We start from the raw sequence: 110,886 nt of genomic DNA on the forward strand, positions 1-110,886 counted from the left end.
CCATCCGCGAAGGCGGCCGCACCGTCGGCGCCGGCGTCGTGTCGAAGATCATCGAGTAACATCTGATCCGCCCTGACTGACAGGGGGCGTGCGGGTCACTGCACGCCCCCTTGCTATTTCGGAGCCGGACATGAAGCGTATTTTTCAGTATTTCGAAGCACGGATTGATGCCTATCCGGCATCTCCGCCAGGCCAGCCGCCCGCGCGGTTCTGGCCCTTTTTGTGGCATTATGCGCGCCCCGTTGCGCCGTGGCTTGTCGCGATGTCAGTCGTCTCAGCCGTTTTTGCCGCCGTTGAAATCATCCTGCTCGGCTATCTTGGCACGCTGGTAAACCGCATGTCGGAATTGGGGCCGGAGCGGTTTCTGGGGGAAGAGGCCGCGCGTCTTGGTGGTATGGGCGTGCTGCTCTTGATCGTGCTGCCCTTGCTCAGCGTCACCGGCGCGCTCATCATGTATCAGTCGCTCATGGGAAATTTCCCGCAGCGCATTCGCTGGCAGGGGCATCGCTGGCTCTTGGGTCAGTCGATGGGCTATTTTCAGGAGGAGTTTGCCGGTCGTATCGCCACGCGGCTTATGCAGACGTCGCTTGCTGTGCGCGAAACCGTCATGAAGCTGATGGACGTAGCGGTCTATATCCTTGCCTATTTCATCGGCACGCTGGTTCTTGCGGGGACGCAGGATATCCGCCTCGCCGCGCCCTTTGCGATTTGGGCGATCGCCTATGGCAGCCTGCTTGGTGTGATTGTGCCACGTTTGGGACGCGTGGCGCAAGAGCAGGCGCACGCGCGCGCGGACATGACGGGGCGTATCGTTGACAGCTATACCAATATCGCCACGGTCAAGCTCTTTAGCCATGCCGCCCGTGAAGAGGCCTATGCCCGCGCCGGTTTGGATGGGTTCTTGCAGACCGTGTATCGGCAAATGCGGTTGGTGGCGGTGCAGGATATGTCGGTCAACCTGCTGAATGCCTTGCTGACCGGGGCGGTCACGGGGCTTGGTCTGTGGCTTTGGGTGCAGGGACGGATCGATCTGGGGGCGCTTGCGGTTGCCATCCCGCTCGCTCTGCGGCTTGGGAATATGTCGCACTGGATCATGTGGGAATTTGCTGCCCTGTTCGAGAATGTTGGCACCGCGCGCGACGGATTGGCGACGCTCGCAATGCCGCGCACGGTTCAGGATAGCCCGACTGCAACGCCGTTGGTGGTGGACAAGGGGGCGGTGCGGTTTGAGGCGGTGCGCTTTGTCTACGACCGAAGCGGCACGCGCAAGGCCCCGGTGATCGACGGTCTCGACCTCACGCTCGCACCGGGGGAAAAGGTGGGGCTGGTTGGGCGGTCGGGCGCGGGCAAATCAACCCTCATCAACCTCTTGCTACGATTCCATGACCTGAGCGGTGGACGCATTCTGATCGACGGGCAGGATGTTTCGGAGGTCGGCCAAGACAGCCTGCGCGCCGCGATTGGCGTGGTGACACAGGACACGGCACTTCTGCACCGCTCGGTGCGCGAGAATATCGCCTATGGCCGTCCCGATGCGACCGAGGTGGAAATCCGCGCCGCGACCGATCTGGCCGAAGCGACAGAGTTCATTGCCGGGCTGGAGGATGCGCGCGGGCGCCGGGGCCTTGACGCCCATGTGGGCGAGCGCGGCGTCAAGCTCTCGGGAGGCCAGCGTCAAAGGATTGCCATTGCACGCGCGGCGCTCAAGGATGCGCCGCTTCTGGTGCTTGATGAGGCGACATCGGCGCTCGATTCCGAAGTGGAAGCGGCAATCCAGACACAGCTTTACCGACTTATGCAGGGCAAGACCGTGATTGCGATTGCACATCGCCTCTCGACCATCGCGGCGATGGATCGGCTGATCGTCATGGATGAAGGTCGGATTGTCGAAGAGGGCTCACATGCGGAGCTGCTGGCGCAAGGCGGGCTCTATGCGCGTCTTTGGGCCCGGCAATCGGGTGGATTCCTGATGGATTGATCGCAGAGGAGGTGCGGTGGGTCATTCTGTCGCGCCTTTTCCAGCTAGTGGAATGCGTTTTTCAGATGCAGCGGCAAGAGCCCGGCGCGCGCTCGGCCTACGAATTCTCGATAAAAATCAAGCACAGCTGAGCTTGCTGCATGTGCAAAGGGTGCGCGGCATACCGTTGTATTCCGTTAAGCTGTTGAAATCTTGACTTTATTTCAATCCCTGTCAGGCTGAAAGGTAAGCGGCGCGTGGCCTTATCGCTGCGTTGCCAAGACCGGTACGCGGGAGGGCACGGCATGGGCGGGATACTCAAGGGAATGCGCGTGGTCGAAGGATCGGCCTTTGTCGCGGTGCCGCTGGCGGGGATGACGCTGGCACAGATGGGGGCTGAAGTGATCCGTTTTGACCGCATCGGAGGCGGGCTGGATGCGGGCCGTTGGCCTCTGGCCCCCTCGGGTCAGAGCCTTTTTTGGGCGGGGCTGAACAAGGGCAAAAAATCCATCGCTGTAGACATGAGTCGTCCCGAGGGGCAGGATCTGGTGACGCGGATCATCACCGCTCCGGGCGAGGATGCCGGACTATTTCTTACAAACCTGCGGGTGCGCGGCTGGATGGATCATGAGACCCTCAGCCAGCATCGCGCCGATCTGGTAATGGTCACCCTGATGGGGGATCGGCATGGGCGCCCGGCGGTGGATTACACGGTCAATCCGTCACTGGGCATTCCCGAGATGACTGGCCCGGTGGGCTGGCCCGAACCCGTGGCGCATGCGCTGCCTGCGTGGGACATTGCGGCGGGGCATCTCGTGGTGTCCTCCCTCTTGGCGGCAGAGCGCGAGCGTCTGCGCCGAGGCAGGGGGCAGGAGGTCGAACTTTCGCTCAAGGATGTGGCAGCGGCCACCATCGGTCATCTTGGCCTGATTGGTGATGCCGCCCTGAATGACAAGGAACGCGGCAAGTCGGGCAATGCGCTCTACGGGGCCTATGGGCAGGATTTCCTCTGCGCCTGCGGGCGGCGGGTCATGGTGATCGGCCTCACGCATCGGCAATGGCGCGGGTTGATCAAGGCCACAGGCACCGAGGCGGCGATGGCGGCACTGGCCGCACGCAGTGGGCGCGATCTCAATGACGAGGGCAATCGCTGGCACCTGCGGCGCGAGATCACGGCAATCCTGCGGCCATGGTTTGCGACCCGGGCGTTGAGCAGCTTCGCCGAGGCGTTCGATGCGGCGGGACTCACGTGGTCCGTTTTCCGCACCGTCCGCGAGGCCCTGGCCGAAGACCCGGATCTGAGTGAGGACAATCCTATGTTCAAGCTCTTGATGCAACCGGGCTTAGGTCGGTTTCCGGTGCCGGGGCACCCGGCCACTTTCTCGGCCCATGAGCGGGCAGACCCGCGACCTGCGCCGCAGCTTGGCGCGCATACCGAAGAGGTTTTGGGAAATGTGGCCGGACTGAGCGACACCGAGATTGCCCAGCTTTTCGATAGCGGCGTCGTCCAAAGCCCCCGCTACGGGGCGCGTCCGGCGGCGTGAACAGGAAATTATGGATTTCCCGACGAAATCCGCCTGAGGGCGCTTGATTCCCGGTCGAAGCTGGCGTAATCCGGCGCTCGGCCTTAGGGGTATAGCTCAGCTGGTAGAGCGACGGTCTCCAAAACCGTAGGTCGCGGGTTCGAACCCTGCTGCCCCTGCCATTCCTTCCTGTCATCTTAGAACGATTTCCCTGTCCTGAATGACATTCGGGCGCGTCAAAAGCGCTGAAAATCGGTCTCAAATGCGGTTTAATTTAGACATGCCGTCTTTTCGCCGTCGGTTTGCCATGTTTTCGCCGCAATTGTGCCCCACCAAGACCACTAATCGGTTTCGACGTCCGGGGGGACTGAGACCGATCCGCGTGGGGGCGTGGGAGAAACAGGGGAATAGCTGCCATGGAAACGCATTTGCCGCGGGTTCCGATCCAAAAGACGTATTTTTCGCATCACAATCCAGAGCTTCCAGGGCGTTCGCCGGTTGATGCTGTCTCGACTGAGCAGGCGGTGGAAAATGCGATGTCCACAATCCGCGAGATTCTGACCGAGGAGCGGCGCAAGACGCGCCGCCACGTGTTGCCGGACCTCGCGCCGCACGTGCCGGTGGAACATCTCCAGCCGGTCCTCGCGCAAGCACCGAAACGGCGCGGAAATCTGCTGGCACGCCTCAAGAAGTTTCGCCCGCACGCGCTACGCTTGAAGCCGCGCCATGCCGGATGGCTGGCCGCGTTCGCCTTGGTTCTATGGCAGCCGATGCCGGTGTTGATTGCCATGTTCATCGGGTTCTGGATTGTCTTTCTGGGCTACGCCCTCTTTGGGCCGGAACGGATGACACATCTGCGGACCCGTGTGACGCGCCGGATTGCGCGTCTGCTGGAACAGCGCCGCGCGTTGCCTGAACTGCGACTGCGCCGCGAGCCAGAGCCTGATGTCTTTGCTGATCGTCCCGATCCCTTCGAGCGGATCGCGCCCAAGGCGCGCTGAGAATACGGGGCAGGGGGCAGTTGCCTTCTGCCCTTGAATTCGCGGGCCAGCCCGCGTATGTCGCGCTGAGCATCAAATTCAGAGAAGACAGCGCAGATGGCACGCACGAACCCCGTTCAATTCATTCAGCAGGTCCGCTCGGAAGTGGCCAAGGTCGTTTGGCCGACCCGTCGTGAGGTGATGCTGACAACGGTCATGGTCTTTATAATGGCCACGATCACCGCGATCTTCTTTGCTCTGGTTGACTTGGGCATTCGCAGCGGGCTGCAAGGGGTGCTGAGCCTGTTCGGCTAAGGCGGCGAAAATCGTGTTCAGGCTCTTGAATTCGCAGGCAATCAGGGGTAGTGGACCCCACACTCTGAAACATGGCGCGCGGCGATTCGTGTTGCGCGCCGATTTTTGTTTTAGATGTCGAAGGCCCAAGGGTCTGAAAGAATACGGAAATCCGATCTTGGTATCGGTAAGAACAAAGGCATAGGGCGACGATGGCAAAGCGGTGGTACTCGGTCAGTGTTCTCTCGAATTTCGAGAAGAAAATTGCCGAGCAAATCAGACAGTCCGTCACCGAGAACGGCCTTGAAGACGAAATCGACGAGGTTCTGGTTCCCACTGAAGAGGTGATCGAGATTCGTCGTGGCAAGAAAGTGACTGCCGAGCGCCGTTTCATGCCCGGCTACGTGCTGGTGCATATGGAAATGTCGGATCGGGGCTATCACTTGATTAGCTCGATCAATCGCGTAACCGGTTTTCTGGGGCCGCAGGGGCGCCCGATGCCGATGCGGGATGCAGAGGTCAATGCGATTCTGAACCGTGTTCAGGAGGGTGAAGAAAGCCCACGCACCCTGATTCACTTCGAGATCGGTGAGAGGGTCAAGGTCAACGACGGCCCGTTCGAAGATTTCGACGGCATGGTCGAGGAAGTGGACGAAGACAACCAGCGCCTCAAGGTGTCGGTGTCGATCTTTGGCCGGGAAACGCCGGTCGAACTTGAATTCACTCAGGTCACAAAGCAGATGTGATCGGGGTTGTCCGGTGTCGCCTAGAGGCGTCCCGGGCCAGAGCCGTGGGAGGCAAGGTGGCCGCGGCCACCGAACCGCACCACACAACACGAGAGCCAGAGGGGCGCGCCCCGATGGTGTTGGACCAAAAGGAGAGGCCATATGGCCAAGAAACTTATCGGGACGCTCAAGCTTCAGGTGAAAGCCGGGCAAGCCAACCCAAGCCCGCCCGTCGGCCCTGCACTGGGTCAGCGCGGCATCAACATCATGGAATTCTGCAAGGCATTCAATGCCAAGACCGCAGATCTCGAGCCGGGTGCGCCGTGCCCGACCGTGATTTCCTATTATCAGGACAAATCGTTCGAGCTGGCGATCAAGACGCCGCCGGCGTCTTACTTCCTGAAAAAGGCCGCCAAGCTGCAATCCGGCTCCAAGACCCCCGGTCGTGCCTCTGCCGGCACTGTCAGCATCGCGCAAGTGCGCGAGATTGCCGAAGCCAAGATGAAGGATCTCAACGCCAATTCCGTCGAAGCGGCCATGCAGATCATTCTTGGCAGCGCGCGCTCTATGGGCATTGAGGTGAAGTAAGATGGCAAAGCTTGGAAAACGGACCCGCGCCCTGCGCGAAGCCTTTGACGGCAAGGACAACATGAGCGTCGAGGACGCAATTGCCCTGATCAAGGGTAATGCGACCGCTAAATTCGACGAAACCGTCGAGATCTCGATGAACCTTGGTGTTGACCCCCGCCATGCGGACCAGATGGTGCGCGGCGTTGTCGGCCTGCCCAATGGCACCGGCAAGACCGTGCGTGTTGCCGTGTTCGCCCGCGGAGCCAAGGCCGATGAAGCCCAGGCCGCCGGTGCCGATATCGTCGGTGCCGAGGATCTCATGGAAACCATCCAAGGTGGCAAGATCGAGTTTGATCGCTGCATCGCCACGCCCGACATGATGCCGATCGTGGGTCGTCTGGGCAAGGTTCTGGGCCCGCGCAACCTGATGCCGAACCCCAAGATCGGGACGGTGACGATGGATGTGGCCCAAGCGGTCAAGGATGCCAAGGGCGGTCAAGTGCAGTTCAAGGCCGAAAAGGCCGGTGTGGTGCATGCCGGAATCGGCAAGGCATCGTTCGACGCGACCAAGCTGGCCGAGAATGTGCGCGCCTTTGTGTCTGCCGTGCAGCGTGCCAAGCCGACCGGCGCAAAGGGCACCTATGTCAAGAAAATCTCGCTTTCGTCCACCATGGGCGCAGGCGTGACAGTCGACGTCAACAGCGCCGTTGTCGAATAAGAATTTGCCCCCGGATCGATGGTCCGGGGGCAAACGGCAGGATCGCTTGCGGTCCTGTCCTGTCCGAGACGGAGGGTTCAGGCGATCGTTTGAATAAATCCTTCCTGAGATGGGGAACGAGATAAGATTTCCAGCCGGGACTTGCGTCCTCGGGTGATCTTGGCCTCGGGACCCGTGTTTTGGACCCGAACGCCGACCCTTCGGGAGCGGCAAAAACTGAGCCGGGGGGAGACCCCCAAATTTGGAGTGAAACTGTGGATAGAGCCCAGAAAGAGAAAGTGGTCGAGGAACTCGGCCAGATCTTTGAAAGCTCTGGCGTTGTAGTGGTCGCCCACTACGCGGGTCTTACAGTTGCCGAAATGCAGGATCTGCGTGCCCGCGCCCGTGCGGCAGAGGCATCAGTTCGTGTAGCCAAGAACAAGCTCGCCAAGATCGCCCTTGAGGGCAAGCCGTGCGCAAGCATTGCAAGCTATCTCACGGGCATGACCGTGCTCACCTTCTCCGAGGACCCCGTGGCAGCCGCCAAGGTGTGCGAGGACTTTGCCAAGGCGAACAAAAAGTTCGAGATCCTTGGCGGGGCCATGGGTGGCACGGCTCTGAACCGGGCCGGCGTCGAAGCCGTGTCGAAAATGCCCTCGCGTGAAGAGCTTATTGCTTCGATCGTGGGCTGCATCGGCGCACCTGCTTCGAACATTGCCGGTGCGATTGGCGCGCCTGCTTCCAATATCGCGGGCATCCTTTCGACGATCATCGAAAAGGCCGAGGCTGCGTAAGGCAAACTGTAATCACTGCGTAGGGGTTTACTTCCCGACGTTGGAACACATCTAGAGAACGGAAAGAGTCAAAAAATGGCTGATCTGAAGAAACTGGCAGAAGAGATCGTTGGTCTGACGCTTCTCGAAGCACAAGAACTGAAAACCATCCTCAAGGACGAGTATGGCATTGAGCCCGCAGCCGGTGGCGCTGTTATGATGGCAGGCCCGGCAGGCGATGCTGGCGGATCGGATGCTGAAGAGCAGACCGAATTCGACGTCATCCTGAAGTCGGCAGGCGCGTCCAAGATCAACGTGATCAAGGAAGTGCGTGCGATCACCGGTCTGGGCCTCAAAGAAGCCAAGGATCTGGTTGACGCTGGCGGCAAAGCTGTCAAAGAGCAGGTCTCGAAAGAAGAGGCCGACGACATCAAAGCCAAGCTGGAAGCAGCTGGCGCAGAAGTCGAAATCAAGTAATCCGTGCCGGGGCAACCCGGGTAGGATATTGCGGCTGGATCCGGGCTTTCCCGGTTCCGGCCAAACCTGTCTCAGAGAGGCCCTGCACTAACCGGGGTTTTTCTAAGGCGAGGTTTACACGATCGGGAGGTCATCATTGGGACGATGACCATGAATGGATCAAACCCAGCCGTCTCGGATGGACGCGGTGCTGAGCCCCAACAGCGCGCGCGACCGGTGAGAAATGAAAGGTGACATCGACCATGGCTCAAAGCTTCCTTGGCCAGAAACGCTTGCGCAGATATTACGGCAAAATCCGCGAAGTGCTGGAGATGCCGAATCTGATCGAGGTTCAGAAATCCTCGTATGACCTGTTCCTGAAATCCGGCGACCAGCCTCAGCCGCAGGACGGCGAAGGCATCAAGGGCGTCTTCCAGTCGGTTTTCCCGATCAAGGATTTCAACGAGACCAGCGTGCTGGAATTCGTCAGCTACGAGCTGGAAAAGCCCAAGTATGACGTCGATGAGTGCATGCAGCGCGATATGACCTATGCGGCCCCGCTCAAGGTCAAGCTGCGTTTGATCGTGTTCGATATCGACGAGGATACCGGCGCCAAATCGGTCAAGGATATCAAGGAGCAGGATGTGTTCATGGGCGATATGCCCCTGATGACGCCCAATGGCACCTTTGTCGTCAATGGCACCGAGCGCGTGATCGTGTCCCAGATGCACCGCAGCCCCGGCGTGTTCTTTGATCATGACAAGGGCAAGACCCATTCGTCGGGTAAGCTGCTGTTTACCTGCCGGATCATCCCCTATCGCGGGTCGTGGCTCGATTTCGAATTCGACGCCAAGGACATCGTCTTTGCCCGGATCGACCGTCGCCGCAAATTGCCGGTGACGACGCTGCTTTATTCGCTCGGTCTCGATCAAGAAGGCATCATGAATGCCTATTACGACACCGTAGATTACAAGCTGAAAAAGAAAAAGGGCTGGGTCACCAAGTTCTTCCCAGAGCGTGTCCGCGGCACCCGCCCCACCTATGATCTGGTCGACGCCAACACCGGCGAAGTGATTTTTGAAGCGAGCAAGAAGATCACACCGCGCGCGGTCAAGCAGCTGATCGACGAGGGGAATGTAACCGAGCTCTTGGTTCCCTTCGAGCATATCGTCGGCAAATTCGTGGCACGCGATATCATCGACGAGGAAACTGGCGCGATCTATGTCGAGGCGGGCGATGAGCTGACGCTGGAGTACGGCAAGGATGGCGAAGTCTCCGGGGGTACGCTTCAAGATCTGCTTGATGCCGGGATCACCGATATTCCGGTTCTCGACATCGACGGCATCAACGTAGGCGCCTATATCCGCAACACCATGGCGGCGGACAAGAACATGAACCGCGAGAGCGCGCTCATGGACATCTACCGCGTCATGCGCCCCGGCGAGCCGCCCACCGAAGAGGCCTCGGCGGCGCTGTTTGATACGCTGTTCTTTGATGCCGAACGCTATGACTTGTCGGCCGTTGGCCGGGTCAAGATGAACATGCGACTGAATCTCGATAAGCCGGATACTCAGCGCACGTTGGATCGCGACGATATCGTCGCCTGCGTCAAGGCGCTGGTGGAATTGCGGGACGGCAAGGGCGACATCGACGATATCGACCACCTCGGCAACCGCCGGGTGCGTTCTGTCGGTGAGTTGATGGAGAACCAGTATCGCGTTGGCCTGCTGCGGATGGAGCGTGCGATCAAGGAGCGGATGTCGTCGGTCGAGATCGACACGGTGATGCCGCAGGACCTGATCAACGCCAAGCCGGCGGCGGCGGCGGTGCGTGAATTCTTCGGCTCTTCGCAGCTGTCGCAGTTCATGGACCAGACCAACCCGCTGTCGGAAGTCACCCACAAGCGCCGTCTTTCCGCGCTCGGGCCGGGTGGTCTGACACGCGAACGCGCGGGCTTTGAGGTGCGCGACGTGCACCCGACCCACTATGGCCGGATGTGCCCGATCGAGACGCCAGAAGGTCCGAACATCGGTCTGATCAACAGCCTCGCGACCTTTGCGCGGGTCAACAAATACGGCTTTATCGAAACGCCTTATCGCAAGGTGATCAACGGCCAGGTGACGGACGAAGTGCAATACATGTCCGCCACGGAAGAGATGCGTCACACCGTGGCGCAGGCCAACGCCAATCTCGACGAGGGGGGACGGTTCGTCAACGATCTGGTCTCGACCCGTCAGTCGGGCGAATACATGCTCGCCCCTCGCGAGAGCGTGGACCTGATCGACGTGAGCCCCAAGCAGCTGGTGTCGGTCGCGGCTTCGCTCATTCCCTTCCTTGAGAATGACGACGCCAACCGCGCGCTGATGGGCTCGAACATGCAACGTCAGGCTGTGCCGACGCTGCGCGCCGAGGCGCCGCTGGTCGGCACAGGGATCGAGGGCGTCGTTGCCCGCGATTCCGGTGCTGCCATCATGGCGAAACGCGCCGGTGTGATCGACCAGGTCGATGCACAGCGGATCGTGATCCGCGCCACGGCCGATTTGGAAATCGGTGATCCGGGCGTGGATATCTACCGCATGCGCAAGTTCCAGCGCTCGAACCAGAACAGCTGCATCAACCAGCAGCCGCTGGTCAAGGTGGGCGATACCGTTCAAAAGGGTGAGGTCATCGCCGATGGTCCTTGCACCGATATGGGCGAATTGGCGCTTGGCAAGAACGTGATCACGGCCTTCATGCCGTGGAACGGCTATAACTACGAAGACTCGATCCTGATCTCCGAGCGGATCGTGCGCGATGACGTCTTTACCTCGATCCATATCGAGGAATTCGAGGTTGCCGCCCGCGATACCAAACTGGGACCGGAAGAGATCACGCGCGACATCCCGAACGTCGGCGAGGAAGCCCTGCGTAACCTCGACGAAGCGGGCATCGTCTATATCGGCGCCGATGTGGAGCCGGGCGATATCCTCGTGGGCAAGATCACCCCCAAGGGCGAGAGCCCGATGACGCCAGAGGAAAAACTCCTCCGCGCCATCTTTGGTGAAAAGGCCAGCGACGTGCGCGATACCTCCTTGCGCGTCAAGCCGGGTGATTACGGCACCGTCGTCGAGGTGCGGGTGTTCAACCGCCACGGTGTGGAAAAGGACGAACGCGCGCTCCAAATCGAGCGCGAAGAGGTCGAGCGTCTGGCGCGCGACCGCGATGACGAGTTGGCGATCCTGGATCGCAACATCTACGCTCGTCTGCGCACGCTCATCCTCGGCAAGGTTGCCGTCAAGGGCCCCAAGGGCGTCAAGGCCAATTCGGACATCACCGAAGAGTTGCTCTCGACCCTGACCAAAGGCCAGTGGTGGCAACTTGCCCTCAAGGACGAGGCCGATGCCAAAATCGTCGAGGCGCTGCATGATCAGTACGAGGCGCAAAAGCGCACGCTGGATGCACGGTTCGAGGACAAGGTTGAGAAGGTCCGCCGGGGCGATGATCTGCCGCCGGGTGTGATGAAGATGGTCAAGGTGTTCATCGCGGTGAAGCGCAAGCTGCAGCCGGGTGACAAGATGGCCGGTCGTCACGGCAACAAGGGTGTGGTGTCCAAGGTGATCCCGATCGAGGATATGCCGTTCCTTGCGGATGGCACCCCGGTCGATATCTGTCTCAATCCGCTCGGCGTGCCGAGCCGGATGAACGTTGGGCAGATTCTGGAGACCCACATGGGATGGGCCGCGCGGTCGCTCGGTCTCAAGATCGACGAAGCGTTGCAGGACTACCGCCGTTCTGGCGATCTGACCCCTGTGCGCGAGGCGATGCGCATTGCCTATGGCGATGACGTCTATGCCGAAGGCATCGAAGGCATGGATGAGACCGCTCTGGTCGAGTCCGCCGGCACCGTCACGCGCGGTGTGCCGATTGCCACCCCGGTCTTTGACGGGGCGAAAGAGGCGGATGTCAACGACGCGCTGCGGCGTGCCGGGTTCGACACGAGCGGTCAGTCGGTGCTGTTTGACGGGCGCACGGGCGAGCAGTTTTCGCGCCCTGTGACCGTGGGCATCAAGTATCTGCTCAAGCTGCATCACCTTGTCGATGACAAGATCCACGCACGCTCGACCGGACCTTACAGCCTTGTCACGCAGCAGCCTCTGGGTGGTAAGGCCCAGTTCGGCGGCCAGCGGTTCGGGGAAATGGAGGTCTGGGCACTCGAAGCCTATGGTGCCGCCTACACCCTGCAAGAGATGCTGACGGTCAAGTCGGACGACGTGGCTGGCCGGACCAAGGTCTATGAGAGCATCGTCAAGGGCGAGGACAATTTCGAGGCCGGTATCCCGGAATCGTTCAACGTTCTTGTCAAAGAGGTCCGGGGCCTTGGCCTCAACATGGAACTCCTGGATGCGGAGGAAGACGAGTAAGCGCGCGCCGGACCCTTTGAAAGGGTCCGGTCCGTTTTCTTTTCAAGAAAACGGCGTTGCAACTCTTTCCACTGCCAGCCTCTAAGGATTTTAAGATGAACCAGGAACTGACAAACAACCCGTTCAACCCTGTGGCACCGGCCAAGGTGTTCGACGAAATCAAGGTCAGCCTTGCCAGCCCGGAGCGTATCCTCAGCTGGTCTTACGGCGAGATCAAGAAGCCCGAGACCATCAACTATCGCACGTTCAAGCCTGAGCGTGACGGTCTCTTCTGCGCGCGTATCTTTGGCCCGATCAAGGATTACGAATGCCTCTGCGGCAAATACAAGCGCATGAAATATCGCGGCGTTGTCTGCGAGAAATGCGGCGTTGAAGTCACGCTGCAAAAAGTCCGTCGCGAGCGTATGGGCCATATCGAGCTGGCCGCACCCTGCGCCCATATCTGGTTCCTGAAATCGCTACCGTCGCGCATCGGTCTTATGCTGGACATGACGCTGCGTGATCTGGAGCGGGTGCTCTATTTCGAAAACTATGTGGTGATCGAGCCCGGTCTGACCGATCTGACCTATGGTCAGATGCTGACCGAAGAAGAGTTCATGGATGCGCAGGATGCCTATGGCATGGACGCCTTTACCGCCAATATCGGCGCCGAGGCGATCCGTGAGATGCTCCAGAACATCGATCTCGAGGCCGAGGCCGAGCAACTGCGCGCCGACCTCAAGGAAGCCACGGGCGAACTGAAGCCCAAGAAGATCATCAAGCGCCTCAAGGTGGTGGAATCCTTCATCGAATCCGGCAACCGCCCGGAATGGATGGTGATGACGGTGATCCCGGTCATTCCGCCAGAATTGCGCCCTCTGGTGCCGCTGGATGGGGGCCGTTTTGCCACCTCGGATCTCAACGACCTCTATCGCCGGGTGATCAACCGGAACAACCGCCTCAAGCGGCTCATTGAGCTTCGCGCGCCCGATATCATCGTGCGAAACGAAAAGCGCATGTTGCAGGAATCGGTGGATGCGCTCTTTGACAACGGTCGTCGTGGCCGGGTGATCACCGGCGCGAACAAGCGCCCGCTTAAATCGCTCTCGGACATGCTTAAGGGCAAGCAGGGGCGCTTCCGTCAGAACCTTCTGGGTAAGCGGGTCGACTTCTCGGGTCGTTCGGTGATCGTGACCGGTCCTGAACTCAAGCTGCATCAGTGCGGCCTGCCCAAGAAGATGGCGCTCGAGCTCTTCAAGCCCTTTATCTATTCGCGGCTTGAGGCCAAGGGTCTGTCGAGCACCGTGAAACAGGCCAAGAAGCTGGTGGAAAAAGAGCGTCCCGAGGTTTGGGATATTCTGGATGAGGTGATCCGCGAGCATCCCGTGATGCTGAACCGTGCGCCGACGCTGCACCGCTTGGGTATCCAGGCGTTCGAGCCGGTATTGATCGAAGGCAAGGCCATCCAGCTTCACCCGCTGGTTTGTTCGGCCTTCAACGCCGACTTTGACGGAGACCAGATGGCCGTGCACGTTCCGCTGAGCCTTGAGGCCCAGTTGGAAGCGCGCGTGTTGATGATGTCCACCAATAACGTGCTGTCGCCCGCCAACGGCGCGCCGATCATCGTCCCGTCGCAGGATATGATCCTTGGCCTCTATTACGTCACGCTGCAGCGCGACGGGATGAAGGGTGAAGGGATGGTGTTCTCGTCCTTGGGTGAGGTGCAGCATGCGCTTGACGCGGGCGAGGTACATCTGCACGCCAAGGTAACCGTGCGAGTGCCGCAGATCGATGAGCATGGCAACGAGGTCATGGTGCGCGTTGTCACCACACCGGGCCGCGCGCGTCTCGGTGCGCTTCTGCCGCAGAATGCCAAGGCGCCCTTTAGCCTTGTCAACCGTCTGTTGCGCAAGAAAGAGGTGCAGCAGGTCATCGACACCGTCTATCGTTATTGCGGTCAGAAAGAGAGCGTCATTTTCTGCGACCAGATCATGACCCTCGGCTTCCGTGAAGCGTTCAAGGCGGGCATTTCCTTTGGCAAGGATGACATGGTCGTTCCGGACAACAAGTGGGGGATCGTCGAAGAGACTCGCACCCAAGTCAAAGGCTTTGAGCAGCAGTATATGGACGGCCTGATCACCCAAGGTGAAAAGTACAACAAGGTCGTCGATGCCTGGTCGAAGTGTAACGATCAGGTCACCGAGGCCATGATGTCCACCATCTCCGCCGAGGTGCGCGACGAGAACGGTGCCGTGCGCGAGCCTAACAGCGTCTACATGATGGCGCATTCGGGCGCGCGGGGGTCTGTCACGCAGATGAAGCAGTTGGGCGGCATGCGTGGCCTGATGGCCAAGCCGAACGGCGACATCATCGAGACGCCGATCATCTCGAACTTCAAGGAAGGTCTGACGGTTCTCGAATATTTCAACTCGACCCACGGGGCCCGTAAGGGTCTGTCGGATACCGCTCTCAAAACCGCAAACTCGGGGTATCTGACCCGACGTCTGGTGGACGTGGCGCAGGACTGCATCGTGCGCGAGCATGATTGCGGCACCGAGCGCGCGGTCACGGTCGAAGCGGCGGTAAACGACGGCGAAGTTGTGGCCTCTTTGGCAGAGCGTTGCCTTGGCCGTGTTGCGGCAGAGGATATCTTTGATCCGATCAGCGATGCGGTCTTGATTGCCAAGGGTCAACTCATCGACGAGCGTATGGCGGATTCGTTGGAAGAGGCGGCGGTGCAAACCGTACGTCTGCGCTCGCCGCTGACCTGCGAGGCCGAGGATGGCGTTTGCGCCATGTGCTATGGTCGTGACCTTGCGCGCGGCACCATGGTCAACATCGGCGAAGCGGTCGGCATCATCGCCGCTCAGTCGATTGGCGAGCCCGGCACGCAGCTTACGATGCGGACCTTCCACATCGGCGGCGTGGCACAGGGGGGGCAACAGTCCTTCCTTGAGGCGAGCCAAGAGGGCACGATCACCTATGATCAACCCCAGACGCTGGAGAACGCCAATGGCGAGACCCTCGTTATGGGCCGGAACATGAAAATCCGGATCATGGGCGACAAGGGTGTTGAGCTTGCCAACCACAAGGTCGGTTACGGCACCAAGCTCTTTGTGAAGGAAGGGGCCAAAGTCACGCGCGGTCAGAAACTGTTCGAGTGGGATCCCTATACCCTGCCGATCCTCGCCGAGAAATCAGGCACCGCGAAGTTCGTGGACCTGACCTCGGGGGTCTCGGTGCGTGACGTGACCGACGAAGCCACAGGCATGACCCAAAAGATCGTGACCGACTGGCGCGCAGCGCCTCGCGGTAACGAACTGAAGCCCGAGGTGTTCATCATTGGCGACGACGGTGAGCCGATGCGCAATGACGCGGGCAATCCTGTGACCTATCCGATGTCTGTGGATGCCATTCTCTCGGTTGAAGAAGGTCAGCAGGTGCAAGCCGGCGACGTGATCGCGCGTATCCCGCGCGAGGGTGGCAAGACCAAGGACATCACCGGCGGTCTGCCGCGTGTGGCCGAACTCTTTGAGGCACGCCGCCCCAAGGATCACGCCATCATTGCGGAAATCGACGGGTATGTCCGCTATGGCCGCGACTACAAGAACAAGCGTCGCGTTACCATCGAACCCACAGACGAGAGCCTTGAGCCCGTGGAGTACATGGTGCCCAAGGGCAAGCACATTCCGGTGCAGGAGGGTGACTATGTCCAGAAGGGCGATTACATCATGGACGGCAACCCCGCGCCGCATGACATTCTCGCCATCATGGGTGTCGAAGCGCTTGCAAATTACATGATCGACGAGGTGCAGGAGGTTTACCGTCTGCAGGGCGTGAAGATCAACGACAAGCATATCGAAGTCATCGTGCGTCAAATGCTGCAAAAGTGGGAAATCCAGGACTCTGGCGATACCACGCTGCTCAAGGGCGAGCATGTTGACAAGGTTGAGTTTGACGAGGCCAATGCCAAGGCAGAGGCCAAGGGCGGGCGTCCGGCATCGGGCGAGCCGATTCTTCTCGGGATCACGAAGGCATCGCTGCAGACCCGGTCGTTCATCTCGGCGGCGTCCTTCCAGGAAACCACCCGCGTGCTCACCGAGGCCTCGGTTCAGGGCAAGCGCGACAAGCTGGTGGGTCTCAAGGAGAACGTCATCGTGGGCCGCCTGATCCCGGCGGGCACGGGTGGGGCAACCCAGGAAATGCGGCGTATTGCGACAGCGCGCGACAGCATCGTGATTGAGGCCCGTCAGGAAGAGGCGGCGGCGGCCGCTGCTCTGGCGGCCCCGGTGATCGACAATGACGTGGTTGGCGGGGATGAATTCGACAATTTTGTCGAAACCCCGGAGAGCCGCGATCAGTAAGGATTGCGCACAAGATATGGAAAAGCCCGGCCTGTTGGCCGGGCTTTTTCTGTTGAGGTGATCGGTTTTTCAGTGAAAAAGACTGGAAACCGTTTCAAGAGTTCTGGGCTTGCTGTCCCAAACCGCGCAGCTCGTCCAGCGGGATATGGCAATGGATCACATGGCCGTCCCCGGCCTCTTGTGCGGGCGGGGCGTCTGTTTCGCAGACCGTGCCACGCTTGACCGGGCAGCGCCGCTGGAAAGGACAGCCGCGCGCAGGTGGTGAAAGCTCCACCGCATCCTCGGCCAAAAGCCGAGAAACCTGATCCGGATCAGGCTCTAGAACTGCACCCAAAAGCGCCTCGGTGTAGGGGTGCGAGGGCTGCGCATAGACCGCTGCTGCCGGTCCCATTTCGCATATCCGCCCTTGATAGAGCACGGCAACCCTGTCTGAAAGCGCCCGAACCACAGTCAGATCATGGCTGACAAATACAAAGGCTGTGCCATGTAGCCCTTTGAGATCGTTCAGCAATTCCAGAACTGCCGCCTGCACCGAGACATCGAGCGCCGAGGTGATCTCGTCGCAGAGCACGATGTCCGGCCCTGCGGCAAAGGCGCGTGCCACCGCTACGCGCTGTTTCTCGCCGCCCGAAAGCTGCCCCGGGCGGCGGTCAAGGTAATGCGCGCCGAGGCGCACCGTTTCTAGCAGTTCGGCGGCACGGTCGCGCAGTGCGTGATCCTTGAGCCCGAAATAGAGCCGCAGGGGTTGGGCCAATATCTCGCCAACCGTTTGGCGGGGATTGAGGCTGTCGTCGGGGTTCTGGAAAATCATCTGAATGCGCCGCAACTGATCGGGGCGGCGGTCTTCAGCCAAAGAAGGCAGTGCAGTTCCATCGCCAAGGCTGATCCGGCCCTTGGCGGGGGCCAAGAGACCGGCGATGGATTTCAGGATGGTGGATTTGCCACTGCCGGACTCGCCCACCAACCCCAAAGTCTCGCCGCGCCGAAGGTCAAGCGTGATCCCATCTACCGTCGCGGGCGGGGCAGGTTGCCCCGTCAGTCGCGCAAAGAAACCGGGACGCTCGTAGCAGATCGCGAGGCTGTCGAGTGAGAGGGTAAGCGGACTGTCAGCAGAGCAGCAGGTCAGCGCCGCGCCGGCATGTCCGGCGCGCATTCTCGCCACTTGGTCGGGGTAATGACAGCGTGTCATTTGATCCGCCGCACCCGGCACCATAAGTGGGCGGGTGGTTTGACAGGTCTCGGTTGCCATGGCGCAGCGCGGCGCAAAGGCACAGCCCACTCGGGCGGTTTCGGGTCCCGGTGGTCGTCCCTCCAACGCCCGTGGTAGCGTGCTGTCGCCAAGTCGGGGGATCGAGGCCAACAGGCCCCGGGCATAGGGGTGCGCAGGGTGGCTGAGCACGCTCCGTGTTGGTCCTGTCAGCACGGTTTCCCCGGCATAGAGCACCTGAACCCGGTCGCAGACCCGCGCGATGACGCCCAGATCGTGGCTGACATAGACCATGGCCATATTGCGCGCGCGCGCCAGATCGCGCAGCAAGTCAAGGATATGCGCCTGCGTCGTGACATCAAGGCCGGTAGTCGGTTCATCCAGCAAGAGCGCGTCCGGCTCTCCGGCGAGGGCCATGGCGATGGCAACGCGCTGTTGCTGGCCGCCCGACAATTCATGCGGGTAGCGGCGCAGGATTGCTTGGGGGTCGGGCAGGCGCACTTGGGTCAGAAGGTCCAGCGCCCGTGCCGCATACGTGCTCTCTGGCAGGTCGCAATGCAGGCGCAGGGCCTCATTGATTTGCTTCCCGATACGCAGGGTTGGGGTTAGGGCCTGTCCGGAATTTTGCGGAATAAGGCCCAGTTGCCCGCCGCGAACCTTCGACAGTTCTTGCGCGGATAGGGCAAAGGTATCGGAGCCGTTATAGATCACTTCGCCGGACAGCCTGACGAGCCCGTGCCTGAGATAGCCCATGGCCGCCAGTGCAAGTGTGCTCTTTCCAGATCCACTTTCCCCAACGATTCCAAGGCTCTCTCCGCGACAGACCGTCAAATCGACTTCATGCAGCACAGGCAGGATGCGTCCGGATCGCCCGCGAAATCCGATGCAGAGCTTGCGAATGTCGAGAAGGGGGGGACCGCTCATGTCACACCACCGCGGCCCGGCTTTGATCAAGGCCGAGCGTCTTGGCGAGCGCGTCCGCCGTGAGGTTGATGCCTATGATAAGGCTGGAGAGCGCCACAACAGGTGCGATCACACCCCATGGGGCCAACGACATATAGACGCGGGCGTCAGAAACCATCAGCCCCCAGTCGGGGCGTGGGGGAGCGACGCCAAAGCCCAGAAAGGACAGCGCGGAAAATCCCAAGAGCATCCAGGACCAGCGCATCGCGCCTTCGACCAGCAACACGTCGGTGACATTGGGCAAGAGTTCGCGGCGCACGATGTCCATCGGGCGGTGACCACGGGCGCGCGCGGCGGCGATGAAATCGCGCGCAACCACCTCATGCGCCGCGGCGCGGGCGACGCGGATCACTGGAATCCCGAAGAAAAACGCCAATGTGGGCATCAGAACCTCGCCGCCGCTGCCAAAGACGGTGATCAGGACCAAGAGCGGAAGGATCCCGGGCAGGGCCAGGAACGCATCGACAAGACGCAGGGTGATGTCGTCCGCCCAACCGCCGCGCAGCCCGAGGTAGACGCCCAGGAGACCGCCCCAGAGGAGCGCTATAGGAGTGGCGATGCCGGTGATCACCAAGGCCTCGCGCCCCCCCAAAAGCACGCGGGTCAGCACGTCGCGGCCCAAGTGATCGGTGCCGAGCCAATGCTCGGACGAGGGGCCCGTGAGGGTCTGGAGCGCGTTCATCTCTTTGTAATCAAAGGGAACTATCCAAGGGCTGATGAGGGCCAGCACAAGATGACTGAGGACCAGGGCAAGCCCGATGGCACCCGAAGGGCGATGCGCCATGGCGCGGAGGATGGCGAAGGTGCGGTTCATCCCCGCCTCATGTGGTGGCTGCGCAGGCGCGGGTTGAGGGCGAGGCTGAGAATGTCGGCGATGAGGTTGATGGCGACATAGGTCGCGGCCACGATAAGGGTGATAGCCTGGACAACGGGCAGGTCACGGCCCGAGATAGAGTCGACAAGCAACCGCCCAAGCCCCGGATAATTAAAGACAACTTCGACCACAACCACCCCGCCCAAGAGCCAAGCCACGGTGAGGGCGATGATGTTGATCGCGGGCAGCAGGGCATTGGGCAGGGCATGGCGAAACACGATCCGCCAATAGGGAACACCCTTGAGCGTGGCCATTTGCACATAGTCGCTGGCCATGGCGTCGATCACGGATGAACGCATCATGCGCATGATGTGCGCCACCATGAGCATGGTCAGAACCACCGCAGCAAGGATAAATTCAGGAAAGAATTCAAGGGGTTGCGCGTCGGCGGGGGTTAGGACGATGGCTGGAACCCAGCCCAGCCAGATGGCAAAGACAAGGATCAGGATGGTGGCGGCGACGAATTCGGGGATGGTCATGGCAAGGATTGCGCCGGTGGAAAACAGAATGTCGACCCAGGTATCACGGCGCAGTCCGGCCACGGTGCCAAGGAAAATAGACAAGGGAATTCCGACACTTAGCGCCCCCGCCGCAAGTAAAAACGAGTTGCGAACGCGGTAGCCGACGAGTTCCGAGATGCTTTCCTGACCATTTGCGGAAATGCCGAAATCGCCCTGTAGCGCGGAGGCCGCCCAAGACATATAGCGAGTGAGCGCGGGCGCATTCAACCCCATGATTTCACGGCATTTTTCCAGTGCCTCGCCATGGGCGTCGCGTTCCAGAACGGCGGTGCAGGCATCGCCGGGCAGGGCCTCGACCCCAAGGAAGATAAGCGCCGAGACCAGCCAGATTGTGACCAGCCCAAGCGCCAACCGCTTGAAAATCAGAGCAAACATCCGTTCTGTCCCCAATCCGGCACAGGTCCCCAGCCTGTGCCTATGCGTAGACTAGACCAGCCGTGGCGCGCCCGTCGAGGATTTCTTGGGGAGTGACCTTACGGAGCTTACAATTTCGCGCGAGTTTTGTAAGGTCGGGCGGTGGTGTCAGACCCCGAGATAGGTATCGGTGAGGTCCGGGGTGAGCGCGCCAAACGGCCCGGCCCAGACGGTGCGCCCTTTTTCAAGGATCACGGCGCTGTCGGCGACGCGCCCGAGTTCGCGGATGGATTTGTCTATCACCAGGAGCGCCATGCCGGTTTCGGATTTGAGGCGGGCCAATGCCGCCCAGATTTCTTGACGCACGACCGGGGCCAGCCCTTCGGTTGCCTCGTCGAGGATGAGGAGGCGGGGATTGGTCATGAGCGCCCTGCCAATCGCCAGCATCTGCTGTTCGCCCCCCGAGAGGGAGGCGGCGATTTGATCCTGACGTTCGGCGAGGCGCGGAAAGAGACGGGTAACCGCGGCCATGTCCCACGGACCGGGGCGGGCGGCGGCGATGAGGTTCTCGCGCACAGTGAGGCCGGCAAAGCAGCGCCGCCCCTCGGGGACAAGGCCGATGCCTGAACGCGCCGCGCGGTGGGCGGGCAGGCGGCTGAGGTCACGCCCGGCAAAGGTGGCGGTGCCGCCGCTCTGGCGGAGGAGGCGGCAGATCACCTTGACGGTGGTGGATTTGCCCATGCCGTTGCGACCCATGAGGGCCACCACCTCGCCTTCGCTGATCGAGAGGTTCACATCGAAGAGCGCCTGACTTGCGCCGTAAGAGGCGGTGATCTGGCTGAGGGACAGAAGCGTCATGGCGCGACCTCATCCGTGTCATCGCCGAGATAGGCGCTGCGCACCTCGGGGTCGCGGCGGATCTCGTCCACGGTGCCGGTGGCGATGATCTGGCCATAAACCAGCACGCTGATCCGGTCGGCGAGGGCAAAGACCGCATCCATGTCATGTTCGACCAGGAGGATCGGGGCCTCGGCGCGCAGACCGTCGAGCAGCGTGGTCAGTGCGCGGGTGCCGTCGGCGCCTAGCCCGGCCATGGGTTCATCCATGAGAAAGGCGCGCGGGCGCAGGGTGAGGGCGATGGCCACCTCCAATTGGCGGCGTTGCCCGTGCGACAGCTCTGCGCAGCGGGTGTTGCGGGCGTCGAGCAGGCCCACGGTTTCGAGTGCCGCCTCGGCGCGGGCGCGCAGATCGGCATCGCGCAGCACGGGGCGCAGGAAGCGCACCACATCGCCGCGCTGGCCAAGCGCGCCAAGCAGGGCGTTTTGCAGCACGGTATAGTCCATCGGCAGGGCCGAAATCTGGAAGGTGCGCGCCATGCCGAGCCGCGCGCGCGCGGCTGTATCAAGGGCGGTCACGTCGCGTCCGTCAAACAGGATGCGGCCTGCGTCAGGGCGCAGCGCGCCGGCGATTTGGGCGATGAGGGTGGATTTGCCCGCGCCATTGGGGCCGATCAGGGCGTGAATCTCGCCGGGTCTGAGATCAAGCGTGATGTCGCGGCTGGCGGTGAGCGCGCCAAAGCTCTTGGTCAGGCCCTGAATATCGAGAATGGGATCAGTCATGCGGCTGTTCCCGTCCGGCGATGAGCCCGTAGAGCCCGCCGCGTGCGAAAAGCACGGTGCCAAGCAGGATCGCGCCCAAGTAGATGTGCCAATAATCGCTGAGCCCGCCGAGGCTGTGTTCGAGCAGGATGAAGAGCGCGGCCCCGGCGACCGGGCCAAAGACACGGCCAACCCCGCCCAAGATCACGAAAACCATGATCTCGCCCGAGGTCTGCCAAGAGAACATCACCGGGCTGACAAAGCGGTTGAGATCGGCAAAAAGCGCGCCGGCAAGCCCGGTGATCGCGCCTGAGAGCGTGAAGGCGATGAGATAGAGGCGGTAGGGGCGGTGGCCAACGGCGGCAACGCGCGCCTCGTTCTGCCGTGCGGCACCCAGCATGAGGCCAAAGTTGGAGCGGGCAAGCCGCGCGGTAAAGACAAGGATCAGCGCCAGAAGCCCATAGCAGAGCGCGAAGAACTGGATCGGGTCCATCGTGTTGAGGCCAGGAAAGCCGTTGCGGACATAGATCGAAAGACCATCCTCGCCGCCGTATGTGGGCCATGAGATCGCGAAGTAGTAGAACATCTGCGAAAAGGCCAAGGTGATCATGATGAAATAGACCCCCGTGGTGCGCAGGGAGAGCGCGCCGACGGCGAGGGCAGCAAGGGCCGAGGTGAGCGTGGCGATGACCCAGATCACCGGCATGGATTTTGTGCCGGGAAATGTCAGGGGCCAGTCAGTGACGCTGGTGTAGGTCTGGGCGTGATAGGCGAGGATGCCCATGGCATAGCCGCCCAGCCCGAAGAAGAGCGCGTGACCAAAGCTGACGAGGCCGCCGAAGCCGAGCGCAATGTTGAGGCCGACCCCGGCGATAGCGAGGATCACCGCGCGGGTGGTGAGGGTGATCAGAAAAGGCTCGTCCATGACCCAAGCGTAGAGGGGGAAGAGCAGAAGTATGGCCATCAGGGCGGCGTTGAGCAGGGTTTCGCGGCTCATGTCGCGGCCCCGAAGAGGCCACGTGGGCGGAAGATCAGCACGCCCGCCATGAGGATATAGATCGCCATGGAGGCGAGAGAGGCGCCGACGGAGTTGGCCGCCGCAGGCTCCATGAAGGTGGCGAAGACGGTTGGAAGAAGGGCGCGGCCCATTGTGTCGGTCAGACCCACGAGGAGCGCGCCGATGAACGCGCCCTTGATCGAGCCGATGCCGCCGATCACGATGACCACGAAGGCAAGGATCAGCACCGGCTCGCCCATGCCGACCTGCACCGATTGCACAGCCCCGATGAGGGCGCCCGCAAAGCCCGCAAGCGCCGCGCCAAGAGCGAAGACGACTGTATAGAGCGCCGAGATATTGACGCCGAGGGCGGCGATCATCTCTCGGTCATTCTCGCCCGCGCGGATGCGGATGCCGAGGCGGGTTTTCGAGATCATGGCAAAGAGCGCGGCGGCGATCACCAGCCCTGCGCCAATCATCGCAAGGCGGTAGCGCGAATAGTCGATGCCAAACGGCAGGCGCAGCGTGCCCGAGAGCCAGTCGGGCGTGTCGAGATAGAGCGGGAATGAGCCAAAGACCCAGCGGGTGCCCTCAGACAGGATCAGGATGAGGGCAAAGGTCGCGAGCACTTGATCGAGGTGGTCGCGGTCATAGAGGCGGCGGATGACGAGCAGTTCAATCAGCACGCCCGCAAGCGCGGCAGCAGCAAGGCTGGCGGCGAGCGCGAGAAGGAAAGAGCCGGTCAGCCCCGCCACCCAAGCTGCCGCAAAGGCACCGATCATGTAGAGCGAGCCATGGGCGAGATTGATAAGTCCCATGACGCCGAAAATGAGCGTGAGCCCGGCCGCCATCAGGAACAGCATCACCCCGAATTGCAGCCCGTTGAGGGCCTGTTCGATGAGCAGGACGGCGGACATTGCCTGTGTCAGACCTTGGGTTTGAGGCCGATACGACGGCCGATGCCGTCGGGGCGGGGCAGGGCAGCGTGCGCCTTGGCCATGGCGGCCACACGCGCCGCGACATCCTCGGGCATGGGCACGACGCGCGGGCCATTGAGATCCACATGCAGGGTCAGCCCTTCGCCCGTGGCGGCAATCCAGCCATCGCTGTGATAGAGTTGCTGAAAGAAGTGAAAGCGCTTGCCATCGTGGTCGAGAAGATAAAAGCTGCTGCGAAGCTGATCGCCCAGTTTCACCTCGCGCAGGTAGCGGATGTGGAATTCGGCGCTGAAGGTGGTGAGGTTGCGGGTGGCGCGATACTCGGGGCCAAAGCCCATCTCCTCGAACGCCTCATCGGCGCAGCGGTCAAAGAGCACGGTGTAATAGCCCATGTTCATATGACCGTTATAGTCGATCCAGCCCTCTTCGACCGGGTGGAAAGCGGAGAGGAAGGGCTGGGCGTCTGGCATCGGGCCTCCGGGCGGTTGGTTTGCCAGTCTTTTAGGGGATTTGCGGCGGGAATGGCAATGGCAAGGGGGCGTTGGCGGTTTCGTGATTTGGATTTCAGCGTTATGTGCTTAGCTGTGCGCAGAGTTGGATCAGCAGGGGAGACGCACGATGATCACACGGCGGGGCGTTTTGGCGGGCGCGGTTCTGGTTGGGGCCGGGGCGGTGGGCTATCTGGTCTGGGGGCGGGGCGGGTTCGAGGAACTGGCGGCGGCCCCGGTTTATGCCCCGGAGGGCGTGGCCTTGGGCGGCACCGATCCGGTGGGGTATTTCAGCGAGGGGCGCCCGGTGGCGGGATCGCCTGCGCATCGTTTCGACTGGAACGGGGCGACATGGCATTTCGCCAGTGCCGAGAACCGCGACGCCTTTGCCGCCGACCCCGCCCGCTACGCGCCGCAATATGGCGGGTTCTGCGCCTGGGCGGTGGCGGAGAAGGGCAAGCTTTACTCCACGCAACCGGAGAATTGGGCGATCGTGGAGGGCAAGCTTTACCTCAATTTCAACGATGACATTCAGGGGAAATGGCAGGCGGATGTGCCGGGGTTCATCGCCCGTGGGGATGAAAGGTGGCCTGAGGTTTTGAAGGGGGAGGGGTGAAGGGGGGGGGCTTAGTGGAGCCTTGGGTTTTATCCGTGTTATGATGGGTTCCAGCCCGGAGCGGTCACGGCGCCTTAGATGCGAATTTGCGACAGCCGGCCTTCGCTGCGCGGATCGTGAACTCACACAATGCGGGCGTTTTCAGACCTTCATGATCTAGGTTCGTTTGTTGCTTCTTTAGCAAGTTTCTGAATCCCCAAACTCGACCGAACATTGCCATTAGCAAGCCTAATCACAGCTTTTCTTACTATTTCGGCATCAATTTCGTTGGCCATTTTTGAGTCTGCGACTCCTTCAAACTCGTAGGGTTCACAAAGAAATACGCTTCGCCGAGAAATGTCGTCTATGTATTGGATAAATCCTGACATTTGCAAAACCGAAGCTGCCCTTTCCAGATCACCATTACACATGTTGTCGAAGGTTCTCATAGGGCCTTTAACGGCATGCAGTTCTTCCCTGTAATGCATCTCAAAAATGCATCGCGCCAGCTCAAGCAGCATGCCTCGTTTTGAATAATCAGGTTTAGGCAGCCAAGAAGGGGAATCCATAATGCAGCTTTATGATCGTGCTTGAGTTCTAAAACAAGCGATACAATGGACTCTCATCCGGCATTCGCAGCACTCAGCTTGAAGGTTCGGTGTCAGGAACCTACCCCAACTTTTGCAAACTCCGCTTCCTGCGCATTGGTGACCTTGGTCCGTAGTGCAGCATTGATGTCGTCATAATATGCGCCGTGGCGGAGTTGCGCTCGGCTGTGTCGTTTTAAATGCTCGCAATCAAGGCACCGTTGGTGCCGCCGCGCAGCGCCCGTCCGCCCCGTCGCACCGAAGGTGCGCCGCTTACGTTTGGCGCGCCTCTGGCGTGGCGGACGGGCACCGCGCGCCGAGACCCCCCTCGCGCCCCCTCTGGGCAGGCGGCTATACGTCGGCGAGGGCCGCATCAATCATTCGGGTCGCCATTTCCTTTGCGATCTGCGCTGCCTCGGGCATGCTGCGCACATGGGCCGTGGAGATGGCTCCTTCTTTGAGCAGGGCCAACTGCTCGGCCAGTTTTTCCGGGGCTGCTGCGCCGGCGTCGGCACACAGCCGTTCGAGATATTTCAGGATGCTCCGCTTGTGTTCGGCGGCAACGCGATGCGCGGGATGCGACGGATCGCTGAATTCTCCGGCGGCATTGATGAAGGCGCAGCCGTGAAAGCCCAATCCCCTGAACGCCCGTCCTTCGAACCAGGTTTCCAGTGCATCGAACATCGCAAGCAGTCGCGCACGCGGCTCTGTTGAAGCCTTTTCCATTTCGCCCATAAGCCAGTTTCGGAACTGTTCGTCTCGCCGGTGCAGCACCGCGAGAATCAGTTCGTCCTTGGACCGGAAGTGGTTGTAGAGCGTCATCTTCGCGACGCCGGATTCTTCCAGAATCTTGTCGATCCCGGTGGCATTGAAGCCGCCCGCGTAAAAAAGTTTCAAGGCAGTTTCTACGAGATCGTCGCGACGGGACTTTGCCATAATATTTAACCTATTCAGACAGTTCTGTCTATATGTGGCAGGGATTGCACAGTATTTCAAGCCATCAAGCCGGGGTATTCCATCAAAAGCAGGAGGTTTTTGAGCTTGCACATAGACAGACCGGTCTTTATATATGCTTGGCATTCGAACCAACCAGAGTGAGACAAACCATGACCCGTATCGACATTCCCTCTTCGATTGAAACCGCTCCGACGGCAGCGCGGCCGCTGCTGGATGCTGTGAAAAAGATGCTCGGCAGCGTGCCCAACCTGTTTCGTATCACCGCCAACAGCCCTGCCGCGCTCGAAGGTTATCTCGGCCTGAACGGCGCGCTCGCCAAGGGCAGTCTCGACGCCAAGACCCGTGAGCGCATCGCGCTGGCCGTGGCGCAGGTGAATGGCTGCGACTACTGCCTTGCCGCCCACAGCTATCTCGGCACGCATGTGGCCAAGCTCGACGCGGCGGAAATCGCCGCCAACCGCGACGCCTCTTCCTTGGACCCAAAGGCCAATGTCGCCGTCGGTTTCGCGGTCAAGCTCGTCATCGAGCGCGGCCATGTCGGTGCCGACGATGTCACCGCGCTCAAGTCTGCGGGCTATACCGAGGCCGAGATCGTGGAGATCGTGGCACATGTCGCGCTCAACACGCTGACCAATTACATCAATTCTGCACTCGATACGCCGATCGATTTCCCGGTGGTCAGCGCCAAGGTGGCCTGATCCCGATGGCGCCCCGGAAGCCCCCATGTGGACCCCTCCCTGTCCTGGCCGGGGCGCCAGAATTTCATCACTTAGGAGAATACCCGATGACACGCCCACCTCTGCCGCCCTTCGACGAAACCGCTGCCATTACCAAGGTCCGCATGGCCGAGGATGGCTGGAACAGCCGTGACCCCGAAAAGGTCGCGCTTGCCTATACGGCCGATTGCCAGTGGCGCAACCGTGCGGAAATCTTTCAGGGCCGTGACCGGATCGTCGATTTCCTCACCCGCAAATGGGCGCGCGAGCTCGATTATCGTCTCATCAAGGAATTGTGGGCCTGGCACGGCAACCGGATCGCCGTGCGGTTCGCCTATGAATACCGCGACGACAGCGGCGCGTGGTTCCGCGCCTATGGCAACGAGAACTGGGAGTTTGCCGAAAACGGCCTGATGCGCCAGCGCATTGCCTCGATCAACGACTTGCCGATCACCGAGCAAGAGCGTCTCTTTCGCTGGCCGCAGGGGCGTCGTCCGGACGATCACCCCGGCCTGTCGGCTCTTGGCCTCTGAGGCGTTGGGCTATGCCCCTCGGAGTCGCCGATCTCGCCTTTGCCCCGACCGTGTGCGGTGAACAGGCGCATCTTGGCTCTGCCGCGCTCTATGGGAGTGCCCCGCCGGCCAACCGCGCGATCATCATTCGTGTCGCTGCCTATAACTGGACCTGCTGTCGGCACACCCCGGAGCGCCGCACCGATGCCGAGCATGGTGTCGAGATTGCCTCGCTTTAGGCCCGGGTCGATGCACTGCAAAGCACATTGACCAAGGCCGGGCTTTTCCCGGCCTGACTGGAAGGATCAAACCCAAGGGCGCAGGCCCAGATTTCAAGCCACGAAGTGGATCATTAAAATGAAAGACAGAAACTCGCTTCTTATCTCTGCCCTTGCCATGGCAATTACCGTCGGCAATGTCGCGATCCCGTCGGTTATGGCAGAGCCAGATCAGGCCCGGATGGCGGTGGCCGACAAGGCCGCCCCCGACCATCACGCGCCGATGAAAACAGCCGCCTGCGCCCTCGCATTGACCGAAATGCCGGCAGATTGACCCCGATTTTGGCACCCCCTGCGAGGGTGCCGATCCCAAAGGAAAGCGGACATCGCTCCCTCTCGCCCGCGGCGTGATCCACGACCGCGACCAGGTGACGGCTGTCTCCTGATGCGGTCGGTGTGATCCCGCCAACCTGGCATTGCGGCAATGACGCCGCGCTGTCCTAACCCCTGAACAGGAGACTGACCATGAAACACGACCATGACCACGACTGCGGCTGCGGGATCACGCACGAGCATGTCGACCTTGCCCGCCGCCGGGTTCTTGCCGGGGCCGCCGCCGGAGTCGCCGCCCTCACCGGTGGTGCCGCCACTGCGGCCACGGACGAGGCGCGCGCCTATTACGCCGACCCCGAGACACCGGGTCTGCCGCAGATCGACATGGAGATCGACCCCGGTCGCACCGCGCTTGTTGTCACTGATCCGCAGATCGACTTTCTGTCCGAGGATGGCGTCACCTGGGGCGTTGTCGGCGAGAGCGTGACCGAGCAGGGCACGGTGGACAATATCGAGCGCCTCTTTGCTGCCGCCAAGGCGGCCGGCATGCCGGTCTTTATCTCGCCCCACTACTATTACCCGCACGATCACAAGTGGCAGTTCGAGGGCACGCTGGAGAAGACCATGCACTCGATCGGCATGTTCGACCGCCTCGGTCCGCTCAACCTCGACAACTTCGAAGGTTCCGGCGCCGACTGGATGCCGCAATACAAGACGTATATCGAGGATGGCGAAACCATCGTCTGTTCGCCCCACAAGATCTATGGCCCCGCGCAGAACGACCTGAACCTGCAACTGCGCAAGCGCGGCATCGACAAGGTCATCCTTGCGGGCATGTCCGCCAACCTCTGCACGCAGGCGCATCTCTACGAGTTGTTGGAGCTTGGGTACGAAGTGGCCGTCGTCCGTGATGCCACGGCAGGGGCCAAGGTGCCCGAGGGCGACGGATATCTCGCCGCCATCATCAATTTCCGCATGGTCGCCAACGGCGTGTGGTGGACGGACGATGCCGTGAAACGCATCGCCGCCGCAGGCTGAGCTTTCTTTCCCATACCCAATCATACAATCAACCCTGAAGGAGACTTGCAATGAAACCTCAACTGATCAAGGACATCGCGAATTGGGCAACCATCCTAACGGTCGCCTCGGCTGCCACGCTTACACTTGCGACATGGGCCTATGCCGCTGACGAATACAACGTTGTCAACGGCTACACCCTTGGGGGGCAACCGCTGGGCCTGCATGGGATCGATCCGGTGTCGATGTTCGGCGACCAGGGGCCGTTGACCGGCGACGCCTCACTCACCGCGAGCCATGACGGTATCGACTATTACTTCGCCTCTGCGGCGGCAAAGCAGGCGTTCGAAGCGAACCCGACAGGCTACCTGCCTCAATTCGGCGGCTTCTGTGCCTTTGGCGTCTTCGTCGGAAAGAAGCTTGATGGTGATGTTCGCTATGCCGATATCGTCGACGGCAAGCTCTATCTCTTCGTGAACGCCGCGATTCTGGCAAAATACCACGAAGACCCCGACGGCGTCATTGCGGGCGCTGAGGCCAATTGGCCCGGGATTTTGCATACCTCTGTGAGCGAACTTTGACGTAGATCGCGACGAAGAGTGGGGCGGCTCATGCAACTGCTTGGGTCGCTCGCCACGCCGCCGGTGATGGATGACGGACGTTCGCGGTTTGCGCAGCGAATGACCACGGTCCGGCCGCCACTTGGCGATGCGGCAACGTTCTACCTAGGCCATAGTGGCAGTCGCCCAAACGGCCGAATGCCACGTTGCAGCTTGGCTGAACCGGGCCTTTGGCTTCTAGCGCAGAATTCTGCAGCTCAGAGGTCCGCAGAGCGGGACAAAGGGGTCACTGGACTCTTTAATCTGTACGGCGGGTCTAGGGTATTACGGAAGTGGCGAAAAACTCCTCGAGCAGGATGCGGAAGTTCGCACCACCGAAAGAATGTTGGATATCTGAATCGGGCAAAGTCGGGAATTAGATTGATCTAATGCGCGGCTCGCCACTCTGGTAGAGGTTGAAGACATATGCGTGGACGGTGACGCGGCGTCCTGCATCTTCCTCGCTTCGCATTTGCATTCGCCATTCACCGGCTTCATTGCAGGGTAAGTCACGCATGAACAATGGGTGCGCCCTTAGGGTTTCGGGCATTGCCTCAAGAATTTTGGTGAAATCCTTGTTCTTCGAATTGAACATGATTAGCGCTGCCTTGCTGTCGCGCCATGTCAAATAGCCGAGCAACTGATCGAGTGCCGCTGTCAAGCCAGCCGGACCGGACCATAGCTTGCACTCTCCGACAAAGGCGGCGCGGTTGTCTTGCTCTATGCAAATGTCCGTCTTGCCCTTGCCTCGAAATGCCTCGCCCACCGCGTCTCCTTGAAAATGACCGTTGAGCTGGGCCAGAACGATGTTGCGGAGGTCTTCCTCGCCGTGAACAGCATAGGTGCTTGGCGTGCGTTCAAAGGTGCGTCCTTGATGGCGAATGAAGCGCAAAATTTGTTCGTAGGCTTCGTCAGTGATGCCCGGTTCAGGAACTAGCCCCGTCTTCGGCGGCACGGGCAGCCTCGGGGGCTTGCGAACCTCGATCTTCACTGGGGCGATTGATGGCGCTCCCGGTTTCGCTGCGAGAGGAATGTCTAGTAGGGCGGCGATGTTGCCATGGCGCCCCAAGCGATCGCGCCTATGAGTAACAGCGCTTCGTATTAGATTCGGCAGGCTAGCGTTATAGCTCTCGATCTGTTTCTGAGAGCGCTCAACATACTCCCGGATCAATTTGATCTCACGGTCGTAAGACGACTTGAACGTATTGGGGTCGGCGTCATGCGGCTGCGAAATTGTCAATTTCAAGTGGCCGCGCTGAACGTCTGCTCTCGGAAAGGCGGTAGACCACGGGTTAGTGCGATATCGAAATATCCATTCTTCACCTGTGAATGGAATGGTGATGTCCACTCGCGTCCCGGGAATGTGGAAAGGTCCACCCCCTCTACTGAAATATCCATTTTTGTCTCCCGAAACGTCAATTTGCGTCTCGGTCTGGTTCATTGACTTTGCTTCTTCGTGCAGCACCAATGGCTCCACATGGAGGGAGGCCGCAATGTACTCAATTAATTCCTCGTCGCTGGAAACAAGAAATTGATCTTTGGGCACCCCATCTACTGCCCCAGAGACATGACCTTGGCGCGCACGGAGCTGTCCATCCAAATCGTCTTCGAAAAATAGTGTGTTCCGATCTCGCATGAGTTCTCACTAGCAGCTTTGTTTGTGTCTCGGATAGAAAAGAATGTAGCACCCGTGTCGATGAATGGCAGCTTGGTCCGTCCTTCTTACCGAAAAGTCAGCTTTCGTCGCTTTGCCGCATTTTGTGTGATGTGCAGCATCGGTCAAAATGGGCTCCAAGCCGACTTTGGATGCGACGCAGCATTGGTTTCAGGAGGCTTTATCCGCGTCGGGTTGTCGATGTGGGAGGGCGTGGTGGACTGGAGGGTCCATCAGGGAAGCACCAAACTTGTCCGCCCCTCACGCCCAAGGCCCACGTCCCCTCCGCTCGCCTGCCATCTCGCGCAGGGCGCGGATGCGATTGGCGGGGTTGGGGTGGGTGGAGAAGAGCCGGTCATGGGCATGGGCGTGCAGCGGGTTGATGATGAACATATGCGCCGTGGCGGGGTTACGCTCGGCGGTGTCGTTGTCGATGCGCTGGGCCAGCCCTGAAATCCTTTCCAGCGCGGAGGCGAGCCAGAGCGGGTTGCCGCAGATCTCGGCGCCGATGCGGTCGGCCTCGTATTCGCGGCTGCGGCTGATCGCCATTTGCACGAGGCCCGCCGCGAGGGGGGCGAGGATCATCAAGGCCAGCGTGCCGATCAGACCCATGCCATTGTTGCGGTTGCCGCCCATGAACATCGCGAAATTGGCGAGCATCGAGATGGCGCCCCGCAAAGGTCGCGGTCACGGTCATGATCGTGGTGTCGTGGTTGCGGATATGGGCCAGCTCATGCGCCATGACGGCGGCGATTTCCTCTCGGCTGAGGCTGCGCAGGAGGCCGGTGGTGGCGGCGACGGCGGCATTGGCGGGGTTGCGCCCGGTGGCAAAGGCATTGGGCTGATCATTGTCGAGGAGATAGACCGCCGGGCGCGGCATCTGCGCAGCATCCGCCATGTCATGCACCATTTGCGTGAGTGCTACGCCCTCTGGACCCGAGGCAGGGCGGGCGTTGTGCATGCGCAGGACCATGCGATCGGAATTCCACCAGCTAAAGGCGTTCATGGCAAGTGCCACGATCAGCGCCACCATCGCCCCGCCCATGCCCCCCAAGAGCGCGCCGATGCCCAGAAAGAGCGCGGTCATCGCCGCCATCAGAATGCCAGTGCGCAGATAGCCCATCGGATTTCCCCCATGTTTCTGCGCCAAATATGGCGGTTGGCACGGCGCTTGCAAGTCTCTGACGGGAGGCCGTGTTACGTAAAATTCGAAGCGTTTGGCGTGTGCGCGTTAAATGGCTCTTGAGAATTCGGGTGCCAGTCTCTCTGCAAAGCTGCACGGAGACTTGCTATGGCCACAGCCTCGGAACTGCCGATTGATACCTCTGCCAGCGCGATGGACATGGCCGTGGCCATGTTTGGCCATGGCATCACGATCGTTTCTGCCAGCTATACGGGGGCGGCCAGCGCCTCGGGGATCTATAGCGATGGCGACACGGTTTCGCCGGATCTGACGCCGTCCGATACGGGCGTGATCCTGTCCACGGGCAGTGCGACGGATGTCACCAATGAGCCCGGTCTGCTGAACCTCTTGGCTGATCCGAACCTCTCTGCCGAAACCTCGACCGATCATGCTTTGGCGGGGGATGCGGACATGACGGCAATCTCGGGGCAGGAGACCTTTGACGCGGCGGTTTTTGAGGCGGAGTTTATCCCCGAAGGCAGCACGTTGACGATGCAGATCGTGTTCTCCTCCGAGGAGTATCTGGAGTATGTGAACGCCGGGTTCAACGATGCGGTGGGCGTCTGGGTCAACGGGGTGCAGGCCGAGTTGACGGTGGGCACGGGCGATATCACGATCAACAACATCAATGATGTGTCCAATGCCAATCTCTATATGGACAACTCCACCCTATCGAACGCCTATAATACCGAGATGGACGGGTTCACGGTCACGCTCACGCTCAAGGCGCCGGTGGTGGCAGGTGAGGTGAACACCATCAAGATCGGCATCGCCGATGGTGGCGATGGGGCGCTGGACAGCAATCTGTTGATCGCCGGGAACTCGATCCAGACGTCGTTGATTGCCGAGGATGACGTGATTGACGTGACCCGGTTTGCGCCGGTGGAAACCGACCTGCTGGCCAATGATACGAGTGCGGTGGGCGGGACGCTGACCATAACCGAGGTCAACGGTCAGCCGGTGGTCGTGGGCGATACGATCACGCTTGCCACGGGCGAGACGCTTCAGATGACGGCGACGGGGTTTGTACTTGTGACCTCTGCCGAGGCGGTGGGTACGTCCAACGTGCTGTCCTATACGGTGGCCGATGAGTTCGGCAATACCGATGTGGGCTTTATCACGCTGAACACGGTGGCGCCCTGCTTTACCGAAGGCACGCTGATCGACACGCCCAAGGGGCCGGTTGCGATCGAAGCGCTGCGCCCCGGCGATCTGGTGCAGACGCTGGATCATGGGCCGCAGCCCCTGCGCTGGATCGGGCGGAGCCCGAGGCGGGCGCGGGGCGGGGATGCGCCGGTGGCGCTGGCCGCCAATGCGCTGGGGCGGCACGCGGCACTGGAACTGTCGGCCAATCACCGTATCCTCGTGGCCTCGCCGCAGGCGGAATTGCTGTTTGGCACGCATCAGGTGCTGGTCAAGGCGGCGGCGTTGGTCAATGACCACTCCATCACGCGGCGCTGTGACGGTGCGCCGGTGGTCTATGTGCATCTGCTATTCGACCGGCATGAAATCGTGCGCGGCAATGGGTTATGGAGTGAGAGCTATCATCCCGGTCCGATGACGCAGGGCAGTTTCGATGCCGAGACAGAGGCGGAATTGCACAGGCTTTTCCCCGAGGTTTTCGCGTCGGGGGCTGCGGGCTATGGGCCGAGCGCGCGCTCTGGTCTGCGCTCACATGAGGCGCAGGTGTTGGTTGACGCGATGCGCTGAGGCGGAGCGAAAGGGGCTTTCGCGCGTCTGTGCAGCGGCTAGGATGCGGGCATGATCATCTCGCCCGGACGCAATTATATCTTTGTGCATATTCCCAAGACCGGCGGCACCGCGCTGGCGATGGCGCTGGAAGCGCGCGCGCAGGCGGAGGATATTCTGATCGGCGATACACCCAAGGCGCGGCGCAGGCGGGCGCGGTTGAAGGGCCTGCAAGCGCGCGGGCGGCTGTGGAAACATTCGACGCTGAGCGACATCGACGGGCTGGTGAGCGCCGAGCGGGTGGCGGCGGCCTTTACCTTTACGCTGGTGCGCAACCCTTGGGACCGGATGGTGAGCTATTATCACTGGCTGCGCGGGCAGGATTTCGATCACCCGGCGGTGCATCTGGCCAAGGACCGCGATTTCATTGGCTTTCTGGCGGCGCCCGAGACGCAGGCCGCGCTGCGCGCGACCCCGGCGCGGCACTATATGACGGCGGCGGACGGGCGCGAATATTGTCGGCTCTTTATCCGGCTCGAGCATTTGGAAGAGGATGCAGCACCGCTCTGGGCGCGTCTGGGATTCACGCTGGAGGTGGCCCCGGCCAATCGGTCGGAGAGGGGACCATATGCCGAGTATTATGACGCCCGCGCGGTGCAGATCGTGGCGGACTGTGCCGCCGAGGACATCGCACGATTCGGCTATCGGTTCTAAGCGCCGCTGATAAGTTCGCGAGATTGCGTGGGCTTTAAATGCCAATCGTGCGGCTTTGACGGTGTTGTCCACCCTGCCGCGACGGTGCCATAATCCTGCCTGAATTCGAGCAAAAACGGGTCACGTTAACCATGGCTTAGTCAACCCGTCGGAGTGTGGACCTGTTGGCAAAACACGACTGGTTGCAACGGAAAGGGAACGACAGAGGTATGCTGGGTTGGTTTGGCATCAGTGAACGCGGGGCGGCGCGGACGCTAGAAGCGGAGCCGGTAGGTGTGCAAAGTGGCCTCTTGAGCGGAACGCGGGTGGCCACGGGCCATGGCTGGCGTCCGGTTCAGGCGCTCTGCGCTGGCGACCGCGTCGTGACCTTTGACGCGGGCGTGCAACCGATCTGCGGTGTGTCGCGGCATCCGGTCTGGACGGGCGAGAGCGCCTGTCCGTCGCGGTTCTGGCCACTGGAGGTCGGACGCGGGGTGTTGGGCAATCGTGCGCCGTTGCGCGTGATGCCACATCAGGTGCTGATGGTTGAGAGCGATATGGCCGAGACGCTGTGGGGAGATCCCTTTGCGCTCTTGCCCGGTGTGGCCCTGGAGGCGGCACCGGGGGTTGCGCGGGTGATGCCCGATCCGGGGGCCGAGGTGGTCATGCTGCATTTCGAGAGCGAGCAGGTGATTTTCGCGGAGAACGGCCTGATGGCGCTGTGCCCGGCGTCTTGCAACCTGCTGGACTATGCGCAAGAGCGCGCGGGGCCACGCTATGATGTGTTGCCGCTGACCGAGGCGCGGGGGCTGGTTCTGGCCATGGCGCGGATGAACGGTCTGACAGCGGCCCCGCGCGATGCGGCCCTCTCTGACCCTTGGGTTCGGGCCTGAGCGGGGATAGCGCGTCCTGATTTGATCAAATTATGTTTCGGGGCTGGTGTTTCCCGGATCGGCACAGCAATGTCAGCGGTGTTGACCTGTCTGCCGGGAGGGCACCATGTCTGAGGACCGTATTCGCATTGCCATCAACGGGTTTGGCCGGATTGGCCGTACCATCCTGAGGATTCTGATGCGCGAGGGGGCGGCGTTCGAACTGGTCTGCATCAACGATATCGAACCGCTCGAGACTTGCGCCTATCTATTCCAGTACGACAGCGTGTTTGGTCCGTGGCCCGGCGTGGTCACGACGCGGCCCGGTGCTCTGGTGGTGGATGGGCAGGACATCCCGTTTCATGCGGCGCGCGATCTGAGTACGCTGGATCTGAGCGGGGTCGATCTTGTGCTGGAATGCACCGGCATGGGGGGCACACGCGCCGTGGCCGAGCGCGGATTGCAGGCGGGTGCGCGAGCGGTTCTGGTCTCTGGCCCTTCGGCGGAGGCGGATGTGACGGTGGTGATCGGGGCCAACGAGGGCGATTTGGGCGATCACCGGATCATTTCCAACGCGTCCTGCACCACCAATGCGTTGGCCCCTCTGGCGCGGATATTGGATGAGGCCTATGGCATTGTCAGCGGGCAGATGACGACGGTGCATTGCTATACCGGCAGTCAGCCCACGGTGGACAAGCCGCGCGATGCGCCCGAACGCAGCCGCGCCGCAGCATTGTCGATGGTGCCCACGACGACAAGCGCGCAGCATCAGACGGGGTTGGTTCTGCCCGGTCTCAAGGGGCGGATCGAGGCGCGGGCCATCCGCGTGCCGGTGGCGAGCGTGTCCTGCATTGATCTGGTGGTGCAACTGCGCGCCGATGTGACGGCGGAGGGGGTCAATGCCCACATGCAAGAGGCGGCGGCGCGGCATGGTTGGCTGGGTTGGACCGAGGCGCCGCTGGTGTCGTCGGACCTGCGCGCGCGCCCCGAAAGCCTGATCGTGGCAGGGCCGCAGACCTCGGTTTCGGTCGGCGGGTTGCTGCGGGTCTTTGGCTGGTATGACAATGAGTGGGGATTTTCCTGCCGCATGCTGGATATGGCACGGCTGATCGGGCGGCGGGGCTAAGCCGCCGCCCTAGGCTCATTTTCGCAGGGTGACGTTGCTAAAGCCCATGGCACGCAGGCGGTCGGCCCCGGCGTTGAGTTGCGATTGCGTGGCAAAGGGACCGGCGAGGACAAGCGTCAGCGTGCGCCCGTCGCGCGTGACGCTGCCGCGCCGCGCCGGAAGCCCGGAGGCGGCGATGCGCTGGGCTGCGGCCTGTGCCTGTGCCGGATCAGCAAAGAGACCGGCCTGCGCATAGCGGTGGCTGGGCGCGCTTGGGGCGTCCTTGGCGGGCGTCGAGCGGGTCGAGACCGTGGCGCGCGGCGCGGGTTGCGTTGTGGCCTGCGCCAATTGCCGGGCCGTGATCGGGGCCGGGACATAGCGGCCTTGGGTGGCAACGGTGACACCGGCGGCGCGCTGCGCCTCGAAGCTGGTATAGGGCGGTTGCAGGCCGGGATATTGGTGGATCACGTCGGCCCCGGTGCGCCGGTCAATAAGGCGCTGCGGCACGGTATTGGTCCACATCAGCAGCATCTGGTCGCGCCCTTCGAAGGTCTGGTGCGCGCGGTAGGGGTTGAGGCGGTCATCCTCCCACACCGGCTGCATGCCGGGAGGGACAGAGATTCCGGCAAGGCTGGCCTTTTGGCTGGCATAGACGCGGGCCGGGGCGATGCGGGTAAAGGGCGGCACGGTTTCAGGCGTGGCCGGGGTGCCGGGACGCGGCGCAAGCGAACGGCTGCCGCCTTTGCCATAGGTCACATGTGCCGATTTTTGCGGGCCGCAGCGCACCGGAGAGCCCTTGTGCTGGACGGTGTAGGCGGCGGAGATCGGGCTCAGGTTGGCGCAGGCGCTGCGTGCGGGATCCGGTTGGGTCAGGCGCACGGCGCGGGCAGAGGGGGCAGGGGCCGGTTTGGTCGCGGCAGGGCGCAGGGCCACAGGGCGCGGATCGGCCTCGGGGCGCAGGGCGCTGAGAGGTGCGCCAGACGCCACCTGGACCGGAGCGGTGCGACGCTGTGTCTGAGCTGTGGCGACCGGGGCCGGTTGCCGGATTGCGCGGCGGGGCAGGGGCGGGCGCGGGTGCCGTGGCGACGCGGGGTGCTACGGGGACAGGCGTTGTGCGGGCTGGCGGCGTAGGTTTGGGGGCGGGTTGTGCCACGGGCTGCGTGGCGGCCTGCGCACTCGGGGCAAGGCTGGGTTGGAAGCCGCAGAGCTGATCGCGGCCCCGCGTAATGCGTGGAACCCATGTGACGTTTCCGGCAACGCCGGCGCGCACGAACACGCAACCGGCGCTATCGACATATTGCCGACCCTGATAGCTGCTGGGCGGGAATTCGGCCGGTTCTGCAGGAGTGCGCAGGGTCTGCGCGGACAGATCGACCGTGCCAAGCAGCAGGACGGTCGACGCCAGAATGGCAAGTGGTGAAAGTCTCATTACGCCCCCAACATCAATTGGAGGCAGGTTGCCTTATTTTTGCTGTTTAGTAAACAGTAATTGGCCTATTTAGTGCCGAACATCCGGTCACCCGCATCCCCTAGTCCTGGCAGGATATAACCTTTGTCATTCAAGCGCTTGTCTAGGGCGGCGGTGACGACGGGCACATCGGGATGCGCCTCTTGCATGCGCTCGACACCTTCGGGAGCTGCAAGCAGGCAGAGAAAGCGGATGTCGCGGGCGCCTGCCTCTTTCAGCATGGTCACGGCGGCGGCAGAGGAATTGCCGGTGGCCAGCATCGGATCGACAACAATCGAGAGGCGTTCACCAAGCTGATCCGGCACCTTGAAGTAGTATTTCACCGGCTGAAGCGTGGCCTCGTCGCGGTAGAGGCCAACAAAGCCCACGCGCGCAGAGGGGATCAACTCTAGCATGCCATCGAGCAGGCCGTTGCCAGCGCGCAGGATCGAGATGAGCGCGAGTTTGCGCCCGGCGAGGACTGGCGCGTCCATTTCCATCAGGGGCGTGTCGATGGCGCGGGTGGTCATCGGCAATTCGCGTGTGATCTCATAGGCGAGCAACTGGCTGATTTCGCGCAGGAGTTGGCGGAAGACGGCCGTGGAGGTTTCCTTTTGCCGCATCAGGGTCAGCTTGTGCTGAACGAGCGGGTGGTCGACGACGGTGAGATTCGGGAACATGGCGGGCCTCTTGCGCTGCGGTGGGGATTGTCATTCCAGAAAAAGCGCCCGAGGGCAACGCCGGGATGTGGGCGCGCAATCGGGATTGCGTGGCGCGGCGCGACGGTGCAAGCTCGGGCTTGAAAAATCGCGGGGGCGTGATATGAGCATGCCGTAGCGGTAGTTTAATATTAAACTATATTGCCCGCAGGGAGATGAGGACCATGACCGACAGCCAAAAGGAAGCCACCCGTCAGGCGGCGCTCGATTATCACGCGTTGCCCCGGCCCGGAAAGCTGGAGATCCGCGCAACCAAGCCGATGGCCAATGGCCGCGACCTGTCGCGCGCCTATAGTCCGGGCGTGGCCGAGGCCTGTCTGGAGATCAAGGCCGATCCGTCCACGGCGTCGAAATACACGACGCGCGGCAATCTGGTGGCGGTTGTCACCAATGGTTCTGCGGTTCTGGGGCTGGGCAATATCGGGGCGCTTGCCTCTAAGCCAGTGATGGAAGGCAAGGCGGTTCTCTTCAAGAAATTCGCCAATATCGACTGTTTTGACATCGAGGTTAACGAGAGCGACCCGGAAAAACTGGCCGAGATTGTCTGCGCGCTGGAGCCGACATTTGGTGCGATCAACCTGGAAGACATCAAGGCGCCGGATTGTTTTATCGTTGAACGAATTTGCCGCGAGCGGATGAATATCCCGGTTTTCCATGATGATCAGCATGGCACGGCGATTGTGGTGGGCGCTGCGGCCACCAATGCGCTGCACGTGGCGGGCAAGACATTCGAGGAGATCAAGGTGGTCTCGACCGGCGGCGGCGCGGCGGGCATTGCCTGCCTTAATATGTTGGTCAAGCTGGGCGTCAAGCGCGAGAATATCTGGCTCTGTGATGTTCACGGGCTGGTGCATGTGGGCCGGGAGGTCGATATGAACCCGGAAAAGGCGGCCTTTGCGCAGGCGACGGAACTGCGGACACTGGGCGAGGTGATCGGCGGGGCGGACCTGTTCCTCGGGCTGTCGGGGCCCAACATCATGACGCCCGAGATGGTCAAGGCGATGGCAAAGCGGCCCGTCGTCTTTGCGCTGGCCAATCCGGACCCCGAGATCATGCCCGATCTGGCACGCGCGGCGGTGCCGGATGCGATCATCGCCACGGGGCGGTCGGATTTCCCCAACCAGGTCAATAACGTGCTGTGTTTCCCGTTCATTTTCCGAGGGGCGCTGGATGTGGGCGCGACCGAGATCAATGACGCAATGCAGGTGGCCTGTGTCCAGGGGATTGCCGAATTGGCGCGCGCCTCGACCAGCGCCGAGGCGGCGGCGGCCTATCACGGCGAGCAGATGACATTCGGCGCGGACTATCTGATCCCCAAGCCGTTCGATCCGCGCCTGTCGGGTGTTGTCTCGACCGCCGTGGCGCGGGCGGCAATGGAGAGCGGCGTGGCGGCGCGACCGATGGCGGATCTGGAGGCCTACAAGGCGGGGCTCGATGCCAGCAAATTCAAGTCGGCGCTGCTCATGCGGCCGGTGTTTCAGGCGGCGTCCACCGCCTCGCGGCGGATTGTGTTTGCGGAAGGCGAGGATGAGCGGGTGTTGCGTGCAGCGCAAGCGATCCTCGAGGAAACCACCGAACAGCCGATCCTGATCGGGCGTCCCGAGGTGATTGCACGCCGCTGCGAGCGGGCGGGCCTCTCGATCCGGCCCGAGCGGGATTTCAACATCGTCAACCCGCAGGACGATCCGCGTTACCGCGATTATTGGGAGACCTATCATGGGCTCATGGCGCGTAAAGGGGTCACGCCCGATCTGGCGCGTGCCATCATGCGCACCAATACCACAGCGATTGGCGCGGTGATGGTGCATCGCAACGAGGCCGATAGCCTAATCTGCGGGACCTTTGGTGAATTCCGCTGGCATATGAAATACGTCAATCAGGTCTTGCAGGACGAGAGCCGCCGCCCGCATGGGGCGCTGAGCATGATGATCCTCGAGGATGGGCCGCTCTTTATCGCCGATACCCATGTGCGGGTGACGCCGAACCCGGCGCAACTGGCCGAGACCGCGATCGGGGCCGCGCGGCATGTGCGGCGGTTCGGGATTGCGCCCAAGGTCGCGTTTTGTTCGCAGTCGCAATTTGGCAACCAGCCGGATGAAGGGGCAGAGCGATTGCGCCAAGCGATTGCGCTCCTTGACGAGGCACCGCGCGATTTCACCTATGAGGGTGAGATGACGATTGATGCGGCACTTGACCCCGAATTGCGCGAGCGGCTGTTGCCGGGCAACCGGATGCAGGGGGCGGCGAATGTGCTGGTCTTTGCCTATGCCGATGCCGCGTCGGGCGTGCGCAACATTCTCAAGATGAAGGCGGGCGGTCTGGAAGTGGGGCCGATCCTGATGGGGATGGGCAACCGGGCGCATATCGTCACGCCGTCGATCACGGCGCGGGGCCTGCTCAATATGGCGGCGATCGCGGGAACACCGGTGGCGCATTACGGGTAGAATCAGGGTTTGCAGGGGAATTCTTTGCAGGTTTGCAAAGTTGCCAGCAATTTCCGGTGACGTGAACAATAAAAGCCGCTTTGCAAAAATTTGCAGAGCGGCTTTGGTCATTTCTGCAAAATTTCTGCGGCCTTCTGTCCCGTGGCCCTGCATGATGCTTGCCCCAAGGCAGGGTGATCCGTAACACATATTCAACGGATCGGAGGAGGATACCATGGGATACACTGAGGTTTACGAGCGATCGCTTGCAGATCCCGAAGGCTTTTGGATGGAGGCGGCAGAGGCGATTGATTGGGTGAAGATGCCCAGTAAGGCGCTGTTTGACGGGGCCGCCCCGCTCTATGAGTGGTACAAGGATGCCGAGGTCAACACCTGCTGGAATGCGGTGGACCGGCATGTAGCGGCAGGGCGCGGCGCGCAGACCGCGATCATCCACGACAGCCCCGTGACCGGCATCAAGCAAAAGATCAATTATTCGCAATTACGCAGCCGCGTGGCGCGGCTGGCGGGGGCGCTGCGGGCCAAGGGCGTGGAAAAGGGCGACCGCGTCATCATTTATATGCCGATGGTGCCCGAGGCGCTGGAGGCGATGTTGGCCTGCGCGCGGCTGGGGGCGGTGCATTCGGTCGTTTTCGGCGGCTTTGCCGCGCATGAGCTGGCGGTGCGGATCGACGATTGTCAGCCCAAGGCCATCATCGCCGCCTCTTGCGGGATCGAGCCGGGACGAGTGGTACATTACAAGCCGCTTCTTGACGGGGCCATTGAGCAGGCCGCGCATAAGCCCGAGTTTTGCGTTATCTTTCAGCGCGAAGAAGAAGTGGCCAAGCTGATCGAGGGGCGCGATTTCGACTGGCACGCGTTCCAATACGGGGTGGAGCCGGCGGAATGTGTGCCGGTATCGGGCGATCATCCGGCCTATATTCTCTATACCTCAGGCACCACCGGCGCGCCCAAAGGCGTGGTGCGGGCGACGGCGGGGCATCTGGTGGCGCTCAACTGGTCGATGAAAAACATCTATAACGTGAACCCGGGCGAGGTGTTCTGGGCGGCCTCCGATGTGGGCTGGGTCGTGGGGCACAGCTATATCTGTTACGGGCCGCTCATTCATGGCAACACGACCATTGTGTTCGAGGGCAAGCCGGTGGGCACGCCCGATGCGGGCACCTTCTGGCGGGTGATGTCCGAGCACAAGGTGCGCAGTTTCTTTACCGCGCCGACAGCGCTGCGGGCGATCAAGCGCGATGATCCCAAGGGCGAGTTGATCAAGAATTACGATCTGTCGCAATTGCGCGCGCTCTATCTTGCCGGAGAGCGGGCCGACCCGGACACAATCGAATGGGCACAGCGCGTGATGCAGGTGCCGGTCTATGACCATTGGTGGCAGACCGAGACCGGGTGGGCCATTGCGGGCAACCCTGCCGGGCTGGAGGCGCTGCCGGTCAAGATCGGGTCGCCCACGGTGGCGATGCCGGGCTATGACGTGCGGATTCTGGACGAGGGCGGGCATGAGGTGGCACCGGGCACGCTGGGTGCGATTGCGGTGAAATTGCCGCTGCCGCCGGGGACGCTGCCGACGCTGTGGAATGCCGAAGCGCGCTATCGCAAGTCCTATCTCAACACCTTCCCCGGCTATTACGAGACGGGCGACGCGGGGATGAAGGACGACGATGGCTATCTGTGGATCATGGCGCGCACCGATGATGTGATCAACGTGGCGGGGCACCGTTTGAGCACCGGGGCGATGGAAGAGGTTCTGGCCAGCCATCCGGACGTGGCCGAATGTGCCGTGATTGGCGCGGCGGACGAGTTGAAGGGGCAAACGCCGGTCGGATTCCTGTGCCTGACCAAGGGCGTCAACCGGGCGCATGACGAGATCGTCAAGGAATGCGTCAAGCTGGTGCGCGACCAAATCGGCCCGGTCGCGGCCTTCAAGCTGGCGGTGGTGGTGGACCGTCTGCCCAAGACACGCTCGGGCAAGATCCTGCGTGCCATCATGGTCAAGATCGCCGATAGCCAAGAGTACAAGATGCCGGCGACGATCGACGATCCCGCCATTCTGGACGAGATCAAGATCGCCCTGCAAAGCCTTGGTTTGGCACGGTAATAAAAAAGAGGGTTCCGGAGGAAGCCGGAACCCTCATCCCCCAGAAGGGACGCTGGAAGAAATGCTGTCTGGCGCGACGCACTCACAACGCCAGGCCAGACAGCGTAACCGGCCGATAAATACCCGTCATGAAGACCGGGTGGCACTTGACCGGTGTATCCCGCCAAAAAGGGTAAGGGATTGCGATATGAAAAGGGCTTGGGACACCCCTACACGCGAGATACCATTATGGTATGGCCGGTTGCGCGTGCAGATTCTGTGAGGCACCTCACAGAAGCGTGAAAAATGAGGAGTCTCGCACATGTCAATTGAGGCCGCACCGGAGCGGAGGGCGCGGGGGCTGGCCGGAATTCTGGAGCGGCATGGCCGTGCGGTCGATTATCCCAAGGGCCGGATGATCTATGCCACGGGTGCCCAGGACAGCACGATGATGCTGATCACCAAGGGCCGGGTCGAGATCAGCCGCAGTTCGGTCGATGGGCGACGCTCGATCCTGACGCATCTGGGGCCGGGGGATATGCTGGGCGAGCTGGCGGCGCTGGATGGTGGCGCCCGGAGTGCCGATGCCGTGGCGGCAACGACAGTGCAGGGGCGCGTTCTGGAGGGGGCGCTTGTCCTGCAACGCCTGCGCGAGGAACCCGATGCCGCGCTCGACGTGATCGGCATGCTGTGCCAACGGCTGCGCCAGACCTCGGGGATGTATACCGCGCATATGCTGGCGGATGGTCAGGCGCGTCTGGCGCGGCTGCTGTTGCACCTGTCTGAGAAATGGGGCGAGGCCCTTCCGGGGGGCAAGCTGCGTCTGGCGGAGCGGTTTTCGCAATCCGATCTGGGCGATCTGGTGGGGCTGAGCCGTGAGAGCGTGAACCGGCAATTCAGGGACTGGGAACAGGCCGGGGTCATCGCGCGCGAGGGCATGGGCATCGTGCTCTGTGATCCGGGGGCGCTGGCACGGGCGGCGGAGATGGCGGAATGAAATGGATTCTGGCTCTGGTTCTGGGATTGATGGCGGCACCCGGCGTGGCACAGGAGGGCGACATGCGCGATTACACCCCACCCGCGTTAGAAACCTGGCGCTATATCAGCGATCAGGTGATGGGCGGTGTGTCCGAGGGGCAGGCGGAGATTGCGGGACCCGAGGGCGCGCGGCATTTGCGCCTGACTGGAACCGTCAGCACGGCCAACCGGGGTGGGTTCATTCAGGTGCGGGGAGATTTGCTGACGCCGCTACCCAAGGGCGCGCAAGGCGTGGTGGTGCGTGTGAAGGGGAATGGTGAAGGCTATTTCATCCATTTGCGCACGCGCGGCACGGTCCTGCCCTGGCAGTATTATCAGGCCCCGATTCCGAGCGGGCCAGAGTGGCAAGAGCTGCGCGTGCCCTTTACCGCCTTTCGCGCTTCGGGGGCGATGCTGCGTGATGTGCCACGGGCGGGCGATATCAAGAGCCTGGCGGCGGTGGCCTATGGGCGGGATTATGAGGCCGATCTGTCGTTCGAGTGGATCGGCGTTTATTGATAGATAATGTAAAATTTACGGGCTAATTCACGCTAAAGTCGCTGTGAAAAGTCGATTTATGTAAACTGTTCACGTAGCAGACGCTCTTCTAATCCATGCCCCGGATCGAACAGTATGCGATGCTTGATGCGGTTTTCCGAGCGGATTTCGACCCAGATCACGTTTTCCACCCAGCGACTGTCGGCGTCGGCCATCACGGGGCGTTTTTCGGGATCGACCACATCGAAGCGCACCACGGCGGTCTTGGGCAGGAGCGCGCCGCGCCAGCGCCGGGGGCGGAATGCGGCCACCGCCGTCAGCGCCAGAACATCCGAGCCGATGGGTAGGATCGGGCCATGGGCGCTGTAGTTATAGGCGGTAGACCCGGCCGGGGTGGCAACGAGCGCGCCGTCGCACACAAGCTCTTCAAGGCGCAGGCGGCCGTCGATGGTGATGCGCAGCTTGGCCGCTTGAGGACCTGCGCGCAGGAGCGAGACCTCGTTGATGGCCAGCGCCTCGTGCAGGGTGCCGTCGAGGGATTCGGCGCGCATGGCGAGGGGATTGATCACCTCTTCCTCGGCCGCGATGAGGCGGTCGATCAGGTCAGTCTCGCTGTATTCGTTCATCAGGAAACCGACGGTGCCGCGATTCATCCCGTAGACGGGAATATCGAGCGCCTGCGTGCGGTGCAGCGTGTGCAGCATGAAGCCGTCGCCGCCAAGTGCCACGATCACATCGGCCTGATCCTCGGGCGCATGGCCAAAGCGGCTGGCAAGGGTGGCGCGCGCGGTCTGGGCGATGGGGGCATCGCTGGCGACAAAGGCGATCTTGCGGTGCATGGGCGGTCCTGTTTCCAAAAGGCGATGCTCTGGCCCGGATCGAACCACAATTCCCCTGCCAAGACCAGCCATGCCGGAGTTACAGGTGAAATCGTCGCTTTACATTCTTTCAAACCGAACGAGTTTCCTTTAGGAAAATGACCAATTCACCAATCTTTGGAGTTGCCCAAATGCCCCATGACGGACACCAGCCTGCTGCAGATCAAGGTTTTTTCACCGAATCCCTCGCGTCGCGCGATCCTGACCTCTTTGGCGCGATCCGCTCGGAGCTGGGTCGGCAGCGCGACGAGATCGAGCTGATCGCGTCCGAGAACATCGTGTCCGCCGCCGTGATGGAAGCGCAGGGCAGCGTGATGACCAACAAATACGCCGAAGGTTATCCCGGCAAGCGCTATTATGGCGGCTGCCAATATGTTGATATTGCGGAAAATCTGGCGATTGAGCGGGCGTGCGCGCTGTTTGGGTGCAGCTATGCCAACGTGCAGCCCAATTCCGGATCACAAGCCAATCAGGGCGTGTTCACGGCGCTGTTGCAGCCCGGCGATACGATCCTTGGCATGAGCCTTGATGCGGGCGGTCACCTGACCCACGGGGCGGCACCGAACCAGTCGGGCAAATGGTTTAACGCCATTCAATACGGGGTGCGCAAGCAGGACAACCTGATTGATTACGATCAGGTGCAGGCGCTGGCAACCGAGCACCAGCCCAAGCTGATCATCGCCGGCGGTTCGGCCATTCCGCGCCAGATCAACTTTGCCCGGATGCGTGAGATTGCCGACAGCGTTGGGGCCTATCTGCTTGTGGATATGGCACATTTCGCCGGTCTGGTGGCCGCGAAAGAGCATCCGAGCCCCTTCCCGCATGCCCATGTCGCCACGACCACGACGCACAAGACGCTGCGCGGGCCGCGCGGTGGCATGATCCTGACCAATGACGAAGGGCTGGCCAAGAAATTCAACTCGGCGATTTTCCCCGGAATTCAGGGCGGGCCGCTGATGCATGTGATCGCGGCCAAAGCGGTGGCCTTTGGTGAGGCGCTGCGCCCCGAATTCAAGTCGTATATTCAACAGGTGATCCGCAACGCGCAGGCGCTGAGCGACCAGTTGATCAAGGGCGGTCTGGACACGGTCACGCATGGCACCGACACGCATGTGTTGCTGGTCGACCTGCGCCCCAAGGGCGTGAAAGGCAATGACACCGAAAAGGCATTGGGCCGGGCGCATATCACCTGCAACAAGAACGGCGTGCCGTTCGATCCGGAAAAACCCACTGTGACCAGCGGTATCCGGCTTGGCTCTCCTGCGGGGACGACGCGCGGGTTTGGCGAAGCGGAATTCCGGCAGATTGCGGATTGGATCATCGAGGTGGTGGATGGGCTTGCGGCCAATGGGGCCGAGGGCAATGGCGCGGTCGAGGCCAAGGTCAAGGCCGAGGTCGAGGCGCTGTGCAAGCGGTTCCCGCTCTATCCGAACCTCTGATTTCGGATCACGAGATTGCCCCGCGCGAGCATCGTCTTGCGCGGGGTTTTCTTTTTCTCTCAAAGTTTTGTGGGGCGTTCCTAAGCTGACCCTTGCCAGCGGATAAGGGCATAGATCAGCCCGGACAGCAGCATCAGATTGAGCACGATTCCCCCGATCAGGCGCAGGAGCGCGGTCTTGCGCGCCTCTTGCGGGTTGAGCGTATCAAGATAAGCATGCAGATCCGCAAAAGCGCGGTCGACCTGAGCGGTGTCGAGCACCCGGGCAAGCTTGGCATGGGCCATCCAATCCTGAGCACCGAGGATAATTGCCGCAGCCCGGCGTTGGCGGCGGGGAAGCCGGCGCCCGGCGCGGCGTACTTGCCGCTCAAGCGTGGCGCTGCGCAGGCGCATACGATCCGCGAGGGCCTGTTGCAGCCCTGTGATCCTGCCTTGAAATTCTTCGGTATCAATCACTTGTGCAACCCTCTTGAGGCAGTTTAACGGCTGTGATGGGGCGCGGCAATAGGGCTGGAATCGTGAGTAAGGGGGCGTTATGAGAGGCTATGTTGAACAGGATCGAACATGGCACGCCGACCGAGAGGCCGGGATTGGTGATTGTGCACGGGCTTTATGGCTCGGCGCGCAATTGGGGTGTGATCGCCAAGCGACTGTCGGACAGTCGCCACGTGGTCGCGGTGGATATGCGCAATCATGGGGCAAGCCCTTGGTTTGAAACGCATTCCTATGAGGATTTGGCGGGTGACCTTGCCGAGGTGATCGAGAGCCTTGAGGGGCCCTATGACGTGCTGGGCCATTCGATGGGTGGCAAGGCGGCGATGGTGCTCGCGCTGAAGCGGCCAGAGCTCGTCAACCGGTTGATCGTAGCGGATATTGCGCCCGTGACCTATGGGCACAGCCAGTTGCAATATATCAAGGCGATGCAGGCGGTGGATTTGACACGGGTCGAGCGGCGCTCGGACGCGGCGGCGCAATTGCAGACCACGGTGGATAATCCGGCGCTGGTACCATTCTTCCTGCAAGCGTTGGATGTGGCGGAAAAGCGGTGGTTGTTGAACCTGGATACGCTGGCGCTTGAGATGCCGAAAATTCTGAGCTTTCCCGACGTTTCAGGGGTTTATGAGGGAAAGGTGATGTTCCTCACCGGGGCGGAGTCATCCTATGTGACACGCGAGCACCGCGACGGGATCAAGGCGCTGTTCCCGGCGGCGCAATTTGCCAAGATCCCCGGCGCTGGCCATTGGCTCCACGCCGAGAAGCCGCGCGAGTTCGAGGCGGCGGTGCGGACCTGGCTGGGCTGAGCAGGGGCGCCGGGCTTCAGCGCAGTGCGTAGAGCTTTTTGGCCACGATATAGGACACGGGGAAGGCCGCGATAAATCCCAAGAGGGCGGCGATCAGGATGGGTTGCAGCGTGTCCTGCCCGATGACGAGGGCGGCGATCACGGCAGAGCCGGAGAGGGTGGAGCCGATGAAGAGATGAAGGATTAGCCCGAGGCGTAACATGACAAAGCCTTTCAATCTTGGTGCTTTGGCTAATGTTAACGCCCATGGATCAGATTGGCCTTGATCTGGGTCAGGGATGGTTTCGAGGCATGAAAAAACCCGCCGGAGGATGCTCCGGCGGGTTTCCTGTGTCGCGAGGTGCGAGTGCTATTCCTGTTGCCCCATGAACATAAGCAGGAACTGGAACATGTTGAGGAAGCTGATGTAGAGGCTGAGTGCGCCGTCGTAGGCAGATTTGTCCAGCCATTCCTGGTCACCATGTGCCGCGTGCGCCACATAAGTGTTCTTGATCTCTTGCGTGTGAAAGGCGGTCAGGCCCGCGAAGATCAAGAGGCCGATCGCCGAGATGGCGAACATCATTGCCGGGCTTTGCAGGAAGAGGTTGATCAGCATTGCCACGACAAGGCCGATCACGCCCATGATCAGGAACGAGCCCCAGCCAGAGATGTCCTTTTTCGTGGTGTAGCCAAACAGCGACAGACCCGCGAAGGCGATGGCGGTCACGATGAACGTCTGCACGATCGAGAAGCTGGTGAACATCAGGAAGATCGAGCTCATCGAAATGCCGATCAGTGCTGCGAAGGCGAAGAAGCCAAGCTGCACGGCGGCCGCGGAGGCCCGGCGCAGAAGCGCGCCCCAACCGAGGAAGATGAAGGCCAGCGGGGCCAGCATCACCACCCATTTGAGCGGCGAAAGATAAAGTGCGGCACCAAGGCCCGACAACATCTTGCCATTAGGCAATTGTGCGGCGGCTGCCGAAGGATCGGTTGTCACGGCAAGCCCCGCGATGGCCCATGCCGCAAGCGCTGTGATGACCATGCCCACGGACATCGTGCCGTAGACCTTGTTCATGTGCGCGCGCAGGCCCGCGTCAATCTGGGCGGTGCGTGTGCCCGTCGCCGTCCGGATCGTGTTAAACTCTGCCATGTAACCCTCCGATATGTGAATGGCGGTCCCGTTCATGGGACATTGCCAGTAATATCGGGAGGCATGCCTAACATTTCAAGCGTTCATGACTGTTTTCGACAGGTTTTATGCGCGGTGGCGTTCGTAACTTTGGGCCGCCGCGCATGCTATGGTCGTGTGCAACAGTGCCTTTCAGAGAAACCTGCTGAATTTGTGGTCGTTTCGCCTAGCAATGCATCCGGCGGGGTAGATCCCAGAACGGGCGGCTCGCCTCACGCAGCGCGGCCTCGCGAGTCAGACCGAGGTCCTCGAGGGCTGCATCGTCGAGCCGGTAGAGGGCGCGGCGCTGCGCCCAGACTGCCAGCATCTCTGAGATGCGCGGGGCGCGCAGGACGGTGCGGAGGGCAGAGGTTTGGGCTTGGACGGTCATGGTCTTTCCTTTCCCTTTGGTGATGTGGCGAAGGGTTCGCATTTCGTATGTTGATCTTTTGCCCGCTTTCGTTCAATTTTGAAAATGAATGTTTGGCCGATTCATCATCAAGGATTGTGATAATGCGAAATCTTGACATCACCACGTTGCGGTCGTTGGTGGCGGTCGCCGATCATGGTGGGGTGACCCGGGCCGCGACGGCGTTGAACCTGACGCAATCTGCGGTCTCGATGCAGATCAAGCGGTTAGAGGAAATGCTGGATCTGACACTGCTGGAGCGGGCGAACCGGCGAGTATCGCTGACCGCACCAGGCGAACAATTGGTGGGCTATGCCCGCCGCATGCTCGATCTGAACGACGAGGTTGTGGGGCGCTTGACGGAAGAGACCTTTGAAGGGGAATTGGCGCTCGGCGTGCCGCATGACATCGTTTACCCGGTGGTGCCGCGCGTGCTCAAGCAGTTCAACGCCGCCTATCCGCGGGTCAAGGTCAACCTGCGCTCATCAAGCACGATGCGGCTGCGCGAGGCCATGGCGCGGGGTGAGGTGGATGTGATCCTGACCACAGAGGAAGGCGTGGGCGAGGGGGGCGAAACCCTGACGCAGATGAACTTGCGTTGGACCGGCGCGCAGGGGGGCGTGTCGTGGAAACGTCGCCCGCTGCGATTGGCCTTTTGTCGTCAGTGCATTTTCCGGCCCATCGTGCTGCGCAAGCTGGATGCGGCTGGGGTGGATTGGGAACTGGCGGTTGATTCCGAGGATGACCGCGCGGTCGAGGCGCTGGTGAGCGCCGATCTGGCAGTGGGCGCGCTGCTTGAGAGCAGTATTCCTCCCCATCTGGAGGCGATCACGCCTGGTGGGGCGCTGCCCGATCTGGGGGTTCAGAAAATCAACCTCTATGGCAACGCCGGCCGCGACGAAGTGCGCGCGGCGTTGATGCGAATGATGCGGCAAGGGTTTGGTGCGTTGACGCCGCCGGTCCCTATTCCAGCGTGACCACGACCTTGCCGGTGGATTTGCGCGTGCGCAGCAATTCGAGTGCCTCTGCCGCCTGTTCGAGCGACAGCAGGTGCGAGACATGCGGGCGCAGGCGACCGGCCGCATACCAGTCAAAGAGGGTGGCCATGCTCTGTGTCAGCACCTCGGGGCGGAATTTGAGGTAGCCGCCCCAATAGAGGCCCATCACGCTGATATTCTTGACCAGCAGGTGATTGGCGGGGATTTGCGGCACGTCGCCGGATGCAAAGCCGATCGCCAGAATGCGTGCCTCGGGGTTGCAGGCGCGCATGGCGGCGGTGAACTGATCGCCACCAACCGGATCATAGACCACATCGACCCCGCCCAAGGCGCGGCAGGTGTCGCGAATATCCTGGGTTGCGGCGTCGATCAGGTGGTCGGCCCCGGCCTGCTTTGCGACGTCGAGTTTATCCGCACCGCGGGCGCAGGCGATGACGCGTGCGCCCATCTGTTTGCCGATTTCCACGGCGGTTAGGCCGACACCCCCGGCTGCGCCCAGAACAAGCAGGGTTTCCCCCGGCAGCAACCGCGCCTTGTGATCCAGCGCCACATGGCTGGTGCCATAGGCCACTTGAAAGGCCGCCGCCTCGGCAAAGGTCATGGTATCGGGCAGGGGCACGGTGCGGGCGGCGGGAAAACAGCCATAGTCTGCGAGCCCACCCTGACCGCCAAAGACCGCAACGCGGGTGCCGGGGGCGGGGCCATCCGTATCGGGGCCAAGCGCCTCGACCGTGCCTGCAACCTCCATGCCAAGGGTAAATGGCGGCTCGGGCGTGTCCTGATAGGCGCCCTTGATCATCAGGAGATCGGCAAAATTGAGCCCGCAGGCCGCGATGCGCAGACTGATTTCGCCCGGTCCGGGGGCCGGGCGAGGCAGGTCGGTCAGGATGGGCTCGGCCCCCTTGGCGGGCAGGTGATAGGCGCGCATTGTGGACCCTTGTGATTCTACCGTTGCGGGATAATGCTGAAGCGGTGGTTAGACGAATTCGATTCGTCCTGTCAAACTGGCAACAGGCAAGCGGAAAAAGTAGGAGATTACCCTATCCAAAAGGATAGGTGCCCGCATAGATTGTGTTTCATTGGTATAGGTCACGCAAACGGATAGCGATATTTCTTGAATTTTAACACCATCTTGGTAGGGTCCGGCACGCGCTGCTGGGATGCGTGGCGCCGGGTCCGGAACAGATGTTTCGGTAAATCGAATTACGGTAAGTCTCAGAGTAGGTAAGAAGGAACATTATATGCCGCACCCCGTTGATGTGCACGTCGGCAAACGTATTCGGCACCGTCGCTGGCTGGTGGGAATGACCCAGCAGCAACTCGCAGAGAGTGTCGGGATCAAATTTCAACAGATTCAGAAGTATGAAACAGGTGCGAACCGCGTAAGCGCGTCGCGGCTTTGGGATATTGCCGAATCTCTGGACGTCGAGATCAGCTTTTTCTTTGAAGGTCTGGATCAGGAGGGCGGTGTGGAGCGCGAAAAGAGCGATCCGGCACGGGCCGATCTGATGGGCGACAAGGAAGCGCTGGATCTGGTGCGTTCGTATTACGCCATTCCCGAGAACCAACGTCGGCGTTTGTTCGACCTTGCGCGGGTTTTGAGCGAGGTGGCTTGAGCCGGACCGGCCCAGGGTCTATCCCTCTGCGCAAGCGGTAGGAAAGGCGGGTCGGAATGGACAAGACAGATATAGTCAAGACAGCCCATGCGGTGGCCGATGCCGCGCGTGAGGCTGTTTTGCCGTTTTTTCGAAGTGCCGGTCTGACGGCGGATAACAAGCTGCCCGATGGGCGGTTCGATCCGGTGACGGAAGGCGACCGCGCTGCGGAACGCGCCATGCGCGCGGCTCTGGCGGAGTTGCGCCCGCAGGATGGCATCCTTGGCGAGGAATATGGTGCGGTTTCGGGCACCAGCGGCCTGACATGGGTGCTGGACCCGATTGACGGCACGCGTGCGTTCATGTCTGGCGCGCCGACATGGGGTGTCTTGATCGCGGTTTCCGATGAAAATGGTCCGATCTACGGGATAATCGACCAGCCCTATATCGGCGAGCGGTTCGAAGGCGGTTGGGGCGCGGCGCGGATGACCGGGCCGATGGGCGCGCGGGATTTGCGGGTCATGGGCGCGCGGCCGCTGTCTGAGGCGATTGTCTTTACCACCTTTCCAGAATTGGGCAGCCCGGCCGAGGCGGCAGGCTTTGCCGAGGTGTCAGGGCACGCGAAGTTGACGCGCTATGGGCTTGATTGTTATGCCTATTCTCTTGTTGCGGCGGGGCATGTCGATCTGGTGATCGAGGCGGGGTTGGCGGCCTATGACATTCAGGCGCCGATTGCCGTGATCGAGGCGGCGGGCGGTATTGTCACGGATTGGCAGGGCGGTCCGGCGCATCAGGGTGGCCGTGCGATAGCCGCCGCCGGGCGCATGCAACACGAGGCCGCGCTGGAGATATTGTCGAAGGTGGTGTGACGGCGGCTTTTGCCGATACGCGCCCTAATCACCTTGTGCGACCGGGTGTTGGCGCTGCTTTCTCGTTGCCTGCTCACACCGCCTTGCCCGCCACCCAAACCCCTGCAATGGCGCGGTCGTCGCCCATCATGATCGTGGGAAACAGTGCCTCCCAGATATCCGTCGCGCGGGCGCTGCGTTGGGCGATGGCGGGGGTCGAGGCGAGATCGAGCGCGACAAGATCGGCCTCCATTCCCGGTGCTATGTTGCCGATCCGCGCGCCCATGTGCAGCGCCTCTGCCGAGCCTGCGGTGGCAAGCCACAGCAACTGGGCGGGATGCAGCGCCGTGCCGGTCAATTGCCCGATCTCATAGGCGGCGGCCATGGTGCGCAGCATGGAAAAGGACGATCCCCCGCCGGTGTCGGTGGCCAGGCCCACGCGCTGCCCTTCGGCCATGCGCGCGGCAAGGTTGAAACAACCGGACCCTATGAAGATGTTGGAGGTGGGGCAATGGATGAGCGCCGCGCCCACCTCGCGCAGGCGGTCGCGCTCGCGTGCATCAAGGTAAATGGCGTGACCGTAGAGGCCGCGCGCGCCCAAGAGACCGTGGGATTCGTATGTGTCGAGATAGTCGCGCGCCTCAGGATAGAGGGATTTGACCCATGCCACCTCGTCCACCTGCTCTGACAGGTGGGTTTGCATCAGGCAATCGGGGTATTCAGACCAGAGCGCGCCCAAGGCGGCGAGTTGATCGGGTGTCGAGGTGGGCGAAAAGCGGGGTGTGATGGCATAAGAGAGCCGGTCGACCCCGTGCCAGCGGGTGAGCAGCGCCTTGCTGTCGTCATAGGCGGATTGCGCGGTGTCGCGCAGCCCATCGGGCGCGTTGCGGTCCATGCAGGTCTTGCCCGCGACCGCGCGCAGGCCCCGCGCCTGGGCTGCCTCGAAGAACGCGGTGACGCTGGCGGGATGGATGGTGGCGTAGCTTGCGCAGGTGGTGGTGCCATGGGCCAGCATGAGATCGAGATAGCGGGTGGCGATTTCTGCCGCGTAGGTGGGATCGGCAAAGCGCATTTCCTCTGGGAATGTATAGGTGTTGAGCCACTCGATCAGGCGTTTGCCCCAACTGGCGATGATCGCGGTCTGGGGGTAATGGACATGGGCATCGACAAAACCGGCGGTTATCAGATGCGTTCCCATATCGGTCACGGTCGCCTGGGGGGCCTGCGCGCGTAGATCCTGCGCGGTGCCGAGAGCGGTGATGCGGCCATTTTCGATCAAGAGCGCCTCGTGCAGACGCGCCGCCCCCTGCGGATCGTCCGCGAAGGGCGAGCGGTCGAAGGCGAGAATCTGGCCGATGAGCAGGGTGATCGCTGACATGTGCCCCCCATGGGCTAAGGATTGCGCAGGGAGCAGGATAAGGGGCCACAGGACCGGGGTAAATTGGTCCATTGCGATTGTTTTCCGTAAACCGGTTCTTTAATCCTGCCCGCAACAGGGATTGCAGGGGGGCACCATGGCAGAACAAGAAGACGATCTGACCCCCGAGGTGGAAGAGTCGGAGGATGATACGCCGCTCACGCGATCCTTGATCGCGCGGATCATGTATGCGGTTGAGACGCAGGACCGCGAAATGCTCTGGGCCGAGATGGAGCCGCTGCACGCGGCTGACATCGCCGACCTGCTGGAGCAGAGCAATGCCTATGACCGACGGCGGCTGATCGCGCTCTATGGGCAAGAGTTCGACGGCGATATCCTGTCGGAACTGGACGAATCGATCCGTGAGGAGGTGATCGGCCTCTTGACGCCGCAGGTGCTGGCCGATGCCGTCCGGGAGCTGGACTCCGACGACGTGGTCGATCTGGTCGAGGATCTGGAGGATCAGCAGCAAGAGGCGATCCTGAGCGTTCTCGAGGACAGCGACCGGGCCGCGGTCGAGCAGTCGCTGACCTATCCGGAATATTCAGCCGGTCGCCTGATGCAGCGCGAAGTGGTGATGGCACCCGAGCATTGGAGCGTCGGCGATGCCATTGATTTCATGCGCAATGCCCAAGAACTGCCGGAACAGTTCTATCACATCGTGCTGGTCGATCCGCGCCTGCATCCGGTAGGCAATGTCACGCTGGGGCGGATCATGGCCGCGCGCCGCGATACGCCGCTCATGGATATTGTGGAGGAGACATTCCACACCATTCCGGTCACGCGCTATGACGGCGATGTGGCCTACATGTTCAACCAGTATCACCTGATTTCAGCCCCTGTTGTGGATGAGGATGGACGTCTGGTCGGGGTGATCACCATCGACGACGCGATGGCGGTGCTGGATGAAGAGCATGAAGAGGATATCATGCGTCTGGCTGGTGTGGGCGAGGGCGGGATCAACGATTCCGTGATCGAAACCTCCAAACAGCGGGTGCCATGGCTCGCGGTCAATCTTGGCACGGCGATTCTGGCGTCTTTGGTGATTGCGCAGTTCGAATTGGCGATTGCGCAACTGGTGGCGCTGGCGGTCTTGATGCCGATTGTCGCCTCAATGGGGGGCAATGCCGGCACGCAGAGCCTGACGGTGGCAGTGCGGGCGCTCGCGACCAAGGACCTGACCGGCGCGAATGTCTGGCGGGTGCTCAGGCGTGAAACGCTGGTGGGGCTGATCAACGGGTTGATTTTCGCGCTGGTGATGGGCGTGGTCGGGGTGGTCTGGTTCGGGGGGCCGGAGCTGGGTTATGTGATCGGTGCCGCGATGGTGATCAATCTGGTCGTTGCAGGATTGGCGGGAGCGGCCGTTCCCGTGATCATGGACCGGATGGGCGTCGATCCGGCGCTGGGATCGGGTACCTTTGTCACCACCGTGACGGATGTGGTGGGCTTTTTTGCGTTTCTGGGGCTGGCGACGGTGTTTTTGATATGAGCGATCTGAGTGAGGTGAAGGCAGCGGCGCGCAAGGCGGCCTTTGCGCGGCGGGCTGAGGCGCATCGTGCGCGCGGTCCGGGGGCGGCGGCGCTCTTGTCCGGGGTTTTGGCGGGTTATCGCGGCGTGCCACTGGCGGGCTATATGCCGATCCGGTCCGAGATTGATCCGCTGCCCGCGATGGAAGAGGCGGCCGCGCATGGGCCGGTGGGCGTGCCGGTGATCCGGGGGGAGGGCCAGCCGCTCGATTTCTCGCGCTGGGGGCCGGGATGCACGCTGCGGGCAGGGCCGTTTGGCGCGATGGTGCCGGAGGTTGACGATTTTTTCGAGCCGGAGATCTTGATTGTGCCGCTGGTGGCCTTTGACCGGCGCGGCGGGCGGCTGGGCTATGGTGGCGGGTTTTACGACCGCACGCTGGACATGTTGCGCGCGCGGCGCGGGACGATGGCGATTGGTTTTGCCTACGGCGCGCAGGAGGCGGCGGAAATGCCGCTTGAGCCGACCGATCAGCCGCTCGACATGGTGGTGACGGAGCTTGAGGTGATCAGTTTCGGAGGGCGCGGTTAAAGCGGGAGATAGTCCATCATCTCGCCCACCTCGCGCGCCGGATCATTGACCGGACGCACCATCAGCGCCTCGGCATTGGCGAGGATGCTGAGAAGCGAGCTGTCCTGTTTATCCTCGGGATGGATCCCTTGCGGCGTGAGGGCCGCGCGCATGTAATGTTCGCGTGGGCCGTTGGGTGGCAGGGAAACGGCCAGCGGCGCGCGCAGGCGCGGGGAAGGGGCGGTGCCCAGACCCAGCATGGCGTTGATCATGGGCGCGATGAACACATGACCGCAGACCATGGCTGACACCGGATTTCCGGGCAGGCCGACCATGGCCGCACTGTTCATGCGCCCGGCCATCAGCGGTTTGCCGGGACGCATGGCGACCTTGTAAAAGGCGCGCTCCATACCCAGATCGCCCGCCACCCGACCGACGAGATCATGGTCGCCCACCGAGGCCCCACCGATGGTGACGATCAGATCGGCCCCGCGCGTCAGCGCAAAACCGGCGGTGAGCGAGGCCACGGTATCGCGCGCGATGGGCAGAATGCGCGCCTCTGCCCCCATGGCGTCAAAGAGCGCCTTGAGGCCAAAGGTGTTGGACGCGATGATCTGATCGGGGCCGGGGCTCTCTCCGGGCATGACCAATTCGTCGCCGGTGGACATGAGCGCCACCTGCGGTTTGCGGCGCACGGGCACGCGCGCCACGTTCATCGAGGCCAGGAGCGCTATGTCAGCGGGGCGCAGGCGGCGCGGGGCGGTGATGGTTTGACCCTCGCGAAAGTCACAGCCCAAGGGGCGGATATGATCCTTGCGGTCGAGATTTTGGCCCAGGGTGATGCGGTCGGCGTCGCGGGTCACATCCTCTTGGATGATGACGCGGGAGGCCCCTGTTGGAATGGGCGCGCCAGTGAAGATGCGCACTGCTTCGCCGGACGACACGGCACCGGGATAGGCATGGCCCGCAGCGGCCTCGCCGATCACGGTGAGGGTGGTGCCGGGGGACGCATCAGCGCCACAGACCGCGTAGCCATCCATGGCAGAGGCGGCGAAGGGCGGTTGATCGCGGCGGGCAGCCACGTCACGGGCAAGGATGCGGCCAGCGGCCTGCGCCAGCGGCACCTCTTCGATGTCGAGCGGTTGCACGAGGGTGAAAAGATGCGCGAGGGCCGCGTCAACGGTGATCATGTCGCCTCATACCGCCCTGATTTTCCGCCATCTTTCAGGAGAACCCGGATGCCGCCGATTTCCATTTCCTTATCGACGGCCTTGGTCATGTCATAGACCGTGAGGGCGGTGACAGAGGCGGCGGTCAGCGCCTCCATCTCGACCCCGGTCTGACCGGTGGTCTTGACCGTCGCGGCTATGCGGACGCCAGGCAGGTCGGGATCAAGGGTCAGGTCCACTGTGACCTTGGTGATCGCGAGCGGATGGCAGAGCGGGATCAGGTCCGGCGTGCGCTTGGCCGCCATGATCCCGGCAAGGCGGGCGACGGCCAGAACATCGCCCTTCTTTGCGCGACCTTCGGCAATGATTTCAAAGGTTTCACGGGCCATCTTGATGTGGCCCTCAGCGATGGCCACGCGCGCGGTCACGTCCTTGTCCGAGACATCGACCATATGGGCATGCCCCTGGCCATCGAAATGGCTGAGCCCGGACATCAGAATCCGCCCGGTGTGAGCGGGTTGGCGAGCAGACTGCGGGTGGCCTCGGTCACATCCTCGGCGCGCATCAGGGTTTCGCCGATCAGGAAGGTGCGCGCGCCGTAGCGGGCCATGTCGGCCAGATCCGCGGGCGTGGCAAGACCGCTTTCGCAGACAATCATGCGCTCGGGGGGGACGAATTTGGACAGTTTCCGGGTGGTGTCGAGCGAGGTTTCAAAGGTGTTGAGATCACGGTTGTTGATGCCGATCATCCGCGATTTGAGGCGGCTGGCACGGTCGAGCTCTTCGCGGTTGTGGACCTCGATCAGGACATCCATGCCCCAATGAAGGGCAGCCTCTTCCAGTTCGGTGGCTTGGGCGTCCGAAACGCTGGCCATGATGATCAGGATGCAATCGGCGCCCCAGGCGCGCGCCTCGGCCACCTGATAGGGGTCATACATGAAATCCTTGCGCAAAACCGGCAGGTCGCAGGCGTTACGGGCCTGTCCGAGAAATTCGGGTGCGCCTTGAAAGCTGGGCGTGTCGGTCAGCACCGAAAGGCAAGTGGCACCACCGGCCTCATAGGCCTGTGCGAGGGTGGCGGGATCGAAATCGGCACGGATCAGGCCCTTGGACGGACTGGCCTTTTTTATCTCGGCAATGAGGCCATAGCCGGTCTTGGCGGCCTTGAGCAGGGCGTCGGAAAAGGGGCGCACGGGTGCTGCCTCATGCGCCAGCGATTCCATCTCGGCCATTGGATGTGCCGCCTTGGCGGCGGCGATTTCCTCGAGCTTGTAGGCTTTGATCTTATCGAGAATGGTCGGGCTGGTCATACGGTCTCCGATGTCAGTTTCGCGAGGGCGGCGATTTTGGCGCGGGCCGCGCCGCTGTCGATGCTCTCGGCGGCCTTGGCCACGCCTTCGCGCAGGTCGCTGGCATGTCCGGCCACGGTGAGGGCCGCAGCGGCATTGAGCAGCACGGCATCGCGGTAGGCTCCGGGCGCCCCATCGAGCAGCGCGCGCAGGGCTGCGGCGTTCTCCGCCGGGGTGCCGCCCAAGATGGCCTCAAAGGGATGTACGGGCAAGCCGAAATCCTCGGGGTGCAATTCGGTCTCGTGGATGCTGCCGTCTTCTTCGAGGGCGGCGACCCAAGAGAGGCCGGTGATCGTCATCTCGTCGGTGCCGTCCGAGCCATGCACGAGCCAAGCGCGCTCCGAGCCCAATTGCCCCAGCGTTTCGGCCATAGGGCGGATGAGGTCGCGCGAGAACGCGCCGGTGAGTTGACGCTTTACACCGGCGGGGTTGGTGAGGGGGCCAAGGATGTTGAAAATGGTGCGCGTGCCCAATTCGGTGCGCACGGGGCCGACATGGGCCATCGCCGGATGGTGCATGGGCGCCATCATGAAGGCGATGCCCACCTCTGCCAGCGCGCGCTCGACCACAGGCACGCCCACCATGACCTTGATCCCCATTTCGGTCAGCGCATCCGCTGCCCCGGATTTGGACGAGAGGTTGCGATTGCCATGTTTGGCCACCGGCACGCCTGCGCCCGCGACGACAAAGGCAGTGGCGGTCGAGATATTGAGCGTGCCCTTACCATCGCCGCCGGTGCCCACGATGTCCATCGCCCCCTCTGGCGCGCGCACCGCGTTGCATTTGGCGCGCATCACGGCGGCGGCGGCGGCGTATTCATCCACGGTTTCGCCCCGCGTGCGCAGCGCCATGAGAAAGCCGCCGGTCTGGGCAGGCGTCGCTTCGCCTTCGAACAGGATCTGAAAGGCGATTTCAGCCTCGGCGCGGGTCAGGGAGCGATCAGCGGCGGCCCCGATCAGCGGTTTCAGCCGATCGCTCATGCCGGGACCTGCATCATGTCGATGAAATTCTGGAGCAGGGCGTGACCATGTTGAGAGGCGATGGATTCGGGGTGAAACTGCACGCCCTGAATGGGCAGGTCGCGGTGTTGCAGGCCCATGATGGTGCCATCGGCCAGCTCTGCCGTGATTTCGAGGCAGTCTGGCAGGCTGGAGCGCTCTACCACCAACGAGTGATAGCGCGTGGCCTCGAACGGCGAGGGCAGACCGGCAAAGACGCCTTTGCCTTCATGGTGGATCTGGCCCATCTTGCCGTGTACGATTTCGGAATGGCGGATCACCTTGCCGCCAAAGGCCTGACCGATGGTCTGATGCCCAAGGCAGACGCCCAAAAGCGGAATACGCGCCTCGGCGGCGGCGAGGGTCAGCGGCAGGCAGATGCCTGCCTGATCCGGATCGCAGGGGCCGGGCGAGAGCAGGATACCATCGGGGCGCATCGCCATCGCCTCTTGTACGTTGAGCGCATCGTTGCGCACGACGCGGGTTTGTGCACCCAATTCGCCAACATAATGGACGAGATTATAGGTGAAACTGTCATAGTTATCGATCAGAAGCAGCATTCGCGCCTGTCCTCATGCAAAGGGGGCTGGAGGCCAAGGGGCCGGTCGCGGTATACTTGTTCAGTCTTGCGCGGCACCGTCAAGGGGCGCTAGGCCGGATAACAGGCAAAACAGGCAGATCAGGGGGCAAAGGCAGTGGCACGCGGAGTATTGGCAGGCATGATGACGGGAACGTTGGTCTCGGGACTGGCGTTGGGCACGCTGTCTGTGCTGAGCGGCGCACCGGGCGAGACCCCGCCCGAGGCGGTCAGCCTTGAAGTGCCGGCGGGATCGGGGTTCGATCTGCGGCGCGAGGATGCGGAAGCGGATCTGCCTGAAACACAGCCCGCGCCCGAGGCAGCGGTCGTGCCGCAGGTGGCCCCGCCCGCACCGGATGACAGTGCAGGGATCGGCGCGGTCGAAACCGCACCGGCGGCAGCGCCCGAGACGGGCGATGTGGCGGCCTTGGCCGACGCCCCGGAGGTGGCGGTCGAGGGGGCCGGTGTGACGGTCGAGAGCGATGATCCGGTGTTGCCCAGTCCGCAGGGGACGCCGCCGGTGGTGCCGTCGAGCGAGGGGGCCGTGGCGGTGTCGACCGATCCCGCGCAGCCGCCTGCACCTGCGCCAACCGAGGAGAGCGCGGGGCTGACTGTGCCGGAGGCGGCAGCGGAAGGGACCGAGGCCACTTCGATCTTTCCGCAGGAAGAGCCGGCACCGGTGCTGATCCCTGACGCCTCTGGCTCTGAGGGGGTGACGGATATGTCGCCCGAAGCCGAGGCACAGGCCGAGGCGGCACCCTTGCCCGAGGTTGACACAGAGACCGAGAGCGCAGCCAAGACCTTGCCTGCGTTGGGCACAATCGGCAACCGGGCCGAGGGGGTGACAACCAACCGTTTACCCAGTGTCGGTGCGCCAACGCCGGACACGCCGGAGACTACGGTGGACAGTGTCGCAGAGCCGCAGACGGTGGAGGGGGCGCTCGCGCGCAATCGGGTGGCGTTCGACAATCCCGAAGGCAAGCCGCTGATGGCGATCATCCTGATGGACGACGGGCAGAGCCCGATCGGGATCGAGGCGCTTCAGAGTTTTCCCTATCCGCTGAGTTTCGCGGTCGATGTGACCTGGCCTGGTGCGGCGGCGGCGGCGGAACGCTATCACGCGGCCGGGTTCGAGGTCTTGGCGATGGCCGATCTGCCAGAGGTCGCGCGGCCTGAGGATGCAGAAGTGGCGATGCAGGCGTGGTTTGCGCAGGTGCCGCAGGCGGTGGCGGTGCTGGAAGGCACGGGCACCGGCCTGCAATCGAGCCGCGAGGCCACGGCGCAACTCGCCCCGATCCTGAAAGAGAGCGGGCATGGGTTGGTGATGCATCCGAGCGGGCTCAACACCGCGCAAAAGCTGATTGCGCGCGAGGGCGTGCCCTCGGCCAGCCTGTTTCGGGATTTCGACGGGCAGGGGCAGAATGCCGCCGCGATCCGCCGCTTTCTGGATCAGGCCGCGATGCGGGCCGATCAGCAAGAGGACGGCGTGATCATGCTGGGCCGTTTGCGGGCAGATACGATCAGCGCACTTCTGCTGTGGGGTTTGGCGGACCGGGCCGCGAGCGTGGCGCTGGCACCGGTCTCGGCGGTGTTGCAGGCGGAATAGGCCCGGAGGGCTCGTTTCCGAATCAAGCCGCGAAAGGGCCTCATGATGCCGCACCGGGGACAGCCGGGATTGCGGATTGCCCCCAATTTGCGCCCACACGCATAGCAAAGGGGCATGGCGATGATCCTCTATCCCACCTTGGAAATTCTTGACGGCAAATGTGTCACCCTGACTCGTGGACGGCTGGAGGAACCGGTGCGTTGGCATGTGGACCCGGTCGAGACTGCGCGCGGGTTTGTGGCGGCGGGTGCCGAGTGGATGCACCTGACGGATATGAACGGGCTGCGCGGTGCGGGCGACAATGATGATCTCATCGAGCAGATCATCCGTGCCGTGGGTATTCCGGTGCAGCTTGGGGGCGGGTTTCGCACGCGTGAGGCGGTGGAGCGCTGGATCGACAAGGGCGCAGGGCGGATCGTGCTGGGCACAATGGCCGTGCAGAACCCTGATGCGGTCAAGGCCTTGGCCAAGTATCACCCGGATCAGATCGTTGTGGCTGTCGACATATATCAAGGGCAATTGATGACCGACGGTTGGCGCACGGCGTCGGCCTTTGGTCCGGCCGAGTTTATCGCAGCCTTTGACGGGGTTCCGCTGGCAGGTTTGTTGATCACCGATATTGACGCCGATATCGAGGATAGCGATGGCAGTCTGGGGCTGATTTCCGGGCTGGCGGCTGGAACGCGGCATGCCGTCATTGCGCGCGGCACGGTTCGGACGGTCGATGATGTGGCGCGGCTGCGCTATATTCCGAATATCGCCGGCACAATGATCGGACGCGCGCTGATGTCCAAGGATGTCGATCTGGGCGAGGCTCTGGCGGTTGCGCGGGCGGTGCCCGAGGCGAAGGCGGAGTTTCTCTGAGTGCGACGTCTCAGCCCCGCCATTGACCGGGGCTGAGGCCATCCAAGGTCCACTCTCCGATGCGCCAGCGGATCAGGCGTAGCGTGGGGTGGCCGATATGGGCGGTCATACGGCGCACTTGGCGGTTGCGGCCCTCCGAGATGGTCAGTTTCAGCCAGCTATCGGGCACGGATTTGCGAAAGCGGACGGGCGGTGTGCGCGGCCAGAGGATTGGAGGCGCCGCCCGTTCCACGCGCGCGGGGCGCGTTGGGCCGTCGTTGAGCGTGACACCGGCACGCAGGGCGGCGAGGGCCGCGTCATCGGGCAGGCCCTCGACCTGGGCGTAATAGGTTTTTTCCATTTTGAAACGCGGGTTTGCGATGCGCGCTTGAAGTTGACCGTCATCCGTCAGCAGCAGCAGCCCCTCGCTGTCACGATCCAGCCGGCCGGCGGGATAGACGCGCGGCACGTCGATGAAATCCGAGAGCGTGGCGCGGGGGCTGCCTGCGCTTCCACGGTCGGTGAATTGCGACAGCACGTCATAGGGCTTGTTGAAGAGAATGAGGCGGGCCATGTGCCTGTCTTGCCCGAGGGCACAGCCCGCCGCAAGTCTCAGTTATAGCCGGGGCGCAGGCCCTCACGCACCTTGTAGGTCCATGGCAGACCAGCATTGCGCCAGCCATTGACCGCGCGGGCACCTGCGTCGTTCGTGTCGCCTTCGAACCCGTCCACAACATTGTAGAGCGTCACATCCACCCCGGCCTCTACCAGCTTGGAGATTGCCGCCGCGCTGCGCGAACCGGAGCGGCACATCACCAGCAGGGTATCCACGCCTGCGGCGGCATCGCTGGCGAGCCAGGCCTTCATCTCGTCTACGAATGCGGGATTATCGACCATTTTATACATGCCTTTCTTGGCGTCGAAGGAGAGGGCAGGGTCCATCAGTTTCGAGGGGATATTGGCGGCGGCGGCGGTGGCATAGCCGATCAGGTTCACCTCGGACGGGGTCCGCACGTCGATGAGCGCAACATTGGGGTTGTCGGCCAGCACGCGGCCGGCATCGGCGGCGGTGATATAGAGACCGGGGGTGGTCTGTTTGCTCTTGCTGAGCGTTTCGGCGGCCACAGGCTCTTGCAGGGGCAGGGCCTCGCTGGCGGCGCTGGCGAGTGGGGTTAAAGCCAAGGCCAGAGCCAAGAGGGCCGGGGTGGCGAATCGGGTCATGCGGATCATGGGCTTCCCTCCATTATATTCCTTAATTGGAATATGATGTGGTAGACCTACGCCCGCAAGAGCGCGCGCGCTTTGACCTGAGTCAAATGACTCAGCCGTTGGCGTCACCACCAAAGCGCGCGGCATCGGCCGCTGCACGGCGGATGGCGTTCGATTTATGGACGGTTTCCATATATTCCGCCTCGGGGTCGCTGTCATAGACCACGCCGCCGCCGGCCTGAATATAGAGGTTCTCCTCCTTGACCACGGCTGTGCGCAGGGCGATGCAGACGTCCATATCGCCGCCCGAACTGAAATAGCCGACACCGCCGCCATAGACGCCGCGCTTCTCGGGCTCCAACTCGTCGATGATCTCCATCGCGCGGACCTTGGGTGCGCCGGACACGGTGCCTGCGGGCAGACCGGCCAAAAGGGCGCTGAGCGCATCCTGATCCTCGGCCAAGTCCCCAACCACGTTCGAGACGATGTGCATGACGTGGCTGTAGCGCTCGATGATGAATTTCTCGGTCGGATGGACGCTGCCGATCTTGCAGACGCGGCCCGCGTCGTTGCGGCCCAGATCGAGCAACATGAGATGCTCGGCCAGTTCCTTTTTGTCGGCCAGAAGATCTGCCTCGAGCGCGCGATCCTCTTCGGGAGTGGCACCACGGGGCCGGGTGCCTGCGATGGGACGGATCGTCACCTCTTGACCAAAGACGCGCACGAGGATTTCGGGGCTGGCCCCGATCACCTGAAAGCCGCCAAAGTTGAAATAGAACATGAAGGGCGACGGGTTGGTGCGCCGCAAGCTGCGATAGAGCGAGAAGGGCGGCTGGCGAAAGGTCTGCGTCCAGCGCTGGCTGGGCACGACCTGAAAGATGTCGCCTGCGCGAATGTAGTCCTTGGCCTTTTCCACGGCGGCCTTGTAGCCTTCGCGGGTAAAGTTCGACACCGGGGCCGCGTCTTCGCGGGCTTCGCCAAGTGCGCGGCTGGATTGCGGCAAGGCGCGTTCGAGATCGCGCACCGCATCCATCACCCGTTCGGCGGCCTGTGCATAGGCCGCACGCGCCGATTGTCCGCTGCTGACCCAAGCGGGGGCCACCACCATAACCTCACCCTTGACGCCATCCAGAACGGCCACGACCGAAGGGCGCAGCATCACGGCATCGGGCAGGCCAAGCGGATCCGGGTTCACATCTGGAAGATGTTCGACCAACCGGATCATGTCATAGCCCAGATAACCAAAGAGACCGGCACTGGCAGCGGGCATGCCTTCGGGCAGGGCGATGCGGCTCTCGGCGATGAGGGCGCGCAGGTTGGCCAAGGGATCGCCTTGCTGATCCTCGAAGGCATCGTGATCGAAACGGGCCTGACGGTTGATTCGGCTGGTGGTGCCGTGGCACTGCCAGATCACATCGGGTTTCATGCCGATGATGGAATAGCGCCCGCGCAATTCGCCGCCCGTCACGGATTCGAGCAGGAAGGCATCACGCGCCGCCCCAGTCAGCTTGAGCATCAGCGATACGGGCGTGTCGAGATCGGCCGCAAGCCGCGCATGCACCACCTGATTTTCCCCCGCCTCATAGGCGCGGGCGAAATCCTCGAACGACGGGGTCAGTTCCAATTGCGCGGTCCTCAGTTGAAATTGGCATGCACGGCGTTGAGGGCCGCTTGATCCAGCTCTACGCCCGCGCGGGCGCGGATGTCATTGGCCAGCACCTGAAAGAGATCCTGCCCGAGATCGGCGGCGACCTGATCCTGAAGGGCGCTGCGCAGGCGGGCGAGATCCTCGTCCTCGTCTGCGGGAAGGGGCGGTGCGATACGGTCGAGGCGCAGCACGAAGAGCCTGCCTTCGCCCTCGATCACGCGGACCTCGCCCTCGGTCATGGCAAACACAGTGTCGATGAATTCGGCGGGTGCGTCGGGGCGGTAATCGCGGCGGGTCATGTCGGTCACTTCGGTCGCGGTCAGCCCAAGATCGGCAAAGCTCGCGCCTGCCCGCAATTCGGCAAGCTGCGGTTCCAGTTGGGCGCGCAGCGCGGCCACCGTGGCCTCAGCCCGCCAGCCGGCCAGCACCGCGTCGCGCACGTCTTCGAGCGGTTGGATGCGCGGCTCCTGGATGCCGTCGAGACGCAGGGCGAAAATGCCACCATCGGCGAGCTGCGCGACCTCGGGGTAGTCGCCTTCGGCCACGGATTCGGCGGCGGTGCGGAAGCTGTCATAGCCCGCCATGCCTTCGGTCAGAGCAGAGTGCCAATCGATGCTCCCGAGTTCGAGATCGGTTTCCTTTGCCACATCTTCGAGCGTGGCCCCTCCGGCGAGGAGGTCATCCACCGTGTCGATCTGAGCCTCGATCACGCGGCGGGCGCGGTCAGTGGCAAGCTCTTCGCGCAGCCGCGGTTTCGCCTCTTCAAAACTCGTGACCTGAGCGGCGAGCACGGCGTTCACGCGAAAGAGCGCGGGGCCAAGATTGGTGTCGATCGGACCAACCACATCGCCGGCCTCGGCGGAGAACACCGCATCGCCCGCTGCGCCTAATTCTTCGCGGGTGACATCGCCCATGTCGATATCCGCCATGTCGAGCCCGCGTTCGGAGACCAGCATTTCAAGGGCGATGCCCTCGTCTATCCGGGCGCGGGCGCGGGTCGCGGCCTCGGTATCGGCAAAGGCCAGGCGTTCCACCAGCCGGCGTTCGGGCATGTTGAATTCGGCCTCGCGCTCGGCATAGGCCTCGCGCAGCGCGGCCTCGTCCACTTCGACGCTGTCGAGGATCATCGCGGGCGTGACCCAGGCATAGGTAATGGTCTTGGTTTCGGGCGTGGTGAAATCGGGCAGATGGCTCTGGTGATAGGTCTTGAGGTCATCCTCTGACGGGACCGGCAGGCCGGTTTGCAGCGCGTTGCGGTCGAGCACGGCAAAGGCAAGGCTGCGCCGCTCGGCCAGATAGGTCATCATCGTGTCCATATAGGTGCTGGGCGTCTGCAATCCTGCCAAGGCGGCGGCCTGCACCAGCGTGCTGGCTGTTTCGGCGCGGATGTTTTCCTCGAACTGGGATTCGTTCAGCCCTGCCTGATCGAGGGCAAAGCGATACGCCTCGCGATCAAAGCTGCCGTCGAGACCCTGAAAGGCGGGAATGTCGAGGATCTGCTCGCGCAGGTTCTCGTCGCCGACCGAGAGGCCAAGGCGATTGGCCTCATGTTCCAGCGCGGCGCGCGCCACCAGACGTCCCAGCACATCGGTATCGACCCCGGCGGCGCGGGCTTCGGCAAAGGTCATGGAAGAGCCGCGTTCGGCCTCGAGCGCGCGGATTTCGTTTTGCAGGGCGCGGGCGTAGGTGGTCACGTCAATCTCGGCGGTGCCGACATGGCCGATGCTTCGCACATTGCCCGAGAGGTTGGTTGCGCCGAACCCGGCAAGGCCGACGATCAAGAGGCCCATGAGAACCCACATCGCGCCCTTGTAGATACCTTTGCCCGCCATGATGGCCCCCTCACTGTTGGTGGCTTGCGCCCGTGTTGGGCGACTGTCTACGCGCTGTGACCGCCCGCGACAAGGGGCCAGCGGAGGGCCGAGAGCCGGTCAAAGAGCGTGTCGATGCCCGCACGGTCGAGATTGGCGAAGGCCACGCGCAATTCGCGCGCGCCCTGTGCGTCATCGGCGGGCCGGAACATGGTGCCGGGGAGTAGAAGAACGCCCGCCTCGGGCACCAGCGCCTGTGCCAGTTGAGCCGAGCCCATGGCGAAAGGATGTGCCATATAGGCAAAATAGGCACCGCAGCCCAAGAGGCGCCAGCCTTGGCTTGCAAGTTTCGGCATGTTGTCGTGGATCGCCGCGCGCCGGTCGAGGATTTCGGCGCGTTCACCGGCCAGCCATTGCCCAAGGTTGCGCATCCCCCAGAGGGCCGCGATCTGGCCCAGTTGGTTGGGGCAGATGGTGACGGTGTCGAGGAATTTCTCGACCTCGGCCAGACGGGTCGGGGAGGCCACCATCGCGCCGACGCGGTGGCCGGTCAGGCGATAGGCCTTGGAGAATGAGTAGAGCTGAATGAGCGTATCGGCCCAGTCTGGATCGTGAAAGAGATCATGGCCCGCGCCGGGGCGGGCATCGAAATCACGGTAGGTTTCATCGACGATAAGGGCGATGCCGCGCTCTTGCGCCAGCGCGTAAAAGGCGCGGGTGAGGTCGGCGGGATATTCCACGCCGCCCGGATTGTTGGGGGTGACGAGCACGATGGCGCGGGTGCGCGGCGTGATGAGCGCCGCCGCATGATCCGGATCGGGCAAGAGTTCGGCCCCCGCAGGCAGCGGAACTGCGCGCACGCCTGCCATGTCGAGCCACATTTTATGATTGAAATACCAAGGGGTTGGAAGGATAACTTCATCCCCTTCGCCGCAGAGCGTGGTGATTGCCGCGCAAAAGGCCTGATTGCAGCCCGAGGTGATGGCGACCTGAGAGGGTGCGACGGTGCCGCCATAGCTGGCAGACCACTGCGCCGCCACTTCGGCGCGCAGGTCGGGCAGGCCCAGCACGGGGCCATAAAGATGCGCCTGCGGTTCATTGAGCGCCGCCTCGGCCACCGCGCGGCGCAGCGCCTCGGGGGGCGGGGCGACGGGGGCGGCCTGGCTCACGTTGATAAGCGGGCGGTGGGGCGGGAATGTCACCCCGTCAAGCCAACGCCGCGCCTCCATCACGGGGGGCGAAAAGGTGCAGGCTGTGCGGGGCAGGTTGGTCATGTCAGGCACCCCGATAGGGTTCGACATATTGCAGGGCCATGTCCCAAGGGAAGAAAATCCAGGTGTCCTGGCTGACTTCGGTCACGAAGGTGTTGACCTGCGCGCGGCCCATTGGCTTGGCGTAAACGGTGGCGACATGGGCACGCGGCAGGTGCTGGCGCACCACCTCGAGGGTGCGGCCCGTGTCCACGAGATCATCCACGATGAGCACGCCCGCGCCGTCACCCATGATGGACATATCGGGGGATTTGATCACCACGGGGGCGGTCTGGGTCTGATGGTTGTAGGATTTCACGCTGATCGTATCGACGGTGCGGATGTCCAGTTCGCGTGCCACGATCATCGCCGGGGCCATGCCGCCGCGCGTGATCGCCACGACCGCGCGCCAGCCGCCTTCGGGGGCCTCGCCCTGAAGCCGCCACGCAAGCGCGCGGGCGTCGCGGTGAAGTTGATCCCAGCTTACGTGAAAGCCTTTTTCATGGGGGAGGCGGTCCATCATGGTGTTACCTGCTCAAGAGAAGTTTCAGCCCGAGCGCGCCCAGCAACAGGGCCGCCACGCGGTCGATGATCGGTTTCGCGCCAAGATAGGCGCGGCGGGCGGCGGCCCCGCTCAGCAGCGTGGCAAAGCCCGCGTAAAAGAGCCACTCCACCAGCATGTGATTGGCGGTGATGAGCGCGATTTCCGCGGCGGTGAGGCCCTTGGGAAAGATCACAACCAGCACAGAGGCGGCAAAAAGCACCGATTTGGGATTGCCGAGGTTGATCAGCACCCCGTCAAGAAAGGCGCGGCCGCGTGGCTTGCGCGGACCTTCGGTCACGGGCTGACGGGCTGCGCGCCACGTGTTCCATGCAATATAGAGGAGATAGGCCGCCCCTGCGATTTTGAGGGCGAGATATGCCCATGGAAAGAGGGTAAAGAGTGCCTCGAGACCAAGAAGCGCCGCGAGGGTCCAGAGGGCCGCGACAAGACCAAGGCCCATGCCCGCCGCAATGCCCGCAGCGCGGCCATCGGCCAGTGCGGTGCGCAGGGCAAAGAGCAGGGCGGGACCGGGGCTTAGGATGGCGGCGGCCAGAACCGCGTTGAAGGTCAGAAGATCGAGCGCGGTCATGGGCTGTCCTTTCAGGTGCTCGCGATCTTGATGCCAAGCAGGGCCAAAAGCCCGCCAAAGGTGCGATCCAGGATGGATTTGAGGCTGACATAGGCGGTGCGGGCTACGCTCGAGCGAGAAGATGCGCGCCACGAGGATATTCCACAGCGTTTCGTTCAGGAACACCACAGCAAGCAGCGCCGCAAAGATCAAGGGCGAGGTGCCGGGAGGCACGGTGCCGATGAAAATCGCGGAAAAGAGCACCGCCGGTTTCGGGTTTGCCAGTTGCGTCATCACTCCCAGCCGAAAGGCCGAGGCGGCAGAGCGGGGCAGGCGCGTTTCCGCGCCCATGTCGAGCGGGCGGTCGGCGTCGCGCCACAGGCCCCATGCCATCCAGATCAGATAGGCGGCCCCGATGATCTTGAGCGCCCAGAGCAGGGCCGGTGCGGCCTCGAACACAAGACCCAGGCCAAAGAGCGCCGCCGCTGCCCAGATCACACCACCGAGGCCGATGCCCATGGCCAGAAAGGTGCCGGTGCGCAGCCCTTCTGTCACGCCGGTGCGCGCGGCCATCAAGACCGCCGGTCCGGGGCTGATCGCTGCCATGAGGTGCAGGACGCAGATTGCGAGGAAGGCGGCGAGGGTCATTATTCCTGTTCCTTGCGTCCGCCGCTGGCGTCGATGTCGGGGGCGTCGACGGCCTTCATGCCGACGATATGGTAGCCCGCATCGACATGCAGCGTCTCGCCGGTCACGCCAGAGCCCAGATCGCTGAGCAGGTAGAGTGCGGAGCGGCCCACGTCGTCGATGGTCACGTTGCGGCGCAGCGGCGAATTCAGCTCGTTCCATTTCAGGATATAGCGGAAATCGCCGATGCCCGAGGCGGCCAGCGTCTTGATCGGCCCGGCGCTGATGGCGTTGACGCGGATGCCGTCCTTGCCCAGATCCTCGGCCATGTATTTCACGGAGGCCTCAAGCGCGGCCTTGGCTACGCCCATGACGTTGTAATGCGGCATCACCTGTTCCGCGCCGTAATAGGTGAGGGTCAGGGCCGATCCGCCCTCGCCCATCATCTTTTCTGCGCGCTGCATCACGGCGGTAAAGGAATAGACCGAGATGTCCATGGTCATCAGAAAATTGTCGCGGCTGGTGTCGACGTAACGCCCGCGCAATTCGTTCTTGTCGGAAAAGCCGATGGCGTGCACCACGAAATCGAGGCTGTCCCAATGGGTGGCGAGATCGACAAAGAGTTGGTCGACCGAGGCCATATTGCCCACGTCGCAGGGCAGAACGATGGTCGAGCCAAGTTCTGCCGCCAGCGGATCGACCCGCTTTTTCAGCGCATCGCCCTGATAGCTGAAGGCCAGTTCCGCGCCGGCATCGGCGCAGGTGCGGGCAATACCCCAGGCGATTGATTTGTCATTGGCGAGCCCCATGATAAGCCCGCGTTTTCCCGCCATCAGATTGTTCGACATTCCCAGCCCCCGACCATCAGATTTTTCTGACCTTTAGGCGATTGGGGGGATTGCATCAAGGGCTGGTCATTTTCCAGGGCAGGGTGTCAAATGCCGTTCAGAACACTAGTTTGACACATATGGTAACATATGAGCGAATTCTCGCAGGCAGCATCAAGGGAAGTTCATGGAACGCGACGGACTATTTGCAGGGGATGACCCGTTCGAGATTGCACGCGGCTGGCTGGCCGAGGCGGAGAAATCAGAGATGAACGATCCCAATGCCGTCGCGCTGTCGACGGTGGATGCCGATGGGTTGCCGAATGTGCGGATGGTGCTGCTCAAGGAGATTTCCGAAGACGGCTTCATCTTTTACACCAATTACAACAGCGCCAAGGGGCGCGAACTGACCGCCAATCCCAAGGCGGCGATGGTGCTGCATTGGAAATCCTTGCGCCGTCAGGTGCGTATTCGTGGTATGGTGAGTCGGGAAGAGGGCGCGCGCGCGGATGCCTATTATGCCTCGCGCTCGCTCAAGAGCCGTCTTGGCGCCTGGGCATCGGAGCAATCGCAGCCGCTCGACAGCCGAACGACCTTGATGGCGAAGGTGGCCAAGATCACGGCGCAGAAAGGCCCGAATCCGCCGCGGCCACCATTTTGGGGTGGTTTCAAGATCGCTCCGGTGGAAATCGAATTCTGGGCTGACGGAGCGTTTCGGTTGCACGACCGCTTTGTGTGGCGGCGAAAAGGCATAGGGGAAAACTGGGAAATTCAACGCCTGAACCCATGAATTTCACGTTGCGTGAAATGCAAGGCATTGAAAGTAATTGATATTAACCGCTTGCAAGCGGGGGCGAATATGACGCAAGTGTTACACAGTCTTGGGGATGAAGGCTGTTAGGTAGGACAAAGTGACGATACAGGATGACGATATTCGCAGATTGAAAGGGCGTGTTAAGTGGTTCGACCCTGTAAAAGGGTTTGGGTTTGTGATCGCCGATGAAGGTGGCCCAGATATTTTGCTACATGCCAATGTTCTGCGGAACTTTGGCCAAAGCTCGGTTGCGGATCGCGCCGGAGTTGAATTGGACGTGCAGCAAACCGAACGCGGTCGGCAGGCCGTGGCGGTGCATGCCATCAGCCCGCCGGATGATCTTGAACACACAGGGCTTGCCGATCTCGACGAGATTGATCCCGAGATCATTCGCAACGCGCCGCTGCAACCCGCCCGCGTCAAATGGTTCGACAAGGGCAAGGGATTTGGCTTTGCCAATACCTTTGGACGGGAAGAAGACGTGTTCGTGCACATCGAGGTTCTGCGCCGCTCCGGTCTTGCGGATGTTCAGCCCGGCGAGGCGCTGGCAATCCGCGTGATTGATGGTAAAAGGGGGCGAATGGCAACCGAGGTGTGTGGATGGGAAACGGCGGTAAAAGTATCCGAGTGATGGCGGCCGTCGTGCTTGCCGGTCTGGCAAGCACGGCAGCGGCGGAGAGTTGCCGCGAAGACGTGGTGATGCTTCGCAGCGATGCCGGCACCGCGCGTTTCCGCGTCGAGGTGGCCGATGACAAGGCCGAGCGCGCCCAAGGCCTCATGAATCGCGAGACGATGTCGATGAGCGCGGGCATGCTCTTTGTCTATCCCGAACCGCAGCCGGTTGGGTTTTGGATGAAGAACACGCTGATTCCGCTCGACATGATTTTCATGGACGAGACAGGCACCGTGAAGAAGGTACATCACGAGGCGCAGCCGCTGGACGAGTCGCCGATTTTTGGTGGTCAGGACATTTTGGCGGTGCTGGAGATCAATGGTGGTCTGGCGCGTAAAATCGGAATTCGCGAAGGTTGGACCATGCGGCATGCCGCTATTGACCAGACCAAGGCGGCCTGGCCCTGCGCCGAGAGCCAATAAAGCGTCACGAGGCCGGTTTTTGGCTTTTCAAGCTCGGTAATCACCAGTATGGAGGCGCACGGTCCGGGGCGTAGCGCAGTCTGGTAGCGCACCTGTTTTGGGAACAGGGGGTCGTAGGTTCGAATCCTATCGCCCCGACCATTTCACCCACACGCTTATGTCAGGTCCCCTCCGGGGTCTCTTTTCCAAGGCGCGCGCGCCGCATTTCGCGGCAGGCGTAAAGCGCATCAAACTTCAACCTCTGTGATAGCTATGCCCGGCAAATGCGCCGGAAATAACGGCTTCTTTACGGGGCTGGCTGTGGATGAATCACGTCCGCGATCGAGGGGGCGTGACCTGAGACTTAGTCAAACGTTTTTTCTGCCAAAATCCGAAAAGTTTTCGTTGACCGCCTATGGCAATATACGTCAGTTTGTGTGGGCGGGCAGCAAGGCCACAACATATAGTGGCTCGCCCCGGCAGGGACATGACACCGACACTCAGGACGACCAGACAGTGACCACTCCGCACGGCAGGGCCAGACGGCGTTTCGCAACGCCTGACAAGCGCCGTCCATGGGGAAAACGACCAACTCACATCAGGCCAAACGCCTGAAAATCACACTGGGCCAAAAGGCCAGAAAACGATTGCGATGGGGCAGAAGAGATGAAGATCGAAAGAAAATTCACCACCGCCGGACAAGACGCCTATGCAGCGCTCGAATTCGTGACCACGAGTTCCGAAATCCGTAACCCGGATGGCACGACAGTTTTCCGGCTGGATGACATCGAAGTGCCCCGCGGCTGGAGCCAGGTCGCAAGCGACGTGATCGCGCAGAAGTATTTCCGCAAGGCGGGCATCCCCAACCGGATCGAAAAGGTCAAGGAAGAGGGCGTGCCCGAGTTCCTGTGGCGCTCGGTGCCAGCGGCGGACAATGACGGCTTTGGTGGCGAGACGAGCGCCAAGCAGGTGTTTGACCGGCTGGCGGGCGCCTGGTGCTATTGGGGCTGGAAGGGCGGTTATTTCACCAAGGAATCGGACGCCCGCGCCTATTTCGACGAGATGCGCTATATGCTGGCGCGCCAGATGGCGGCGCCCAACAGCCCGCAGTGGTTCAACACCGGCCTGCACTGGGCCTATGGCATCGACGGCCCGAGCCAGGGGCATTACTACGTCGATTTCCAAACGGGTGAGTTGACCAAATCCAGCTCGGCCTATGAGCATCCGCAACCGCATGCCTGCTTTATCCAGTCGGTCAAGGATGATCTGGTGGGCGACGGCGGGATCATGGACCTCTGGGTGCGCGAGGCGCGTCTGTTCAAATACGGCTCTGGCACGGGCACCAATTTCAGCAGCCTGCGTGCCGAGGGGGAAAAGCTGTCGGGCGGTGGCAAGTCGTCTGGCCTGATGGGGTTCCTGAAGATCGGCGACCGTGCGGCGGGCGCGATCAAATCGGGCGGCACCACGCGGCGCGCGGCCAAGATGGTGATCTGTGATGCCGATCATCCCGATATCCAGGAATTCATCAACTGGAAGGTCAAGGAAGAACAGAAGGTTGCCAGCATCGTCGCAGGTTCGAAGATGCATGAGCAGAAGCTGAACCAGATTTTTGCCGCGATCCGGGCCTGGGATGGCAGTTCCGAGGATTCCGTCGATCCCAAGAAGAACGAGCAACTCAAGGCTGCCATTCGCAGTGCCAAGCAGGTGCAAATCCCTGAGACCTACGTCAAGCGGGTGCTCGATTACGCGCGGCAGGGCTATCAGAGCATTGAATTCCCGACCTATGACACCGATTGGGATTCAGAGGCTTATGCGTCAGTCTCGGGCCAGAATTCGAACAATTCGATCCGCGTCACCGATGCCTTTCTCAAGGCGGTGCGCGAGGATGCCGATTGGGCGCTGATCAACCGCACCGATGGGTCGGTTGCCAAGACGATCAAGGCGCGTGATCTGTGGGAAGATGTGGGGCACGCGGCCTGGGCCTGCGCTGATCCGGGTATTCAGTATCACGACACGGTCAACGCGTGGCACACCTGCCCGGAAGATGGTGAGATCCGGGGGTCCAACCCCTGTTCGGAATATATGTTCCTGGATGATACGGCGTGCAACCTGGCCTCGATGAACCTCTTGAAGTTCTACGCGGACGGCAAGTTTGACGCAGATGCCTATATGCATGCGACGCGCCTCTGGACCGTGACGCTGGAAATCTCGGTGACGATGGCGCAGTTCCCGTCCAAGGAGATTGCGCAACTCAGCTATGAGTTCCGCACCTTGGGTCTGGGCTATGCCAATATCGGCGGTTTGCTGATGAACATGGGCTTTGGCTATGACAGCGACGAGGGGCGCGCGCTTTGCGGGGCGCTGACGGCGATCATGACCGGCGTGGCCTATGCCACGAGTGCCGAGATGGCCGGAGAGTTAGGGGCATTTGCGGGCTACAAGCGCAATGCCAAGCATATGCTGCGCGTGATCCGCAACCACCGCAATGCGGCTTATGGGGCCACCGAGGGGTATGAGGGACTGGCCGTGAAGCCGGTGCCGCTCGACCACAAGAATTGCCCCGATGCGCGGCTCGTTGATCTGGCGATGGCATCCTGGGATGAGGCGCTGAAGCTGGGCGAAAAGAACGGCTACCGCAATGCGCAGACATCGGTCATCGCGCCGACGGGCACCATCGGTCTGGTGATGGATTGCGACACGACCGGGATCGAGCCCGATTTTGCGCTGGTCAAGTTCAAGAAGCTGGCAGGCGGCGGTTATTTCAAGATCATCAACCAGTCGGTTCCGGCCGCCTTGGAAAAGCTGGGCTATGGTTCGGCGCAGATCGAGGAAATCGTGAGCTACGCTGTGGGTCACGGCTCCATTGGCAATGCGCCGGGGATCAACCACACGTCGCTGATCGGTCACGGATTTGGACCCAACGAGCTGACCAAGGTGGATGCGGCCCTGGGTTCGGCGTTCGATATCCGGTTCGTGTTCAACCAGTGGACGCTGGGCGCGGAGTTCTGCACCAATGTTCTGGGTATTCCGGCGGAAAAGCTGAACGATCCGACCTTCGATATCCTGACGCATCTGGGTTATTCCAAGCGTGATATCGAATTGGCCAACGACCATGTGTGCGGCACCATGACGCTGGAAGGCGCGCCGCATCTCAAGGTGGAGCATTACAAGGTCTTTGATTGCGCCAATCCCTGCGGCAAGAAGGGCAAGCGCTATCTTGGGGTCGAGAGCCATATCACCATGATGGCGGCGGCGCAGTCGTTCATCTCAGGCGCGATTTCCAAGACCATCAACATGGCCAATGACGCCACCATCGAGGATTGCCAGAAGGCCTATGAGCTGTCGTGGTCGCTGGGTGTCAAAGCCAACGCGCTCTACCGCGATGGATCGAAGCTGAGCCAGCCGCTTGCGGCAAGTCTGGTCGAGGATGATGACGAGGCCGCCGATATTCTGGAATCCGGCACGCCGCAGCAAAAGGCGCAGGTGCTGGCCGAGAAGATCGTCGAAAAGGTGATCATCAAGGAAATCCAGAAATCGCACCGCGAAAAGCTGCCCGAGCGGCGCAAGGGCTATACGCAGAAGGCGATTGTCGGCGGTCACAAGGTGTATTTGCGCACCGGTGAGTACGAGGATGGCAAGCTGGGTGAAATCTTCATCGACATGCACAAAGAGGGCGCTGGCTTTCGTGCGATGATGAACAATTTTGCCATCGCCGTGTCGGTTGGCCTGCAATACGGGGTGCCGCTGGAGGAATTCGTCGATGCCTTTACCTTTACCAAGTTCGAACCGGCGGGCATGGTGCAGGGCAATGACAGCATCAAGAATGCGACCTCGATCCTCGACTATATCTTCCGCGAACTGGCGGTGAGCTATCTGGATCGCACCGATCTGGCGCATGTCAAACCCTCGGGGGCCAGCTTTGACGATCTGGGGCGCGGCGAGGAAGAGGGCGTGCGCAATGTTTCGGAAATGAGCGAGGCAGCCGCCAACCGCTCGCTGGAGGTGCTAAAGCAGATCAGTTCAACCGGCTATCTGCGCAAGCGTCTGCCGCAAGAGTTGGTGGTGTTCCAGGGCGGACAGGCCATGGCGCGCGCCGCAGGCGATGGCATGGATGCGATGAGCATGCTGGCCACGCTGGTGCCTGAAACGGCCAGTGCGACGATGTCGGCCATGACCACGACCACGGCGGTCGCCTCTGGCTCGGTCAGCATGGATGCCCGCACCAAGGCGCGGCTTCAGGGCTACGAGGGCGAGGCCTGTGGCGAATGCGGCAACTACACGCTGGTGCGCAACGGCACCTGCATGAAGTGCAACACCTGCGGCTCTACGAGTGGGTGTAGCTGAGGAAATTGAGACACGGGGCGGGTGCGCTCGCCCCGGACGCGGATCGGAAGCAGGCAACAACCACAGTCGGGCAGTGAATGACACCCGATCCGCGAGACTCGAGGGGGCCTAGTGCCCCCTCTTTTTCGTCTGGGGCGTATCGCGCCCGATCAAAACCGTCCCGGGCTTGACCCCGGACCTCGCCGATGCAGATCAAAGGCCCCGGCTCGGGGCCGGGGCGATATGAGCCTGATCGGACGAAAAATGCTGGCGCCCAACAGGGGGTCAGTGACCCATCTTGGAATGGTCCACGCCATCGGTGGGATCGACCATGAATTCCACCGTGACCGCGCCTGCCTGCTCGAAGTGGAAGGTCGCGGAAACCATGTCACCTTCCTTGAGCGGGGCGGTGAGGCCCATCAGCATGACATGCAACCCGCCCGGTTCGAGATTGACGGTCTCGCCCGGTGGAATCTCGATGCCTGCAACCGGCTGCATTCGCGCCACCCCGTCGCTGCCATGGTCAGTGGTGTGCAGGGTTGTCTTTTTTGCGGCGGTGGTTTCGATGGCAATCAGGCGGTCGGCCGTGGCGCCCTCATTGCTGATGGCCATATAGGCGGCGGCTGATTTGGCCCCGGCGAAAGGTTCGTTGATATGGGGATGGATGATTTCGAGTGTGTTTTTCTTCACACTATGGGCATGGGCCGCGCCGCTGAGCGCGATCGCCCCCAAGAGGGCCAGAAAAAACTGTTTCATTGAATTCCTCGTTTATCGGTCGCGTGGGCATGGGCATGGTGTGCGCGCCATGATGCCTGATCTATACGGTCGGCGGGCAGATGCGTCCACTTGTCTGATCTTCGGCCATGAAAAAGGGGCACTGGAGAGCGCCCCTTGATCTGGTTGGCAAAGCACGGGTCAGAGGATTTTCTGGCCGGTCTTTTCCCAATCGGCCATGAAGGTCTTGAGCCCTTGTTCGGTCAACGGATGCTCTGCCATTTTCTTGATCACGGCGGGGGGGGCGGTCATCACGTCAGCGCCGATATGGGCGGCTTGAAAGGCGTGGTTGACGGTGCGGATCGAGGCCGCGAGAATCTGGGTCTCGAACCCGTAATTGTCATAGATCGTGCGGATGTCGGCGATCAGTTCCATTCCGTCGAGGTTGATGTCGTCAAGCCGCCCGATGAAGGGGGAAATGAACGTGGCCCCCGCCTTTGCGGCCAAGAGCGCCTGATTGGCCGAAAAGCAGAGCGTCACGTTGACCATGTGACCCTCGCCCGAGAGCACCTTGCAGGCCTTGAGGCCGTCCCAGGTGAGCGGCACTTTGACCGCGATATTGCCCGCGATGGCGGCGAGTTTGCGCCCCTCGGCAATCATCTCGTCTGCGGTGAGGGCTACGACCTCGGCGCTGACCGGGCCGTCAACCATTTCGGCGATCTCGCGTGTGACTTCGAGAATGTCGCGGCCTGATTTCAGGATGAGCGAAGGGTTGGTGGTCACACCATCCACCATGCCAAGGTCATTGAGTTCGGCGATCTGATCGGTTTCGGCGGTATCGACAAAGAATTTCATGGGTGGCCCTCTGTGGCGGGTTGGGTTTGCTTGGCGAAGCGTTTACCTCATGGGGACGTCCGCCGAAACCCCTCTTGCAACAGGAGCCGTCCGTTGACCCAAGCCTTGCCCGACTTTTACGACGAAGGGGCGTTGGTGGCGGTGCTGACGGCGCAGCCCTTGGAGGGGCCGCTGGATTATCTGGCCCCTGAGGGCGGGGTCATGGCCGGCGCCTTTGTCGAGGTGCCGCTGGGGCCGCGCAAGGTATTGGGTGTGGTCTGGGGGCCGGGACGGGGCGGATTTGACCTCAAGAAGGCGCGCAGCATCGGGCGGGTGCTCGACGTGGCCCCGATGCGCGGCGAGATGCAGGAATTTCTGCGCCGCGCGGGGGAATATACGCTGACGCCGCTGCCTGCGATGCTGCGGCTGGCGACGCGCGCGCCGGGGCTGAGCGACCCGCCCTCGATGCAGAAGATTTACCGTCTGGGCGAGGGCGAGCCTGCACGCCTGACCGATGCGCGGGCGCGGGTGCTGGAGGTCTTGCGCGATCATGGCGGACTGGGCTTCACGCTCAAGGAAGTGAGCGATCTGGCGGGGGTGACATCGTCGGTGGTCAAGGGGTTGGTGGCGCAGGGTGCCGTGCTGGAAGAGGACACGCCGCGCGATACGCCCTTTGCCCGGCTTGATCCCGACCTGCCCGCCAAGGCGCTGACCGAGGATCAGGCGGCGGCGGCAGAGCACCTGCGCGCGGGGCTGCGCGGGCAGGGATATGGCACAACTTTGCTGCGCGGTGTGACCGGATCAGGCAAGACGGAAGTGTATCTGGAGGCCGTGGCCGAGGCGCTGCGCCAAGGGGGGCAGGCGCTTGTCCTCTTGCCCGAAATTGCGCTGACGGCCGAGTTTCTCACGCGGGTCGAGGCGCGGTTTGGCGCGCGCCCGGCGGAATGGCATTCCGGTGTCACCATGACCGAGCGGCGGCGGGTTTGGAAAATGGTCGGGCAGGGGGGAGCGCAAATGGTGGTAGGCGCGCGGTCCGCGCTGTTTCTGCCGTTTCAGGATTTGCGGTTAATCGTGGTCGATGAGGAACACGACACCTCCTATAAACAAGAGGATGGCGCGCTCTATCATGCGCGCGATATGGCTGTCCTGCGGGCAAGCCTGTGTAGCGCGCGGGTGGTGCTGGCCTCTGCCACGCCAAGCCTTGAAAGCTGGGCCAATGCCGAAGCGGGGAAATACGAGCGGCTGGATCTGGATGCGCGGTTCGGCGTGGCGGTAATGCCGGAGTTGGCGGCCATCGACATGCGGGCTGAAACATTGCCGTCGAACCGCTGGATTTCGCCCAGCTTGCAGTCGGCGGTGAATGCGCGGGTGGCGGCGGGGGAACAGGCGCTCTTGTTCCTCAACCGGCGCGGCTATGCGCCGACCACCATTTGCCGCGCCTGTGGGCATCAGATCGGATGCCCACAGTGCGATGCGCGGATGGTCGAGCATCGGTTTCAAAAACGGTTGATGTGCCACCAATGCGGCGAGAGCGCCGCCATGCCCGAGGCCTGCCCGTCCTGCGGTGTGGCAGGCAAGCTCGCGGCGGTCGGACCGGGGGTGGAGCGGCTGGCGGAAGAGGCGGCGGCGCTTTTCCCGCAGGCGCGGATCGCGGTGCTGTCGTCGGATTTGTTCGGCTCTGCGCGGGCCTTGAAAGAGCAGATCGTCGAGATTGCCCAAGGGGCGGCGGACATCATCATCGGCACGCAACTGGTTGCAAAAGGGCATAATTTTCCGCTGCTCACCTTGGTGGGGGTGATTGATGCCGATCTGGGTTTGCAAGGCTCTGACCTGCGCGCCGCCGAGCGAACCTTTCAGTTGATGCGGCAGGTGGCGGGGCGTGCGGGGCGGGCCGAGCGGGCGGGGCGCGCGCTCTTGCAGACGTTCCAACCCGAGCATCCGGTCATTCGCGCCATTCTGGCCGGGGATGAGGAGGGATTCTGGCGTGCCGAGGCCGAGGGGCGCAGGCAGGCGGGCGTGCCGCCCTATGGCCGCATGGCGGGGATTATCCTCAGTTCCCCCGATATGCAGGCGGTGTTCGATCTGGGCGAGGCCCTTGCACGGCGCGATGGGCCCATTCGGGCGGTGGGGGCGCAGGTCTTTGGCCCGGCTCCCGCACCGATCGCCCGTATTCGGGGGCGCCACCGTGTGCGGTTGCTGGTCAAGGCCCCCAAGGGGGCGGCGTTGCAGGCGGCGGTGTCCGATTGGATCGCGCAGGTGCGGTTGCCTGCGCAAATGCGCCTGACGGTCGATATTGATCCGCAGAGTTTTTACTGACGCTTTCTTGAAAAGAAAGCGGGTTGAAATCTTTTCAAGATTTCGATTGGACCAATAGCGCAGCCTCTCGCCAAGGCGGCGACTTGGGCGTAAAGGGAAAATATGAAACCGCAATTTCCCCTGGGCAGAGCGCAAGAGCTGCCATTCTGGCGACGGCCTGTTACGCTGCTGTTCCTGATGGCCGCCGCGATGCCCGTGGCCTTCGCCACATGGTCGGCGCTGCTCAATAACTTTGTGATCGAGGTGGCAGGGTTCAACGGCTCTGACATCGGCTGGTTGCATACGGTGCGGGAAATTCCAGGGTTCCTGGCCATCGGGGTGATCGCGTTGATCATGTTCATGCATGAGCAGGTTTTGGCGTTGGTCGCCTTGCTGATCTTGGGGGTGGCGACTGCGATCACTGCGCATTTCCCGACACTGGGCGGGATCCTCACGATCACCATGCTCAGCTCCATCGGGTTTCACTATTTCGAGACAGTGAACCAATCGCTGCAATTGCAATGGCTGGACAAGTTGCGCGCGCCGCAGATGCTGGGCTGGTTGATGGCGGGCGGGTCGGCGGCGACGCTGGTGGCCTATGTGCTGATCGTGTTGACCTGGCAGGCGTTCGATCTGAGTTACAATTTGGTCTATCTCGTGTCGGGCGGCTTTACTGCATTGATCGCGGTGTTCTGCCTGATCGCCTATCCCCGGTTCGAGGCCCCCAATCCGCAGCTCAAGAAGATGGTGCTGCGGCGGCGCTATTGGCTCTACTATGCTCTGCAATTCATGGCCGGGGCGCGGCGGCAGATCTTCATTGTCTTTGCTGGCTTCATGATGGTCGAGAAATTCGGCTTTGAAGTGCATGAGGTGACAGCGCTCTTTCTCATCAACCTCGTGGTCAACATGATTTTCGCGCCCCTGATGGGCAAGGCGGTGTTTCATTTTGGCGAGCGGCGCACGCTGCTCTTTGAATACGCCGGGTTGGCGATCGTGTTTCTGGCCTATGGCGGCATCTACTTCTTTGGCTGGGGCGTGGTGCTGGCGGCGACACTCTATGTGATCGACCACATCCTGTTTTCGCTGGCTCTGGCGCTCAAGACCTATTTCCAGAAGATCGCCGATCCCGGTGATATTGCGCCCACTGCGGCGGTGGCCTTTACCATCAACCATATCGCGGCGGTGTTCCTGCCGGCGGCCTTGGGCTATCTGTGGCTGGTGTCGCCTGCGGCGGTGTTCGTGGGGGCAGCGGGGATGGCCATGGTCTCGTTCTCGCTTGCGCTGCTGATCCCGCGTCACCCCGAACCGGGCAACGAGACAGTGTTGTCGCGCTTTGTCGCCGCCCCTGCCGAGTGATTTATCCCCGAGAAGGACCATCAATGCCGACCTATACCGCCCTCACCACCCTTCCTGAAAAGGCCAACGCCGAAGCGATGGCCGAGGCGCTGGAGCATCTGGAACCGGAGCCGACCGGTATCGGATCATTCGAAATGGAGGATGGCTCGGGCCTGTGGGAAATCGGTGCCTATTTCGAGGAGGCCCCAGACGAGGTGGCGCTGGCGCTTTTGGCTAAGGTGCACGGGGCCAAGCCCTTTGTCATTTCTGAATTACCCGAGGTGGATTGGGTGGCCAAGGTGCGGCGGGACCTCACGCCCGTGGTGGCGGGGCGGTTCTTTGTCTATGGCAGCCATGATGCCGACAAGGTGCCCGAGGATTGCGAGCCGCTGTTGATCGAGGCGGCGATGGCCTTTGGCACCGGGCACCACGGCACGACGCAGGGCTGTCTCAAGGCGCTGGACCGGCTGGCCAACGCGGGCTTTGTCGGGCAGTCGGTGCTCGATCTGGGGTGCGGCACGGCAGTTTTGGCAATGGCCGCGGCGCGGATCTGGCCGGGCGTCATGCTGGCCAGTGATATTGACGCGGTGGCGGTCGAAGTGGCGAGCGCCAATGTGACGGCCAATGCGCTCGAGGGGCGGGTGGAGTGCATCGAGGCCGAAGGGCTGGAGCATCCCCGCCTGAGTGCGGCGGCGCCCTATAATCTGGTGTTTGCGAATATCCTGAAAGGCCCGCTGATTGCTCTTGCCCCTGGGATCACGGCGGCGCTGATGCCGGGGGGCAAGGTGATTCTCTCGGGTATTCTGAACGAGCAGGCAGATGAGGTGCGCGACGTTTATTGCGCGCTTGGAAACAGTGTAGAGTGCCGCGAAGAGATTGGTGACTGGACCACCCTGACCCTATCTAAAAGTCTATAAAAATGCGTCAGGATTGGGGCTGATCCGGAGCGCTGCCTTGGTTTTGCCACATTTCGGACGTACCTTCTCCTTATCGCGGTGGGGGTCGTGATAACGGGATGTCTCGATATGAGTGAAGCATTTCAAGGGTTCGACTCGCGCCTCAAGGCGATTGGCCGCAAGCGCACTCGATTGGCTCAGGGCTATGTCAGCAAAGTCGGTAAGGATGGGCTGATCATTTTTCGGCCCAAGCGCCGCAAGAGCGGACTTCCTCTGCGTGGGCTTCTGTATCTCGTGCTGGGCTTTACCTTTTTCAAGGCTGTGATCATCGCGCATCTGGGCGCGCCGCTCTATGCGGATCGGTTGGCGCAATTGGCGCAGGGCAGCATTGTGGAACAGGCAGGGGCCGTGGTGATGCAATCCGATCCGATCAGCCAGATGCTCTCGGCCTATCTGCGCCCGATCTTGCGCTGAGCGCCAAGTCTTTTACGCATGAAAAAACCCGCGCGGTGCATACCGGCGCGGGTTTATTGCTTGAAGCTCATGGCGAGATCAGATCTGGCGTGCGACCAGATCAATGTCACCACGGCTGAGGCCGATATCGTCGAGTTCGCGGTCCGAAAGACGCGACAGGGCGGCGCGGGTGGCGCGACGCTCGTTCCAAGTGGCAAGTACCGAGAATGCGCGGGCAAAGATTGCGCCGAAACCGGCGTGAGATGCGTGAGAGCGGGTGCTGTCGAGAGCGGCCATGATTTTATTCCTATTGAATGAGGGGACAGAGCGTGTCTGTTTCTGAGCCGCAGGTAATCCGCGCCTATCGTTCTCGCAAGTCGAGTTTATTGCATAGTTCTTATGCATTTTATGCATGGGTATAACAAGCCTTAAGCATATTGTTTTTAAACGATTTTAGATTTCACTATGGCCGCGTGCCAAGTGGATGCGCGACATTTCTGCAACGCAGCGATGGGAAAACAGGCGGTTTGCGAACGCGCATTCTGCTTGGTGCTTGTTCTCGTTTCGTGCTATTGCTGAAAAAAATCAAAACGAGCAGGGCAGCGAGATGCGGGTATTGGGGATTGATCCGGGGTTGCGCAACCTCGGCTGGGGCGTGATCGATGTCGAGGGCAGCAGGCTGAGCCATGTGGCCAACGGCATCTGTCATTCAAGCGGTCCCGACCTCGCGGCGCGGCTCTTGTCGCTCTATGAGCAACTCACCGATATTCTGCACCGGTTCGACCCGCAGGCGGCGGCGGTCGAGCAGACCTTTGTCAACAAGGACGGGGCAGGCACGCTGAAACTGGGTCAGGCGCGGGGCATTGCCCTGCTGGTGCCTGCGCAATACGGGCTGAGCGTGGGGGAATATTCACCCAACACGGTCAAGAAAACGGTGGTGGGCGTGGGCCATGCCGCCAAGGAACAGGTGGCGCATATGGTCAAGGTGCAATTGCCGGGCGTGGTGCTGGCCGGGCCGGATGCGGCGGATGCATTGGCGATTGCGATTTGTCACGCGCATCACGCGCGGTCCTCTGACATGCTGGCGCGCGCGGTGGCGAGGGCCAGCGCATGATCGGACGGGTTGCCGGGCGGATTGATTATCGCGGTACGGACCATGTTTTGATCGACGTGCGCGGGGTCGGCTATCTGGTCTATTGTTCCGAGCGGACGCTTTCGGCGCTGCCCGGAGTGGGCGGGATGACTGCTCTCTACACGGATCTGTTGGTACGTGAGGATCTCTTGCAGCTTTTCGGCTTTCCCACGCTCGTGGAAAAGGAATGGCACCGCCTGCTGATGAGCGTGCAGGGGGTAGGGGCCAAGGCGTCGCTGGCCATTCTGGGGGCGCTTGGGCCAGAGGGCGTGGGGCGCGCGATCGCGATTGGAGATTGGCATTCGGTCACGGCGGCCAAGGGGATCGGGGCCAAGACCGCGCAGCGCGTGGTCAACGAGTTGAAAGACAAGGTGCCGATGGTGATGGCGATGGGGGCGGCATCGCCTGCCGCTCCGCCTGCGCCGGATGCGGGCGAGGCGATTGAAAGCGCAGCGGTGGTCACACCCACCCCCGTCCCGCCCAGTCCCGGCGCACAGGCCGAAGCCCTGTCGGCGCTGACCAATCTGGGCTATTCCCCCGGCGAGGCGGCAAGTGCCGTGGCGCAGGTGGCGGGCGAGATGCCCGAGGGCACAACCTCCGATCTGATCCGCGCCGCCCTGCGGCGGCTGGCGCCGAAAGGGTAAAGCATGGCTGAACCGGACCCGACATTGCGCGGCGCGGCCCTGCCCGAAGATCAGGACCGTAGCCTGCGACCACAGGCGCTGTCCGAATTCATCGGGCAGCGCGAGGCGCGGGCCAATCTGGCGGTATTCATCCAGTCCGCCCGGCAGCGCGGGGATGCGATGGATCACACGCTCTTTCACGGCCCCCCCGGTCTGGGCAAGACCACGCTGGCGCAGATCATGGCGCGCGAATTGGGGGTGGGGTTTCGCATGACCTCTGGCCCGGTGCTGGCCAAGGCCGGGGATCTCGCGGCGATCCTCACCAATCTCGAGCGCAATGATGTGCTCTTCATCGACGAAATCCATCGCCTCAACCCAGCGGTGGAAGAGGTGCTCTATCCCGCGATGGAGGATTTCGAGCTGGATCTGGTGATCGGCGAAGGGCCAGCGGCGCGTACCGTGCGGATCGAGTTGCAGCCTTTCACGCTGGTGGGGGCGACGACGCGTCTGGGCCTTTTGACCACGCCTCTGCGCGACCGTTTTGGTATTCCCACCCGGCTGCAATTCTACGAGATCGACGAGTTGCACGAAATCGTGACGCGCAACGCAAAGCTCTTGAACATCCCCACCGACACCGAGGGCGCACGCGAGATTGCCCGCCGTGCTCGCGGCACGCCGCGCATTGCGGGGCGTTTGCTGCGCCGGGTGGTGGATTTCGCCGTGGTTGAGGGCGGCGGCAAGATCAGCCGCGCGCTGGCAGACAGTTCGCTGACCCGGCTTGGCGTGGATCATCTGGGGCTTGATGGAGCCGACCGGCGCTATCTGCGCCTGATTGCCGAGGCCTATCAGGGCGGGCCGGTGGGGATCGAGACCATCAGTGCGGCGCTGAGTGAGAGCCGAGATGCGCTGGAAGAGGTGATCGAGCCGTTTCTCCTGCAACAGGGCCTCATTCAACGCACCCCGCGCGGGCGGATGCTGGCGCAGGGCGGCTGGGCGCATCTGGGGTTGGCCGCACCGGGGCCGAAAGGGCAGAGTGATCTTTTCGGCAAGTGACGCGTCGGGGGCGGGCGTTGAAGGTGAGTATTTTCACCAAGAAGAATGACGGGTTTGCGAGACACTACTTGGCTTGATACATGGGCGCAAAAATCGGAGACCTGCCCATGACCGACCCCCTGACCTCTGACGAGATCGCGGCGCTGTTTACGCGTGCGGACGGCGAATTTCTCTTTGCACGCTGGGGGCGGCCCATTGTGCCGGTGGTGTTCGGCACCGATGACGCGACATTGAGCGTGGTCAAGGGCGCGGTCGAGGCGGTTGTGGCCGTGGCCGGGCATCAAATGGCCGAGACCGACCCGGAACTGGGCGCAAACCTCATGCTCTTTTTCTTTCGCGACTGGAAGGAGTTGCCGGAGGTGCCGGGGCTGGATCGGTTGATCCCGGACCTTGGCCCGCTGGTGGCGCGGCTGGAGGCGGCGGAGGCCAATCAGTACCGGATCTTCCGATTTGATCCGGCGGGGGCCATTCGGGCGTGCTTTGTGTTCCTGCGGATGGACGCGCATCTGAGTGCGGTGCCCGCCGAAACATTGGCGCTGAGCCAGATCGTGCAAAGCATGCTTTTGTGGTCGGACCGGGCGTTTCAGGACCGCTCGGCGCTGGCGGTGCTGCCGGGGGGCGGTGTTGTGCTGCGGCCCGAGATCGGGGCGCTGATCCGGGCGAGCTATGACCCTGTGTTGCCGCCGGTCAGCCAAGGCGCGAGCCACGCGCTGCGACTGGCGGCTCGGATTGGGTCGGGCGGCGCGCACTGAGCCTGCAAAGCGGCATGGCGAGGCGGAAACGGCTTGACCGAATCTGCCGGATTGGCCTTAGTGCCCTCATTATCTGGGGGATTGTATTATGAAGAGCGCTATTTGTGGGGTTGTGTTGCTGCTGGCCGGGGTATTCGCCGGGCAAGCCCAAGCGCAGGGGTGTGGCGGCAGCTACGTCGTACAGCGCGGTGACAGTCTCTCGCTGATTGCGGATAGCCAATACAAGGATGCTGGAAAGTGGACTGTCATCCACTCTGCCAACATGGATCAGATTGGCCAAAATCCGAACAATATCCGGGCGGGTATGCGGCTGCGGCTGCGCTGTATCGACGGTTTGCCCACCGGGCTGGACGGGGGAACCGTGGCCCCAGAGGCGACGCTTGCCGCCGCCGCGCCCTTGGTTGTGGCCCCCGGCAATGCCGCGACCCGGCGCAAGATCAACATTCTGACGGGGGGCGATTTCTGGCCATTCACGGATAAGGCCATGCCGAACGGCGGGATGCTTGCGGAGGTGGTGCAAGCCGCGATGGAGGCGGCCGCTCCGGAGCAGGGGTTTGCCATTCACTGGGTCGATGACTGGGCGGCGCATCACGAACCACTCTTGTCCAATGCGCTGCTGGACATCGGGTTTCCGTGGTTCAAGCCAGATTGCGAGAGTGACCCCGAGACCTATCGCTGTGCCAACTTGCTGTTTTCAGAGTCAATGTTCGAAGTGCTGATGCTGCTCTTTGTCGACAAGACGCGGCCCATGGCCTTTACCTCTGACGCCGATATTCAGGGCAAGACCCTGTGCCGACCGGCCGGGTATTCGACCTACATCTTCGACCAGCATGGACGTAACTGGCTCAAGAACGGGGTGATCACCCTCAAGACGCCCACATCGCCCGGCGATTGCCTGCGGCTGTTGGTGGAGGGAGAAGTTGATGGCGTTGTGCTGAACGAGTTTCTGGGGCGGGGCAAGATCAAGGAACTTGGGCTCGAAGAGCGTGTGGTCGTCGCCCAGGGGCAGCCGATTTCGGTCGATGGCAATCACATGGTCGTTCACAAATCGCATCCCGATGGGCCGGCATTGTTGGCCGTTTTCGAGAAAGGCTTGGCGGAGATACGTGCAAATGGAACTTATCAGAAGATCATCGACGCGCATATGAGCCGCGTCTGGGCGGGGTTCTGAGGCGATGCGGAGAAGCCTCACGGTTGCGCTGTTCGCAGCGGGCTTGCTTGTTCCTGGGGGGGCGCAGGCGCTGTGCGATGTGACCTACCGCGTTCAGCCCGGAGATACGCTCGCCTCGATTGCCGAGACGCATTACGAGGATGCCGAGCAATGGACCCTGATCTATTACGCCAATCAGGCGACACTGGCAGGGCAGGTTCAGTCGCTGGTCTCCGGGCGCGACATCTATATTCCCTGTCCCGCGGAGAACCCCGAGCCGGATGCCACACCGCTGCGGCAAAGCGGGGCGGAACTGACCCTGCTCACCGCCGGGGGGGACGTGCCCTTTGCCGATCAGGATTGGCCGGGCGGCGGCATGGTCACCGAGTTGGTCAATGCCGCGCTGGAGCTGAGCCCATCACCGGTGCCCTATGAAATTGTGTGGGAGCCGGACCGCAGTCAGCATCTAGGCCCGCTTTTGGGGCAAAAGCGCTATGATATGGGCTTTCCCTGGATCAAGCCCGATTGCAGCCTGACACCGGAAGACGACCTCTGCACCGCGTTTCACTTTTCCGACGCCTTGATGGATTTGCCGGTGATGCTGTTCCGGCGCGCTGACAGCGATTTTCGCTACACCGAGGATGCGGATATTCTGGGCAAGCGGCTGTGTCGTCCGGCGGGGCGTTTTACCCATGATCTCGACCGGGCCGACCGGCGCTGGCTGGTGGAGGGCAAGATCAGCCTGAACCAGCCCGGCAGCCCAGAGGAATGCTTTGCGCTTTTGATGGCCGGGGCGGTGGATGCGGTCAGTCTGGATGTCTTTGAGGGCGCGGCCAAGATCGTGGCTATGGGCCTGCGCGGTCAGGTGGTTCCGGTCGAACAGCCGCTGTCGCGCGAGGCGCTCTATGCGGTGATTTCCAAGACGCATTGGCGCGGCACGACGCATCTTTACCGGCTGAATGCGGGGCTTGCCAAGCTGCACGAGAGCGGGCGCTATGGCGAGATTGTCCAGCGGCATCTGGCGCTCTTTTGGGAAGCGCTGAAATAGGCTGATCGCTTTGGCCTGTGGCGGGTTGGGGTTAGAGCCCGTCGAAGGCGCAGAGGGTGTGCACGTCCATGCCCATATCTGTCAGCCGCTTGTGGCCGCCCAAGTCGGGCAGATCAACGACAAAGGCGCAGCCGGTGATGTTCCCGCCCAGCCGTTCGAGGAGCCGAATGCCCGCCGCCGCCGTGCCGCCTGTCGCCAGAAGGTCATCGACCAAGAGCACGCGTTCGCCGGGCTGAATGGCGTCATCGTGGATTTCAACCACCGCCTCGCCATATTCAAGCTGATACTCCTCCGAGATCACCGCGCCGGGCAGCTTGCCCTTCTTGCGGATCGGCACAAAGCCCACGGATAGCTGGTGCGCGATGGCACCGCCAAGGATGAAGCCGCGCGCCTCGAGCCCTGCCACCTTGTCGATGGGCTGGCCTGCATAGGGGTGCAGCATCTGGTCGATGGCCATGCGAAAGCCGCGCGGATCGGCAAAGAGCGTGGTCACATCGCGAAAGAGGATCCCCTCATGCGGGAAATCGACGATGGTGCGGATATAGTCCTGAACGGTCTTGAGGGGGGGCATGGCGTGGCTCCGGTTGGCTGCGGCAGGGTTGTGGCGCAGGGCGCGCGCAGGCGCAAGCGCTCAGTGCGTGGTGCGATACTGGGCGATGACCTCGGTCAGGGCGCTGATCGCCCAGAGGGTGAGGCCAAAGACCACGATGCAGAGAAGGAAATTGAGCGCCGATTGGGCAAGCCGACCAAACCGCCCCGCCGGATTGCCGAGAAAGGCGATCTCGGGCCGCAAGAGAAAGCGCGACGCGATATAGCCAAAGAGCAGCGCAGAGAGACCCCAGTAGGTGACGAGAATGATCGGCTGGTCATTGGTGCGCGCCAGATAACTGGCAAAGCCCACCACCAGAACCCAGCGGATGACCTGAAATATCTCATCGGTCAGCGCCTCAAAGCGGCGGCCCATGGCATAGCGCCAGTTTTGATCCGCGAGTTTGTCGATAAGATGGGTCATGCCCTTTTATTGGGCGTGACGCGCGCGGGCGTCCAGTGGTGTGACAGCCCGCGCGCGAAGAGTTGAGCGGTTGGCGATCAGCCCAGAACCCGCCCCGCCACCGCATCGAGCCGAGCCAGAAGCTTGGGGTCGCGTTTCTCGGGGGCGGTGATCAGGGCAAAGTCGAGCGCGCGGTCGCAGCCGTGCGGGCAGGGATCGCGCTCGGGGCCGAGCAGCGCAGGCAGGCGGCGCACCAGGTTGCGCCCCTTGTCGGCATTGCCGGTCAGGGTGGCGATGATGGCGCTGATATCGACCGCGCCGTGATCCGGGTGCCAGCTATCGTAATCGGTGATCATGGCAACGGAGGCGTAGCAGAGCTCTGCCTCGCGGGCGAGCTTGGCCTCGGGCATGCCGGTCATGCCGATCACGTCGCAGCCCCAGACATCGCGGTAGAGCTTTGATTCCGCGAGGGTCGAGAATTGCGGGCCTTCCATGGCCAGATAGGTGCCGCCCTCGTGCAGGGTGATGCCGGCATCGCGCGCCGCGACGGCGCAGGCTGCCGAGAGGCGCGGGCAGGTGGGATGCGCCACGCTGACATGGGCCACGCAGCCGGGACCGAAAAAGCTTTTCTCACGCGCAAAGGTCCGGTCGATGTACTGATCGACAAGCACGAAATCACCCGGTGCCATGTCTTCACGAAAGGACCCGCAGGCAGAGACCGAGATCACATCGGTCACGCCCAGACGTTTCAGGGCGTCGATATTGGCGCGGTAGGGAACCGAGGTGGGGCTATGCACATGACCGCGCCCGTGGCGGGGCAGAAAGGCCATCGGCACCCCGTCGAGCGTGCCGGTGAGGATCGCATCCGAGGGCACGCCCCAAGGGGTTTCCACCGCGCGCCATTCGGCCCTTTGCAACCCGTCGATCTCGTAGAGCCCGGAGCCCCCGATTACCCCGATCATTGTCTCTGTCATGTGCTGCTGTCCTGTCTGATGCCACTCGGGGTCATGGTTACGACGGTTCGCGGCAAATGAAAATGCCCGCGCGGGTCCGTGATCCGCGCGGGCTGCCCTGCCTGTCATCCCCGGCAGGCAGGTGCAATGGCGGCGAGCGTCAGCCCAGCATCGCCACGACCTCTTCGGTGGTCCAGACGGCGTTGGCCATGTAGCGGAAGTTGATCAGGGCGGCGAGATAGCCATCCCCTTCGGGCAGCATGGCGGCGGCGGTGGCGTCCTTGATCACCGCGACCTCAAAGCCCTGTTCCAGCAATTCGCGCATATGGCTTTCGGTGCAGAGGTTGGCGGACATGCCCGCGAGGATCACCTGATCGATGCCCTGTTTGCGCAGTTGCAGGGCAAGGTCGTTATGCTCTGGCCCATAGAGCTTGTGCGGCGAGGTAACGATGGTCTTGCCGTCGTTGATATAGGGTTTGTAGATCTCGAGGAAATCGGCACCCGAGCCTTCGAACCCTTCGAGCGACAGCGGATCCTTGCGGTCGAACATGCCGATCTTGTGCATCAGCTTTTCCAGCGCGCCTTCGAATTTCCAGCCGTGATCGCTCGGATAGTAGTAATGCGGTGACACGGCGACGGTGATGCCAGCGGCCTTGGCCGCCTTGAACAGGCTTTCGATATTGGCGACGGTGTTGTTGCGCTCGACGCTGGCACCGACCACACCCCAGGTCACGCCATTGGGGCTGAGAAAATCGTTTTGCGGGTCGGTGACGACAAGTGCCACGCGGGCGGGGTCGATCTTCATGTCGCTGGGCGGCAGGGCGGGTTCGGCGGGCTCTGCATAGGGATTGTCCTGCGCCCGTGCGCCGGTGGCGGCAAGGCCGGTCGCGGCGGCGGCAAGGGCCACGGTGCCGGTCAGCGCCTGACGGCGGGTGAGTTTCGGATCGTGGTCGTGGTCATGACAATTGCACATGGTCTCTCTCCTGAGTGGCGGTTGAATGGGGCGAGTTTGGCAGGCATCATGTGCCTTTGCGTCCCGAATACGTGGCGCGTGGCATTATTTCAGTGCCAATCCTGCCCTGTCCGTGGCACGCTGCACGCTATGCAGATCACAGAGACCCATGACCGAATCCTCAGCGAACTCGACATCCGTCCAGAGCCCTTTGCGCTCTGTGCGCTGGAGGGGATGTGCAGTCTCGGACTTGGGCGGGTGCCGGGCGCGACCTTGCATTATGTGCTGAGCGGAGAGGGGCATCTGAGCCTTCAGGGGCAAGCGCCAATTCCGCTTGCACCGGGGCGGCTGGTGTTGGTGCCGTCCTGTGCGCGCCATTCGCTGAGCCATAATGGCAAAGGCGCGACAGTGGTGCCGGAGTGCAAACCTGCGGGGCTCGATCTTGAGGAGCATGTGGCGCGCGGCGAGGGCGAGGGCACGATGGTGGTGCTTTGTGCGCGGCTGCATCTGGGACTGCGTGGCACGCATGGGCTGATTGATCTCATGCGTGCGCCGCTCAGTCTTGACCTGAATGCGGCACCGGGCGCCGCACGGGCGATGGAAACCTTGCTGGGCGAGGTGGCGCAGCAGAGAACCGGCGGGCGGGCCATGGTACGCGTGCTGCTCTTGCAATGCGTGATCGAGATGCTGCGCGGGCGGATCGAGGCGAGGGACCCGGCGGTTATGTGGCTGGGGGCGCTGGCCGATCCGGGCCTGTGGAGGGCGCTCTGCGCGATGCTCGATGATCCCGGCGCGCCTCATGCGCTCGAAAGCCTTGCCGAGGCGGCGGGCATGAGCCGGTCGCGATTTGCGGAGCGGTTTCAGGCCGCCTATGGGCAGGGTCCGATGGGGTTTCTGCGGGCGTTGCGGCTGGCGCGCGCGGCGCAGCTCTTGGTGGATCAGCGCATGCCGGTCAAACGGGTGGCGCAAATGGTGGGCTTTGCCAGCCGCAGCGCGTTTACCCGCGCCTTCGTCGAAGTCTGGGGACAGTCGCCGCGCGCCTTTCGGCTGGGACAAGAGCGGTGATCACGCGGGGGAACGGGCGCAGAATGTGACCATGTTGCGCCCCTGCGCCTTGGCGGCATAGAGCGCGCGATCCGCCTCTTCGAGCAATTGGGCAACGCTGAGGGTCTGACCCATCGCGGTGGCCATGGTCACACCGATAGAGATGGTGACATGCAGCGGGGGCGTCTGGGCTGCAACTGCGATAGGGGTTTGTGCAATCATAGCGCAGAGTCGGTCGGCGGTGCGCTGGGCGCGCCTGCGGCTGGTGGCGGGGGTCACGATCAGAAACTCCTCGCCGCCGATCCGGGCGAGCATGTCGCCGTCACGCAGGTGTGTGCGCAGGTGGCGCGTGACCGCGCAAAGAACCTGATCGCCCGCGGCGTGGCCATGGCGGTCATTGACCTGTTTGAAAAAATCGAGATCGGCCAGCATCACGGCAAAACTTTCGCCCGAAAGATGGCTGGTGTCGATCAGCCGTTGCAGAAATGGCAGGGCATAGCGGCGGTTATGCGCACCCGTGAGCGGGTCGAGCATGGCCGCGTTGAGCCCGTCGCGCAGTGCCGCGCGTAGACGTTCGGCGCGCCGCCTGCGGCGCAGTTGCGCCGAAAGGCGCAAGATCAGTTCGCGCGCGTCAGGGTGGCCAATGATCACGTCGTCAGCGCCCATATCTAGCAAGGTCACGCCAAGGGCCGCTGCATCGGCGTCGACCAACACGATAATCGGGCGGGCACGGCTGTGCGGTGCGGCCTTGAGTTCTGCCAAGAGGCGCAGGCCCTCTTCGGCCTCGGTCCCGGTGATTTGCAGCAGATAGACATCGGCCGGCGATTGCGTTTCCGAGAGCGACAGAGCGCGATCGGCGTCGATCACGGTCGTGACATGGGATGAATGGCGTGCGAGCAGGGTTTGCAGGCCATAGGCCCCGGCGCGGGTGCGGGCGATGAGTCCGACGCGGCCCGGCGCATCAAAGCCCGGAGGAGCCTCGGCAAAGCCCAGCGCCTGTGCGCCACCGAACTGCAGATTGAGTTCCTGTTCCCCATGATGCTGGCGCAAGAGATTCCGCAGGCGCGCGAGCAGCAGCGCCTCGGGGACCGGTTTGCTCAGGACGTCATCCGCCCCGGCGCTTAGGGCCGCGCGGCGTTCTGTCGGGCAGTCCGTCGTCTGCAGGACCATGACCGGCGTGGCCCTCGCCCCTTCGGCGTGGCGCAGTGCTGCGATGAACTCTGCCGCTGTGGCATCAGACAGGCGCGCATTGGCCAAAATCAGATCGGGGCGCTGTATGGCAACCAAGCGAAGCCCCTCCTTTGCCGATGCCGCCTGCACGACCTCGTAGTGGGCGTGGCAGAGTTTGACCTTGAGCACGATCCTGTTGGTCGCAAGATCGTCGACGATCAGAATTTTTCCTGACATGGACGCGACGCCTTTGCTCTTGCCCTTTACGATTGGTTCACTATCCATGGCAGAGGTTAAGAAAACCTTTCCAGAAATTAACCGGGATCACGATGCAGCAGGAAACCGCCGAAACGATTGCCTTGCAGGCGCTGGGCTGGCTCGCGGCGCAAGACGAGCTTTTGCCGGTTTTCCTCGGGGCGACGGGGGCGTCAGAACAGGATGTTCGTATGCGCGCCACCGAGCCGGAATTTCTGGGCGCGGTGCTGGATTTCCTGATGATGGACGATGCCTGGGTCGTGGGATTCTGCGATGCGCAGGGCTTGAAATACGAGACGCCGATGATGGCACGCGCGGCCTTGCCGGGCGGGGCACAGATGAGCTGGACATGAGCCGCGCCGACGGAATCCTCTTTGACAAGGACGGCACGCTATTTGATTTCCATGCCACATGGAGCGTCTGGGCGCATGGGGTCATTCACGATCTGTCGAAGGGGGCCCCCGATGTCATGGCACGAATGGCCCGTGAGGCGCATTACGATCTGGAGGCGCGGCGATTTCACCCAACCAGCCCGATCATTGCGGGAACCAACCGGGAAGCCGCCGAATGTCTGGGCCGCGCCTTGCCGGGCCGAGCCGTGGATGAAATCGAGGATCACCTGAGGTTGAGCGCCGCCACCGCACCGCTTGCCCCTGCCGTGCCGCTTGCCCCCTATCTCGAAGGTTTGGCCGCGCGGGGCCTGCGGTTGGGCGTGATGACCAATGACACCGAATACGGCGCGCGCGCGCATCTGGGCGCGGCGGGGGTGCTTGGGCATTTCGATTTCATCGCCGGGTTTGATTCGGGCTTTGGGGCCAAGCCCGCGCCGGGACCGCTCTTGGCCTTTGCGCGCGCCATGGCGCTAGAGCCTGCGCGTGTGATCATGGTGGGTGACAGCACCCATGACCTGATGGCAGGGCGCGCGGCGGGGATGCAATGCGTGGGCGTGCTGACCGGCACGGCGACGCGCGGTGACCTCGAGCCGCTGGCCGACATTGTGCTGCCGGACATCGGACATATCCCCGACTGGCTGACCGCATGAGGCACCATCCCCTGTTCGGTCTGGCGCTGGCGACGTTCGGCGCGCTGATGCTGACGCCCGATGCGCTCTTCATGCGCTGGTCGGGCATGGGCGGCTATCAGATGGTCGCATGGCGCGGGTTGATGATGGGCCTTGTTTTCCTGATCTTCTGGGCCACGACCTCGAGGCACAGGGTGCGCGATCTGGGGGTTCTGGTCAGTGGGTACGGGATTGGCATCGTGATTTGCCAATACGCCAATGCGACGCTCTTCAGCCTTGGCATCGCCAATGCGCCGGTCGCTGTCGTACTCTTCGCTGTGGCCACAGTGCCGATTTTCGCGGCGCTCTTTGCACGGCTCATCATCAGAGAGCCGACGCGCAGGGCCACATGGATCGCCATTGTCGTGGTCATGGCGGGCATCGCTTTGGCGGTCTTTGGCGGCGGACATGGGGATGTGACGCTGGACCGCGCCGCGCTCTGGGGGGCACTGGCGGGATTGGGCGTGGCAATGGTGCTGGCGCTGAATTTCGTGATCTTGCGGGCACAGCCGCAGGTGCCCATCCTTCTGGTGATCGGGTTGGGCGCGGTGCTGGCGGGGGCATCGGGCGTGATCGTGACCGGGCCTGCGGCCATGATGCAAGGTGAGGTCTGGGCGATTGCGATCTGTGGCCTTGTGATTCTGCCGGTGTCGTTTTTCTCTCTGTCGCTTGCGTCGCGCTATACCCATGCCTCGAATGTGAGCCTGCTGCTGTTGCTGGAGACGGTGCTCGGGCCACTCTGGGTCTGGCTGGGGACAGGCGAGGGGCCGACGCCGATGATGCTTTTAGGCGGTATGATCGTGGTGGTCACGCTGGCGATTTATCTCTGGCAGACCGGACGGCGGCGAATGGCGTTGCAATCGTGACCCGTGAAAAGCAAAAACGACAGCATACGTCGCTAAGCGGCATGTGAGGCTGCCCTGAGCGGTGTTTCGTGAGGTCAAACGAGCACCGGAGGGGCATCAGATGGCCGAAGATCTCAAACGCAGAACACGCAGTGGTGGGCGCGCAGGCGGGGTGGCGCGGCGCGGCAGCGCAGTCATCGAACAGATGCCGTGGAACCCGCCCCTCAACCGTGATCGGCCCACCGAACCGCTGACCGATGCGGGGGTGCTGGCGATTCACGATGGCGCGATGCGGATCCTTGAAGAGATCGGGATCGAGTTTCTCAACCCCGAGGCGGTCGAAATCCTGCGCGCGTCTGGCGGTTGCAAGATCAATGGCGAGAATGTCCGGATGGGCCGCGACTTCGTCATGGAGATGATCGCCAAGGCGCCCGAAAGCTGGACTATCACGCCGCGCAACCCGGACCGGACCATCACCATCGGGGGCAACCACCTGAATTTCGGGAACGTGTCCTCGCCGCCCTCTTATTGGGATATGAAGATCGGGCGCAAGGTCGCGGGCACGCGCGAGATGTGCCAGAACCTCTTGAAACTGACGCAGTATTTCAACTGTATCCACTTTGCTGGTGGCTATCCGGTCGAGCCGCAGGATATTCATGCCAGTGTCCGGCACCTTGACGTGCTCTATGACAAGCTGACGCTGACCGACAAGGCGATGCACGCCTACAGCTTGGGTGCCGAGCGGGTCGATGACGTGATGGAAATGGTGCGGATTGCCGGGGGTCTGACCCACGAGGAATTCGAGGCCAGCCCGCGCATGTATACCAACATCAACTCGACCTCGCCGCTCAAGCATGACTATCCGATGCTGGATGGCTGGATGCGTCTGGCGCGGCGCGGTCAGGGGCTGGTTGTGACGCCCTTTACACTTGCCGGTGCCATGGCACCGGTGACGATGGCCGGGGCTGTGGCGCAGTCGATTGCCGAGGCGCTCTGTGCCGTGGTTCTGGCGCAGCTCATCCGCCCCGGTGCGCCCTGTGCCATTGGCACCTTCACCTCTAATGTGGATATGAAATCCGGGGCGCCCGCCTTTGGCACGCCGGAATACATGCGCGCGACGCAAATGACCGGGCAATTGGCGCGGTTCTACAAGCTGCCGATGCGGGCCTCTGGCGTCTGTGCGGCGAACGTGCCGGATGGTCAGGCGATGTGGGAGACCTCGAACAGCCTCTGGTCTGCCGTGCAGGCGGGGGCGCATATGGTCTATCACGCCGCCGGGTGGCTCGAGGGCGGATTGATCGCAAGCCCTGAGAAATTCGTCATGGATTGCGAGATTTTGCAACAGATTCAGCGCTATATGGACCCGATGCTCTGGGCCACCGGACCTGACGAGATTGCCGTCGAGGCAATCCGCGAAGTGGGCGACAAGGGGCATTTCTTTGGCATCCAGCACACGCAGGACCGTTACACCACGGCCTTTTATCAGCCCTTCCTGAGCGATTGGCGCAATTACGAGGCCTGGGAAGCGGCGGGCGCCGTCTGGACACCGGCGCGGGCGCATCAGGTGTTTCAGGACATCATCGCAGGTTTCGAGGCCCCGCCGATGGACGAAGCGGTGCGCGAGGAACTGGCGGATTTCGTGGCGCGGCGTAAGGCCGAGGGCGGGGCACCGACGGATTTTTGAGGCAGTGATGTCGGCGTCGGTATTCTGTCGGTATCGCGTCGGTGCGTGATGACCTAACAGAGAGTCAGCCGCTGCGCGATGCCCTCGGCCAGTTCGTCGATCGACACGCCCGCCTTGACATGGCGCACGTTCGACTGGCTGAGCATCAGCTTGCCCAAAGGGAATGTCGCGCGAGGCGCTGAGGGTGATCTTCTGTTGCGTGGGTCTCATGGGATATCTCCGCGACGGGCCAGCCGGGAGCCTCTCTCCCGACCTCCAAACCCGTCACGGAAAACCCGGCCAACCTCTTACTCTAGGGTCCCCAGTGCCGCACGCTTGCCGCGTGTCCGCCCGCTATGCGGGACAAAACTGCTGTTGTGGGCAAACGCGACATAGGTAAGCTACTGTCAGCGAGAGTGACGAAGCATGATTAAGATCAGGGAAGCGATGGATGCCGATGCAGCTGAGGCGGTAAACACCCTTCGTCGCTCAATCACCGATCTCTGCGTTGCAGATCATCAGAACGATCCGGTCGAGATTGAAAGCTGGCTCAGCAATAAGACAGTCGAGAATTGGAGACAGTGGATCGCGCGAGATGACTCCGTGGTGCTGGTGGCCGAGCGGGACAGGAAGATTATAGGGGTCGGGATGGCCACCCTAAGCGGCTACATCCTCTTGAACTATGTCCATCCCGATGCCCGCTTTGGTGGCGTCAGCAAAGCTATTCTCTCAGGCTTCGAGGACGTCTTGCGCGCCCGTGGCATCCGGCGCTGCCGTTTGGAAAGCACCGTTACGGCCCAATCATTCTACGAAAGCTGCGGCTTCCGGTCAGAAGGCGGTGACGCGCTCCTGCTTGCGAAATCCTTGTAGTTTCGGGGCTTGCAAGGGCTCGAAGCTGGCTCTGACAGTGTCAGTGCGAAGCAGGTGGTCGCAGTAGCGACCACCGCCTCGCTATGCCGCTCGCTCCAACAACACCTTCGCCTTCCCCTCCATCACCAACCGTGCATCCTGCTGCGGCTTCGAGCGGGCCACCGCGGTGATCCCCTGCACGAAGTCGTACACGCTCTCGGGCGGGCGGCCTTCCTCGGCCAGCACCGTCTCGACGATCCGCCCCGTTTCCGCTTTTGAGAATCCGCGCTTGCGCAGGAAGTCCTGGCGGTCCTCGTCCGACCGCGCGACGATCTTCTCCCGCGCCGCTCGACCGAAAGTTCGCGAAATCTCTTGGAAACAGCAGGCGAGGCTTCAGGCTGTCGTGATAGCCCCCGATCTCACGCTACCGCACTTCGGGCAAAGTCGCCCTTCACCCCACCACCTTGCCATCCAGCCACCGCCGACAGCCCCGGTCCACCCCGGCGTGCAGGAGGAGCGTGAGCACTGCCAGCACGATCAGGGCCGCGAACATGAGGTCGATCTTGGCGCGGCCATTGGCCAGCAGCATGAGATAGCCCAGCCCCTTGGACGCGCCCACCCATTCGCCGATGATCGCGCCGATGGGCGCATAGACCGCCGCCAGCCGAAGCCCCGAGGCAAAACCGGGCAGGGCGGCGGGCACCCGGATATGCCACATGAGCCGCGCGCCATTCGCCCCCATGACGCGCGCGAGGTCGAGCCAGTGTGGCGGCGTGCGCATCAGCGCGTCGAAGAACGCCGATGTCACCGGAAAATAGATGATCAGGAGCGCCATCGCGACCTTGGACCAGAGGCCATAGCCCAACCAGAGGGTGAGAATGGGCGCGAGGGCAAAGACCGGGATCGCCTGGGAAAAGACCATCATCGGGCGAATGAGCCGCCGCGCAACGGGCGAGGCGGCGAGGCCAATCGCCGAAAGACCGCCCAGGATCGCGCCCAGGGCCAGACCGATCAACACCTCTGCCGCCGTGATCATGGCGTGATGGGCAATCAGCGCGCGGCTGGCCCAGAGGGTTTCGGCCACGCGCGCCGGCCCCGGCAGGATGAAGGGCGGCAAGGCCGCGAGCGTCACCAGCGCCTGCCAGAGCACCAGCGCAAGGGCTGTTGACGTGGCGATGGTGACAAGACGGCTCATGGGGCCGGGTATCCGGCGAGGGCCGCGTCGAAAAAGGCACGCTCCAGCCGTGTGGCGGTGACAAAGGCGGATTCTGCGGCGGCCTGGTCCTCGGGCGAGAGGGTGGGCCAGACCTGATCAAGCTGGCCGCGCAGATAGGCGACCACGCCCTCGAACCCCGGCCCGCTGTGCAGCGTGATCCATTCCCCGAACCAGAATGGCAGGCTTGCCGCCTTGTCCGCATGCGGGCTGGCCCAATCCAGATAGGTCCATTCCGCCACGCTAAGGACCGCGATCATCTGCGCATAGCGTCCTGATCTGGCAGCCGCGCGCATCAGGGCCTGAAACTCGGCCGTTACAGGATGCGGGGTGGCGGGCGGTTCGGTCGTGCCGCCCAAGGCCGCGATCGCGCGCAGGAAATAGGTGTTCTCCGGCCCGGAAATCAGCCCCAGAAACTGTGCGACCGGGATGGCATCGGGCAGGCTGGGCGCATGGGCGATGGCCGAGGCCAGGAGGCGCACGAAATCCTCGATGAAAAGGTAATCCTGTTGCAGATAGGTCAACATGCGCGTTTCGGGCAGGGTGCCCGCCGCAAGCTGATCGGTGAAAGCGTGCCGGGTGGCGGCCTGCCAATCGGTGGCCACAAGGGATTTGAGGTGGTCGGTGGGGCGCATCGTTGTCTCCGTTCAGGCGGGCGCGCGCAAGCGGGTCACGAGACGCCCCTGTGCGGCCAGAGTTTCAGGATCATCCACCGCGCGCGGCACCGGGGCCGCTGGGGGTGTCACATCCTCCAGCCCGGTTTCGGTCAGGATATGGATGGCATGGCCCATGCGCGCGGCCTCGGCCGGGTCATGCGTGACCATGAGCACCGTGCGCCCCGCCAGATGGGTGGCGGTCAGATCCTGCATCTGCGCGCGGGTGCGGGCATCGAGGGCTGAAAAGGGCTCGTCCAGCAGAACAATGGGGCGATCCTCCATCAGGGTGCGTGCCAGCGCCACGCGCTGTTTCTGCCCGCCCGAGAGCGCATGGGGCCGCTTGTCGGCATGATCCGCCAGACCAACCCGCGCCAGCATCTCGCGTGCCCGATCTATATCGCGCGGCATTCCACGCAACCGCGCGCCAAGTGTCACATTGCCCAGCACGTCAAGCCAAGGCATCAGCATGTCGCCTTGGGCCATCAGCGCCATGCGGCCCGGCAGGGGCAGCCCGTCCGAGGCGGTGATCGTGCCGCTGAACTCTGTCACCTCATCCACCCCGGCGATCAGGCGCAGCAGCGTGGTCTTGCCCACGCCCGATGGGCCAAGCAGGCAGGTGATGCGCCCTGCGGGCAAATCGAGACGCAGCGGGCCAAAGACCGACAGAGCGCCGATCCGGGCGCAACCATCGAGGGTCAGACTGGGCGGGGCGGTCATGCGCGGCCTCTTCAAACAGGGCTCGCGGGCAGGGGGATGGCGCGCGGATGCGCGGTTTCCGTTCCCTCCGCCGGTGCGAGCCGGATCAGGTTCGATGGGTTGGTGCAAAACCTCTCAGCCCCAAGGGGCACCCCAACGGATACCCCAGATGTAGCGGCAGCGCCCCGCGATGACAAGGGCGCGATGGAGCGTGCAAAATGCCGGGCATTTTAGATGTTCAGGGGGTCTTAACCCTTGGCTGTCAGGATGTGGGCATCTGAGGGGAGAGTGTCATGCACGGGCTGGTCAACCGCGCCATCGAGCGATTTGTCAGGGATACCTATGGGCGCGATGTCTGGATCGGCACCATTCACAAGCTGGATCTGGGGTTTACCGAGTTCGAGGCGATGATGACCTACGAGCCACGCATCACCGAACAGGTGTTGACGGTGGTGGGCACCCGGCTGGCGCGCGGGCGCGACGATTTGCTTGAGGATATCGGCACCTATCTGGTCTCGCATCCCGCGACCGAGGCATTGCGCCGCCTGCTGCGCTTTGGCGGGGTGGACTACGTGGATTTTCTGCATTCTCTCGATGACCTGCCAGAGCGTGCGCGCCTTGCGGTTGCCGATCTGGGATTGCCGGGGCTGGAATTGCAGGACAGGGGCGGCGGGCTTTATCATTTGCACGTCGGGCTGCCCGAGGAGCACGATCTGAGGCTTGGGCCGGTGGTGGTGGGGATTTTGCGTGCCATGGCGGATGACTATGGCGCGCTGGCGCTGGTCGAGCATCAGGGCGTCGGCGCGGACCATGAGATCATCGCGGTGCGATTGCTGGAAGAGGGGTTTGCCCATGGGCGCGCCTTTGCACTGGGCGTTGGAGGAAGCGCGGCATGACGGAGCAGGAGAGAACGCTGTTGCCCCTGCTCGCGGGCCTTTGCCCAATGCACGCGGTTCTGAATGCCCAAGGCCATGTGGTGCAGGCGGGGCCAACCTTTGCCAAGCTCTTTGGCGCGCAGCCCGCTCTCGGCATGCGATTTCTCGACCTCATCGAGCTGCGCCGCCCGCATCAGGCGGAGGATATGGTGACTCTGCTGGCCTGTGCGGGCGCGCGGCTGCGGCTTCGGCTGCGCGCCTCCCCCCATACGGCACTCAAGGGCGTGCTCTTGGCCTTGCCCGGCGGGGGCGCGGTGGTGAACCTCTCGTTCGGGTTTTCCGTGGTTGAGGCGGTGCGCGACTTTGGCCTGACGGGTGCCGATTTTGCCGCGACGGACCTGACGACCGAAATGCTCTATCTGATCGAGGCGAAATCCGCCGCGATGGAGGCCTCGCGCAAGTTGAACCTGCGCCTGCAAGGCGCGCGCATTGCAGCGGAAGAGCAGGCCTTTACCGATATGTTGACGGGTCTCAGGAATCGCCGGGCGCTCGATCATGTCCTGGACCGGCTGATGCAGAGCGAGCAGGATTTCGCGCTTTTGCATCTCGATCTCGATTTCTTCAAACAGGTGAACGATACGCTGGGTCACGCGGCGGGCGATCACGTGCTGCAAGAGGTGGCGCAACGCCTGCGCGACGCGGTGCGCGCGAATGACCTGATCGCGCGGGTTGGGGGCGACGAATTCGTCATTCTGTTGCTCGGCATGACCGAGCGGGCACCGGTGCGCGACTTGGCAGAGCGGATGATTGCCCGACTGGAAGAGGCGGTGCTCTACCGCGCGCAGGAGTGTCGGATTTCGGGCAGTATCGGCATCACGCTCAGCTGTGCCTACGACAGCCCGGATCCGGCGCGGATGATGGCCGATGCCGATCTGGCCCTTTATGCCGCAAAGGGGCTGGGGCGGGGCTGTGCGCGGTTTCACGAGCCGCCCGATAAAAGCGTGGCTCCGCTGCGCGGCATTGCCTGAGCGCGCGGGTGTTCTGGTCTTTCGCTGATCCGCCGAATGGCTCCAGATCTCTTCGGGCGCTATGCGCTCCATCGAAATCACACCCGCCCCGGGCTGACAAGGGACCCGCCGAGGCCCCGGCTCAGGGGCCGGGGCGACACGATCCCGATCAGACGGCGCCTGCCTCAGGCGGGCCAGTTCTCCGGATCGAGGATCGCGGCCAGAACGCGCGCGGCATCCTCTTCTTGGGCGACATGGCCAAGACCGTCGAGCGACAGGTTGCGCGCGCGCGGCATTTGCGCGGCGGCGCGGGCAGAGGTTTCGGGCGGCACCGCCAGATCGCGGCTGCCAGTGATCAGGAGACAGCGATTGGGGATCGTGCCCAACCGTTTCAGAAGCGGGGCCACGTCCCACTGCGCCATCATCTGCAATGTCCCATCAACATGCGCGCGGTCGCCGATCAGCCGCGCATAGAGTGCGAGCCCCTCCGGCGAGAGGTGCGATCCGGTGCTCTCGATCAGGCGGCGGGCGCGCGTGACCTTGTCCGCCCCAAGGGTGAAAAGCGTGGGGGTGAGCGGGTTGAGCGCCAGCACCTTGGCCAGAACTGGAAACAGCCAGCCTGCCACGCCTTCGAACGGACCGAGGGCTGCGTTGACGCAGGCAATATCGGGCGGTTGACCTGTGGGCGTGACCAGCCGCGTGGCGAGTTCGAGCGCGAGCGCGCCCCCCGCTGAATGACCGAGGATCAGATCCGGGTGCCAGCCTTGGGCGATGCAGAGCGCGGCAATATCCGTGGCCATGCCGGACAGGCCCAGACGCCGCCGGTTGCCGGCGCGCGAAAAACCCTGACCGGGCAGATCAAGCGCAATGACCCGGTGGCTGTGGGCCAGAAGCGGCATTAGATCGCGCCAGCTATGGGTCGAGCCTCCGGCCCCATGCAGCAAGAGCGCCAAGGGCCCGTGCCCCATCTCTTGCACATGCCAGTGGTGGGGGGGGTGGTGGATGCGCCGCGACTGGGCATTGAGCGGCCACGTCACGAGATCGCGCTGCCAATCCATCGCTCAGCCCCCGAGGGCTGAAGTGACTGCCTGTGAAATTCGCCGGGCATCGGCGCGCGGCAGGGGCAGGTGGCGGGCGTTCATCTCTGCGGCAAGCTGTGCCGGTTCCGGCCCCGGACGCGCAGAAATGTCGATCACGATCGCAGGCAGGTTTTGCGCGCGCCAGAGGCGAGCCATAGCGGTGGTGTCCTTGGTCGCCTCGGCACGGTCGCCGCGCCCGTCGAGCGTGATATTCGCCCGCGCATCGGTCAGGAGCGCCAGCGTCGGGCTCAGCCCATGCGCCTGCGATTGCCGCGCGAGGGCAAGTGCTGCGCCAAGGGCCGCCGCAAGCGGCGTGCCGCCCCCCCCGGGCAGAGCGCCCAGACGTCGCTTGGCCTGCACCAGGGCGCGGGTGGGCGGCAAGATCAGGTCCGCGCCCGTCCCGCGAAACGCGATGAGCGCCACCTGATCGCGCCGGGAATAGGCCTCGGCCAGTAAAAGTTCGACTGCGCCCTTGGCCTCGGCCAGACGCGCCAGGGCTGAGGAGCCAGAGGCATCGACCGCGAAGATCACCAGCCGGTCGGCGCGATCCTCGTAGCGTTTGAGGTGAATGTCGGCGGCATGGATGAGTACGCCCGGCGCGTCGGGTCGGGTGCTGCGGCGTAACGGTTGCCATGGGGCGGCGGCGCGCAGCGTGGCGATGAGGTCTATCCGCCCGCGCCCGTCCGGCGTGCCGGGTCGCGCAGGCAGAGGGCGGCCGCGCTGATGCGCCCTGCGCCGGGCACCGGCCCCCGAACCCGCGGCACGTCGCATGGCCCCGCGTTGGGTCAAGTGATCCAGCAGCGCGGGCGGCAGGAGGGCCGCCACCGCAGCGATGAGCAAGTCGTCGGGAATGTCGGGCGTATCGCTCTGGCGCTGATCTTCGGGTTCTGGTGTGGTATCGGGCTGCTCTGGTTCCGCATCTTGCGGCAGTTGCGTGGCGCGGGCGGGATAGACCAGCTCTGCCGCCTCGCGCAGATCGTCGGATGTCACCTGCGTATGGGCCGCGAGAGCCGCAAGGGCGCGGGCTGCACGCAGCGCAAGCCAAGGCGCGCGCAGGCTGTCGATGCCAAAGCTTGCGGCCAGAGCCGTCAGGGTGGCGATATCTTCGGGCGTATGGCTGACGCCGCCCAGCCGGGCGCGCGCCTCTGCCAGGTCGGCGGCGGCGGGCATGAGGGCGGGGGCCGCATCATGGCGGATGTCGTCGAGTGTCACATGAAGCGCCAGCCGCTCGCAGAGGGTTTGCGGGGCTGTCTCCTCGGCGTCGATCCCTTCGTCAAAGAGCACAAGCGTATGATCCGGGCTTTGGTCCAGCAGTTGCGCCAGTCGGGCGGCGAGGGCGGGCGGCGTGCGCTCGGCCATGGTCAGCACCAGCCGTGCCGGGGTTTCGGCCAGCCCGCCGCTCTGGATCAGGCGACCGGCGGCAAGGGTGGCGGCAATATCCGCACCGCCAAAAAGCTGCGTGTCGCTGAGATCGGGATGGATACGCCGGGCGGGGCCGGGCAGACGCGCAAGGGCGGCATCAAAGGCCTGGCGCACGGGGCCTGCGCGGGCGCGCAGGGTCAGGCCGCGCAGGCCCTCGGGATCAACCGCCAGAAGGGTAAGCGCCCGCAGGGCGCGCGCCCATGCGGGGCTGGGCGTCATCCCCAGACCTCGGTCATGGCGCGGGCGATGCGCGCGGCACTGCCCGCCTCGTCCAGTGGGTCACGGCGCAGCCGGTGGCTGAGCGCCAGCGGCGCCACTTGGTGCAGGTGCTCGCGGGTGACGGCGGCATCGCCCTCATAGGCCGCAAGCGCGCGGGCTGCGCGCAGCAGGGTCAACTCACCGCGCAGCCCGTCCGCGCCGATGGCAATGCAGAGGGTGGCGCAGTCGCGCAAGACGTCGTCGCGAGCCTCGACATCGCGCAAGGCGCGGCGCGCCGCCAGAATCCGGTCACGGATCAGGGCATCCTCGGCCTGCCATGTCGCCATAAACGCGTCGGTGTCGCGCTCATAGGCATCGCGGCGGCGGATGACCTCGATGCGTTCGTCGATGTTCTGAGGCGAGCGCACCTCGACCGAGAGACCGAAGCGGTCCAGAAGTTGCGGGCGCAATTCGCCCTCTTCGGGGTTGCCAGAGCCCACCAGCACGAAGCGCGCCGGATGACGGATCGAGAGCCCCTCGCGTTCGACCACGTTCTCGCCGGATTGGGCGACATCAAGCAAGAGATCGACGATGTGATCCTCAAGCAGATTGACCTCGTCGATATAGAGATACCCCCGGTTGGCCCGCGCCAGCAGGCCGGGTTGAAAGGCCTTTTCGCCAAGGGTCAGCGCCCGTTCGATGTCGAGCGCGCCGGTCACGCGGTCCTCGGTCACGCCGAGGGGCAGATCGACCACGGGCGTCGGCCGCTCGACCATCTCGCCAAGGGGCGCGGTCGACCAGTCGGGCGTATCCTCGGGGCGTTCGGCGTTGATCGGGCTGCCGTCGATCATGCGGATGGGGGGTAAAAGTGCGGCCAACGCGCGCACAGCCGTGGATTTGCCGGTGCCGCGGTCGCCGAACACCAGCACGCCGCCAAGCCCCGGCTCGATCGCCGTGAGGATCATGGCGCGTTTCATGTCGTTCTGACCTACGATGGCGGAAAATGGAAAGGCTGCGGTCATTGTTCTTCCTTGATATGGTCGAGCGGGCTGCTGCCGCCCCATGTGCCCGCCTCGCCGATAACGCGAAACCGGGCGTAGAGTTCTTCGCGGAACCAATCGCCATCGCGCACGGCGGCGATGGCGCGGGCATGCGGGCCGTCACGGCGGGCAAAGTCGGCCATGCTGCGGCTGTCAGGCCAGATCGAGAAGGTCACCTGATGCAAGAGCGGCACCTCGCCCACGCCGATCTTGAACGCGACATTGCGGTCGGCACCGATCACCGCGCTTATATCCGGCACGCGGCGCCAGAATTGCAACGCTTTGCGTGGGCGTACAGTGGCGCGGGTGAGCGCGGCGAGGGGGCCTTTGCCCTCGGGTGTGGTGATTTCAAATGGGATGGCCCCTGACCATTGACCGCGCACCGATGTTGGCGACAGAAAGAGGGTCCAGCTTTCGCTGGCGCGGGCGAGGTAGCGGCGAAAGACGCGGGCCCCCCCGGTCTGCGCGCGCGCCGTGGCGGCATCGGGCCAGACCGCGAGAATCGCATAGACCCCAGTATTGGGGATGGGAGTGAAGCCCTCGCCGGTGCCTGATCCAAGCAGTTTCCAAAAACCTATGCCCTGAACGCGCGGCAGCATGAAGCGCGCAGCCCCCATCATCATCAGCGCCCAAAGCCGGTCGATACCGCGGGAAAAGCGAAAGAAACTGAGGCTGACGGTCTGAATGGTACCGCTCCTTGAGGGACTGTCAGGCAAGTTTGACATGGATTTTGTTCCAAGAAAAGAGGCGCGAGAAAGGATTGTCAATTAAACTAGACACCTGTAGTCTAAACCTATGTTGACAAGAGTCGATCCGCGCCTGATTGAACAGGCCACACGCGCCGACGCCCCGCATGCGCTGGTCATTGGAGCAGGACTTGGCGGTCTGGCCTCGGCCATGCGTTTGGGGGCCAAGGGATACCGGGTCACGGTTCTGGATCGTTTGGATAGCCCCGGGGGGCGCGGTTCGAGCATCACAAAGGACGGGCATCGGTTCGATCTGGGGCCGACCATTGTGACGGTGCCGCAGCTCTTCCGTGAATTATGGGCGGCCTGTGGGCGGGATTTTGACGCGGATGTCGATCTGCGGGCGCTTGATCCCTTCTACGAAATCCGCTGGCCGGATGGGTCTACCTTTACCGCGAGACAAGACCGGGATGCGATGCGCGCGGAGGTGGCGCGCCTGTCGCCCGGGGATCTGGCGGGCTATGACCGCTTCGTCAAGGACAGCGAGACGCGGTACTGGTTCGGGTTCGAGGATCTGGGGCGGCGCTCGATGCACCGGCTGGTCGATCTGATCAAGGTCTTGCCGAAGTTCGCTTGGTTGCGGGCGGATCGGTCGGTTTATGCCCACGCGGCAGGCCGCATGAAGGATGAGCGCCTGCGCATGGCGCTGTCGTTTCATCCGCTCTTCATCGGCGGTGATCCCTTCAATGTCACGTCGATGTATGCGCTTGTGAGCCATCTAGAGGCGGTGTTTGGCGTGCACTATGCCATCGGTGGCGTCGATGCCATCGCCCGCGCCATGGTCCGGGTGATTGAGGGGCAGGGCGGGATGATCCGGCAAGGGGTCGAGGTCGATGAAATCGTGATCAAGGACGGGCGTGCCATGGGCGTGCGCCTGACCGGGGGCGAGGGGATCAGCGGCGATATCGTGATTTCCAACGCGGATGCGGGCCATACCTATGATCACCTCTTGCGCAATCACACGAAACGGCGCTGGACCACGGCGCGGCT

The 110,886-nt window shown here is 62.6% G+C and carries 106 protein-coding genes, 2 tRNA genes, 3 pseudogenes and 1 riboswitch (1 of these 112 cut by a window edge); of the genes and pseudogenes, 60 read left to right on the plus strand and 51 right to left on the minus strand.

From position 1 onward, the window contains the following. Positions 1 to 130 precede the first annotated feature (130 nt). The 12 genes from ROSMUC_RS06105 to rpoC all read left to right on the plus strand — a co-directional run bounded on the left by ROSMUC_RS06105 (position 131) and on the right by rpoC (position 16,718). Positions 131 to 1,978 (plus strand): ABC transporter ATP-binding protein, encoded by a 1,848-nt coding sequence (locus ROSMUC_RS06105; protein ID WP_037270678.1) that lies wholly within the window; start codon positions 131 to 133, stop codon positions 1,976 to 1,978. Positions 1,979 to 2,262: 284 nt separating this feature from the next. Beyond that, positions 2,263 to 3,501, plus strand: coding sequence for a CoA transferase (locus ROSMUC_RS06110; protein WP_037270682.1), 1,239 nt, complete (start codon positions 2,263 to 2,265; stop codon positions 3,499 to 3,501). An 85-nt stretch (positions 3,502 to 3,586) separates the two neighbouring features. Further along, positions 3,587 to 3,662, plus strand: a tRNA-Trp gene (locus tag ROSMUC_RS06115). 354 nt (positions 3,663 to 4,016) lie between these two features. Next, complete coding sequence (locus ROSMUC_RS06120) at positions 4,017 to 4,481, plus strand: hypothetical protein (RefSeq protein WP_245875127.1); 465 nt, start codon at positions 4,017 to 4,019, stop codon at positions 4,479 to 4,481. 96 nt (positions 4,482 to 4,577) lie between these two features. Further along, on the plus strand, positions 4,578 to 4,775 hold the full coding sequence (gene secE, locus ROSMUC_RS06125) for a preprotein translocase subunit SecE (RefSeq protein WP_037270687.1): 198 nt from the start codon (positions 4,578 to 4,580) through the stop codon (positions 4,773 to 4,775). Positions 4,776 to 4,966: 191 nt separating this feature from the next. Next, the gene (gene nusG / locus ROSMUC_RS06130) at positions 4,967 to 5,500 is read left to right on the plus strand and encodes a transcription termination/antitermination protein NusG (protein ID WP_037270689.1); all 534 of its coding nucleotides are present in this window, start codon (positions 4,967 to 4,969) and stop codon (positions 5,498 to 5,500) included. Between the two features lie 141 nt (positions 5,501 to 5,641). Further along, the gene (rplK, locus tag ROSMUC_RS06135) at positions 5,642 to 6,067 is read left to right on the plus strand and encodes a 50S ribosomal protein L11 (protein WP_037270691.1); all 426 of its coding nucleotides are present in this window, start codon (positions 5,642 to 5,644) and stop codon (positions 6,065 to 6,067) included. Position 6,068: 1 nt separating this feature from the next. Then, positions 6,069 to 6,767, plus strand: a complete 699-nt coding sequence (gene rplA, locus ROSMUC_RS06140) for a 50S ribosomal protein L1 (RefSeq protein WP_037270694.1) — start codon at positions 6,069 to 6,071, stop codon at positions 6,765 to 6,767. A 254-nt stretch (positions 6,768 to 7,021) separates the two neighbouring features. Further along, a complete protein-coding gene (gene rplJ, locus ROSMUC_RS06145; RefSeq protein ID WP_037270697.1) occupies positions 7,022 to 7,540 on the plus strand; it encodes a 50S ribosomal protein L10 in 519 nt (172 codons plus the stop codon). A 75-nt stretch (positions 7,541 to 7,615) separates the two neighbouring features. After that, a complete protein-coding gene (rplL, locus tag ROSMUC_RS06150) occupies positions 7,616 to 7,996 on the plus strand; it encodes a 50S ribosomal protein L7/L12 (RefSeq protein ID WP_037242491.1) in 381 nt (126 codons plus the stop codon). 242 nt (positions 7,997 to 8,238) lie between these two features. Then, the gene (rpoB, locus tag ROSMUC_RS06155; RefSeq protein ID WP_037270698.1) at positions 8,239 to 12,375 is read left to right on the plus strand and encodes a DNA-directed RNA polymerase subunit beta; all 4,137 of its coding nucleotides are present in this window, start codon (positions 8,239 to 8,241) and stop codon (positions 12,373 to 12,375) included. A 95-nt stretch (positions 12,376 to 12,470) separates the two neighbouring features. Beyond that, complete coding sequence (gene rpoC, locus ROSMUC_RS06160) at positions 12,471 to 16,718, plus strand: DNA-directed RNA polymerase subunit beta' (protein ID WP_037270700.1); 4,248 nt, start codon at positions 12,471 to 12,473, stop codon at positions 16,716 to 16,718. A gap of 94 nt (positions 16,719 to 16,812) precedes the next feature. Here the strand turns inward: rpoC and ROSMUC_RS06165 are convergent, their stop codons facing one another. The 8 genes from ROSMUC_RS06165 to ROSMUC_RS06200 form a co-directional block, all read right to left on the minus strand. Further along, positions 16,813 to 18,849 (minus strand): dipeptide ABC transporter ATP-binding protein, encoded by a 2,037-nt coding sequence (locus tag ROSMUC_RS06165; protein WP_037270701.1) that lies wholly within the window; start codon positions 18,847 to 18,849, stop codon positions 16,813 to 16,815. 1 nt (position 18,850) lies between these two features. Next, positions 18,851 to 19,702 (minus strand): ABC transporter permease, encoded by an 852-nt coding sequence (locus tag ROSMUC_RS06170; RefSeq protein ID WP_037270703.1) that lies wholly within the window; start codon positions 19,700 to 19,702, stop codon positions 18,851 to 18,853. Further along, positions 19,699 to 20,658: an ABC transporter permease gene (locus tag ROSMUC_RS06175; RefSeq protein ID WP_037270705.1), complete on the minus strand. Its 960-nt coding sequence runs from the start codon at positions 20,656 to 20,658 to the stop codon at positions 19,699 to 19,701. The genes ROSMUC_RS06170 and ROSMUC_RS06175 overlap by 4 nt, the downstream gene beginning before the upstream one ends. Positions 20,659 to 20,805: 147 nt before the next feature. Then, positions 20,806 to 21,495, minus strand: coding sequence for an ABC transporter ATP-binding protein (locus tag ROSMUC_RS06180; RefSeq protein ID WP_037270708.1), 690 nt, complete (start codon positions 21,493 to 21,495; stop codon positions 20,806 to 20,808). Beyond that, the gene (locus tag ROSMUC_RS06185) at positions 21,492 to 22,256 is read right to left on the minus strand and encodes an ABC transporter ATP-binding protein (RefSeq protein ID WP_037270711.1); all 765 of its coding nucleotides are present in this window, start codon (positions 22,254 to 22,256) and stop codon (positions 21,492 to 21,494) included. Before ROSMUC_RS06185 ends, ROSMUC_RS06180 begins: the two co-directional genes overlap by 4 nt. Continuing rightward, positions 22,249 to 23,232, minus strand: coding sequence for a branched-chain amino acid ABC transporter permease (locus tag ROSMUC_RS06190; protein WP_037270714.1), 984 nt, complete (start codon positions 23,230 to 23,232; stop codon positions 22,249 to 22,251). Before ROSMUC_RS06190 ends, ROSMUC_RS06185 begins: the two co-directional genes overlap by 8 nt. Further along, entirely contained in the window at positions 23,229 to 24,149 is a 921-nt protein-coding gene (locus tag ROSMUC_RS06195; protein WP_037270716.1) for a branched-chain amino acid ABC transporter permease, read from the minus strand. Before ROSMUC_RS06195 ends, ROSMUC_RS06190 begins: the two co-directional genes overlap by 4 nt. 8 nt (positions 24,150 to 24,157) lie before the next feature. Further along, on the minus strand, positions 24,158 to 24,640 hold the full coding sequence (locus ROSMUC_RS06200) for a thioesterase family protein (protein WP_037270717.1): 483 nt from the start codon (positions 24,638 to 24,640) through the stop codon (positions 24,158 to 24,160). A 148-nt stretch (positions 24,641 to 24,788) separates the two neighbouring features. Here ROSMUC_RS06200 and ROSMUC_RS06205 point away from each other — a divergent pair, with 148 nt between their 5' ends. Continuing rightward, on the plus strand, positions 24,789 to 25,274 hold the full coding sequence (locus tag ROSMUC_RS06205; RefSeq protein ID WP_037270718.1) for a YHS domain-containing (seleno)protein: 486 nt from the start codon (positions 24,789 to 24,791) through the stop codon (positions 25,272 to 25,274). A gap of 149 nt (positions 25,275 to 25,423) precedes the next feature. Here the strand turns inward: ROSMUC_RS06205 and ROSMUC_RS20825 are convergent, their stop codons facing one another. Further along, complete coding sequence (locus ROSMUC_RS20825; RefSeq protein WP_146005675.1) at positions 25,424 to 25,774, minus strand: hypothetical protein; 351 nt, start codon at positions 25,772 to 25,774, stop codon at positions 25,424 to 25,426. A 417-nt stretch (positions 25,775 to 26,191) separates the two neighbouring features. After that, a complete protein-coding gene (locus ROSMUC_RS06210; RefSeq protein WP_037270720.1) occupies positions 26,192 to 26,776 on the minus strand; it encodes a TetR/AcrR family transcriptional regulator in 585 nt (194 codons plus the stop codon). Between the two features lie 170 nt (positions 26,777 to 26,946). On the opposite strand from ROSMUC_RS06210, the gene ROSMUC_RS06215 reads away from it, so the two are divergent. The 6 genes from ROSMUC_RS06215 to ROSMUC_RS06235 all read left to right on the plus strand — a co-directional run bounded on the left by ROSMUC_RS06215 (position 26,947) and on the right by ROSMUC_RS06235 (position 30,174). Then, a complete protein-coding gene (locus tag ROSMUC_RS06215; RefSeq protein WP_037270721.1) occupies positions 26,947 to 27,495 on the plus strand; it encodes a carboxymuconolactone decarboxylase family protein in 549 nt (182 codons plus the stop codon). A gap of 86 nt (positions 27,496 to 27,581) precedes the next feature. Then, a complete protein-coding gene (locus ROSMUC_RS06220; protein WP_037270722.1) occupies positions 27,582 to 28,046 on the plus strand; it encodes a nuclear transport factor 2 family protein in 465 nt (154 codons plus the stop codon). An 11-nt stretch (positions 28,047 to 28,057) separates the two neighbouring features. Continuing rightward, complete coding sequence (locus ROSMUC_RS06225; protein ID WP_037270730.1) at positions 28,058 to 28,264, plus strand: hypothetical protein; 207 nt, start codon at positions 28,058 to 28,060, stop codon at positions 28,262 to 28,264. A gap of 157 nt (positions 28,265 to 28,421) precedes the next feature. After that, entirely contained in the window at positions 28,422 to 28,577 is a 156-nt protein-coding gene (locus ROSMUC_RS20830) for a hypothetical protein (protein WP_206018428.1), read from the plus strand. A gap of 191 nt (positions 28,578 to 28,768) precedes the next feature. Then, the gene (locus ROSMUC_RS06230; protein ID WP_037270733.1) at positions 28,769 to 29,614 is read left to right on the plus strand and encodes a cysteine hydrolase family protein; all 846 of its coding nucleotides are present in this window, start codon (positions 28,769 to 28,771) and stop codon (positions 29,612 to 29,614) included. 50 nt (positions 29,615 to 29,664) lie between these two features. After that, the gene (locus tag ROSMUC_RS06235; protein WP_052115265.1) at positions 29,665 to 30,174 is read left to right on the plus strand and encodes a YHS domain-containing (seleno)protein; all 510 of its coding nucleotides are present in this window, start codon (positions 29,665 to 29,667) and stop codon (positions 30,172 to 30,174) included. A 394-nt stretch (positions 30,175 to 30,568) separates the two neighbouring features. Here ROSMUC_RS06235 and ROSMUC_RS06240 read toward each other — a convergent pair whose 3' ends face one another. After that, a complete protein-coding gene (locus ROSMUC_RS06240; protein ID WP_206018429.1) occupies positions 30,569 to 31,792 on the minus strand; it encodes a hypothetical protein in 1,224 nt (407 codons plus the stop codon). 315 nt (positions 31,793 to 32,107) lie between these two features. Beyond that, positions 32,108 to 32,969 (minus strand): annotated as a pseudogene (gene htpX, locus ROSMUC_RS06245) (zinc metalloprotease HtpX). Positions 32,970 to 33,137: 168 nt separating this feature from the next. Here htpX and ROSMUC_RS06250 point away from each other — a divergent pair. The 4 genes from ROSMUC_RS06250 to ROSMUC_RS06265 all read left to right on the plus strand — a co-directional run bounded on the left by ROSMUC_RS06250 (position 33,138) and on the right by ROSMUC_RS06265 (position 37,409). Further along, entirely contained in the window at positions 33,138 to 34,739 is a 1,602-nt protein-coding gene (locus ROSMUC_RS06250) for a choice-of-anchor L domain-containing protein (RefSeq protein WP_037270737.1), read from the plus strand. 51 nt (positions 34,740 to 34,790) lie between these two features. Beyond that, positions 34,791 to 35,432 (plus strand): sulfotransferase family 2 domain-containing protein, encoded by a 642-nt coding sequence (locus ROSMUC_RS06255; protein WP_037270740.1) that lies wholly within the window; start codon positions 34,791 to 34,793, stop codon positions 35,430 to 35,432. 209 nt (positions 35,433 to 35,641) lie between these two features. Next, positions 35,642 to 36,304, plus strand: coding sequence for a Hint domain-containing protein (locus ROSMUC_RS06260; RefSeq protein WP_037270743.1), 663 nt, complete (start codon positions 35,642 to 35,644; stop codon positions 36,302 to 36,304). A 106-nt stretch (positions 36,305 to 36,410) separates the two neighbouring features. Continuing rightward, a complete protein-coding gene (locus tag ROSMUC_RS06265) occupies positions 36,411 to 37,409 on the plus strand; it encodes a type I glyceraldehyde-3-phosphate dehydrogenase (protein ID WP_037270745.1) in 999 nt (332 codons plus the stop codon). 15 nt (positions 37,410 to 37,424) lie between these two features. Here the strand turns inward: ROSMUC_RS06265 and ROSMUC_RS06270 are convergent, their stop codons facing one another. Together ROSMUC_RS06270 and upp are read right to left on the minus strand one after the other, a co-directional pair. Next, complete coding sequence (locus ROSMUC_RS06270; RefSeq protein ID WP_245875128.1) at positions 37,425 to 38,375, minus strand: SPOR domain-containing protein; 951 nt, start codon at positions 38,373 to 38,375, stop codon at positions 37,425 to 37,427. Positions 38,376 to 38,882: 507 nt separating this feature from the next. Then, positions 38,883 to 39,515 carry a uracil phosphoribosyltransferase gene (gene upp, locus ROSMUC_RS06275; RefSeq protein ID WP_037270748.1) on the minus strand — a complete coding sequence of 211 codons (633 nt, stop codon included), beginning with the start codon at positions 39,513 to 39,515 and terminating at the stop codon, positions 38,883 to 38,885. 203 nt (positions 39,516 to 39,718) lie between these two features. On the opposite strand from upp, the gene ROSMUC_RS06280 reads away from it, so the two are divergent. The 4 genes from ROSMUC_RS06280 (at position 39,719) to ROSMUC_RS06295 (ending at position 45,617) form a co-directional block, all read left to right on the plus strand. After that, positions 39,719 to 41,998: an NADP-dependent malic enzyme gene (locus ROSMUC_RS06280; RefSeq protein ID WP_037270750.1), complete on the plus strand. Its 2,280-nt coding sequence runs from the start codon at positions 39,719 to 39,721 to the stop codon at positions 41,996 to 41,998. A 214-nt stretch (positions 41,999 to 42,212) separates the two neighbouring features. Then, positions 42,213 to 44,102, plus strand: a complete 1,890-nt coding sequence (prpE, locus tag ROSMUC_RS06285) for a propionate-CoA ligase PrpE (protein WP_037270752.1) — start codon at positions 42,213 to 42,215, stop codon at positions 44,100 to 44,102. A 301-nt stretch (positions 44,103 to 44,403) separates the two neighbouring features. Further along, positions 44,404 to 45,078, plus strand: a complete 675-nt coding sequence (locus tag ROSMUC_RS06290) for a Crp/Fnr family transcriptional regulator (protein WP_037270754.1) — start codon at positions 44,404 to 44,406, stop codon at positions 45,076 to 45,078. Then, positions 45,075 to 45,617, plus strand: coding sequence for a CIA30 family protein (locus ROSMUC_RS06295; RefSeq protein ID WP_037270756.1), 543 nt, complete (start codon positions 45,075 to 45,077; stop codon positions 45,615 to 45,617). Before ROSMUC_RS06290 ends, ROSMUC_RS06295 begins: the two co-directional genes overlap by 4 nt. 56 nt (positions 45,618 to 45,673) lie before the next feature. On the opposite strand, the gene ROSMUC_RS06300 is transcribed toward ROSMUC_RS06295, so the two are convergent. Then, positions 45,674 to 46,435: an NAD kinase gene (locus ROSMUC_RS06300; protein WP_037270758.1), complete on the minus strand. Its 762-nt coding sequence runs from the start codon at positions 46,433 to 46,435 to the stop codon at positions 45,674 to 45,676. Positions 46,436 to 46,605: 170 nt separating this feature from the next. Here ROSMUC_RS06300 and glyA point away from each other — a divergent pair, with 170 nt between their 5' ends. Beyond that, complete coding sequence (gene glyA / locus ROSMUC_RS06305) at positions 46,606 to 47,913, plus strand: serine hydroxymethyltransferase (protein ID WP_037270759.1); 1,308 nt, start codon at positions 46,606 to 46,608, stop codon at positions 47,911 to 47,913. 80 nt (positions 47,914 to 47,993) lie between these two features. On the opposite strand, the gene ROSMUC_RS06310 is transcribed toward glyA, so the two are convergent. Continuing rightward, positions 47,994 to 48,368, minus strand: coding sequence for a hypothetical protein (locus tag ROSMUC_RS06310; RefSeq protein ID WP_037270760.1), 375 nt, complete (start codon positions 48,366 to 48,368; stop codon positions 47,994 to 47,996). 89 nt (positions 48,369 to 48,457) lie between these two features. Here ROSMUC_RS06310 and ROSMUC_RS06315 point away from each other — a divergent pair, with 89 nt between their 5' ends. Continuing rightward, positions 48,458 to 49,213 carry an alpha/beta fold hydrolase gene (locus ROSMUC_RS06315; RefSeq protein WP_037270762.1) on the plus strand — a complete coding sequence of 252 codons (756 nt, stop codon included), beginning with the start codon at positions 48,458 to 48,460 and terminating at the stop codon, positions 49,211 to 49,213. Positions 49,214 to 49,229: 16 nt separating this feature from the next. Here the strand turns inward: ROSMUC_RS06315 and ROSMUC_RS06320 are convergent, their stop codons facing one another. The 3 genes from ROSMUC_RS06320 to ROSMUC_RS06330 all read right to left on the minus strand — a co-directional run bounded on the left by ROSMUC_RS06320 (position 49,230) and on the right by ROSMUC_RS06330 (position 50,751). Continuing rightward, the gene (locus ROSMUC_RS06320) at positions 49,230 to 49,415 is read right to left on the minus strand and encodes a hypothetical protein (protein WP_037270764.1); all 186 of its coding nucleotides are present in this window, start codon (positions 49,413 to 49,415) and stop codon (positions 49,230 to 49,232) included. Between the two features lie 147 nt (positions 49,416 to 49,562). Beyond that, on the minus strand, positions 49,563 to 50,342 hold the full coding sequence (locus tag ROSMUC_RS06325) for a Bax inhibitor-1/YccA family protein (protein WP_037271019.1): 780 nt from the start codon (positions 50,340 to 50,342) through the stop codon (positions 49,563 to 49,565). A gap of 205 nt (positions 50,343 to 50,547) precedes the next feature. After that, entirely contained in the window at positions 50,548 to 50,751 is a 204-nt protein-coding gene (locus tag ROSMUC_RS06330) for a DUF1127 domain-containing protein (RefSeq protein WP_245875129.1), read from the minus strand. Positions 50,752 to 50,873: 122 nt separating this feature from the next. Here ROSMUC_RS06330 and ROSMUC_RS06335 point away from each other — a divergent pair, with 122 nt between their 5' ends. After that, the gene (locus ROSMUC_RS06335; RefSeq protein WP_037271021.1) at positions 50,874 to 51,746 is read left to right on the plus strand and encodes a LysR family transcriptional regulator; all 873 of its coding nucleotides are present in this window, start codon (positions 50,874 to 50,876) and stop codon (positions 51,744 to 51,746) included. Here ROSMUC_RS06335 and ROSMUC_RS06340 read toward each other — a convergent pair. After that, on the minus strand, positions 51,733 to 52,695 hold the full coding sequence (locus tag ROSMUC_RS06340; protein WP_037270770.1) for an NADPH:quinone oxidoreductase family protein: 963 nt from the start codon (positions 52,693 to 52,695) through the stop codon (positions 51,733 to 51,735). The genes ROSMUC_RS06335 and ROSMUC_RS06340 overlap by 14 nt on opposite strands. Before the next feature lie 313 nt (positions 52,696 to 53,008). On the opposite strand from ROSMUC_RS06340, the gene ROSMUC_RS06345 reads away from it, so the two are divergent. Both ROSMUC_RS06345 and ROSMUC_RS06350 read left to right on the plus strand, forming a co-directional pair. Further along, on the plus strand, positions 53,009 to 53,383 hold the full coding sequence (locus ROSMUC_RS06345; protein ID WP_008282060.1) for a helix-turn-helix domain-containing protein: 375 nt from the start codon (positions 53,009 to 53,011) through the stop codon (positions 53,381 to 53,383). A 56-nt stretch (positions 53,384 to 53,439) separates the two neighbouring features. Then, on the plus strand, positions 53,440 to 54,231 hold the full coding sequence (locus ROSMUC_RS06350; protein WP_037270774.1) for an inositol monophosphatase family protein: 792 nt from the start codon (positions 53,440 to 53,442) through the stop codon (positions 54,229 to 54,231). A 73-nt stretch (positions 54,232 to 54,304) separates the two neighbouring features. Here the strand turns inward: ROSMUC_RS06350 and guaD are convergent, their stop codons facing one another. Then, positions 54,305 to 55,588 carry a guanine deaminase gene (gene guaD / locus ROSMUC_RS06355; RefSeq protein ID WP_037270776.1) on the minus strand — a complete coding sequence of 428 codons (1,284 nt, stop codon included), beginning with the start codon at positions 55,586 to 55,588 and terminating at the stop codon, positions 54,305 to 54,307. 136 nt (positions 55,589 to 55,724) lie between these two features. Here guaD and mgtE point away from each other — a divergent pair, with 136 nt between their 5' ends. Both mgtE and ROSMUC_RS06365 read left to right on the plus strand, forming a co-directional pair. Beyond that, the gene (gene mgtE, locus ROSMUC_RS06360; protein ID WP_037270779.1) at positions 55,725 to 57,116 is read left to right on the plus strand and encodes a magnesium transporter; all 1,392 of its coding nucleotides are present in this window, start codon (positions 55,725 to 55,727) and stop codon (positions 57,114 to 57,116) included. Continuing rightward, positions 57,113 to 57,682, plus strand: a complete 570-nt coding sequence (locus tag ROSMUC_RS06365) for a 5-formyltetrahydrofolate cyclo-ligase (protein WP_037270781.1) — start codon at positions 57,113 to 57,115, stop codon at positions 57,680 to 57,682. Before mgtE ends, ROSMUC_RS06365 begins: the two co-directional genes overlap by 4 nt. Here ROSMUC_RS06365 and ROSMUC_RS06370 read toward each other — a convergent pair. From ROSMUC_RS06370 to ROSMUC_RS06390, 5 genes are read right to left on the minus strand one after another with little or no spacing between them, the layout of a single operon-like run. Next, entirely contained in the window at positions 57,679 to 58,851 is a 1,173-nt protein-coding gene (locus ROSMUC_RS06370; RefSeq protein WP_037270784.1) for a molybdopterin molybdotransferase MoeA, read from the minus strand. The genes ROSMUC_RS06365 and ROSMUC_RS06370 overlap by 4 nt on opposite strands. Next, positions 58,848 to 59,324 carry a cyclic pyranopterin monophosphate synthase MoaC gene (gene moaC, locus ROSMUC_RS06375; RefSeq protein ID WP_037270787.1) on the minus strand — a complete coding sequence of 159 codons (477 nt, stop codon included), beginning with the start codon at positions 59,322 to 59,324 and terminating at the stop codon, positions 58,848 to 58,850. Before moaC ends, ROSMUC_RS06370 begins: the two co-directional genes overlap by 4 nt. Further along, the gene (gene trpC, locus ROSMUC_RS06380) at positions 59,324 to 60,139 is read right to left on the minus strand and encodes an indole-3-glycerol phosphate synthase TrpC (RefSeq protein WP_037270791.1); all 816 of its coding nucleotides are present in this window, start codon (positions 60,137 to 60,139) and stop codon (positions 59,324 to 59,326) included. The genes moaC and trpC overlap by 1 nt, the downstream gene beginning before the upstream one ends. Further along, positions 60,136 to 61,158, minus strand: a complete 1,023-nt coding sequence (gene trpD, locus ROSMUC_RS06385) for an anthranilate phosphoribosyltransferase (protein ID WP_037270794.1) — start codon at positions 61,156 to 61,158, stop codon at positions 60,136 to 60,138. Before trpD ends, trpC begins: the two co-directional genes overlap by 4 nt. Continuing rightward, positions 61,155 to 61,727 (minus strand): anthranilate synthase component II, encoded by a 573-nt coding sequence (locus tag ROSMUC_RS06390; RefSeq protein ID WP_425442772.1) that lies wholly within the window; start codon positions 61,725 to 61,727, stop codon positions 61,155 to 61,157. The genes trpD and ROSMUC_RS06390 overlap by 4 nt, the downstream gene beginning before the upstream one ends. 171 nt (positions 61,728 to 61,898) lie before the next feature. Between ROSMUC_RS06390 and ROSMUC_RS06395 the strand changes: the two genes are divergently transcribed. After that, the gene (locus ROSMUC_RS06395) at positions 61,899 to 63,359 is read left to right on the plus strand and encodes a divergent polysaccharide deacetylase family protein (protein WP_245875130.1); all 1,461 of its coding nucleotides are present in this window, start codon (positions 61,899 to 61,901) and stop codon (positions 63,357 to 63,359) included. 120 nt (positions 63,360 to 63,479) lie between these two features. Further along, on the plus strand, positions 63,480 to 64,223 hold the full coding sequence (locus ROSMUC_RS06400; protein ID WP_037271023.1) for a 1-(5-phosphoribosyl)-5-[(5-phosphoribosylamino)methylideneamino]imidazole-4-carboxamide isomerase: 744 nt from the start codon (positions 63,480 to 63,482) through the stop codon (positions 64,221 to 64,223). 10 nt (positions 64,224 to 64,233) lie between these two features. Here the strand turns inward: ROSMUC_RS06400 and ROSMUC_RS06405 are convergent, their stop codons facing one another. From ROSMUC_RS06405 to fabI, 9 genes and pseudogenes are all read right to left on the minus strand, one after another. Next, positions 64,234 to 64,776 (minus strand): pseudouridine synthase, encoded by a 543-nt coding sequence (locus tag ROSMUC_RS06405; protein ID WP_037270803.1) that lies wholly within the window; start codon positions 64,774 to 64,776, stop codon positions 64,234 to 64,236. Between the two features lie 38 nt (positions 64,777 to 64,814). Continuing rightward, on the minus strand, positions 64,815 to 65,432 hold the full coding sequence (locus ROSMUC_RS06410; RefSeq protein ID WP_037270805.1) for a rhodanese-like domain-containing protein: 618 nt from the start codon (positions 65,430 to 65,432) through the stop codon (positions 64,815 to 64,817). 91 nt (positions 65,433 to 65,523) lie between these two features. After that, a complete protein-coding gene (gene trpE / locus ROSMUC_RS06415; protein WP_037270809.1) occupies positions 65,524 to 67,035 on the minus strand; it encodes an anthranilate synthase component I in 1,512 nt (503 codons plus the stop codon). Between the two features lie 11 nt (positions 67,036 to 67,046). Beyond that, positions 67,047 to 68,891 (minus strand): peptidyl-prolyl cis-trans isomerase, encoded by a 1,845-nt coding sequence (locus ROSMUC_RS06420; RefSeq protein WP_102105882.1) that lies wholly within the window; start codon positions 68,889 to 68,891, stop codon positions 67,047 to 67,049. A 47-nt stretch (positions 68,892 to 68,938) separates the two neighbouring features. Then, positions 68,939 to 70,144, minus strand: a complete 1,206-nt coding sequence (locus ROSMUC_RS06425; RefSeq protein WP_037270815.1) for an aminotransferase — start codon at positions 70,142 to 70,144, stop codon at positions 68,939 to 68,941. A gap of 1 nt (position 70,145) precedes the next feature. After that, positions 70,146 to 70,643 carry a xanthine phosphoribosyltransferase gene (gene gpt, locus ROSMUC_RS06430; RefSeq protein WP_037270818.1) on the minus strand — a complete coding sequence of 166 codons (498 nt, stop codon included), beginning with the start codon at positions 70,641 to 70,643 and terminating at the stop codon, positions 70,146 to 70,148. A gap of 4 nt (positions 70,644 to 70,647) precedes the next feature. Continuing rightward, entirely contained in the window at positions 70,648 to 71,253 is a 606-nt protein-coding gene (locus ROSMUC_RS06435; protein WP_037271025.1) for a LysE family translocator, read from the minus strand. An 11-nt stretch (positions 71,254 to 71,264) separates the two neighbouring features. Continuing rightward, a pseudogene (locus ROSMUC_RS06440) lies at positions 71,265 to 71,880 on the minus strand (LysE family translocator). Next, a complete protein-coding gene (gene fabI / locus ROSMUC_RS06445; RefSeq protein ID WP_037270821.1) occupies positions 71,880 to 72,707 on the minus strand; it encodes an enoyl-ACP reductase FabI in 828 nt (275 codons plus the stop codon). The pseudogene ROSMUC_RS06440 and the gene fabI overlap by 1 nt, the downstream one beginning before the upstream one ends. A 166-nt stretch (positions 72,708 to 72,873) precedes the next feature. Between fabI and pdxH the strand changes: the two genes are divergently transcribed. The 5 genes from pdxH (at position 72,874) to ROSMUC_RS06470 (ending at position 78,918) form a co-directional block, all read left to right on the plus strand. After that, on the plus strand, positions 72,874 to 73,476 hold the full coding sequence (gene pdxH / locus ROSMUC_RS06450) for a pyridoxamine 5'-phosphate oxidase (protein WP_037270826.1): 603 nt from the start codon (positions 72,874 to 72,876) through the stop codon (positions 73,474 to 73,476). A gap of 121 nt (positions 73,477 to 73,597) precedes the next feature. After that, a complete protein-coding gene (locus ROSMUC_RS06455; RefSeq protein WP_037270828.1) occupies positions 73,598 to 74,131 on the plus strand; it encodes a cold-shock protein in 534 nt (177 codons plus the stop codon). Next, the gene (locus tag ROSMUC_RS06460; protein ID WP_037270831.1) at positions 74,131 to 74,595 is read left to right on the plus strand and encodes a DUF192 domain-containing protein; all 465 of its coding nucleotides are present in this window, start codon (positions 74,131 to 74,133) and stop codon (positions 74,593 to 74,595) included. Before ROSMUC_RS06455 ends, ROSMUC_RS06460 begins: the two co-directional genes overlap by 1 nt. Before the next feature lie 64 nt (positions 74,596 to 74,659). Then, positions 74,660 to 74,736: transfer RNA gene (locus tag ROSMUC_RS06465), tRNA-Pro, on the plus strand. Positions 74,737 to 75,240: 504 nt separating this feature from the next. Further along, entirely contained in the window at positions 75,241 to 78,918 is a 3,678-nt protein-coding gene (locus tag ROSMUC_RS06470) for a vitamin B12-dependent ribonucleotide reductase (RefSeq protein ID WP_037270832.1), read from the plus strand. Positions 78,919 to 79,182: 264 nt separating this feature from the next. Here ROSMUC_RS06470 and ROSMUC_RS06475 read toward each other — a convergent pair whose 3' ends face one another. Together ROSMUC_RS06475 and fsa are read right to left on the minus strand one after the other, a co-directional pair. Further along, on the minus strand, positions 79,183 to 79,653 hold the full coding sequence (locus ROSMUC_RS06475) for a copper chaperone PCu(A)C (protein ID WP_037270834.1): 471 nt from the start codon (positions 79,651 to 79,653) through the stop codon (positions 79,183 to 79,185). A gap of 159 nt (positions 79,654 to 79,812) precedes the next feature. Continuing rightward, the gene (gene fsa, locus ROSMUC_RS06480; protein WP_037270837.1) at positions 79,813 to 80,466 is read right to left on the minus strand and encodes a fructose-6-phosphate aldolase; all 654 of its coding nucleotides are present in this window, start codon (positions 80,464 to 80,466) and stop codon (positions 79,813 to 79,815) included. Between the two features lie 105 nt (positions 80,467 to 80,571). On the opposite strand from fsa, the gene ROSMUC_RS06485 reads away from it, so the two are divergent. From ROSMUC_RS06485 to ROSMUC_RS06500, 4 genes are all read left to right on the plus strand, one after another. After that, a complete protein-coding gene (locus tag ROSMUC_RS06485; protein ID WP_037271027.1) occupies positions 80,572 to 82,761 on the plus strand; it encodes a primosomal protein N' in 2,190 nt (729 codons plus the stop codon). Between the two features lie 102 nt (positions 82,762 to 82,863). Further along, entirely contained in the window at positions 82,864 to 84,096 is a 1,233-nt protein-coding gene (locus tag ROSMUC_RS06490) for an MFS transporter (RefSeq protein WP_037270840.1), read from the plus strand. Positions 84,097 to 84,119: 23 nt separating this feature from the next. Next, positions 84,120 to 84,992 carry a 50S ribosomal protein L11 methyltransferase gene (locus tag ROSMUC_RS06495; protein ID WP_037270844.1) on the plus strand — a complete coding sequence of 291 codons (873 nt, stop codon included), beginning with the start codon at positions 84,120 to 84,122 and terminating at the stop codon, positions 84,990 to 84,992. A 108-nt stretch (positions 84,993 to 85,100) separates the two neighbouring features. Then, entirely contained in the window at positions 85,101 to 85,445 is a 345-nt protein-coding gene (locus ROSMUC_RS06500; RefSeq protein ID WP_037270846.1) for a hypothetical protein, read from the plus strand. A gap of 78 nt (positions 85,446 to 85,523) precedes the next feature. Here ROSMUC_RS06500 and ROSMUC_RS06505 read toward each other — a convergent pair whose 3' ends face one another. Continuing rightward, positions 85,524 to 85,721 (minus strand): DUF1127 domain-containing protein, encoded by a 198-nt coding sequence (locus tag ROSMUC_RS06505; RefSeq protein ID WP_037270849.1) that lies wholly within the window; start codon positions 85,719 to 85,721, stop codon positions 85,524 to 85,526. A 310-nt stretch (positions 85,722 to 86,031) separates the two neighbouring features. On the opposite strand from ROSMUC_RS06505, the gene ruvC reads away from it, so the two are divergent. From ruvC to ROSMUC_RS06535, 6 genes are all read left to right on the plus strand, one after another. Further along, positions 86,032 to 86,538, plus strand: coding sequence for a crossover junction endodeoxyribonuclease RuvC (gene ruvC, locus ROSMUC_RS06510; protein ID WP_037271030.1), 507 nt, complete (start codon positions 86,032 to 86,034; stop codon positions 86,536 to 86,538). Next, entirely contained in the window at positions 86,535 to 87,200 is a 666-nt protein-coding gene (ruvA, locus tag ROSMUC_RS06515) for a Holliday junction branch migration protein RuvA (protein ID WP_037270852.1), read from the plus strand. The genes ruvC and ruvA overlap by 4 nt, the downstream gene beginning before the upstream one ends. A gap of 3 nt (positions 87,201 to 87,203) precedes the next feature. Continuing rightward, the gene (ruvB, locus tag ROSMUC_RS06520; protein ID WP_037270855.1) at positions 87,204 to 88,232 is read left to right on the plus strand and encodes a Holliday junction branch migration DNA helicase RuvB; all 1,029 of its coding nucleotides are present in this window, start codon (positions 87,204 to 87,206) and stop codon (positions 88,230 to 88,232) included. 80 nt (positions 88,233 to 88,312) lie between these two features. Continuing rightward, on the plus strand, positions 88,313 to 88,984 hold the full coding sequence (locus ROSMUC_RS06525) for a hypothetical protein (RefSeq protein WP_206018430.1): 672 nt from the start codon (positions 88,313 to 88,315) through the stop codon (positions 88,982 to 88,984). Positions 88,985 to 89,072: 88 nt separating this feature from the next. After that, positions 89,073 to 90,155 carry a transporter substrate-binding domain-containing protein gene (locus tag ROSMUC_RS06530; protein WP_037270858.1) on the plus strand — a complete coding sequence of 361 codons (1,083 nt, stop codon included), beginning with the start codon at positions 89,073 to 89,075 and terminating at the stop codon, positions 90,153 to 90,155. A 4-nt stretch (positions 90,156 to 90,159) separates the two neighbouring features. Continuing rightward, positions 90,160 to 91,182: a transporter substrate-binding domain-containing protein gene (locus ROSMUC_RS06535; protein WP_037270860.1), complete on the plus strand. Its 1,023-nt coding sequence runs from the start codon at positions 90,160 to 90,162 to the stop codon at positions 91,180 to 91,182. Positions 91,183 to 91,213: 31 nt separating this feature from the next. Here ROSMUC_RS06535 and ROSMUC_RS06540 read toward each other — a convergent pair whose 3' ends face one another. The 4 genes from ROSMUC_RS06540 to ROSMUC_RS06555 all read right to left on the minus strand — a co-directional run bounded on the left by ROSMUC_RS06540 (position 91,214) and on the right by ROSMUC_RS06555 (position 94,099). After that, the gene (locus ROSMUC_RS06540; protein ID WP_037270862.1) at positions 91,214 to 91,753 is read right to left on the minus strand and encodes an adenine phosphoribosyltransferase; all 540 of its coding nucleotides are present in this window, start codon (positions 91,751 to 91,753) and stop codon (positions 91,214 to 91,216) included. A gap of 60 nt (positions 91,754 to 91,813) precedes the next feature. Beyond that, a complete protein-coding gene (locus ROSMUC_RS06545; protein WP_037270865.1) occupies positions 91,814 to 92,194 on the minus strand; it encodes a hypothetical protein in 381 nt (126 codons plus the stop codon). 77 nt (positions 92,195 to 92,271) lie between these two features. After that, the gene (locus ROSMUC_RS06550; RefSeq protein ID WP_037270867.1) at positions 92,272 to 93,147 is read right to left on the minus strand and encodes an S-methyl-5'-thioadenosine phosphorylase; all 876 of its coding nucleotides are present in this window, start codon (positions 93,145 to 93,147) and stop codon (positions 92,272 to 92,274) included. Between the two features lie 139 nt (positions 93,148 to 93,286). After that, positions 93,287 to 94,099: a cysteine hydrolase family protein gene (locus ROSMUC_RS06555; protein WP_037270870.1), complete on the minus strand. Its 813-nt coding sequence runs from the start codon at positions 94,097 to 94,099 to the stop codon at positions 93,287 to 93,289. Positions 94,100 to 94,228: 129 nt separating this feature from the next. Here ROSMUC_RS06555 and ROSMUC_RS06560 point away from each other — a divergent pair, with 129 nt between their 5' ends. Then, a complete protein-coding gene (locus tag ROSMUC_RS06560; RefSeq protein WP_037270872.1) occupies positions 94,229 to 95,143 on the plus strand; it encodes a helix-turn-helix transcriptional regulator in 915 nt (304 codons plus the stop codon). Here the strand turns inward: ROSMUC_RS06560 and ROSMUC_RS06565 are convergent, their stop codons facing one another. Beyond that, positions 95,144 to 96,529 (minus strand): diguanylate cyclase, encoded by a 1,386-nt coding sequence (locus ROSMUC_RS06565; RefSeq protein WP_037271036.1) that lies wholly within the window; start codon positions 96,527 to 96,529, stop codon positions 95,144 to 95,146. Between the two features lie 92 nt (positions 96,530 to 96,621). Here ROSMUC_RS06565 and ROSMUC_RS06570 point away from each other — a divergent pair, with 92 nt between their 5' ends. The 5 genes from ROSMUC_RS06570 (at position 96,622) to ROSMUC_RS06595 (ending at position 100,985) form a co-directional block, all read left to right on the plus strand. Continuing rightward, positions 96,622 to 96,900: a DUF3572 domain-containing protein gene (locus tag ROSMUC_RS06570; RefSeq protein WP_206018431.1), complete on the plus strand. Its 279-nt coding sequence runs from the start codon at positions 96,622 to 96,624 to the stop codon at positions 96,898 to 96,900. Then, on the plus strand, positions 96,897 to 97,589 hold the full coding sequence (locus tag ROSMUC_RS06575) for an HAD family hydrolase (RefSeq protein ID WP_037270874.1): 693 nt from the start codon (positions 96,897 to 96,899) through the stop codon (positions 97,587 to 97,589). The genes ROSMUC_RS06570 and ROSMUC_RS06575 overlap by 4 nt, the downstream gene beginning before the upstream one ends. Further along, positions 97,586 to 98,473, plus strand: coding sequence for a DMT family transporter (locus ROSMUC_RS06580; RefSeq protein ID WP_037270877.1), 888 nt, complete (start codon positions 97,586 to 97,588; stop codon positions 98,471 to 98,473). Before ROSMUC_RS06575 ends, ROSMUC_RS06580 begins: the two co-directional genes overlap by 4 nt. A 100-nt stretch (positions 98,474 to 98,573) precedes the next feature. Continuing rightward, complete coding sequence (locus tag ROSMUC_RS06585; RefSeq protein ID WP_037270879.1) at positions 98,574 to 100,136, plus strand: trimethylamine methyltransferase family protein; 1,563 nt, start codon at positions 98,574 to 98,576, stop codon at positions 100,134 to 100,136. A gap of 405 nt (positions 100,137 to 100,541) precedes the next feature. Continuing rightward, positions 100,542 to 100,985 carry a GNAT family N-acetyltransferase gene (locus ROSMUC_RS06595; protein WP_052115268.1) on the plus strand — a complete coding sequence of 148 codons (444 nt, stop codon included), beginning with the start codon at positions 100,542 to 100,544 and terminating at the stop codon, positions 100,983 to 100,985. Between the two features lie 81 nt (positions 100,986 to 101,066). On the opposite strand, the pseudogene ROSMUC_RS06600 reads toward ROSMUC_RS06595, so the two are convergent. The 4 genes and pseudogenes from ROSMUC_RS06600 to ROSMUC_RS06615 form a co-directional block, all read right to left on the minus strand. After that, a pseudogene (locus ROSMUC_RS06600) lies at positions 101,067 to 101,315 on the minus strand (DUF932 domain-containing protein); the annotation flags it as partial. Between the two features lie 100 nt (positions 101,316 to 101,415). Then, positions 101,416 to 102,159, minus strand: coding sequence for an ABC transporter permease (locus tag ROSMUC_RS06605; protein ID WP_037270882.1), 744 nt, complete (start codon positions 102,157 to 102,159; stop codon positions 101,416 to 101,418). Continuing rightward, complete coding sequence (locus tag ROSMUC_RS06610; protein WP_037270884.1) at positions 102,156 to 102,812, minus strand: TenA family protein; 657 nt, start codon at positions 102,810 to 102,812, stop codon at positions 102,156 to 102,158. The genes ROSMUC_RS06605 and ROSMUC_RS06610 overlap by 4 nt, the downstream gene beginning before the upstream one ends. Before the next feature lie 12 nt (positions 102,813 to 102,824). After that, entirely contained in the window at positions 102,825 to 103,550 is a 726-nt protein-coding gene (locus ROSMUC_RS06615; protein ID WP_037270886.1) for an ABC transporter ATP-binding protein, read from the minus strand. Positions 103,551 to 103,595: 45 nt separating this feature from the next. Continuing rightward, positions 103,596 to 103,695, minus strand: a riboswitch (TPP riboswitch). A 127-nt stretch (positions 103,696 to 103,822) separates the two neighbouring features. On the opposite strand from ROSMUC_RS06615, the gene ROSMUC_RS06620 reads away from it, so the two are divergent. Together ROSMUC_RS06620 and ROSMUC_RS06625 are read left to right on the plus strand one after the other, a co-directional pair. Next, positions 103,823 to 104,425, plus strand: a complete 603-nt coding sequence (locus tag ROSMUC_RS06620; protein ID WP_037270887.1) for a heme NO-binding domain-containing protein — start codon at positions 103,823 to 103,825, stop codon at positions 104,423 to 104,425. After that, entirely contained in the window at positions 104,422 to 105,432 is a 1,011-nt protein-coding gene (locus ROSMUC_RS06625) for a GGDEF domain-containing protein (protein WP_052115269.1), read from the plus strand. Before ROSMUC_RS06620 ends, ROSMUC_RS06625 begins: the two co-directional genes overlap by 4 nt. A 164-nt stretch (positions 105,433 to 105,596) precedes the next feature. Here ROSMUC_RS06625 and bchO read toward each other — a convergent pair whose 3' ends face one another. Genes bchO through crtA form a run of 4 tightly spaced genes read right to left on the minus strand, consistent with a single transcriptional unit; the run spans position 105,597 to position 109,875 of the window. Beyond that, positions 105,597 to 106,469, minus strand: a complete 873-nt coding sequence (bchO, locus tag ROSMUC_RS06630; RefSeq protein WP_052115270.1) for an alpha/beta fold hydrolase BchO — start codon at positions 106,467 to 106,469, stop codon at positions 105,597 to 105,599. 3 nt (positions 106,470 to 106,472) lie between these two features. Further along, positions 106,473 to 108,131, minus strand: a complete 1,659-nt coding sequence (locus ROSMUC_RS06635; RefSeq protein ID WP_052115271.1) for a magnesium chelatase subunit D — start codon at positions 108,129 to 108,131, stop codon at positions 106,473 to 106,475. Beyond that, positions 108,128 to 109,132: a magnesium chelatase ATPase subunit I gene (bchI, locus tag ROSMUC_RS06640; RefSeq protein WP_037270889.1), complete on the minus strand. Its 1,005-nt coding sequence runs from the start codon at positions 109,130 to 109,132 to the stop codon at positions 108,128 to 108,130. The genes ROSMUC_RS06635 and bchI overlap by 4 nt, the downstream gene beginning before the upstream one ends. After that, positions 109,129 to 109,875 (minus strand): spheroidene monooxygenase, encoded by a 747-nt coding sequence (gene crtA, locus ROSMUC_RS06645; RefSeq protein ID WP_052115272.1) that lies wholly within the window; start codon positions 109,873 to 109,875, stop codon positions 109,129 to 109,131. Before crtA ends, bchI begins: the two co-directional genes overlap by 4 nt. A 70-nt stretch (positions 109,876 to 109,945) precedes the next feature. Here crtA and ROSMUC_RS06650 point away from each other — a divergent pair, with 70 nt between their 5' ends. Further along, positions 109,946 to 110,886 carry the 5' portion of a phytoene desaturase gene (locus ROSMUC_RS06650; protein ID WP_037270890.1) on the plus strand. It continues 616 nt past the right edge of the window, so 941 of the gene's 1,557 nt are visible here — the first part of the coding sequence; its start codon is at positions 109,946 to 109,948; its stop codon lies beyond the right edge, outside the window.

It is taken from the genome of Roseovarius mucosus DSM 17069 (assembly GCF_000768555.3).
GTDB classification, from domain to species: Bacteria; Pseudomonadota; Alphaproteobacteria; order Rhodobacterales; family Rhodobacteraceae; genus Roseovarius; species Roseovarius mucosus.

What these genes read in the sequence shown, in the direction of transcription:
- ROSMUC_RS06225 (WP_037270730.1), top strand. Translation starts at nt 28,058, where the DNA reads ATGCCCCTCGGAGTCGCCGATCTCGCCTTTGCCCCGACCGTGTGCGGT.
- ROSMUC_RS06205 (WP_037270718.1), top strand. Translation starts at nt 24,789, where the DNA reads ATGATCACACGGCGGGGCGTTTTGGCGGGCGCGGTTCTGGTTGGGGCC.
- ROSMUC_RS06200 (WP_037270717.1), bottom strand. Translation starts at nt 24,640, where the DNA reads ATGCCAGACGCCCAGCCCTTCCTCTCCGCTTTCCACCCGGTCGAAGAG.
- ROSMUC_RS06400 (WP_037271023.1), top strand. Translation starts at nt 63,480, where the DNA reads ATGATCCTCTATCCCACCTTGGAAATTCTTGACGGCAAATGTGTCACC.
- ROSMUC_RS06120 (WP_245875127.1), top strand. Translation starts at nt 4,017, where the DNA reads ATGTCCACAATCCGCGAGATTCTGACCGAGGAGCGGCGCAAGACGCGC.
- ROSMUC_RS06330 (WP_245875129.1), bottom strand. Translation starts at nt 50,751, where the DNA reads ATGACCGTCCAAGCCCAAACCTCTGCCCTCCGCACCGTCCTGCGCGCC.
- ROSMUC_RS06545 (WP_037270865.1), bottom strand. Translation starts at nt 92,194, where the DNA reads ATGACCCATCTTATCGACAAACTCGCGGATCAAAACTGGCGCTATGCC.
- ROSMUC_RS06230 (WP_037270733.1), top strand. Translation starts at nt 28,769, where the DNA reads ATGAAACACGACCATGACCACGACTGCGGCTGCGGGATCACGCACGAG.
- ROSMUC_RS06250 (WP_037270737.1), top strand. Translation starts at nt 33,138, where the DNA reads ATGGCCACAGCCTCGGAACTGCCGATTGATACCTCTGCCAGCGCGATG.
- rplA (WP_037270694.1), top strand. Translation starts at nt 6,069, where the DNA reads ATGGCAAAGCTTGGAAAACGGACCCGCGCCCTGCGCGAAGCCTTTGAC.
- ruvC (WP_037271030.1), top strand. Translation starts at nt 86,032, where the DNA reads ATGCGGGTATTGGGGATTGATCCGGGGTTGCGCAACCTCGGCTGGGGC.
- ROSMUC_RS06260 (WP_037270743.1), top strand. Translation starts at nt 35,642, where the DNA reads ATGCTGGGTTGGTTTGGCATCAGTGAACGCGGGGCGGCGCGGACGCTA.
- crtA (WP_052115272.1), bottom strand. Translation starts at nt 109,875, where the DNA reads ATGTCAAACTTGCCTGACAGTCCCTCAAGGAGCGGTACCATTCAGACC.
- ROSMUC_RS06315 (WP_037270762.1), top strand. Translation starts at nt 48,458, where the DNA reads ATGTTGAACAGGATCGAACATGGCACGCCGACCGAGAGGCCGGGATTG.
- ROSMUC_RS06220 (WP_037270722.1), top strand. Translation starts at nt 27,582, where the DNA reads ATGACACGCCCACCTCTGCCGCCCTTCGACGAAACCGCTGCCATTACC.
- ROSMUC_RS06175 (WP_037270705.1), bottom strand. Translation starts at nt 20,658, where the DNA reads ATGTTTGCTCTGATTTTCAAGCGGTTGGCGCTTGGGCTGGTCACAATC.
- ROSMUC_RS06295 (WP_037270756.1), top strand. Translation starts at nt 45,075, where the DNA reads ATGAAATGGATTCTGGCTCTGGTTCTGGGATTGATGGCGGCACCCGGC.
- ROSMUC_RS20825 (WP_146005675.1), bottom strand. Translation starts at nt 25,774, where the DNA reads ATGCTGCTTGAGCTGGCGCGATGCATTTTTGAGATGCATTACAGGGAA.
- ROSMUC_RS06580 (WP_037270877.1), top strand. Translation starts at nt 97,586, where the DNA reads ATGAGGCACCATCCCCTGTTCGGTCTGGCGCTGGCGACGTTCGGCGCG.
- ROSMUC_RS06325 (WP_037271019.1), bottom strand. Translation starts at nt 50,342, where the DNA reads ATGGCAGAGTTTAACACGATCCGGACGGCGACGGGCACACGCACCGCC.
- bchO (WP_052115270.1), bottom strand. Translation starts at nt 106,469, where the DNA reads ATGGATTGGCAGCGCGATCTCGTGACGTGGCCGCTCAATGCCCAGTCG.
- ROSMUC_RS06635 (WP_052115271.1), bottom strand. Translation starts at nt 108,131, where the DNA reads ATGACGCCCAGCCCCGCATGGGCGCGCGCCCTGCGGGCGCTTACCCTT.
- ROSMUC_RS06530 (WP_037270858.1), top strand. Translation starts at nt 89,073, where the DNA reads ATGAAGAGCGCTATTTGTGGGGTTGTGTTGCTGCTGGCCGGGGTATTC.
- ROSMUC_RS06265 (WP_037270745.1), top strand. Translation starts at nt 36,411, where the DNA reads ATGTCTGAGGACCGTATTCGCATTGCCATCAACGGGTTTGGCCGGATT.
- ROSMUC_RS06405 (WP_037270803.1), bottom strand. Translation starts at nt 64,776, where the DNA reads ATGGCCCGCCTCATTCTCTTCAACAAGCCCTATGACGTGCTGTCGCAA.
- ROSMUC_RS06425 (WP_037270815.1), bottom strand. Translation starts at nt 70,144, where the DNA reads ATGACCAACCTGCCCCGCACAGCCTGCACCTTTTCGCCCCCCGTGATG.
- ROSMUC_RS06525 (WP_206018430.1), top strand. Translation starts at nt 88,313, where the DNA reads ATGGGCGCAAAAATCGGAGACCTGCCCATGACCGACCCCCTGACCTCT.
- ROSMUC_RS06605 (WP_037270882.1), bottom strand. Translation starts at nt 102,159, where the DNA reads ATGAGCCGTCTTGTCACCATCGCCACGTCAACAGCCCTTGCGCTGGTG.
- ROSMUC_RS06625 (WP_052115269.1), top strand. Translation starts at nt 104,422, where the DNA reads ATGACGGAGCAGGAGAGAACGCTGTTGCCCCTGCTCGCGGGCCTTTGC.
- prpE (WP_037270752.1), top strand. Translation starts at nt 42,213, where the DNA reads ATGGGATACACTGAGGTTTACGAGCGATCGCTTGCAGATCCCGAAGGC.
- ROSMUC_RS06365 (WP_037270781.1), top strand. Translation starts at nt 57,113, where the DNA reads ATGAGCGATCTGAGTGAGGTGAAGGCAGCGGCGCGCAAGGCGGCCTTT.
- ROSMUC_RS06210 (WP_037270720.1), bottom strand. Translation starts at nt 26,776, where the DNA reads ATGGCAAAGTCCCGTCGCGACGATCTCGTAGAAACTGCCTTGAAACTT.
- ROSMUC_RS06370 (WP_037270784.1), bottom strand. Translation starts at nt 58,851, where the DNA reads ATGATCACCGTTGACGCGGCCCTCGCGCATCTTTTCACCCTCGTGCAA.
- ROSMUC_RS06585 (WP_037270879.1), top strand. Translation starts at nt 98,574, where the DNA reads ATGGCCGAAGATCTCAAACGCAGAACACGCAGTGGTGGGCGCGCAGGC.
- ROSMUC_RS06435 (WP_037271025.1), bottom strand. Translation starts at nt 71,253, where the DNA reads ATGACCGCGCTCGATCTTCTGACCTTCAACGCGGTTCTGGCCGCCGCC.
- ROSMUC_RS06535 (WP_037270860.1), top strand. Translation starts at nt 90,160, where the DNA reads ATGCGGAGAAGCCTCACGGTTGCGCTGTTCGCAGCGGGCTTGCTTGTT.
- ROSMUC_RS06290 (WP_037270754.1), top strand. Translation starts at nt 44,404, where the DNA reads ATGTCAATTGAGGCCGCACCGGAGCGGAGGGCGCGGGGGCTGGCCGGA.
- ROSMUC_RS06420 (WP_102105882.1), bottom strand. Translation starts at nt 68,891, where the DNA reads ATGGCGGGCAAAGGTATCTACAAGGGCGCGATGTGGGTTCTCATGGGC.
- ROSMUC_RS06255 (WP_037270740.1), top strand. Translation starts at nt 34,791, where the DNA reads ATGATCATCTCGCCCGGACGCAATTATATCTTTGTGCATATTCCCAAG.
- ROSMUC_RS06475 (WP_037270834.1), bottom strand. Translation starts at nt 79,653, where the DNA reads ATGAAACAGTTTTTTCTGGCCCTCTTGGGGGCGATCGCGCTCAGCGGC.
- ROSMUC_RS06165 (WP_037270701.1), bottom strand. Translation starts at nt 18,849, where the DNA reads ATGAGCGGTCCCCCCCTTCTCGACATTCGCAAGCTCTGCATCGGATTT.
- rpoB (WP_037270698.1), top strand. Translation starts at nt 8,239, where the DNA reads ATGGCTCAAAGCTTCCTTGGCCAGAAACGCTTGCGCAGATATTACGGC.
- nusG (WP_037270689.1), top strand. Translation starts at nt 4,967, where the DNA reads ATGGCAAAGCGGTGGTACTCGGTCAGTGTTCTCTCGAATTTCGAGAAG.
- ROSMUC_RS06615 (WP_037270886.1), bottom strand. Translation starts at nt 103,550, where the DNA reads ATGACCGCCCCGCCCAGTCTGACCCTCGATGGTTGCGCCCGGATCGGC.
- ROSMUC_RS06395 (WP_245875130.1), top strand. Translation starts at nt 61,899, where the DNA reads ATGACGGGAACGTTGGTCTCGGGACTGGCGTTGGGCACGCTGTCTGTG.
- pdxH (WP_037270826.1), top strand. Translation starts at nt 72,874, where the DNA reads ATGGAACGCGACGGACTATTTGCAGGGGATGACCCGTTCGAGATTGCA.
- ROSMUC_RS06550 (WP_037270867.1), bottom strand. Translation starts at nt 93,147, where the DNA reads ATGACAGAGACAATGATCGGGGTAATCGGGGGCTCCGGGCTCTACGAG.
- rplL (WP_037242491.1), top strand. Translation starts at nt 7,616, where the DNA reads ATGGCTGATCTGAAGAAACTGGCAGAAGAGATCGTTGGTCTGACGCTT.
- ROSMUC_RS06350 (WP_037270774.1), top strand. Translation starts at nt 53,440, where the DNA reads ATGGACAAGACAGATATAGTCAAGACAGCCCATGCGGTGGCCGATGCC.
- gpt (WP_037270818.1), bottom strand. Translation starts at nt 70,643, where the DNA reads ATGATGGACCGCCTCCCCCATGAAAAAGGCTTTCACGTAAGCTGGGAT.
- ROSMUC_RS06180 (WP_037270708.1), bottom strand. Translation starts at nt 21,495, where the DNA reads ATGACGCTTCTGTCCCTCAGCCAGATCACCGCCTCTTACGGCGCAAGT.
- trpD (WP_037270794.1), bottom strand. Translation starts at nt 61,158, where the DNA reads ATGAGCGATCGGCTGAAACCGCTGATCGGGGCCGCCGCTGATCGCTCC.
- ROSMUC_RS06185 (WP_037270711.1), bottom strand. Translation starts at nt 22,256, where the DNA reads ATGACTGATCCCATTCTCGATATTCAGGGCCTGACCAAGAGCTTTGGC.
- ROSMUC_RS06195 (WP_037270716.1), bottom strand. Translation starts at nt 24,149, where the DNA reads ATGTCCGCCGTCCTGCTCATCGAACAGGCCCTCAACGGGCTGCAATTC.
- ROSMUC_RS06490 (WP_037270840.1), top strand. Translation starts at nt 82,864, where the DNA reads ATGAAACCGCAATTTCCCCTGGGCAGAGCGCAAGAGCTGCCATTCTGG.
- ROSMUC_RS06595 (WP_052115268.1), top strand. Translation starts at nt 100,542, where the DNA reads ATGATTAAGATCAGGGAAGCGATGGATGCCGATGCAGCTGAGGCGGTA.
- ROSMUC_RS06565 (WP_037271036.1), bottom strand. Translation starts at nt 96,529, where the DNA reads ATGTCAGGAAAAATTCTGATCGTCGACGATCTTGCGACCAACAGGATC.
- ROSMUC_RS06610 (WP_037270884.1), bottom strand. Translation starts at nt 102,812, where the DNA reads ATGCGCCCCACCGACCACCTCAAATCCCTTGTGGCCACCGATTGGCAG.
- ruvB (WP_037270855.1), top strand. Translation starts at nt 87,204, where the DNA reads ATGGCTGAACCGGACCCGACATTGCGCGGCGCGGCCCTGCCCGAAGAT.
- ROSMUC_RS06495 (WP_037270844.1), top strand. Translation starts at nt 84,120, where the DNA reads ATGCCGACCTATACCGCCCTCACCACCCTTCCTGAAAAGGCCAACGCC.
- ROSMUC_RS20830 (WP_206018428.1), top strand. Translation starts at nt 28,422, where the DNA reads ATGGCAATTACCGTCGGCAATGTCGCGATCCCGTCGGTTATGGCAGAG.
- ROSMUC_RS06345 (WP_008282060.1), top strand. Translation starts at nt 53,009, where the DNA reads ATGCCGCACCCCGTTGATGTGCACGTCGGCAAACGTATTCGGCACCGT.
- ROSMUC_RS06300 (WP_037270758.1), bottom strand. Translation starts at nt 46,435, where the DNA reads ATGCACCGCAAGATCGCCTTTGTCGCCAGCGATGCCCCCATCGCCCAG.
- ROSMUC_RS06540 (WP_037270862.1), bottom strand. Translation starts at nt 91,753, where the DNA reads ATGCCCCCCCTCAAGACCGTTCAGGACTATATCCGCACCATCGTCGAT.
- fsa (WP_037270837.1), bottom strand. Translation starts at nt 80,466, where the DNA reads ATGAAATTCTTTGTCGATACCGCCGAAACCGATCAGATCGCCGAACTC.
- rplK (WP_037270691.1), top strand. Translation starts at nt 5,642, where the DNA reads ATGGCCAAGAAACTTATCGGGACGCTCAAGCTTCAGGTGAAAGCCGGG.
- ROSMUC_RS06560 (WP_037270872.1), top strand. Translation starts at nt 94,229, where the DNA reads ATGCAGATCACAGAGACCCATGACCGAATCCTCAGCGAACTCGACATC.
- trpC (WP_037270791.1), bottom strand. Translation starts at nt 60,139, where the DNA reads ATGACCAGCCCGACCATTCTCGATAAGATCAAAGCCTACAAGCTCGAG.
- secE (WP_037270687.1), top strand. Translation starts at nt 4,578, where the DNA reads ATGGCACGCACGAACCCCGTTCAATTCATTCAGCAGGTCCGCTCGGAA.
- mgtE (WP_037270779.1), top strand. Translation starts at nt 55,725, where the DNA reads ATGGCAGAACAAGAAGACGATCTGACCCCCGAGGTGGAAGAGTCGGAG.
- ROSMUC_RS06570 (WP_206018431.1), top strand. Translation starts at nt 96,622, where the DNA reads ATGCAGCAGGAAACCGCCGAAACGATTGCCTTGCAGGCGCTGGGCTGG.
- ROSMUC_RS06110 (WP_037270682.1), top strand. Translation starts at nt 2,263, where the DNA reads ATGGGCGGGATACTCAAGGGAATGCGCGTGGTCGAAGGATCGGCCTTT.
- ROSMUC_RS06505 (WP_037270849.1), bottom strand. Translation starts at nt 85,721, where the DNA reads ATGGCCGCTCTCGACAGCACCCGCTCTCACGCATCTCACGCCGGTTTC.
- rpoC (WP_037270700.1), top strand. Translation starts at nt 12,471, where the DNA reads ATGAACCAGGAACTGACAAACAACCCGTTCAACCCTGTGGCACCGGCC.
- ROSMUC_RS06620 (WP_037270887.1), top strand. Translation starts at nt 103,823, where the DNA reads ATGCACGGGCTGGTCAACCGCGCCATCGAGCGATTTGTCAGGGATACC.
- bchI (WP_037270889.1), bottom strand. Translation starts at nt 109,132, where the DNA reads ATGACCGCAGCCTTTCCATTTTCCGCCATCGTAGGTCAGAACGACATG.
- ROSMUC_RS06320 (WP_037270764.1), bottom strand. Translation starts at nt 49,415, where the DNA reads ATGTTACGCCTCGGGCTAATCCTTCATCTCTTCATCGGCTCCACCCTC.
- ROSMUC_RS06235 (WP_052115265.1), top strand. Translation starts at nt 29,665, where the DNA reads ATGAAACCTCAACTGATCAAGGACATCGCGAATTGGGCAACCATCCTA.
- ROSMUC_RS06470 (WP_037270832.1), top strand. Translation starts at nt 75,241, where the DNA reads ATGAAGATCGAAAGAAAATTCACCACCGCCGGACAAGACGCCTATGCA.
- fabI (WP_037270821.1), bottom strand. Translation starts at nt 72,707, where the DNA reads ATGTCGAACAATCTGATGGCGGGAAAACGCGGGCTTATCATGGGGCTC.
- ROSMUC_RS06215 (WP_037270721.1), top strand. Translation starts at nt 26,947, where the DNA reads ATGACCCGTATCGACATTCCCTCTTCGATTGAAACCGCTCCGACGGCA.
- ROSMUC_RS06105 (WP_037270678.1), top strand. Translation starts at nt 131, where the DNA reads ATGAAGCGTATTTTTCAGTATTTCGAAGCACGGATTGATGCCTATCCG.
- moaC (WP_037270787.1), bottom strand. Translation starts at nt 59,324, where the DNA reads ATGTCCGGGCTCAGCCATTTCGATGGCCAGGGGCATGCCCATATGGTC.
- ROSMUC_RS06170 (WP_037270703.1), bottom strand. Translation starts at nt 19,702, where the DNA reads ATGAACCGCACCTTCGCCATCCTCCGCGCCATGGCGCATCGCCCTTCG.
- ROSMUC_RS06575 (WP_037270874.1), top strand. Translation starts at nt 96,897, where the DNA reads ATGAGCCGCGCCGACGGAATCCTCTTTGACAAGGACGGCACGCTATTT.
- ROSMUC_RS06500 (WP_037270846.1), top strand. Translation starts at nt 85,101, where the DNA reads ATGAGTGAAGCATTTCAAGGGTTCGACTCGCGCCTCAAGGCGATTGGC.
- ROSMUC_RS06280 (WP_037270750.1), top strand. Translation starts at nt 39,719, where the DNA reads ATGACCGACAGCCAAAAGGAAGCCACCCGTCAGGCGGCGCTCGATTAT.
- ROSMUC_RS06190 (WP_037270714.1), bottom strand. Translation starts at nt 23,232, where the DNA reads ATGAGCCGCGAAACCCTGCTCAACGCCGCCCTGATGGCCATACTTCTG.
- ROSMUC_RS06460 (WP_037270831.1), top strand. Translation starts at nt 74,131, where the DNA reads ATGGCGGCCGTCGTGCTTGCCGGTCTGGCAAGCACGGCAGCGGCGGAG.
- ROSMUC_RS06340 (WP_037270770.1), bottom strand. Translation starts at nt 52,695, where the DNA reads ATGCGCGCCTATCACCTGCCCGCCAAGGGGGCCGAGCCCATCCTGACC.
- ROSMUC_RS06410 (WP_037270805.1), bottom strand. Translation starts at nt 65,432, where the DNA reads ATGATCCGCATGACCCGATTCGCCACCCCGGCCCTCTTGGCTCTGGCC.
- upp (WP_037270748.1), bottom strand. Translation starts at nt 39,515, where the DNA reads ATGTTCCCGAATCTCACCGTCGTCGACCACCCGCTCGTTCAGCACAAG.
- ROSMUC_RS06555 (WP_037270870.1), bottom strand. Translation starts at nt 94,099, where the DNA reads ATGTGCAATTGTCATGACCACGACCACGATCCGAAACTCACCCGCCGT.
- glyA (WP_037270759.1), top strand. Translation starts at nt 46,606, where the DNA reads ATGCCCCATGACGGACACCAGCCTGCTGCAGATCAAGGTTTTTTCACC.
- ruvA (WP_037270852.1), top strand. Translation starts at nt 86,535, where the DNA reads ATGATCGGACGGGTTGCCGGGCGGATTGATTATCGCGGTACGGACCAT.
- ROSMUC_RS06335 (WP_037271021.1), top strand. Translation starts at nt 50,874, where the DNA reads ATGCGAAATCTTGACATCACCACGTTGCGGTCGTTGGTGGCGGTCGCC.
- guaD (WP_037270776.1), bottom strand. Translation starts at nt 55,588, where the DNA reads ATGTCAGCGATCACCCTGCTCATCGGCCAGATTCTCGCCTTCGACCGC.